Annotated in this window: 85 protein-coding genes; 35 read left to right on the forward strand and 50 right to left on the reverse strand. The window is 48.9% G+C overall.

Annotated elements, in window-relative coordinates:
• Window positions 1–337 precede the first annotated feature (337 nt).
• The gene (locus ACQ4MZ_RS29890) at window positions 338–1,981 is read right to left on the reverse strand and encodes a T9SS type A sorting domain-containing protein (RefSeq protein ID WP_430851457.1); all 1,644 of its coding nucleotides are present in this window, start codon (window positions 1,979–1,981) and stop codon (window positions 338–340) included.
• 180 nt (window positions 1,982–2,161) lie between these two features.
• Here ACQ4MZ_RS29890 and ACQ4MZ_RS29895 point away from each other — a divergent pair, with 180 nt between their 5' ends.
• Together ACQ4MZ_RS29895 and ACQ4MZ_RS29900 are read left to right on the forward strand one after the other, a co-directional pair.
• On the forward strand, window positions 2,162–3,049 hold the full coding sequence (locus ACQ4MZ_RS29895) for a dienelactone hydrolase family protein (protein WP_430851459.1): 888 nt from the start codon (window positions 2,162–2,164) through the stop codon (window positions 3,047–3,049).
• A 74-nt stretch (window positions 3,050–3,123) separates the two neighbouring features.
• Complete coding sequence (locus ACQ4MZ_RS29900) at window positions 3,124–3,546, forward strand: hypothetical protein (RefSeq protein WP_430851461.1); 423 nt, start codon at window positions 3,124–3,126, stop codon at window positions 3,544–3,546.
• A gap of 66 nt (window positions 3,547–3,612) precedes the next feature.
• On the opposite strand, the gene ACQ4MZ_RS29905 is transcribed toward ACQ4MZ_RS29900, so the two are convergent.
• From ACQ4MZ_RS29905 to ACQ4MZ_RS29915, 3 genes are all read right to left on the reverse strand, one after another.
• Entirely contained in the window at window positions 3,613–5,439 is a 1,827-nt protein-coding gene (locus ACQ4MZ_RS29905; RefSeq protein WP_430851463.1) for a YjbH domain-containing protein, read from the reverse strand.
• 74 nt (window positions 5,440–5,513) lie between these two features.
• Window positions 5,514–6,548, reverse strand: a complete 1,035-nt coding sequence (locus ACQ4MZ_RS29910; RefSeq protein WP_430851465.1) for a hypothetical protein — start codon at window positions 6,546–6,548, stop codon at window positions 5,514–5,516.
• A gap of 1,055 nt (window positions 6,549–7,603) precedes the next feature.
• Window positions 7,604–9,034 (reverse strand): T9SS type A sorting domain-containing protein, encoded by a 1,431-nt coding sequence (locus ACQ4MZ_RS29915; RefSeq protein WP_430851467.1) that lies wholly within the window; start codon window positions 9,032–9,034, stop codon window positions 7,604–7,606.
• Between the two features lie 596 nt (window positions 9,035–9,630).
• Here ACQ4MZ_RS29915 and ACQ4MZ_RS29920 point away from each other — a divergent pair.
• Window positions 9,631–11,223, forward strand: a complete 1,593-nt coding sequence (locus ACQ4MZ_RS29920; RefSeq protein WP_430851469.1) for a tail fiber domain-containing protein — start codon at window positions 9,631–9,633, stop codon at window positions 11,221–11,223.
• A gap of 57 nt (window positions 11,224–11,280) precedes the next feature.
• Here the strand turns inward: ACQ4MZ_RS29920 and ACQ4MZ_RS29925 are convergent, their stop codons facing one another.
• From ACQ4MZ_RS29925 to ACQ4MZ_RS29965, 9 genes are all read right to left on the reverse strand, one after another.
• Window positions 11,281–12,183 (reverse strand): carbon-nitrogen hydrolase family protein, encoded by a 903-nt coding sequence (locus ACQ4MZ_RS29925; protein WP_430851471.1) that lies wholly within the window; start codon window positions 12,181–12,183, stop codon window positions 11,281–11,283.
• Between the two features lie 5 nt (window positions 12,184–12,188).
• On the reverse strand, window positions 12,189–12,791 hold the full coding sequence (locus ACQ4MZ_RS29930; RefSeq protein WP_430851473.1) for a GNAT family N-acetyltransferase: 603 nt from the start codon (window positions 12,789–12,791) through the stop codon (window positions 12,189–12,191).
• Entirely contained in the window at window positions 12,788–13,192 is a 405-nt protein-coding gene (locus ACQ4MZ_RS29935) for a ketosteroid isomerase-related protein (RefSeq protein WP_430851475.1), read from the reverse strand. The genes ACQ4MZ_RS29930 and ACQ4MZ_RS29935 overlap by 4 nt, the downstream gene beginning before the upstream one ends.
• A 26-nt stretch (window positions 13,193–13,218) precedes the next feature.
• Window positions 13,219–13,620: a hypothetical protein gene (locus ACQ4MZ_RS29940; RefSeq protein ID WP_430851477.1), complete on the reverse strand. Its 402-nt coding sequence runs from the start codon at window positions 13,618–13,620 to the stop codon at window positions 13,219–13,221.
• Between the two features lie 15 nt (window positions 13,621–13,635).
• A complete protein-coding gene (locus ACQ4MZ_RS29945; protein WP_430851479.1) occupies window positions 13,636–15,618 on the reverse strand; it encodes an ArnT family glycosyltransferase in 1,983 nt (660 codons plus the stop codon).
• A 65-nt stretch (window positions 15,619–15,683) separates the two neighbouring features.
• A complete protein-coding gene (locus ACQ4MZ_RS29950; RefSeq protein ID WP_430851481.1) occupies window positions 15,684–16,733 on the reverse strand; it encodes an ABC transporter ATP-binding protein in 1,050 nt (349 codons plus the stop codon).
• Window positions 16,730–17,752, reverse strand: coding sequence for a FecCD family ABC transporter permease (locus ACQ4MZ_RS29955; RefSeq protein ID WP_430851483.1), 1,023 nt, complete (start codon window positions 17,750–17,752; stop codon window positions 16,730–16,732). Before ACQ4MZ_RS29955 ends, ACQ4MZ_RS29950 begins: the two co-directional genes overlap by 4 nt.
• Before the next feature lie 26 nt (window positions 17,753–17,778).
• Complete coding sequence (locus tag ACQ4MZ_RS29960) at window positions 17,779–18,951, reverse strand: ABC transporter substrate-binding protein (protein ID WP_430851485.1); 1,173 nt, start codon at window positions 18,949–18,951, stop codon at window positions 17,779–17,781.
• 81 nt (window positions 18,952–19,032) lie between these two features.
• Complete coding sequence (locus tag ACQ4MZ_RS29965) at window positions 19,033–19,425, reverse strand: DUF5618 family protein (RefSeq protein ID WP_430851487.1); 393 nt, start codon at window positions 19,423–19,425, stop codon at window positions 19,033–19,035.
• Between the two features lie 172 nt (window positions 19,426–19,597).
• Here ACQ4MZ_RS29965 and ACQ4MZ_RS29970 point away from each other — a divergent pair, with 172 nt between their 5' ends.
• The 8 genes from ACQ4MZ_RS29970 (at window position 19,598) to ACQ4MZ_RS30005 (ending at window position 28,636) form a co-directional block, all read left to right on the forward strand.
• Entirely contained in the window at window positions 19,598–20,707 is a 1,110-nt protein-coding gene (locus tag ACQ4MZ_RS29970; protein ID WP_430851489.1) for a ligase-associated DNA damage response exonuclease, read from the forward strand.
• Complete coding sequence (locus ACQ4MZ_RS29975; RefSeq protein WP_430851490.1) at window positions 20,704–22,302, forward strand: ATP-dependent DNA ligase; 1,599 nt, start codon at window positions 20,704–20,706, stop codon at window positions 22,300–22,302. The genes ACQ4MZ_RS29970 and ACQ4MZ_RS29975 overlap by 4 nt, the downstream gene beginning before the upstream one ends.
• A 68-nt stretch (window positions 22,303–22,370) precedes the next feature.
• Window positions 22,371–23,549, forward strand: a complete 1,179-nt coding sequence (locus tag ACQ4MZ_RS29980) for an ATP-binding protein (protein ID WP_430851492.1) — start codon at window positions 22,371–22,373, stop codon at window positions 23,547–23,549.
• 100 nt (window positions 23,550–23,649) lie between these two features.
• Complete coding sequence (locus tag ACQ4MZ_RS29985) at window positions 23,650–23,883, forward strand: DUF433 domain-containing protein (protein ID WP_223408154.1); 234 nt, start codon at window positions 23,650–23,652, stop codon at window positions 23,881–23,883.
• Window positions 23,883–24,233, forward strand: coding sequence for a DUF5615 family PIN-like protein (locus ACQ4MZ_RS29990; RefSeq protein ID WP_430851494.1), 351 nt, complete (start codon window positions 23,883–23,885; stop codon window positions 24,231–24,233). Before ACQ4MZ_RS29985 ends, ACQ4MZ_RS29990 begins: the two co-directional genes overlap by 1 nt.
• A 63-nt stretch (window positions 24,234–24,296) precedes the next feature.
• On the forward strand, window positions 24,297–26,759 hold the full coding sequence (locus ACQ4MZ_RS29995) for a ligase-associated DNA damage response DEXH box helicase (RefSeq protein WP_430851496.1): 2,463 nt from the start codon (window positions 24,297–24,299) through the stop codon (window positions 26,757–26,759).
• Window positions 26,749–27,390 carry a ligase-associated DNA damage response endonuclease PdeM gene (pdeM, locus tag ACQ4MZ_RS30000; RefSeq protein ID WP_430851498.1) on the forward strand — a complete coding sequence of 214 codons (642 nt, stop codon included), beginning with the start codon at window positions 26,749–26,751 and terminating at the stop codon, window positions 27,388–27,390. The genes ACQ4MZ_RS29995 and pdeM overlap by 11 nt, the downstream gene beginning before the upstream one ends.
• Before the next feature lie 85 nt (window positions 27,391–27,475).
• On the forward strand, window positions 27,476–28,636 hold the full coding sequence (locus ACQ4MZ_RS30005) for an ATP-binding protein (protein ID WP_430851500.1): 1,161 nt from the start codon (window positions 27,476–27,478) through the stop codon (window positions 28,634–28,636).
• 121 nt (window positions 28,637–28,757) lie between these two features.
• On the opposite strand, the gene ACQ4MZ_RS30010 is transcribed toward ACQ4MZ_RS30005, so the two are convergent.
• The 7 genes from ACQ4MZ_RS30010 to ACQ4MZ_RS30040 all read right to left on the reverse strand — a co-directional run bounded on the left by ACQ4MZ_RS30010 (window position 28,758) and on the right by ACQ4MZ_RS30040 (window position 35,761).
• Window positions 28,758–28,910, reverse strand: coding sequence for a hypothetical protein (locus tag ACQ4MZ_RS30010; protein ID WP_430851502.1), 153 nt, complete (start codon window positions 28,908–28,910; stop codon window positions 28,758–28,760).
• A 71-nt stretch (window positions 28,911–28,981) separates the two neighbouring features.
• Window positions 28,982–29,188, reverse strand: coding sequence for a hypothetical protein (locus ACQ4MZ_RS30015; RefSeq protein ID WP_309993166.1), 207 nt, complete (start codon window positions 29,186–29,188; stop codon window positions 28,982–28,984).
• A gap of 159 nt (window positions 29,189–29,347) precedes the next feature.
• Window positions 29,348–31,351, reverse strand: coding sequence for a response regulator (locus ACQ4MZ_RS30020; protein WP_430851505.1), 2,004 nt, complete (start codon window positions 31,349–31,351; stop codon window positions 29,348–29,350).
• Between the two features lie 27 nt (window positions 31,352–31,378).
• Window positions 31,379–31,786 (reverse strand): response regulator, encoded by a 408-nt coding sequence (locus tag ACQ4MZ_RS30025; RefSeq protein WP_430851507.1) that lies wholly within the window; start codon window positions 31,784–31,786, stop codon window positions 31,379–31,381.
• A 62-nt stretch (window positions 31,787–31,848) separates the two neighbouring features.
• Window positions 31,849–33,180 carry a sensor histidine kinase gene (locus ACQ4MZ_RS30030; protein ID WP_430851509.1) on the reverse strand — a complete coding sequence of 444 codons (1,332 nt, stop codon included), beginning with the start codon at window positions 33,178–33,180 and terminating at the stop codon, window positions 31,849–31,851.
• 3 nt (window positions 33,181–33,183) lie between these two features.
• A complete protein-coding gene (locus ACQ4MZ_RS30035; protein WP_430851511.1) occupies window positions 33,184–34,305 on the reverse strand; it encodes an FIST signal transduction protein in 1,122 nt (373 codons plus the stop codon).
• Between the two features lie 109 nt (window positions 34,306–34,414).
• Window positions 34,415–35,761: a deoxyguanosinetriphosphate triphosphohydrolase gene (locus ACQ4MZ_RS30040; protein WP_430851513.1), complete on the reverse strand. Its 1,347-nt coding sequence runs from the start codon at window positions 35,759–35,761 to the stop codon at window positions 34,415–34,417.
• 145 nt (window positions 35,762–35,906) lie between these two features.
• On the opposite strand from ACQ4MZ_RS30040, the gene ACQ4MZ_RS30045 reads away from it, so the two are divergent.
• The 6 genes from ACQ4MZ_RS30045 to ACQ4MZ_RS30070 are packed head-to-tail and all read left to right on the forward strand — an operon-like array spanning window position 35,907 to window position 39,602.
• Window positions 35,907–36,950, forward strand: coding sequence for a DUF3500 domain-containing protein (locus ACQ4MZ_RS30045; protein WP_430851515.1), 1,044 nt, complete (start codon window positions 35,907–35,909; stop codon window positions 36,948–36,950).
• A 51-nt stretch (window positions 36,951–37,001) separates the two neighbouring features.
• Window positions 37,002–37,238, forward strand: a complete 237-nt coding sequence (locus ACQ4MZ_RS30050; RefSeq protein WP_430851517.1) for a hypothetical protein — start codon at window positions 37,002–37,004, stop codon at window positions 37,236–37,238.
• Window positions 37,223–37,522: a type II toxin-antitoxin system RelE/ParE family toxin gene (locus ACQ4MZ_RS30055; RefSeq protein WP_430851519.1), complete on the forward strand. Its 300-nt coding sequence runs from the start codon at window positions 37,223–37,225 to the stop codon at window positions 37,520–37,522. Before ACQ4MZ_RS30050 ends, ACQ4MZ_RS30055 begins: the two co-directional genes overlap by 16 nt.
• Window positions 37,523–37,528: 6 nt before the next feature.
• Window positions 37,529–38,194: a pseudouridine synthase gene (locus tag ACQ4MZ_RS30060; RefSeq protein ID WP_430851521.1), complete on the forward strand. Its 666-nt coding sequence runs from the start codon at window positions 37,529–37,531 to the stop codon at window positions 38,192–38,194.
• A 50-nt stretch (window positions 38,195–38,244) separates the two neighbouring features.
• Window positions 38,245–38,616 (forward strand): YccF domain-containing protein, encoded by a 372-nt coding sequence (locus ACQ4MZ_RS30065; protein WP_430851523.1) that lies wholly within the window; start codon window positions 38,245–38,247, stop codon window positions 38,614–38,616.
• Window positions 38,613–39,602, forward strand: coding sequence for an NAD(P)H-quinone oxidoreductase (locus tag ACQ4MZ_RS30070; protein WP_430851525.1), 990 nt, complete (start codon window positions 38,613–38,615; stop codon window positions 39,600–39,602). The genes ACQ4MZ_RS30065 and ACQ4MZ_RS30070 overlap by 4 nt, the downstream gene beginning before the upstream one ends.
• Here ACQ4MZ_RS30070 and ACQ4MZ_RS30075 read toward each other — a convergent pair.
• Together ACQ4MZ_RS30075 and ACQ4MZ_RS30080 are read right to left on the reverse strand one after the other, a co-directional pair.
• A complete protein-coding gene (locus ACQ4MZ_RS30075; RefSeq protein ID WP_430851527.1) occupies window positions 39,577–40,350 on the reverse strand; it encodes an alpha/beta hydrolase in 774 nt (257 codons plus the stop codon). The two genes, ACQ4MZ_RS30070 and ACQ4MZ_RS30075, sit on opposite strands and share 26 nt — an antisense overlap.
• A gap of 49 nt (window positions 40,351–40,399) precedes the next feature.
• Window positions 40,400–42,367, reverse strand: coding sequence for a TonB-dependent receptor plug domain-containing protein (locus ACQ4MZ_RS30080; RefSeq protein WP_430851529.1), 1,968 nt, complete (start codon window positions 42,365–42,367; stop codon window positions 40,400–40,402).
• 68 nt (window positions 42,368–42,435) lie between these two features.
• Between ACQ4MZ_RS30080 and ACQ4MZ_RS30085 the strand changes: the two genes are divergently transcribed.
• The 4 genes from ACQ4MZ_RS30085 (at window position 42,436) to ACQ4MZ_RS30100 (ending at window position 47,544) form a co-directional block, all read left to right on the forward strand.
• On the forward strand, window positions 42,436–43,923 hold the full coding sequence (locus ACQ4MZ_RS30085) for a PLP-dependent aminotransferase family protein (RefSeq protein ID WP_430851531.1): 1,488 nt from the start codon (window positions 42,436–42,438) through the stop codon (window positions 43,921–43,923).
• 77 nt (window positions 43,924–44,000) lie between these two features.
• Entirely contained in the window at window positions 44,001–45,353 is a 1,353-nt protein-coding gene (locus ACQ4MZ_RS30090; protein WP_430851533.1) for a D-arabinono-1,4-lactone oxidase, read from the forward strand.
• Between the two features lie 212 nt (window positions 45,354–45,565).
• A complete protein-coding gene (locus tag ACQ4MZ_RS30095; protein ID WP_430851535.1) occupies window positions 45,566–46,240 on the forward strand; it encodes a TetR family transcriptional regulator C-terminal domain-containing protein in 675 nt (224 codons plus the stop codon).
• A 2-nt stretch (window positions 46,241–46,242) separates the two neighbouring features.
• Window positions 46,243–47,544 (forward strand): ABC1 kinase family protein, encoded by a 1,302-nt coding sequence (locus ACQ4MZ_RS30100; RefSeq protein WP_430851537.1) that lies wholly within the window; start codon window positions 46,243–46,245, stop codon window positions 47,542–47,544.
• A 27-nt stretch (window positions 47,545–47,571) separates the two neighbouring features.
• Here the strand turns inward: ACQ4MZ_RS30100 and ACQ4MZ_RS30105 are convergent, their stop codons facing one another.
• The 4 genes from ACQ4MZ_RS30105 to ACQ4MZ_RS30120 are packed head-to-tail and all read right to left on the reverse strand — an operon-like array spanning window position 47,572 to window position 52,203.
• Window positions 47,572–48,738: an AI-2E family transporter gene (locus tag ACQ4MZ_RS30105; protein WP_430851539.1), complete on the reverse strand. Its 1,167-nt coding sequence runs from the start codon at window positions 48,736–48,738 to the stop codon at window positions 47,572–47,574.
• Window positions 48,739–48,763: 25 nt separating this feature from the next.
• A complete protein-coding gene (locus ACQ4MZ_RS30110; protein ID WP_430851541.1) occupies window positions 48,764–49,216 on the reverse strand; it encodes a GNAT family N-acetyltransferase in 453 nt (150 codons plus the stop codon).
• 57 nt (window positions 49,217–49,273) lie between these two features.
• The gene (locus tag ACQ4MZ_RS30115; RefSeq protein ID WP_430851543.1) at window positions 49,274–50,284 is read right to left on the reverse strand and encodes a T9SS type A sorting domain-containing protein; all 1,011 of its coding nucleotides are present in this window, start codon (window positions 50,282–50,284) and stop codon (window positions 49,274–49,276) included.
• Between the two features lie 50 nt (window positions 50,285–50,334).
• A complete protein-coding gene (locus tag ACQ4MZ_RS30120) occupies window positions 50,335–52,203 on the reverse strand; it encodes a hypothetical protein (RefSeq protein ID WP_430851545.1) in 1,869 nt (622 codons plus the stop codon).
• A gap of 224 nt (window positions 52,204–52,427) precedes the next feature.
• Between ACQ4MZ_RS30120 and ACQ4MZ_RS30125 the strand changes: the two genes are divergently transcribed.
• On the forward strand, window positions 52,428–53,375 hold the full coding sequence (locus ACQ4MZ_RS30125; RefSeq protein WP_430851547.1) for an MBL fold metallo-hydrolase: 948 nt from the start codon (window positions 52,428–52,430) through the stop codon (window positions 53,373–53,375).
• Between the two features lie 42 nt (window positions 53,376–53,417).
• Here the strand turns inward: ACQ4MZ_RS30125 and ACQ4MZ_RS30130 are convergent, their stop codons facing one another.
• From ACQ4MZ_RS30130 to ACQ4MZ_RS30145, 4 genes are all read right to left on the reverse strand, one after another.
• Window positions 53,418–54,317, reverse strand: coding sequence for a DUF72 domain-containing protein (locus tag ACQ4MZ_RS30130; RefSeq protein ID WP_430851549.1), 900 nt, complete (start codon window positions 54,315–54,317; stop codon window positions 53,418–53,420).
• A gap of 72 nt (window positions 54,318–54,389) precedes the next feature.
• Window positions 54,390–54,905, reverse strand: coding sequence for a phosphoheptose isomerase (locus ACQ4MZ_RS30135; protein WP_430851551.1), 516 nt, complete (start codon window positions 54,903–54,905; stop codon window positions 54,390–54,392).
• Between the two features lie 356 nt (window positions 54,906–55,261).
• Window positions 55,262–56,329, reverse strand: coding sequence for a branched-chain amino acid aminotransferase (locus ACQ4MZ_RS30140; protein WP_430851553.1), 1,068 nt, complete (start codon window positions 56,327–56,329; stop codon window positions 55,262–55,264).
• A 141-nt stretch (window positions 56,330–56,470) separates the two neighbouring features.
• Window positions 56,471–57,031, reverse strand: a complete 561-nt coding sequence (locus ACQ4MZ_RS30145; RefSeq protein ID WP_430851555.1) for a cob(I)yrinic acid a,c-diamide adenosyltransferase — start codon at window positions 57,029–57,031, stop codon at window positions 56,471–56,473.
• A gap of 107 nt (window positions 57,032–57,138) precedes the next feature.
• Here ACQ4MZ_RS30145 and ACQ4MZ_RS30150 point away from each other — a divergent pair, with 107 nt between their 5' ends.
• The 3 genes from ACQ4MZ_RS30150 to ACQ4MZ_RS30160 all read left to right on the forward strand — a co-directional run bounded on the left by ACQ4MZ_RS30150 (window position 57,139) and on the right by ACQ4MZ_RS30160 (window position 59,566).
• On the forward strand, window positions 57,139–57,651 hold the full coding sequence (locus tag ACQ4MZ_RS30150) for a hypothetical protein (protein ID WP_430851557.1): 513 nt from the start codon (window positions 57,139–57,141) through the stop codon (window positions 57,649–57,651).
• 11 nt (window positions 57,652–57,662) lie between these two features.
• Window positions 57,663–58,934: an S-adenosylmethionine:tRNA ribosyltransferase-isomerase gene (locus ACQ4MZ_RS30155; protein ID WP_430851559.1), complete on the forward strand. Its 1,272-nt coding sequence runs from the start codon at window positions 57,663–57,665 to the stop codon at window positions 58,932–58,934.
• An 80-nt stretch (window positions 58,935–59,014) separates the two neighbouring features.
• Window positions 59,015–59,566, forward strand: coding sequence for a Uma2 family endonuclease (locus tag ACQ4MZ_RS30160; protein WP_430851561.1), 552 nt, complete (start codon window positions 59,015–59,017; stop codon window positions 59,564–59,566).
• An 8-nt stretch (window positions 59,567–59,574) separates the two neighbouring features.
• Here the strand turns inward: ACQ4MZ_RS30160 and ACQ4MZ_RS30165 are convergent, their stop codons facing one another.
• Complete coding sequence (locus ACQ4MZ_RS30165; RefSeq protein WP_430851563.1) at window positions 59,575–61,356, reverse strand: family 43 glycosylhydrolase; 1,782 nt, start codon at window positions 61,354–61,356, stop codon at window positions 59,575–59,577.
• A gap of 148 nt (window positions 61,357–61,504) precedes the next feature.
• Between ACQ4MZ_RS30165 and tyrS the strand changes: the two genes are divergently transcribed.
• On the forward strand, window positions 61,505–62,800 hold the full coding sequence (gene tyrS, locus ACQ4MZ_RS30170; protein ID WP_430851616.1) for a tyrosine--tRNA ligase: 1,296 nt from the start codon (window positions 61,505–61,507) through the stop codon (window positions 62,798–62,800).
• A gap of 24 nt (window positions 62,801–62,824) precedes the next feature.
• Here tyrS and ACQ4MZ_RS30175 read toward each other — a convergent pair whose 3' ends face one another.
• The gene (locus ACQ4MZ_RS30175) at window positions 62,825–64,045 is read right to left on the reverse strand and encodes an NAD(P)/FAD-dependent oxidoreductase (protein WP_430851565.1); all 1,221 of its coding nucleotides are present in this window, start codon (window positions 64,043–64,045) and stop codon (window positions 62,825–62,827) included.
• 91 nt (window positions 64,046–64,136) lie between these two features.
• Window positions 64,137–64,952 carry a metallophosphoesterase family protein gene (locus tag ACQ4MZ_RS30180; protein ID WP_430851567.1) on the reverse strand — a complete coding sequence of 272 codons (816 nt, stop codon included), beginning with the start codon at window positions 64,950–64,952 and terminating at the stop codon, window positions 64,137–64,139.
• Window positions 64,953–65,073: 121 nt separating this feature from the next.
• Here ACQ4MZ_RS30180 and ACQ4MZ_RS30185 point away from each other — a divergent pair, with 121 nt between their 5' ends.
• Window positions 65,074–65,526: a regulatory protein RecX gene (locus tag ACQ4MZ_RS30185; protein ID WP_430851569.1), complete on the forward strand. Its 453-nt coding sequence runs from the start codon at window positions 65,074–65,076 to the stop codon at window positions 65,524–65,526.
• 79 nt (window positions 65,527–65,605) lie between these two features.
• Here ACQ4MZ_RS30185 and ACQ4MZ_RS30190 read toward each other — a convergent pair whose 3' ends face one another.
• Window positions 65,606–66,601, reverse strand: a complete 996-nt coding sequence (locus ACQ4MZ_RS30190; RefSeq protein WP_430851571.1) for a ribonucleoside-diphosphate reductase small subunit — start codon at window positions 66,599–66,601, stop codon at window positions 65,606–65,608.
• Window positions 66,602–67,042: 441 nt separating this feature from the next.
• On the opposite strand from ACQ4MZ_RS30190, the gene ACQ4MZ_RS30195 reads away from it, so the two are divergent.
• Window positions 67,043–67,660 carry an FkbM family methyltransferase gene (locus tag ACQ4MZ_RS30195; protein WP_430851573.1) on the forward strand — a complete coding sequence of 206 codons (618 nt, stop codon included), beginning with the start codon at window positions 67,043–67,045 and terminating at the stop codon, window positions 67,658–67,660.
• Window positions 67,657–68,739 (forward strand): glycosyltransferase family 4 protein, encoded by a 1,083-nt coding sequence (locus tag ACQ4MZ_RS30200; protein WP_430851575.1) that lies wholly within the window; start codon window positions 67,657–67,659, stop codon window positions 68,737–68,739. The genes ACQ4MZ_RS30195 and ACQ4MZ_RS30200 overlap by 4 nt, the downstream gene beginning before the upstream one ends.
• Here ACQ4MZ_RS30200 and ACQ4MZ_RS30205 read toward each other — a convergent pair.
• Entirely contained in the window at window positions 68,726–69,712 is a 987-nt protein-coding gene (locus ACQ4MZ_RS30205) for a glycosyltransferase family 2 protein (RefSeq protein ID WP_430851577.1), read from the reverse strand. The two genes, ACQ4MZ_RS30200 and ACQ4MZ_RS30205, sit on opposite strands and share 14 nt — an antisense overlap.
• A 384-nt stretch (window positions 69,713–70,096) precedes the next feature.
• Window positions 70,097–71,041 (reverse strand): magnesium/cobalt transporter CorA, encoded by a 945-nt coding sequence (gene corA / locus ACQ4MZ_RS30210; RefSeq protein WP_430851579.1) that lies wholly within the window; start codon window positions 71,039–71,041, stop codon window positions 70,097–70,099.
• A 247-nt stretch (window positions 71,042–71,288) separates the two neighbouring features.
• Between corA and ACQ4MZ_RS30215 the strand changes: the two genes are divergently transcribed.
• Both ACQ4MZ_RS30215 and ACQ4MZ_RS30220 read left to right on the forward strand, forming a co-directional pair.
• Window positions 71,289–72,476, forward strand: a complete 1,188-nt coding sequence (locus tag ACQ4MZ_RS30215) for an MFS transporter (RefSeq protein WP_430851581.1) — start codon at window positions 71,289–71,291, stop codon at window positions 72,474–72,476.
• Window positions 72,466–73,074: an IMPACT family protein gene (locus tag ACQ4MZ_RS30220; protein ID WP_430851583.1), complete on the forward strand. Its 609-nt coding sequence runs from the start codon at window positions 72,466–72,468 to the stop codon at window positions 73,072–73,074. The genes ACQ4MZ_RS30215 and ACQ4MZ_RS30220 overlap by 11 nt, the downstream gene beginning before the upstream one ends.
• On the opposite strand, the gene ACQ4MZ_RS30225 is transcribed toward ACQ4MZ_RS30220, so the two are convergent.
• The 3 genes from ACQ4MZ_RS30225 to ACQ4MZ_RS30235 form a co-directional block, all read right to left on the reverse strand.
• Window positions 73,071–73,235 carry a hypothetical protein gene (locus tag ACQ4MZ_RS30225; RefSeq protein WP_170118904.1) on the reverse strand — a complete coding sequence of 55 codons (165 nt, stop codon included), beginning with the start codon at window positions 73,233–73,235 and terminating at the stop codon, window positions 73,071–73,073. The two genes, ACQ4MZ_RS30220 and ACQ4MZ_RS30225, sit on opposite strands and share 4 nt — an antisense overlap.
• A gap of 112 nt (window positions 73,236–73,347) precedes the next feature.
• Entirely contained in the window at window positions 73,348–75,111 is a 1,764-nt protein-coding gene (locus ACQ4MZ_RS30230; RefSeq protein ID WP_430851585.1) for a RagB/SusD family nutrient uptake outer membrane protein, read from the reverse strand.
• 35 nt (window positions 75,112–75,146) lie between these two features.
• On the reverse strand, window positions 75,147–78,404 hold the full coding sequence (locus ACQ4MZ_RS30235; RefSeq protein ID WP_430851587.1) for a SusC/RagA family TonB-linked outer membrane protein: 3,258 nt from the start codon (window positions 78,402–78,404) through the stop codon (window positions 75,147–75,149).
• 313 nt (window positions 78,405–78,717) lie between these two features.
• Between ACQ4MZ_RS30235 and uvrA the strand changes: the two genes are divergently transcribed.
• Entirely contained in the window at window positions 78,718–81,570 is a 2,853-nt protein-coding gene (gene uvrA / locus ACQ4MZ_RS30240; protein ID WP_430851589.1) for an excinuclease ABC subunit UvrA, read from the forward strand.
• Between the two features lie 67 nt (window positions 81,571–81,637).
• Here uvrA and ACQ4MZ_RS30245 read toward each other — a convergent pair whose 3' ends face one another.
• Complete coding sequence (locus ACQ4MZ_RS30245) at window positions 81,638–82,369, reverse strand: LytR/AlgR family response regulator transcription factor (protein ID WP_430851618.1); 732 nt, start codon at window positions 82,367–82,369, stop codon at window positions 81,638–81,640.
• 2 nt (window positions 82,370–82,371) lie between these two features.
• Window positions 82,372–83,442: a sensor histidine kinase gene (locus ACQ4MZ_RS30250; protein WP_430851591.1), complete on the reverse strand. Its 1,071-nt coding sequence runs from the start codon at window positions 83,440–83,442 to the stop codon at window positions 82,372–82,374.
• A gap of 359 nt (window positions 83,443–83,801) precedes the next feature.
• Between ACQ4MZ_RS30250 and ACQ4MZ_RS30255 the strand changes: the two genes are divergently transcribed.
• Entirely contained in the window at window positions 83,802–86,699 is a 2,898-nt protein-coding gene (locus ACQ4MZ_RS30255; RefSeq protein ID WP_430851593.1) for a TonB-dependent receptor domain-containing protein, read from the forward strand.
• Window positions 86,700–86,763: 64 nt separating this feature from the next.
• Here ACQ4MZ_RS30255 and hemC read toward each other — a convergent pair whose 3' ends face one another.
• Genes hemC through ACQ4MZ_RS30270 form a run of 3 tightly spaced genes read right to left on the reverse strand, consistent with a single transcriptional unit; the run spans window position 86,764 to window position 88,384 of the window.
• On the reverse strand, window positions 86,764–87,696 hold the full coding sequence (gene hemC, locus ACQ4MZ_RS30260) for a hydroxymethylbilane synthase (protein WP_430851595.1): 933 nt from the start codon (window positions 87,694–87,696) through the stop codon (window positions 86,764–86,766).
• Window positions 87,697–87,729: 33 nt separating this feature from the next.
• A complete protein-coding gene (locus ACQ4MZ_RS30265; protein WP_430851597.1) occupies window positions 87,730–88,089 on the reverse strand; it encodes a helix-turn-helix domain-containing protein in 360 nt (119 codons plus the stop codon).
• Window positions 88,067–88,384, reverse strand: coding sequence for a type II toxin-antitoxin system HigB family toxin (locus ACQ4MZ_RS30270; RefSeq protein ID WP_430851599.1), 318 nt, complete (start codon window positions 88,382–88,384; stop codon window positions 88,067–88,069). The genes ACQ4MZ_RS30265 and ACQ4MZ_RS30270 overlap by 23 nt, the downstream gene beginning before the upstream one ends.
• Before the next feature lie 167 nt (window positions 88,385–88,551).
• Between ACQ4MZ_RS30270 and ACQ4MZ_RS30275 the strand changes: the two genes are divergently transcribed.
• Complete coding sequence (locus ACQ4MZ_RS30275; protein WP_430851601.1) at window positions 88,552–89,640, forward strand: DUF2652 domain-containing protein; 1,089 nt, start codon at window positions 88,552–88,554, stop codon at window positions 89,638–89,640.
• A gap of 62 nt (window positions 89,641–89,702) precedes the next feature.
• On the opposite strand, the gene rimK is transcribed toward ACQ4MZ_RS30275, so the two are convergent.
• The 6 genes from rimK to ACQ4MZ_RS30305 all read right to left on the reverse strand — a co-directional run bounded on the left by rimK (window position 89,703) and on the right by ACQ4MZ_RS30305 (window position 94,906).
• Window positions 89,703–90,605, reverse strand: a complete 903-nt coding sequence (gene rimK, locus ACQ4MZ_RS30280) for a 30S ribosomal protein S6--L-glutamate ligase (RefSeq protein ID WP_430851603.1) — start codon at window positions 90,603–90,605, stop codon at window positions 89,703–89,705.
• Between the two features lie 59 nt (window positions 90,606–90,664).
• Window positions 90,665–91,135, reverse strand: a complete 471-nt coding sequence (locus ACQ4MZ_RS30285; RefSeq protein ID WP_430851605.1) for an ATP-dependent zinc protease family protein — start codon at window positions 91,133–91,135, stop codon at window positions 90,665–90,667.
• Window positions 91,132–92,250 carry an ATP-binding protein gene (locus ACQ4MZ_RS30290; RefSeq protein ID WP_430851607.1) on the reverse strand — a complete coding sequence of 373 codons (1,119 nt, stop codon included), beginning with the start codon at window positions 92,248–92,250 and terminating at the stop codon, window positions 91,132–91,134. Before ACQ4MZ_RS30290 ends, ACQ4MZ_RS30285 begins: the two co-directional genes overlap by 4 nt.
• Before the next feature lie 32 nt (window positions 92,251–92,282).
• Window positions 92,283–93,467 (reverse strand): putative sugar nucleotidyl transferase, encoded by a 1,185-nt coding sequence (locus ACQ4MZ_RS30295; protein WP_430851609.1) that lies wholly within the window; start codon window positions 93,465–93,467, stop codon window positions 92,283–92,285.
• Window positions 93,468–93,621: 154 nt separating this feature from the next.
• Window positions 93,622–93,864 (reverse strand): type B 50S ribosomal protein L31, encoded by a 243-nt coding sequence (locus ACQ4MZ_RS30300; protein WP_019945104.1) that lies wholly within the window; start codon window positions 93,862–93,864, stop codon window positions 93,622–93,624.
• Between the two features lie 130 nt (window positions 93,865–93,994).
• Entirely contained in the window at window positions 93,995–94,906 is a 912-nt protein-coding gene (locus tag ACQ4MZ_RS30305; RefSeq protein ID WP_430851612.1) for a TIM barrel protein, read from the reverse strand.
• 439 nt (window positions 94,907–95,345) lie between these two features.
• On the opposite strand from ACQ4MZ_RS30305, the gene ACQ4MZ_RS30310 reads away from it, so the two are divergent.
• Window positions 95,346–97,790: a ribonucleoside-diphosphate reductase subunit alpha gene (locus ACQ4MZ_RS30310; protein WP_430851614.1), complete on the forward strand. Its 2,445-nt coding sequence runs from the start codon at window positions 95,346–95,348 to the stop codon at window positions 97,788–97,790.
• The last annotated feature ends 174 nt before the right edge of the window (window positions 97,791–97,964 follow it).

The following is a 97,964-nucleotide window of genomic DNA, read 5'->3' on the forward strand; positions in this document are numbered from 1 at the left end:
CAATAAAAAGCATCCTCATAAGGGATGCTTTTTTGCGTTTGGGGGTCTGGTGTTCATCTCCTCCCAGTGGTACGCCACCCGGCCGAGCGCGATCCCGGCCCCAACAGAGAAGTTAAGCGGGGCTGCCTAAGCGGGGCTGCCTAAGCGGCGCTGCCGATGATACTTGAACTACACGTCCCGGACTACACGTCCCGGACTACGCGTCCCGGTTCAAACCCGGTAAAGCAGGCGGGGTGCGCAGCCTAGCCGCCACAATTACTAACAACAACAAAAGCATCCCCACAAAGGATGCTTTTTTGCGTTTGGGGGGTCTGGTGTTCACCTCTTCTTCTATTTCCTATTTTATGATAACGATCTTCTGCGCCACACCAGATGCGCTGATCGTGTATAAGCCTGGCGCAATACCAGCTGTTGTCAATGGCTTGCCCGGCTCACCGATTTGCGTGCTCATGATTTTCCCTTGTAAATTCCGTATCACAATTTCCTCTTTTTCTTTCAGGTTTTTGAGGTAGAAATGGTCTGTAGCCGGATTCGGATATGCGATGACGTACGTGTTCTGATTTTGAATTGAAATAACTCTTGAATAGGCAAATGTGCCGTCAAAATCCAATTGTTTGAGACGATAATAGCTGGTAAAAAGCGGGCTTTTGTCGACAAAATTATAATCTCTATCAGCGTTACCGTCGCCTCTACTTGGCAAAAAGCCAATTTTCGCAAAATCAGTCCCGTTCCAGCTTCGCTCAATGTCAAACCCCCGACTATTGCTTTCAAAAGTGGTTTTCCAGGCCAAGATGTTTTGCTCTCCTTCGTTGCTGCCGGAAAATGAGACGAGTATTACGGGAAGCATAGCTACCACTAGGTTTTCGGTAGTAAGTGTGAGGCCCGGTACAGTGCTATTTGAGACCTCCGCATGGTAAGTTCCATCTTCGACGACATTATAGGTTTTGTTGCCGGTTACTGTGGCGATCAGTGTATTATATCGATACCATTTGTAGGTGTTATTGGCGATATTCCCGCCCGCCTCGGCAGTAAGTAGTTTCGCCTGGGCGTCGTAACTAATGTTAATTTTTGCTTGATTGGCGTAAAAATCGATCCGGCTAATATTCGAATCTAGCCCCTCGAAATTAAAGGAGTTGTTACTGATATCGACGTTCGCAGCGACAGGGATACCCGTTAGCGTGGGAACGGGGCCGGTGAGCGTTCCGTAGCCCTCGCCACAGCAGTTAGAGTAGCGTAGACCTAGTGATTGCAGGTTAGTAAGGTTGTTAAACGAAGCGGGGATTGTGCCGCTAAATTGATTGGCGCCGCTTAGATTTAAATACTCGAGTTGGATGAGGTTACCTAGCTCTGACGGGATAGCACCTGAAAATTGCTGATTTCCCAAATTCAGATATTTTAGATTGACCAGGTTGCCGAACGTGTTTGGAATAGGGCCATCGAGCGAGCCATGGTACATCATATCCCGTAGCATGCAACTCAGATTAAGGTAAGTGAGTTTTGTAAGATTTCCGATGCTTGCGGGTAGAGGGCCGGGCAACGGCAAGCCGCCATAAATGTCGTAGTTGATACCGTTATCCCCGCTCAGATCGAGGTGTTCCAGGTTGGTAAGGTTGCCGATTTCGGTAGGAATGGGCAAATAGGGTGGATTATACGCGGTGCGCGCGTCGGTCAGAGCTGTCCAGCCAAGTATCAGTGTCTTTAGTTGGTCTAGGTTGCCGATGGCAGGAGGAATGCTACCGTCAAGGCCACTTTGTAGTAAGTTTAACCCGGTTACGCGCCCACCCTCGCATGTGACTCCATACCAACCACAGGGGCTATCACCGGGGATACCAACTGGGTTCCAGCCGGCTTTTTGAAACCAGGCCGGACCATTGGTGGAGTTATAAAGCGAGATTAATGCCAAGCGATCCGATTCCAGCGATCCTTGCCCGAAACTTGACACAAACGATAAAAGTAGAAATGGTAAAAGCAGTTTTTTCATAGCATATTTAGATATGTTGGAGGAATATGTGAAAGTATATATTGGTAGTGACAAAATTGCTAATACCAGATACAATTGTAAAATAAACATTTCATTATGTTGGAGTTAGGTAGAAACGTATGTGAGACTGATTTTACTCCTAACTTTATAAATATCCATTTCACACAAACCCCTTTTCCCATGGCCCGGCTTAGAAAAGAAGATATCAAGCAGGAGGTATTCGACCTTTACGACGACTATGCGCATGACCGTATTGATCGTCGCAACTTTGTTCATAGTCTGTCGGCCTACGCAGTGGGTGGCGTGACGGTGGCCTCGCTAATGGGCTTTTTAATGCCGGATTACAAAGACCAGATTCAAGTTCAGGCGGGAGACCCTCGCTTGCAATCGGATTATGTGAATTATGACTCACCCAAGGGCGGGAAGACGATCAAGGCTCTGCTCTCTAAGCCTGCCAATGCCATGGGGAAACTAGGAGGCATTGTGGTGGTACATGAAAACCGGGGGTTGAACCCGCATATCGAAGACGTTGCGCGCAGGGCGGCATTGGCTGGGTTCATTTCTGTTGCGCCGGATGCGCTTTCTCCCTTGGGTGGGTACCCCGGTAATGACGACGCCGGACGCGAATTGCAAAGCAAGCGTGATCGGAATGAAATGCAGGAAGATTTTATTGCGGCTTACGAGTATCTGAAAAACCACAAGGATTGCAATGGAAAGATCGGCGTAGTAGGGTTCTGTTTTGGCGGTGGTATTGCCAATATGATGGCCGTACGCATTCCTGATCTGGCGGCATCAGTGCCTTTTTATGGTGGACAGCCGGCTACTGAGGACGTTCCGAGTATCAAAGCACCGTTATTGTTGCATTACGCCGGGCTTGATACGCGCGTGAATGAAGGTTGGCCAGCGTATGAGAAGGCATTGAAGGAAAACCATAAGGAGTACACTGCATTTATTTATCCCGAGGTCAACCACGGTTTTCATAACGACACGACTCCCCGTTTCGACAAGACAGCTGCCGAACTGGCCTGGAAACGTACAATCGACTTTTTTAAGGAGAAATTAGCGTAGCGTAGGCAGCGGTTCGGTGAGCATTCTGGTCTGTGATAATGGAGGAAATCATTTATCATTAGTCAAAAAATCTCATGAAAGGCCATTTACGAACATTTATAGCGCTTTTTTTTCTGGTCGGTCTCAATGCATGTTCTTTACAGGACCATGTTGTTCCAAAGAAAATAAAGCTGAGTACGCCCGCATTCGAGTATACCGATGATTTCAAAATGCGGTTTAAAGTGCAGGCTGATTCGCTGGGCGATCTGCCGGTGACGGAATACGGAATTTTGCACCTGAGTTTTTTCCGGGCGGAAAATGATACAGATTACACGCCGCGGATTGAGCATGGTGCGAGAATGCAGTTTGACCAGCCGATAGTCATGGGTGTTAATAATTTCGTCTACACGGGTAATGCTTTCCAGGGCAAATACTTCTTTTTCTACCGTGCGTATGCACTGCTTTCGGACGGATCGGTTGCATACGGGGACATTAAGAGTTTTACGTTCGAACGATAGCATCTTTTAAAACCTGAAGTAAATTGCCCTGCGGAACGCTCTTTTGGTTCGCAGGGCAATTGTGCATTACGGTCTTTGTCTGTTGAGATAATCGGTGTGGTATTGACGCAATTTTTGATCCAACTGGTAACCGGTGCGATAGCGTTCGCCTATCCGAAATCCACGAGTATAACTATATTCCCAGCGGAATTCATCGGCCGTCCGGAATCTGATTTTCTTGCCCTGGGCGATCTTTCCGGGTGGAATAGGGACCGCAAAATTGAAGCCTGCGGTTGTTCCGTTCTGGGTTTTCATTACATACAAACCAATTTCCGCATTGGTAAACTGACGTATGAGGTCAAACCGGGCCCCCTCGTCGCCGGCAAGGTACCTCCCACCTGACAATTTCAATGTCAGGTCCGGTTTTGAAAGTCGGTAAGCGGCATCTGCGATGAGCAGCAGGTTATTCATTTTTTCGTAATAAATCCCGCTTCTGGTGTAATAATAGAGCCCCGTAAGTCCGCCTTCGAGACCGAAGGACCATGGGCCGGATAGGTCGTGATGGCGGTATTGGATATTCGCGCCGTATTGATCATTGTAAAAATAGCCCGCCGAAGCACTTACAAAATGTTTTCCGAATGCCAGAAACTGGTTCAGGAAAACAGGGGCCGGACGGATGATTTTAGGACGGTTGTCCATGTCGTTGGTAATCGGGAACAGCACGCCGGCATTCAGGGCTAGTCCTTTCCAGAGGTAAAACTGGGTTTGGAGTAAAAGGCTTGTGTTGCTTTGCAGCGTTTTTTCCCGGTAGCCGAAATTGGCTGCAAACACTGGTTGAAGCCAGAAATCAAGCTTGTATTTACTAAGCAAAAAACCTGGGCGGGGCATTTCGTCTTTAGCAAGTTGGCGGTAGCTGAGTCGCTTGCCCATTTTGTAAGCCCCGATGGGCACACCCTGGAACATTGGGATAAACTCCCTGCTGCCCGAATCAGGCAGAGCACGTTCCATTTCGAGCATGCCGACGTACGGATTGCGGTAAAGTCGCTGCTCGTAAACTACCTTTTCTGACGTAGAGTCAATGGTTAGATTTTCAAAATTATTGAGTAATCTTTCTTTTTCAGAAGCCGGTGCAGGTTTGGGCGGCTTGGCACGGGCCGCCTCCTGATAGGTGCGCAATCTCTTCGGAAGCGGCAGCATATTCACCGCATAGGAAGTGCCGAAGGTAATCTGATCGAAATTCAGTACACCTGCCTGAATGGTCCAGCGTTTGAAAAGGGTAGCATAGAGGCCCGCATTGAAATGCTGGCTGTCCCATTCGGCCATGAAGCCTGCTTTGTTGTCGAACCGCAAGTTGAAACCGCCGAACGGCCCCGACAGATAGCGATAGGCAAGGTCTTTTTTCTTAATGATCTCGAGACTTTCGAAAATGTTGTAGTTGCTTTTTTCCGATTCGTCGCGCTGGACGTAAATAGGGCTGCCGAATCCGGCCGTAACGTCTGCATAAATCCGGTTACCCAGGGAGAACGTTTTACTCGCCACGAGCGCGTTGGTAGATAAGGAGTTATCGATCCCGAACGGAGCGGAAAGAATAATCGCGACTGCGGGGCGTTTAGCAGTTTCTTTTAAAAAGACATATTTGATATCCAACTGGCGGTCTCCAATGCCTTTCTGTCCGCGTTTTACCTCGTGATTGATCCGAAGCAGGTTCACGTTGATTTCCAGCCTGGGCAGCAATGTCACATTGGCAAAATAAATTCCCTCCGAATTCCTGCGGTTGTACCTGAATCCATAGCGGATCGGATTGAAATGGTAGCCAAACTGGAGCGCAGCGTCGTTTGTCTGTTGGGCCGAGGGAATGTAGATCAGGCCTGGCTTGCCCGAAATGTTCGTTTGTGCGTGTATATGGGAGCTCAAACATAGAGCAAGCAGAAAGGGAAACAATACATTCCCCCTTCTGCCTCTAACAAATTGAATCATCCGCCGTATCGTTATTTACCGCCGCCTTGGTTGTGGCAGTTTTCGATCATTTTATCCCTCAACTCGATCGCCTTTGCAAGAGCATCATTGTAATTAGCTTCCACGCGGGCAGTGTTTGAGTTTTTGGTCTCTTCTGCACGTGCCTTCGCTTTTTCCGCGATTTCAGTGCAGGTAGCAGTTTTCGCTGCTTCCAACTGATTCACTTTGTCCAGATAGTCGAGCAGTTGGACATTGATCAGTGCTTTGAGGTATTCGTACTGGCCAGGGCGCAGGAATGGTTTTACTTTTTCCAATGCGGCCAATGCATCGTTTGCAACCTTAATGCCAGCCTGACGAAGCGCTTCGAAATACGCAGCGTTGTTTTCGCCTGTACACTTTTCAAGGTTTCTCTGAATGCGTTCCAGATCCTTGTTGTAGTTGTCATTGATCTTTCCCAGCTCTCTTGCTTTGCTGTCGTCCAGACGCTCCTTGGTTTTTTCAAACTTCTCGTTCGCACGGGCGATACAGTCGTCAGTATTACCTGCTTCGATCGCGGGGCTGGTGACAGATCCATCTGTTACTGCACCGGTTCTTTTGCCGTCAGAGAGGCCTTCTACCTTGGCCGCAGTAAGCAATGAAAGATAGCTTTGAAGTTTCGCGTCGGCAGATGCCTTGTTCAGGATAGCACGCACCTGCTCAGAGTTGAGCACTGATTTGCTAGCTTGTGCAGGTGAAACTTCGTTCAGAGCCTTGATGTCAGCCTGTGAAAGCGAAGCCGATACCTCTTCGGCGGCTTTTGAAACGCTTGCAGGAATGTTGCTGGCAGTAACTGTGCTGAGCGATTTGTTGAGTTCCTGCGTTTTAGCCGAAGCTTCCACTTTTCCGGGTACGAGTTTGACGTCCGGTGTCTCTTCAAGTGTGGTAGGAGCCATTTCCAACTTGTCCAATTGATTGGAAAGCTCGGTATTGGCTGGTTCGAGTGAATCCGCTTCTTTGTCCTTACATTCATAAAGGAAGAATGTGAGGAACATCAGAAGGGTGAGTAATCTCAGAGTACGTGTTTTCATACGAGTTAGATTTAGTGAAAAAGGATATTCGGCGGATTATTAAATTGGTTCAATAAGTTCAATATTTTCCCGGGTCAGCGGGCCTGTGGAGGCCTGACCAACATTGGCTGATTACCGGTCGTAAACAGTCTGGTATCCCATCGCATAATAATGCCAGGCATTGCCTCTGTAAGGCAAGCTGCATGAAGCGAACGGATACTGCTATATGTTCCCTGTCAGACCATCTGATAACCCATTTGGTTATGAAGCATGGTCATGACCGCACGTGCTTTTCCTGCATTCCAAAAGGAATTTTCGCAATTATCAGTAAGAGGAAGTAGGTTGGACCTTTCCGACACGGAAGTCCACGAAATTGGATACTTAAAACGTAGGGTAGGATTATCAAATTGCCCTGGATGGGCCCACCCTGAACTGGGTGATACATTGCCGTGTGGCAAGAGCCGTTGGTAAGGATTTTCCATCATGTCTTTTAACGTTGAGTGAGTTACTGTCCAGACAGAGCTTCCATTCAAATTGGAATTCCACTAGCAATATGTAGACGTTATTTTACTTATGAGCTACCATGTGTAAAATAAAATCTACAACAAGTTTAAAGGATAAGATTTCAATTTCAAAATAAAAATATCTCTACAACTTCGTAATGTACTCATAATGAGGAAAATAAATTTTGTCAAAAGTGAATATTCAAAAATGTTCTTTTAAAAGTAACATGCCTCAGAGAGTGCAGAGTGTCGTTTTTTCTGGAACAGGCCGCCGAGATGGGGCCAGTCTCCGGTGTTGCGGCAGCGGTTGTGAATAATCGTTGGTAATAGTTTCCCAAAGGCAGGAAGGGTCTATTCAAGTGGGAGGAAGACCTTATGATGATTTGATGCCTGAACACGATTTTCTGGGGGTGGAAGAAACGGCGTAGGTACTTATCTATATCCGGAAGAATTTCGGAAATGACGCCGATGCATTTCGGTAAACCACGTGCAGCGGGTATTGGTTAACTGATAAAAGCAAGACGCCCGCCGAAACATTCCGGCGGGCGTTCTGTAAGGGAGGGATTCAGTGGACTACGGCAGCAGTACTTTTTTGGTGATCGCACTGGCATTGCTGCGTTGCAACGAAAGGATGTAAAGCCCTGAGGAAATGCCACCCTTAGGTTTCAGGGTAAACTCGTTGCCGGTTTGACTTAGCGAGAACCGTATGGCCTTGCCTGACAAATCAAAAAGGCCCACATTCGCGGCGTTTTCGTTTTTAAGCAAGAATTTGATTTCCTTCCCCGATGCCGGATTTCCCAGAAGTTCGAATGCGACGCTATTGGCGCCGTTGTCAATGGAAATCATCCGCGAGAATTCAAACTTGCCATCGGCATCAACCATTTTGAGGCGGTAGTAGTTAATTCCCGTCAAAGGTTTGATATCCATGAATTTGTATTGCTGGGTTACCGACGAGTTGCCCTTAGCTTCTACGCGGCCCAGTTGAATAAATTCTTTCGCATCAGCACTTCTCTCGATATTGAAATGGCTGCTACCGCTTTCCTCTGTAGTGGTCCAGGAAAGACTGACCGCATTATTCAGCAGCGTTCCATTAAAGCGTGACAAGGTGACGGGCAATGTGATTGTACAGCCATTCTGCAACTCAGCTACGATTGCATTGGGTAGGCTTGGGCCGGTCAGTACTACCCATATAGTACGTTTGTCTTCCAGGAAATCATATGGATAATTCTCGTCCTTGCTTTGAATAGGCTGTGATGTGGAAAGGTTGGTCGGACCGCTTGTATAGAAAGCTTCGTCACCGGCACCGAAAGTCGTTACTCCGTTTGTCAATACGCCGTCGTCCAGGTATAATGTATACGAAACCTCAAATGCGGTTGGGTTAGTCGAAATGATACTCAGGTCATATGTACGAGGCCCTTCGGGTTCATTGCAGTTAATCTTACCTGTAATGACCGGGTCATTGATTTGCAAGTTGAAGCCTTCGGAATAGCAGTGAACCGGAGGGTTTGCACTGGATGCCTGGCTCGACCATACGTCTCCCTTCAGAATAGGGAGATCTTCACACGCACCTGGCACCGGGAACTGGATATTATTGATGGTTATACGAGTCAATCCTCCTCCCAGGTCTTCTTCCATAATAGTTAGTCCTGTATATAAAGGTATGACGGTCCCATCGGCGCTGTAAGTCGATAACAGAGACACAGCTCCGTCTGTATCGATGGCCAGTGTTGCAAGTACGCTGCCTAGGTCAGCTGCTTTCGGCGCTTTTTTGTAATCAATGTCGGGATACTCGGTAGGTTTCCATAAATGCACGTAGGTGAACTTGTTGCCATTGTTTTTATTGATTGTGAATGAAAGGTTGACATTCACATTGCAATTGCCGCCGCTGGAAGAAACACTGTTTAATTCAATTGCGGGTTCCACCAACGCGCACTGCGCGAAGGACTTGGAGGGGATGTGAATCGCCACGAGGGCAAGGCATACCCATAGGTAAAGAGTTTTCATGATTGAGGACGTTTAGTAACTAAATAATGCTAGACCAATATACCTCCAATATCTTGAAATAGTTACAATATTGTGAATTTGGTAAAGTATTTCTTACTAAACGTTTTGGCGGTATACGTGTTTGTAAAAATAATACTTATTGGAGTCAATTTAGTTGTTTGTCAGAATAGAATATATGTATCCAAATGTGTACATATATTTTTAGTTAATTGATTTACAAATGATTACATATTATTAAAATTGTTTTACAATAATAATTAATTATAATAAGACTATTTATGAATAAATCTGGAAGCCATTTGGCATGATCTTGGCAGGAAGAATACTGTATTGTAAAAGTACAATTTTTTATGCCGAAGCTATCTTGGCGGAGTCCTACTCCGCATGCATATATCCGTAACCAGACCATTATACGTTAACTTGTTCTCTCTGCGCCCTAAGGCCATATTCAGGCCTTTGCATTGAGTACGTTATTATTTTACCGATGCTATGTCTATTTCTGCCATTTGCTCATTCTTTTTGCGATCCCAGCTTTTATCGTCTCTTCTTTGGCGGTGGGTCGGATATCCGTTTCTCGCCGTTATTTAAAACAGCACATGATGAAAGCACTTTTAATTTGCACCTTTCTTACAATTCGGGTCTCACTCGCCATTGCGCAGGTTCCTCAGCAGTTTAGTTTTCAAGGGTTGGCAAGAAAGGCGGACGGGAAGGTTGCTGCCAATGCCTTGATAGGTCTCCGTCTTACGATTCATTCCGAAACAACGGGCGGAACCGTCGTTTATCAGGAGACACACACCGCGCAGACAAACGCCATCGGCATTTTCAATATTCAAATTGGAGGCGGTACTGTTGTAAGTGGCACATTTGCCGCTATACCGTGGAAAACGTTCCCGCATTTTCTCCAACTCGAAATGGACCCGCTTGGCAGCTCGGCGTATACCGATTTAGGTACGACGGAGATGCTTAGCGTGCCTTATGCCATGCAAGCAAAGGAGTCGACTAAATGGAACGATGGCTATCCGGTGGTGCAGAAGTTTGAATTCGGACCTGATGTTGATCCGAATGACCCGAATTCTATAAACGATCCTGATCTTCAAAAGTATTTGCTGCCGACAATTGGCGATGGGAACAGGTTGATTTGGTACCCATTGCAAGGGGCATTCCGCGCAGGCGAGTCACTGAATGGGAAATGGGAAAGCTCTCAAATTGGGGCTAAATCGGTTGCCTTCGGCGGGAACAATCAAGCGAAAGGTGATTTTAGCTTTGCGGTTGGCCTTGAAACCTCTGCAACTGGGCTTGCATCTAACGCAATCGGTTTTAGTGCGACGGCGACTGGTGATAATGCTGTTGCAATCGGAAAGGAGGTTATCGCTTCTGGACCGTCTGCTACTGCTCTCGGGTTGGGTATACTAAGCAGGTTTAAAGGGGAGTTTGCTGCGGGAATGTTTAATGCCACTCCGGATGTAGCAGATCCCGTCAATATCAAACCAACTGACGTCTTGTTCCAAATGGGAAACGGAACTTCAAGTATCGACAGGAAAAGTGCATTGACTTTGTTGCGAAGTGGAAATTTTGGGATAGGGAATAATACAATCGCACCCGAGTTCTTACTTGACGTAGGCGGTAGAATAAGAATCAAACACAATGGCTCCACATCCGGCATCCATTTCAATAACTCTCAAAATGTTGTAGATGGCTTCATGGGCATGAAAACAGATACGCAAATTGGCTTTTACATCAACAATGGATGGCGCTTCTGGATCGACGCGATAGGAGATGGCTACTTGCACGGGAATGTAATTCAATCCTCCGACCGCCGCCTCAAACGCGACTTCTCCCCACTTGCATCCAGCCTCGAAAGGTTCTCGCATTTGAAAGGCTATCATTACTACTGGAAAGACAAAGATCGCGATCAATCACTCCAGACAGGCCTGATCGCCCAGGATGTGGAGGCGCTGTTTCCGGAACTGGTAAAAACGGACGAGAAGGGCTTCAAATCACTGAATTATACGGGTTTGATTCCGCATTTGATTGAGTCCGTAAAGGAACTGGCGAAGCAAAATGCGAAGCTGGAAGCGGAAAATGCCGCTTTCCGGACAGATAACCAAGCAATTAATCAAAAGCTAACAACCATAGCGGCCCGCCTTGACCAGCTATCTTCAATACGCGCTGAAACAACGGCGAAATAGAGGTTTACGAGAGAGAGGTTAAATAGCTGCATTCAATTTGAGTGCAGCTATTTTGTTTCATAAGGATCTGAAAACGATAGATACCGCTTCTTCCGCCAGTCCGATGGACATTCGTGCCTGGTCCCTGAAATTAAAGACTTGCCCGTCCTTGCGTACTTCGTCGGTAAGCGAAAAATCGATGGCTTGGATCAGCCAACCTTCTTCCTGCGGGTTTTTGGTGGCGATAATGCCTTCTTCGGGCATATCCTTATCGGGCGTAGTGTAGAATGCCGCGTAGCCGTAATTGAGGTCTACAGCGGGCGACCATAATGCTTCGCCGACGGTCTGGGACACTACCGTAAATGCCTGGTTCTCGAGTGCGCGGGCGCGGGCACCGACGTGTACACGTGTGGCGCCGCGGATGGTTTCTGTGCAGCTTGGCGCGAGAATCAGATTGGCGCCGGCTTCGCAGAGTTTTTGTGCGCCAATCGGGAATTCGACATCGTAACAGATCTGAATGCCGAATTTGCCCCACGAGGCTTCAAAGATTGTAAGCTGTTTCGGAGCGCTGTCGATACCCCAATGCTCGTTTTCGAAACGGGTCATGAAAAATTTGTCCTGATAACCAGCCAACCCGTTGGCCGAGAATACGAAGGCCCGGTTGAGTTTCTTGCCACCTTCGATCACCGGAATGCTCGGTGCGACTATAATGACGCGGTATTTCCGGGCTAATGCCTCAAAAGTCGCGCAGAAATCGGCCCTCAGATCATTCAAGTCGTGAATCTGGCGCCGGATATCGTTGCGCACCTCATTCCCGAAAATACTCACCAGCTCCATTGCCCCGTATTCCGGGAAAAGCACTAGCTCGGCACCCCGAATGGCGGCGTCCGACACCCATTTTTCGGTATGCCGCTGCCATGAGGCGAAATCCGCATGTTCGGTAATAGGATATTGCGCCGAAGCGATGGTTACTTGCTGCATGAGAGCTAGCGGTTAAGGGGTTTGGTCCAGAAAATCATGGTTTTGGGCGTCGAGGTAGTTTCTCCCAGATCGGGCCACTCCATGGTACTTTGTAATGCGGGTTCCTTACGGTAACCACGTTTAAGCCAGAATGCGTCGTTTGGGCGATAGTCGGACGGTTTAAGCGGATGGTTGTCGCCCCGGTCGACGGAGCAGAAACAGCAAGTTTCGAAATCGCCCAGGTTACGTGTATGCGCTTCGCGCTCGTCGAAAAATCGGTGACCCAGTCCATGTCCGCGGTAGGCGGGTAAAAGAATGCTCTCGCCAAAATAGCAAATAGCGCCTATGTCAAAGCCGGCGTCCTCGAAAGGTTTGCGGACGTCGGCTGTCTCGTCCTGCAGTGGAATACAGGTGGTGGCACCCACCATTTTCTTGCCGTCATAAACGGCAAAGAGAAGGGAGCGCTCCGATTGCAGGTAGGTTTGTAAATAACCCAATTCATATTCCACACTACCTTCGTACAAATAGGGATAATCCCTGAAAACGGCAATGCGGAGCCTGGCGAGGTCATTGAAAACTTCGGCAATGCCCGCTCCGGTTTTCCGAACGAATGCCAGTTCGGTGGTCATGATTTGGAAACAAGTTCGATCCAGAGCGGCAGGTTGTAGTAGGTGGTTACGCGGCTGATCTTGCCATCGGTCACTTCGAGGAACGCGCCGGCCGGTAGCACGTATGATTGTCCATGCGCTTCGGGAAGGCCTTCCTCCGCCTGCTTGTAAATACCGTTTACGACGAATTCCACGGCCACGCGCTTGTTTTGCGGCTCGCTGAAAAACACCATGTCGGTCAGTGTTTCTTCGTAGGCCTCGTCCATTTTTTGGAGAAATGCAGTGAATTTTTCCAATCCGATGCGCACGTCGCCCTGATTGGCTTCATGTCTTACTTCAGGGTGGAGCAATGCGAGCATACCTTTCCAGTTTTTCGCATTGAAGGCTTCATAATATTGTTGTACGATTTCGAGTGAAGTCATTTGTATCATATTTGTTCAAAAAATATTTAAGGTAAAGGACCCAAAGAAACCTGCCCATTGGCGTCTTTGCGGTACACGGCAATGCAGCCGGCGGCGAATTTTGATTCGAAATGGGGCTCCGTAGCGACCAGGTTGCCCGGGATCGGTTTTGCGGCATTGAAAAAATAGACTGTTGTGGTGCCATATTTAGTGTAGGGCATCAGATCGCCGTATTGGCGCATATCCTTCGAAAGCGTATCTTCCACGCTCACAGCATATACGCGTACGATCGGCCCGGTGTTGTTCTCGTTGCGGTACATGGCCACTTCCCGAAAGCCGCCTTGCAGATCGGCCACAGTGGGCTGCGAAGCCGAGTCGTAAACAATGTAGCCGATAATGATGGCCAGCGCGAGTAACAAGAGGTTCTTTTTATTCTTAAAAAACTTCATAACAATTAAACAGGGTCATTGGGACGGAATATAAAGCCACTTGCCATCGCTTTCCAGCGCGAGCCGGTAGTTTTTTCCATGATATCTAAATCCGGATCCTTCATTCTTTTCGGCGATGACCACGTCAGGTTGAAATGCCGGATCTTCCAACACCTGGGAGGGATTGCCCACGCGTATATGTGCAAATGTGCGGCCGGGTTTTCTCAACAGGAACTGGTAGGCATAGTCGAAACTGGCTTCCGTAAAAACAAAACCGATTTTTTGCGGATTGAGTGCATTCACCTGCTTCAAAAGTGTTTCGGTTCCGGGCCAGTGGTCGCCCCAGAACAGCCGTCCCGGACTGGCGTACAAGACGCTCTCCTGTTTGAGGTTCAGGTTAGCAGCGTCAATGCGGATGTTCAGATGCAATGCTGAATTGATAGGCGGAAAAATTTTCTCGAAAAACCATTTTGTGGAGAGAAAAGGGTGCGCCGAGCTGAGCAATGCGAAAGGCAGCGCTGCCAACCAGAGCAGGAAAGGAAGCAGCCGGGCCGGCCATGCGGGTAGCACCGAGCCGTAGGTGAGGCCCACAACGGGGGCTGCCAGAAGGAAGAATGGAATATGCAGCCGCGAACCGTAGGTCTGGTAGCTGATAAAAAAGCAGAAGACCAGCATGCTGAGAAAAGTCAGCCAGCCATACCATCTGGCAGTATTGGATAAGCGCGTAAAAATAAGAAGCGGAATGCTGAAAAGGATCAGCCAGATACCAAAGAAATTATGGGCAAAATCCTCATTGAAATTCAGCTTGTTCATCTTGAATGGCATTCCGAGACGCGGTACATCGAGGGGAATACCCATTGCCGTATGGAGGTTTCGCAGCTGGTTGAGGAGAAAATCGTTGTAGTAGTTACCGGGCGATACGAAGCCCAGGTGAAGAAAAGTATGCTTGCTGACCGACGAAATGTAGTCGGCCGGGCCGGTAAAAGTGTTCCGATTCCCCGAACTGATCGTGCCTACGGGCGAGGCGAAGATTTCGTAGGTACGGTACCAGTAGGGGATATTGATTGAGAAGGTCAGAATGAGGGAAGAGACGAGAAACGCGATAATATGTTTTCGAAAAGCCTGCTTTCGAAGCATCGAAATTAACAGATAAGTGCCGAACGGAAGTACATAAAATAGGAATGTCCCCTTCGTCATCATACCGACTGCACAGCATACCGGAATCAGATACAGGCTTGTAAGATGGTTATTTTGGATATAATCAAAAATAAAAAATGCAGTCGCAAGGATAAAAAATGCTACAACCAGGTCATTCTGGGTCGTCATTGATTCCAGGACGACGATAGGTAGCGTGGCGGCAAAGCACATGCCGATACGAAGCGCCGCACGGGAATTTGAAAAAAGTCGGATAATCATGGAAACCAGCGCCAGTACGCCCGCGAGGCAGCACCATTGCAAAAGCTGGAAATAGCGCTCGGAGCCGGAAAGCAGGAAGGTATGCAGATGCACATATTCCGAAAAAGGGCTGAACGAGATCGAGCGCTCGATATGCGAGGCATAATGCGCCACGTTGCCCTGCTGTATCCAGTAACCCAGCCGGCTCAGATGGTAGCTGAGGGAATCCTGGTTATTGGGAATAGCTGCCAGGGCAACCACCAGAGTAATCGACGCAAGGATCGCCAGCATGGCAGTTGTGAAGGTGCCGAGTTCCAGGCAAAAGTTTCGGGTATCATTCAGCCAGTGCTTCACAATGGTCCGGAAAGTCATGCTGTGAGTACTTTTCAGCCGGAACCACGTTGCCGCCAGGACGATATTGAAGACGGTCCAGCTGCTGGCAATAGCAACCCGGTTGATCAGGTTGAACAATCCCAATGCCTCCGTGCTGATGGCAATGAAAAGGAATATAAAAATAGCGGCGGAAATCAGCGAACTGCGGAAGGGGTGCTCCGCGTTTCTGTAAAATGCCACATAGCAATTCGCTGTGGCCAGCACCATCGCCGTCGGGATCAAAAAGATCATAGTTAAGGAAGTCCTGTTCGGCAAATATGAGCCGCAAACTAACTATTTCGTTGCAAAGAATCGCATTAACTCGTCATACGCGGATGCGCGGGGGATGGAAAAAGTAAGTGCATTTGCCCGATAAGTGCCTGAACTGACGATACTTTGACCAGTTCCTTCTGGAAGATTATTTCGGCCTCAAATCCGTTTTCGGCTTCAAATACCCTGATAATGCAGGGTGCATCGCGGTAGCTGCCGACACCCAGTCCTTCCCTTTGCAACGCCCGCCTTACCCAGAAGAGCGGTTTTTCAGCACCTTCGAGGTAAATCTGCGCATTGTCCACGGGTTGGTGGATGATAAATGTGCCGGTAGTGCGGTCAAATGAAAAGCCGTTTCGGGCAAATGTGGCTTCGAATGCGCCGTTTAGGACAAGATCTTCGGGAAGTCCTGCCAGAATTTTGCCATCGGGGTGCATTAGCCAGAGTTCGTCGGCGGTTTGCAGCGCGAGGTCCAGCTCGTGCGTGCTGAGCAGGATCGCTTTATGCATGTTACGCGCGAGCGTGTGCAGGAGGCGCATCATTTCCACGCGATTAGGGAGGTCGAGGTGGGCCGTAGGTTCATCGAGCAGGATCAGCGGCGTGTCCTGCGCGAGTGCGCGGGCGAGCATTACTTTCTGTCTTTCGCCATCGCTGAGCTGGTGCATATGGCGGTCGAGCAGCGGGGCGATGCCGGTTTGTTCGATGCTTTGGGCTATTTGGAAATGGTCATCTTTTGTCAATGTACCCAGCCAGCCGGTGTAGGGCGTGCGTCCCAATGCAACCAGCTCGCGGGCTGTGAGATTGCCAGCATCGACTCGGTCGGTTAATACAAGACTGAGTTTTTGGGCGAGCTCGGCCGGTTTCAGCGCGTGGAGCGGGCGGTTATCGATCGTAATTTCGCCCGTCAGAGCCGGTTGGAGACCACTTAATGTTCGCATCAATGTAGATTTGCCTGCCCCATTTGAACCGAGCAAACATACCAGGCTTCCGGGCCGTAACTGTAAGTCGAGATCGGTTGCTACCGTTCGTTCCGTACCGGACGACCGGTAACCGATCGCCAGTGCGTGGGTTTCGACAATGGCTTTCTGATTTTTCATGAAAAAGACGAACGTAGGTTATTGCGTCGGACAATGATCCAGATCACGACCGGAGCGCCAAGCAACGAGGTCACGACGTTAATCGGGATGATGGTTTGCGAGCCAGGAAGCTGGGCAATGATATCGCAAAACAGTAACAGTACGGTTCCGGTGAGGCAGGTTGCAGGGATAAGCACGCGGTGGTTGGATGTCCCGAGCAGCGAACGGGTAATGTGCGGAATAGCGATGCCCACAAAACCGATAGGCCCACAAAATGCTGTAACGCTGCCGGTAAGAAGGCTCGTGCTGAGCATGATCATCAAGCGCGTCCGGCCGACCGTAAGTCCCATGCTTCTCGCGTAATTTTCACCCAATAATAATGCATTGAGTGATTTCGAGGATGCAAATGCGAGCAATAAGCCTCCTGTAACTACACCCGAAAGTACATATAAATGATAGCCTGTAACACCGCCCAGTGATCCGAACGTCCACATAATGTATTCCTGCAATTGCTCGGGCTGGCTGAAATATTGCCAGATACTGATGACGGAAAGCGTAATGGTGCCGATCATGACACCCACTATGAGTAGGATTACGTTGTCGCGGATGCGCCCGGCGATCAGGAGAATCAATGCCAGAACACCGGCTGAGCCCAGCGAAGCCATCCCGATAATGAGCCAGCTTCCGGAAATTCCTAACTGGCTGATCGCGTACATGCTCGCGCTGCCCCCGCCTGCAAGCATTACGGCCGCCACACCCAGGCCGGCGCCTGCGGTAATGCCCAGTTCCGATGGTCCGGCCAGTGGGTTACGGAAGAGCGTCTGCATTTGCAGCCCACTGACCGACAGGCCACAGCCAGCAAGCATAGCGGTGATGGCTTTGGGTAAACGTATTTTTTCAATGATAAAAAGCCAGGCCCTGTTCTCGGATTCGCCGGTGGTCACGATCCGGATTACTTCCTTGAATGGTATCGCCACCGAGCCGAGCATGATATCAAGGCAGAACAGGGCGATGGCAAAAATCCCTAAAAAGAGTAACATCCAGCTTCTGTTTGGCATGTGCTGCGTCATTCGGGAAGCTGTTTGTAGTAAATAAGCTGATGATCCGGGAGGAGTTCGGGATGGAAAATCCGGACCATATCAGCCAAAACACTATTTGGGTTTACACTGCCCGATTCAAAAAAATCGTTCGAACCCTGGTCGTTGACCAGGCGGTTGTAGCTGTACAGCCTGCCTGTATGTACCGCTTTGAAATCGGCATAGCGGGTATCCTGGGCTATGATACTTTTCCGGGTGTCGCGACTGTCGAAGCCGACATTCAACCAGTAATCTGCTTTGAGAGCAAATGGATACACAGCTTCGAAACTAAGGGGAAGGCTTCCGGTCGCGGGATCGTTCTTCCACGGGTAATCGGCACCGGCATCCTTAAAGAAACGGGCCATGTAGCTATTCCCTCCGGGCAGAAACCAGGCATCTTTGGTATTCAATCCGGAAAGTACCATAGGCTTCTTCGTCGCTTTTTGGGCAAGGGCAGATAGCCGCTCATATTCTGTTTCTATTTGTGTAAATTTTTGATTAACCAACTCTTCTTTATCCAGCAATGCGGCCATGAGTTTCACCCATTCTGCACGGGCCAGTGGCGTTTGTTCAACCCACTCGGAGTTGATCAGCACCGGTATTCCGGCTTCCTTTAATATGTGGTAATGCTCCATTTTTCCGCCTGGATTGCCAATCGTCATTATCAGGTCAGGTCGCATTTCGATAACCTTCTCGTCATTCAAACCCTGATCGCGGCCTACTTCTGCTATTTTGCCGGCTTTGATCATGTCGATAACTTTCGGAGAATACACGTATTGCAAATTGCCAAGACCGGTCAGCACGTGTTCCGCATTCAGGAAACCCAGTAATCCGATATGCATGGAAGACATGGCGACGAGGCTTTTTACCGGTATTTCAATGCGCTGAGCGCGTGGGTAACCCGCGGGCATTGCAGCATCTTTTTTTTGAAGAATATATTGTAAAGTATCGTCCTTTCCGCCGAATGGATTGATAATGCTGACCAGTTTGAAGTCTTTGAAATAGGCAATCTTAAATCCTCGTGCGTGATGGATTTCAGTTTTAACAAACCGGGTGATTGAATCGGCGGAAGCCTTCTGTCCCTTTTGCTCATCGCCTGATGGGCCGCAGCCCTGGATAAGCAAGCCTGTGAAAATGAGCAGGTAAAAGATTTTGAACATCATTTGTAATTTTGAACGAGTCATCGACTCGTTCAAAATTACTCATTTATTAAGCGTTTGCAGTGGTTAATGAATTTGTTCTCGTCAAATGTAACTCAGCATTTGTCTGACATTATTTAACCCATTTTGCATAGTGTCCACAGAACGAGTTCCATGATAGTAGCCAGCCAAATGCAGCTCATCATACACATTAGCGAGAATTCTCAAAAGCTTCTTGTCGTACTTTCTCAGCCGTATCATATAATCCTCGATACTCTTTGGTTTCGTAAAATGAATGCATTCCTTCTGCCGGAGATATTCATCCAGAATAAGCAATGCAGCCGAATAAGCCGTACCCGCAGCCATTTTAACATACTTGACATCGGCATAGAGGCCGTCTTTCTTGCCGGCTTTCTCGGTTAGGATCTGGCGTGCGTTTTCAAGGTAGCGTTCGGCTTCCTGCGCGGGAGTGAGGGGGAGATGGTGTTGTTCCGGCATAGTGGTGTGTTGGTTTATCTTACTCTTTATACGAACACATTCAGGAAAGGTAACATTCAAGTTCTGAATAAATTTCATCAGCTTTTACTGTCGGGTGGCAAAAGTTAGCACTCAATCGCATTTATAGCCGGGCTGGTGGCGCATTTGGCATACTTTTAATAAATTCCGGGATATGCCAAAACAGCCTCTCTTACAGTTTACCGGCAAAAGTATTTATTGCGCCATTGCCGATGTTCATATCGATCCGTGGATGCCCGTAGGCCGCGCGATCATCACGCATGCGCATAGCGATCACGCGCGATGGGGAAGCCGGCATTACCTCGCACACAAGGATAGCGAGCCGATCCTGCGGCTGCGGCTCGGGCAGGATATTAATCTCCAGACGGTGCAATATGGTGAGAAATTCATGATCAACGGGGTGAAGTTTTCTTTGCATCCGGCCGGCCATATCATTGGGTCGGCGCAGGTGAGGGTGGAGTATCAGGGCGAAGTGTGGGTGGCCAGCGGCGACTACAAGCTGGAAGACGATCATTTCGCAACGCCGTTCGAACCCGTGAAATGCAATGTGTTTATCACCGAATCTACATTTGGATTACCTATTTATAAGTGGCAGCCGCAGCAAGAGGTGATGACAGAAATCGACGACTGGTGGGCGCAGAACCGCGCCGAAGACAAGGCCAGTGTGTTAATGGGTTATTCGCTGGGGAAAATGCAGCGGATTTTGAGGAATATCCGGTTGCAGGATTCTTCCATTTACGCGCACGGGGCCATTTACACTGTGAATGAGCGCCTGCGAGAGGCTGGTTTCGATCTGCCGGAGCTGACATTGGTTACCAAAGAGATAGACAGAAAGCTGTTCAAAGGGGCGCTGGTGCTGGCTCCACCTTCGGCTGATGGCACCACGTGGATCAGGAAGTTTGCACCTTATTCGGTCGGGTATTGCTCTGGCTGGATGGCTCTGCGTGGCGCTAAAAACCGCCGCGCGGTGGATCAGGGGTTCGTATTAAGCGACCATGTCGACTGGCCTGATCTGAACCGGGCTGTGAAAGAAACCGGCGCCGAAAAAGTGTACGTCACGCATGGTTATACGAGCATTTATGCACGTTGGCTCAATGAAAACGGCATTGAAGCGGCCGAAGTGAACACGATGTACGGCAACGAGGATGAAAGTGAAGAAGAAGAGGCCGCGCAGGATGTTGCGGCAGGCCAGAACGCCTATGAGGAGCACAAACGAGAGCTTGACGGGCTAGTGGACACAGACAAAGACGGTACCGGGCTATGAAACAGTTTGCAGAACTCTTCATGAACCTCGACCGCACGAACAAGACGAATGCAAAGGTCGATTTGTTGAAAAGCTACTTTCTGACGGCTTCGGACGAGGATAAGCTGTGGGCGTTGACATTGTTTACAGGGCGCAGGCCCTCATTCAAAGTCAATCGCACGCAGGTGAAAGAATGGGCTGCAGAGGAGGCCGGAATCCCGATGTGGCTTTTTCAGGAGAGTTACCATAGCGTGGGGGATTTGGGTGAGACGATTTCGCTGCTTTTGCCGCGGACAAGCCCCGGAGGTTCTGAGAAATCGCTCTCGGAGTGGTTCCGCTACCTGGGAATGCTGCCCGGCATGACCGACGAGCAAAAGCGAGATCACATTACCCGCGCCTGGATGCAGCTTTCGCAGCATGAGACATTTTTATTCAATAAACTGCTCATGGGCAGCTTCCGCATCGGGGTTTCGCAGACTTTGGTGGTCCGTGCATTGGCAGAAGCGACCGAAACCGATTCCAATGTGATTGCCCACCGGGTAATGGGGCAATGGGACCCGTTGGAAACTACTTTTGAGCAGCTGATTCTTGATAAAGGTGAAAATGACAATGCGTCGCGTCCTTACCCGTTTTTTCTCGCTTACCCGATAGAGGGTGACGTTGCGGATCTCGGCGAGCCCAGCGACTGGTTTGCCGAGTGGAAATGGGACGGCATCCGCTCTCAAATCATTTACCGGAACAACGAGTTGTTCATCTGGACAAGAGGCGAGGAATTGTCCACCGAAAAGTTTCCTGAGCTGCATTTCCTGAGTGAGGTTCTTCCCGGTGGTACCGTGCTCGACGGCGAAATTGTAACTTATGCGGATGGCCGGCCTATGCCGTTCAATGTGTTGCAAACCCGCATTGGTCGTAAAAATTTGTCCAAGAAGGTGCTCGAAGAAGCGCCGGTTGCATTTTTGGCTTATGATATGCTCGAAGCGAATGGCGTGGATATCCGCGGGCTTACGCAGGGGCAGCGTCGCGCGCAGCTGGAAGCGGTATATGCGAATATACCCCCACAAAGCTATTTCAACCTTTCGCCGTTGATCGATTTCGGAGATTGGCAGGTTCTGCGCGACCTTCACCCGCAGTCGCGCGAGAATATCGCGGAAGGCTTCATGATCAAGCGTAAAGCGAGCACTTACCAGGTCGGTCGTAAGAAGGGCGATTGGTGGAAATGGAAGATCGATCCGCTTAGTATCGACGCGGTGCTTATTTATGCCCAGAAAGGTTCCGGTCGTCGCGCCGAACTTTTCACCGACTATACCTTCGCTGTCTGGGGCGACGACGGAAAGCTTGTACCGTTTGCCAAGGCCTATTCCGGCCTCACAGATGCTGAAATCGGACAGGTGGATTACTTTATCAAGCGCAATGTCCTGGAAAAATTTGGTCCTGTCCGCACCGTCAAGCCGGAGCTGGTTTTTGAAATCGGATTTGAAGGAATCAATGAGTCAACGCGCCATAAATCGGGAATAGCCGTGCGGTTTCCCCGGATTTTGCGATGGCGGAAGGATAAAAAGGCAGAGGAGGCTGATAGTTTGAGTAGCTTGCGAGAGATCCTATATAATTATAAATAAACAATAAAAAATAGGGTTATTTAGATTTTATCTATGCAAATCTAATATTTTATGTTAGATTTGCATAGATGATTAGACGTAGGCTCGAAAATAGAATCAGGGAAGCTCTGAGAAAGAGTGCTTCGATCGCTCTGATGGGCCCCCGTCAGATAGGGAAAACTACAATCGCGCTCGATGTAGTGGATTCCACGCCTGCATTGTATTTAGACCTGGAAAGTCGCCTGGATCTGGAAAAAGTCAGAGACATCCGCGCATTCTATGAAGCGAACAAAGATCGGCTAATTGTGCTCGATGAAGTGCAACGGATACCGGAGCTTTTTACCGAATTGCGGGGTATTATCGATCAGGAGAGGCGAAGAGGCAACAGATCGGGCCTGTTTTTATTTCTTGGGTCGGCTTCTATTGATTTACTTCAACAATCAAGCGAGTCGCTCGCGGGGCGCATATCCTACCTGGAACTTTACCCCGTAGACGTTATTGAATATGCGTCCGAGGATTTTCAACAGGTTAACACATTGTGGCTTCGCGGTGGCTTCCCCGAAAGTTTATTGGCGGCTTCGGATCGCGACAGCCTGGAATGGCGACAGGATTTTATCCGGACGTATCTCGAACGTGACATTCCTCAACTTGGTCCGCGCATTCCGGCAACAACTTTGGAGCGGTTCTGGACAATGCTCGCGCATAATCAGGGCGGAGTATTAAATGCATCGCACCTGGCGAGAAATCTCGACGTTTCGGGCGTGACCATTAGTCGTTACCTGGATTTGATGGTCGACCTGCTCCTCGTAAGACGGTTGCAGCCCTGGGCTTCGAATGCAGGCAAAAGATTGGTGCGAAGTCCCAAAATTTATGTGAGAGATAGCGGTATTACCCATGCTTTAATGGGGATAGAAACTTTCAATAACCTGCTAGCCCATCCGGTAGTAGGCGGTAGTTGGGAAGGATTTGTAATAGAAAACATTATGAGCGTTGCCCCGGCCCGGATGCAGCCCTATTTCTACCGCAGCGCCGGTGGCGCGGAGGTTGACCTGATCCTGGAATTTGCGGACGGTAAAAAATGGGCAATCGAAATCAAAAGAAACTCGGCTCCGCATTTATCCAAAGGATTTCACATTGCCTGCGAGGACATTCAGCCGGACAGAAAATTCGTGATCTATTCGGGAAAGGATACGTTTCCTATGGGTGATGGCGTTGTGGCTACTTCGCTTATCAATATCATGAGGGAAATTTTGGATAATTATAAATGACCGCCTGATCATAAAGTGTTTATCGAGCGGTTGTAAGCCAGTAGTAGCAATTTGTTTCAGTATTTTGTTGTTATTTTTGTATAAAAGCTGACTTGCAGACATGAATAATAAGTTGGAACGAATTACAATAGATGAAGCCGTGTGCAATGGTAAACCGGTTATCCGGGGTTTTCGGATGACGGTTAAAACCGTATTAGAGTATCTGGCGGCAGGGGAAAGCATTGAAAATATACTGGCTGCTTACCCGTTTTTGGAGGAAGACGATATTAAGGCATGCATCGAGTTCGCTGCCAAAACGGTTGACGGTGAACATTTTTCCTTAACGGCTGCCTGATGTCGGTTTACCGCTATTTGATCGACGTTAACCTTCCCAAATATTTCAGCTTTTTTCATTCTCCTGAATTTGAATTTGTCATCGACATCAATGCGAAATGGCCTGATCGGGACATTTGGGGTTATGCACAGGAGCATGGACTCATCATTGTCACGAAAGATTCTGATTTCTACCATCGCTGCCTGCTCGATAAACAGCCTGCTAAGGTGATTCATTTGAAGTTAGGAAATCTGCTCCTGAAAGATCTTCATACTTTTTTTCATAACAACTGGGATCAGATTACATCCCATCTCCCCGAAGCCCGGCTGATCATTACGACGGTAGACGGCCTCGAAGTTTTCCCCTACTGACTTCTTTTGTAGATTGGTACAGAAATTGTGAAATCAGTCCTGTATTTAATCAAACTATCACCCTTGACCAAATCCCGCGGACATGCCATTGTTGAGCAATGGTTTAAAGATAAAAAGTGGAAATGGGCAGCTTTTCAGAAGGAGGCCGCGGTGGCTTATCTGGCGGGGAAAAGTGGCTTGGTGAATGCGCCCACGGGCAGCGGGAAGACCTACTCGCTTTGGCTACCGATCCTGATCAGGCATATTAACTCGCTTCCGAAAAAGCCTCTCAAAACTAAAAAAGGGCTGCAAGTACTTTGGATTACGCCGCTTCGGGCGCTTTCGAAGGACCTTTTCCGGAACATGGAAATGGCGGCGCTTGAAATGAACCTCACGTGGCGGGTGGGCATACGTACAGGCGACACGGGTACGCGGGAGCGCAATGAGCAGAAGCGGCAGATGCCTGACGCCCTCATTATCACGCCGGAGAGCCTGCATATGCTCTTTACGCAAAAAGACGCCTCCGAGTTTTTCAAAAACCTTCATACGGTAGTCGTTGACGAGTGGCACGAGCTCATGGGCAGCAAGCGCGGTACACAGACAGAACTTGCACTGGCGCGCCTACGGACCATTAACCCGGATCTGCAAACCTGGGGCATCTCCGCGACGATTGGGAACCTGGAAGAAGCGAAGCAGGTACTGCTGGGAATGCGGTTCCCGGAAGAAAACTCGGTGATTATCCGGGCGAATACTGAAAAGAAGATCCTGGTGGAAAGTATCATTCCCGACAGGGTGGAAACGTTGCCGTGGTCGGGGTATATGGGGATCAGGCTGGTGGATAAGGTGGTGGAAGTGGTGAACAGGAGCCGTACGACGCTGCTTTTTACCAATACGCGGTCGGGAACGGAAATCTGGTACCGTACGATCATCGAAAAATACCCTGAGTTTGCCGGCATTATGGCCCTGCACCACGCCTCACTCGACCGTGAGATCCGCGATTGGGTGGAGGAGGCATTGCACGATGAGCGGTTGAAACTGGTCATATGCACTGCCAGCCTTGATCTGGGGGTCGATTTCCGGCCCGTGGACACAGTTATACAGGTAGGGAGCCCCAAAAGCATTGCGCGGTTCGTGCAACGCGCGGGCAGGAGCGGGCACCAGCCGGGCGTTGACAGTAAAATCTATTTTTGTCCTACCAATGCATTGGAACTGATCGAAGCCGTATCGTTGCGGGAGGGCGTGATCAAAAATATGATCGAGGACCGGCCACCGGTTGCTCATGCATTCGATGTGCTGGCTCAGTGGATGATCACACTGGCGGTAGGCGAGGGGTTCGATGAAGCAGAGCTTTTCGAAGAGGTGCGAAATACATATGGCTATCAATATCTTAACCGGGAGGAATGGGAGTGGCTTCTGGGATACATCACCACGGGCAGTTCGTCGCTCACGGTTTATGACGAATACAAGAAAGTAGAACGAGTGAATGGCCGCTATGTGGTGACGAGCCGGCGTATAGCCCATCGGCATTTGCTGAGCATGGGCACGATCGTTTCCGAAGTTTCGCTGAAAGTGAAGCTGCAAAGTGGTAAATACCTGGGAGCCGTGGAGGAGTCATTTGTGACGTGGATGAAAGCCGGCGACGTATTTTTCTTTGCTGGTATGAGTGTGGAATTTGTACGAATCCATGAAATGACCGTGACCGTCAAAAAGGCTGAGGGTAAAAAAGGTTACCTCGTGCGCTGGGCAGGAGGGCGGATGCCTCTGTCGTCCCAGCTCTCCGCATTCATCCGCGAACGCCTCGCCGACGCGATCGAAAACCCGCATAAGGAAGTGGAGCTGGCCAAAATGCAGCCGTTACTCGAATTGCAGGAAAAGCGCTCGGTCATTCCTAAGACCAACGAACTGCTGATCGAGCAATGCGAAACCCGCGAGGGATATCATATCTTCATATTCCCTTTCGAGGGGCGACTGGTGCACGAAGGCATGTCGATTTTGCTCGCTTACCGCATTAGCCAGCTGCGGCCGATTACGTTTTCGGTGGCGATGAACGATTACGGTTTTGAGTTGTTAAGTGATCAGTATGTCGATCTGGCTGAAATCCTGGGTGAAACCGATCTTTTCTCGACCCAACATCTCGTCGACGATATTTACCAGAGCGTGAACGCGACGGAAATGGCGAAACGGAAGTTCCGCGAGATTGCCGCCATTGCGGGGCTGATGTTTCAAGGATATCCGGGTAAATATGTCAAAACGAGGCAATTGCAGGCGTCGAGTTCATTGCTTTTCAATGTGATGAGTAAGTATGAAGACAATAACCTGCTGATCAAGCAAGCATATCAGGAGGTTCTGACTTACCAGCTTGAAGAGGTACGCATGCGCGAGGCGCTTGCGCGGATCGAACATCAGAAAATAGTCATACAAAACACCGACAGACCGACGCCATTCTCGTTTCCGATCATGGTCGACAGGCTTCGGGAGCAATTAACTTCGGAAAAGCTGGACGACAGGATCCAGCGAATGATCAAACAGTACGGTAATGCAGATTGAGATCAGAGGCAACCACTTTTTATTATTGACGCAGAGGGCGATTTTCTGGGAAGAAACACAAACATTACTGATCGGAGACCTGCATTTAGGGAAAGTAACGCATTTCAGAAAGGAAGGAATAGCGATCCCGCACAATGCCGCCGCCAACAACTTCGAGCGGCTCGATGAACTGGTCCGGCAAACCGGCGCCACCCGCATTATATTCCTCGGCGATCTTTTTCACAGCGAATACAATTCAGAATGGGAAACGTTCCGCGAATGGCGCGCCGGGCACCACTACATCGAAATGATCATCGTCATAGGTAACCACGACATCCTGCCTGTAAGCCTTTTACTTGAATGTGATTTACAAGTGTATGCAGATGATTACGAGGAAGATGTATTCATTTTTACCCATCATCCGAAAGTGGAGTTCGATACTTCCAAATTCGTTTTCGCCGGCCATGTGCACCCGGTTTTCACTTCCTACGGCAGAGGCCGCCAGAGCGTGCGGCTCCCTTGTTTTGTGATTGACAAATACCAGGCCATTCTTCCCAGCTTCGGAGTGTTCACCGGCGGCTATCAAATGGGGCTCACCGATGATCGCAAGATATATATTACGACAGAAACGCGGGTGTTTTCTGTTCGTTAATTATTGATAATAAAGTGATTATGTTGAAACTGGAAAAATATGGAATCTGATTCCATATTTTTCCAGTTTTGCTTATTTTTGATGTATGATAGAAAGAATTGCTGCATCAAAAATTGAGCAATTGGCAGCCACATTCAAATCTGTGGCTGTTACCGGACCGCGGCAGTCCGGCAAAACGACATTAGCAAAGTCATTGTTTCCTGAAAAAGCGTACTTATCTCTCGAAAACCCGGACGTTCGGCGATTTGCATTAGAAGACCCGCGTGGGTTTCTGTCGAGGTATCAATCCGGGGCCATTTTTGATGAAGTACAACGCGCGCCCGAGCTGTTTTCCTATTTACAGGAAATCCTGGATGACTCGCCAGAGCCCGGGCGTTTTATCCTTACTGGCTCCAATAACTTTCTATTGCAGCAAAATATCTCGCAAACCTTGGCTGGCCGCGTTGCTATTTTGAATCTGTTGCCATTCAGTACCGCGGAGCTTTTTGAAGGAGTCAATGATGTGCCTGATGAGGACCAATTGATATTCAAAGGGCTATACCCACCGATTTACGAGCCTGGAATCCCGCCGGAAGATTGGTTTCCCAACTATTTGCGGACTTACATTGATCGCGATGTGCGGCAAATCAAAAACATTACCGATCTCATCGTATTCGAAAGGTTCATACGACTTCTTGCCGGACGGAATGGTCAGGAATTGAACCTCACTTCTCTTGCAGTCGACACAGGTGTGGATACGAAAACCATCCAGTCGTGGATAGGTATTCTGGAAAGTAGTTTTATCATTTATCTTCTGCGCCCGCATTATAAAAATTTTAATAAAACCCTCATTAAGCGGCCCAAGGTCTATTTTTATGATACAGGACTGGTTTGTTCGCTGCTCGGAATTTCCAGTATGGAACAATTGCCGCTTCATCCGTTGCGCGGCGCACTCTTTGAATCGCTGGTGGTTACGGAACTCGTGAAACAGCGGACGAATGCAGGAAGGCCTGTCAATCTTTACTATTGGCGCGACAAGACCGGGCACGAGGTTGATATTGTCATTGATAATGGCCTTTCACTACTTCCTGTCGAGATTAAAGCCGGAAAGACGGTTAACAACGAGTTTTTCGGCAATATCACCTATTGGAACAAGTTGAGCGGCGCAACGAAGGGCTACATCGCCTACGCCGGGAACCAGATCGAAGAGCGTTCGAACGGGATCACCGTTCTGAATTGGTTTGAGTTATTGAAACGGGGTGTTTAGCGTCTTTTGCACAAAGGAGGCTCCATCTGGAGCCAGGACGTCCTTTCACACAATGCCATGCTATAAACAGGAGATTCGTATGGAATCAATCTTGTAGATGTAGTTCTGAGGAGCGTCCCGTTTATAGCGACCGGAGCGATACGTGGTAAAAGGAGGCTCCATCCGGAGCCAAAAGGCTTTCAACCATGAAGTTGAGAGAGTTAATTATTTCGCTTGCGCTGTCGGTTTGGAAAAATGCTTTAATGATTTCGTGTTCGTTTTGCAGTGTGCTCATGTTATAAAAATAGTTTAGGTAAAAAATATATTTGTAGAATACTCTACAAAATCTGTGCAAATAAAAAGCCTTTACGGCTCATGGGTGATAATAGTCTCGATTTTGAACCTGCCAAATTCAATTAAAATCTCTTTCATTCGCTTCTCTGAAACACCACCCCCGTGGGTATAGTCACGCCATGCAGATACGGGTTTTCCCTTTTTCAGGTCCGCTGGTAGATTTGGGTACTCGTTTTTTAACCACCAATCAAATGCTTCAGGGATTGAAGAAAACTTCATCGTTGCAAATATAGAATTTGTAGACTACTCTACAAAGAAATAAAGGCTTTGTAGAAACTGATATTACGAATTTTACAAATATATCAGTTTGTGATTTATCTGCCGGGCAGCACTGTGTGCGAAATAGCGATGCGTCTGGAAAAGCGGCTCATTAAGCCCTCAGCTCAGTGCCGCCCGCGTAGGCTGGGTTTTCACTTTCAAATGCTTGCTGATCACCCGGATCAATTCTTCCGCCTTGAAGGGCTTTGTTACAAATCCGCTGAAATTGCAGGCAGCTATTTCGGGGGTCTTTTCGGCGAAGGTGTCCGCTGTGAGGGCGATTACCGGAACGTGCCGGTGCCTGGGGTAGGAGCTTTGGATTTTTTTCATGGCCGTCACACCATCCATAACCGGCATTTGAATATCCATTAAAATCAGGTCGAAATCGGCGGTTTCGAGGGCGTGGAGCACTTCTTTCCCATTGTTGCAGATTACAAAGTCCGCCTCCCATTTGTTGAGCAGATGTTTGAGCAGGATCTGGTTCGCCAGGATGTCCTCGGCGGCCAGAATGCGGTAGCCCTTCAACGATAAAGTGGCAGGTGCGCCGGTCTTTTCTTCTTCATACGAGGTACTTCCCTTGCCAAAATTCAACACCACGGTAAATGTGCTGCCTTCCCCAAGCCTGCTGCTTGCGGAAATAGATCCGTTCATGAGTTCGGTGATCTTTCGGGTAATGCTTAAACCAAGCCCGGTACCCCCGAAATTACGCGCGGCATTGTTATTGTGGGCTTGTGAGAAGCTGTCGAAAATGACACTCAGTTTGTCTTCCGAAATGCCTATTCCAGAGTCAGACACTGCTATTTGCAGGTCGATATTGTCGCCGTGGTCTTGGGAGAGCCGCACGTCAACCTTAACAAAACCGCCTTCTTCCGTGAATTTGATGGCATTGCCGATCAGATTGACCATGATCTGATTGAGCCGGTAGGGGTCGCCCATGACGATTTGGGGGACCTCGCTGCTGCAATGGAATGTAAAATCGATCGACTTTTCCCTGGCCCGGATTTCAAAGGTTTTCATCAGGTAGTCGAGCTTCTCGCGTAAATCGAACTCAAAGTTTTCCAATCCGAACTTTCCGGCTTCAATTTTTGAGAAGTCGAGAATGTCATTCAGGATCACCAGCAGGTTATCGGCAGAGTACTTGATTGTGTTCAAATGCTGCTGTTGCTCTCCTGTAAAACCACTCAACAGGAGCAAATCCGTAAACCCTATGATCGCATTCATCGGTGTGCGGATCTCGTGGCTCATGGTCGAAAGGAAGTCGGATTTGATGCGCGTCGCTTCTTCGGCATCTTTTTTGGCTTTAATCAGCTCTTGTTCTGCCAATTTGCGTGCAGTAATGTCGATCGCCGTGCCGAGCACTTCCTGCACACGTCCCCGAGCATTCCTTTTGAAAGGTACTTCACGGGTGATGATCCAGATTTCCGAGCCGTCCTTGTGTTTCAGCCTGAACTCTTTTTCCACCACTTCACCGTCCTTCACCCGGTACCGCATATGGTTGTAGTGTTCGCGGAAAGTGTGCTGGTCCTGCTCGTTGATGATCTGGGCGAGGCCTTTGCGCGTATCGGTTTCGACTTCGCATTCCGAATAGCCCAATATTTTCCAAATCTGTTTGTTGTGGAAAATATTGGTCCATTTCTCGATGTCGATCACATAAATGATATTAGGAGAGAGGAGTGCTACTTTGTTAATAAACTCTTCTTTTTCGGCTAATTCGTGCTCTGCGACCTCCCTGCCCTTTTCCATTTCGAGCATTTGTCGCATGGTATGAAAGGCCTTCGTCAATTTTTCCGGGGTAACTTCCGATTTGGGAAAATAATCCAGCGCACCAGCTTTCATCATTTCAACGGCGAGACGTTCGTCGCCATGCGCCGTAAGCACGATTACGGGCAGGTGCGGAGCACGTTTCTTAACGGCTTTCAACAGCTCCAACCCGTTGGTTTTGGGTAGTTGGTAGTCGAGGAAAATGCACCCGGGCATCCATACATCGAGCATCTGGAGTGCCTCCTCCGCATATTTGCATATTCTGACCTCCCCTATTTCCACTTGCGCCCTGCTGATAGCACGGTTCAGTTTCATAGCGTCGATATCGTCGTCTTCAACAAGCAGGATGGATAACGGGGGCATAACGAGGGCTTATAGTGACGGATGTTACTACTGAGGATATTCGCAAAGTGTCCAATAGCTATTCAGCGTGGAAACCGCCGCAATAAACCGGTCCATCGATAACGGTTTGAGAATGTAGCCGGCTACGTTCAGGTTGAAAGCCTCGATCTTATCGCTGTCTTCATTGGAGGTGGTCATCACAAAAACGGATAGCGAAGCGAGCGACGGGTCTTGCCTGATTTCTTTCAAAAATTCGATGCCGCCCATTTTGGGCATGTTCAAGTCGAGCAATACAATTTTCGGCCTGGGATATTCCAAAGTTTCGGAGCGGAGCAACGCCAATGCTTCAATGCCGTTGGATGCGACGACGAGTTGGTTGGAAATATTGTTCTTCTTGAATGCCCGCTTGACATTCATCACATCAACTTCGTCGTCTTCTACGAGTAGTATGGTCATCGGGAGAGGGTTGGTAAAGGACATTTTTTTATTGAATAGTAGTTAAAATGGGTTATCCGACATTATTGGATGTCTTTTGCTTCGTTTTTCGGCCAGGTAAAAAGGAATGTCGTCTCCTCGCCCATAACCGTTTCGATCCTTATTTTGCTGTGTTTTTCGTCCAGGATTTTCTTCACAATGGCGAGGCCTACGCCGGTACTTTCCACCTCGTCGCGCGCTTGGAGGGTCTGGAAAATCACGAATATCCGCTCGTGGAATTCAGGGCTGATGCCAGGGCCGTTATCACTTACATAAAACTCAAACTGGTTACCGAGATCTTTCCAGCCGATGGTAATCCGGATCTCCGCCTTGTCATTGTATTTGATGCCATTGGAAATCAGGTTTTGCAGGATTTGTGTCAATGCAATTTTTTCTGCCTCGATCTCTGTACCCGGATCTCCTTCGATACGGAATGAAAGCGGTTTTTTGGTACTGAACGATTCACAGAGCTCGTCGACCAGGCTTCTGATCAGGAATTTCTCTTTCACGGTTTTGATCCGTCCTGCGCGGGAATAGGACAAAATCCCGTTGATCAGGTTTTCCATCCGGTGCACACGCCCGCGCAGGAGCTTGAACTGATCCCTGGTTTCGCCTTCGAGCATATCGGCAATATCCTCCTCGATCCATTCTGAAAGGTTGTTGATCGCCCGCAGCGGCGCCTTCAGGTCGTGGCTCACGACATAGGCAAACTGGTCGAGTTCGGCATTGATGCGTTCCAGGTCGTGGGTATAGGATTTCAGCTTCGTTTCTGCCGTCACGCGCGCGGTTACATCCGAGAGTGTGCCGGTGAAGCCGATGTGTTCACCATCGACATAATATGGGCTCAGTGACACGCCGAGCCATTTTTCCTGCCCGTCCGCTGTGAATATGCGCAAGGTATTTTCCTTTCCGTGGGTTTGGGCGTGGAGTATTTCAACCAGCTTCTCCCTGGATTCGAGCAGGGGGAGAAAGCCTGCAAAACGTTGGCCAAGACTGGCGGCCACGGGGTAGCCGGTAATGCTTTCCCAAGCCTGGTTGAGATAGGTAAAATTGCCTTCGCGATCCAGCTGCACCAATACCTCCGAAATGCTGCCCACTACCTCTTCCAACCGTTTGCTGGTGAGAGCGGCCTCTTCCGTTTTTTCCTGTGCAATGCGGCTTAGTTCGCGGTTGGCTTTGAAAAGTTCGCCGGAGCTTTGTTCCAATATCAGCTCCATCCGCGTCAGATCGTCCTGGTATTCGGTATAGGCTTGATTTACAGCCATCAGGAAATCCTGCATGTCGGGATGTTCGGCAAGATCGGATGGTAGTGACTTCCTGATTTGTCGTTTTAGGAGCCGGTGGTAATTGGTTTCGGTCAGTTCGAGCGTTTGCATCGCTTATTCTCGGAAAGTGGTAATGGTCATGGTTTGGTTATGCAGCTCACAAAACGAATCGCGGTTGAACGGCGCCAGCTCGCCATAGGAATAGAAACCCGTCATAACCGGCCCTTTCAACACTCCGGAGACGGATTCTACCTCTTCTTCCACCATTTGTTTCAACACCAGTTTCCGCCCGACGCAGCTTACCAGAATAGCAAATTCAGCCTGGCTATCCAGTCCCCGCACGGCTTCCTCGGCCGCTTCTTCGGCGCCGTTGATCAGCCGGTCGTTGTTGGCTTTCATCAATCTCACAAACGAGCCTTCGGGAATATCTCCGGCGAATGTCAGGCTCTTTTCATTTTCATTGATCCCCAGGATCGTGCGTACCACCGGTGCGCGGTCCTCACTGTCACGCATGCTCAGCGGGAAAAGCAGGCCCGATGCAGGTAATTCTTTCGCTTTATCACCCAGAAATGATTTATAAAGGTCGAGTGCCGGCTCACCGTCGATTTCGTAAAGGATATTCTCTTTGGAACGCGTTACCCGTCTGTCAAGCCCGAAGCTGTCCCAGCCGCCGCGCGAACCGTAACCGATCGAAAGCTTTTCACCATAAAAGCCAATAGCCGCCACACTTTCGGTAGCGACTTTTCCATCGGGCTCAATAATTATCGTACGGGCAAAATGCGAGCCGTCGCCGGCCAGTCCCCCCGTAATAGTAGCACCGTCGGTCAACCCTTCAGTCATGCCCTTGACCAGGTCGGTACCATTGACTTTGAGGCCATCGGAAACGACGAAGACGTGTTTCAGGCCTTGGGACGGAAGTTGGGAAACGAGCCGTCTTCCGGCTTCCAGGCTGTCAAAATCAATATCTTCAAGGCTGATTTTAGAGCTTTTGATCGAAACTTCTTCGAACGCGATACCCGTAACAATAATACTATGGTCCATTACCGACTCATTAGCGATTTCCCCGGCGGTTGAGCATCCGGAAAATACGGCATCGGGATATTGTGCCGCGAGCTGGTGTGAAATCCCGGTAGTTTCAAGCAATTCCCGATCACCGAAAATGAACAACAATTGTGGGGAAAACGAGAACAGGATTTCACTGGGATTATCCGAATAGATAAACTGTTCAATCAGCATAGGGACAGGAGGTTGCAGCGTGATAAATCGATCTACAATTTACATAAAACTTTTGAGAACGAATTATTTTTACGCTTCCTCCTGAGCTGTCGTGATAAATTGGTTTTTGCTACGAAATAGATGGGAATGAAATCCCCTTGATTTTACGGAATAGTTCTACTGCATAGAGGTCTGTCATGCCTGATACAAAATCGAGGACAGTCTGTATCCGGGAGTAGGGGTCCGTTTTCGTGGTGATGAATTGCTTGGGGATCAGGTCGACCAGCTTTCGCGTGTAATGGGAGTTATTGTTGAGATAAGCCGGTACAAATTCTTCAAGCAACCCGCCCATTACCTTATAACCTGCTACTTCGATCTGCACAACCGACGAGTAATTGTAGATTTTCTGAATGGATATCCGCTCGATCTCTTTCATCGCCGAGCGGTACGGTTCGGGAATGCGGTCGATCAGACTTGCATTGAAATCGCCGTTTAGGATTGTATTTTGTTCATTGATAAACAGTTCCGAGCAGGCCCCGATGAGCGTACTGATCGATTTGGCACGCAGCAGGCCTATTTTGGCATCGTCATCGTCGATGTAGGCCAGACGTTCCGACATCCGGGCATCATTGCATAACGCGAGGAGCAGCGCTTCCACTTCCTGATAGGAGAGAATTTTGAGCCGGTGCGCATCTTCAAGGTCTATGATGTTGTAACAGATATCGTCCGCCGCCTCTACCAGGTACACCAGCGGGTGTCTTTTATAAACCACCGGCGATTCCGAAACCTGCGACAAGCCCAGTTCGGCGGCGATTTTCTGAAACCCGGCCTGCTCAGATTGAAAGAAACCGTATTTTTTGGTGTAAATATGGGCTTTCCTGTGCCCGGCGAGGGCTTCGCAGGGATATTTGGCGATGGCGGCCAAAGTGGAGTAGGTCAATGCGAAACTGCCATAACCTTTACCTGCATACGGGTGCGTGAGAATGCGGATTGCATTGGCATTGCCTTCGAAATGCGTCAGGTCGGCCCACTGTGCTTCGCTGACTTTGTTTTGGTATTTCAAACCATCGCCATCCGTGAAGTAATGCGAAATAGCGGCCTCACCCGAATGCCCGAATGCAGGGTTGCCCAGGTCGTGCGCGAGGCACGCGGCTGAAACGATATTGCCGATCTCGCTGATCAGCGGCAGGTCGTCGTCGACCTGATGGTTTTCAGTTTTCAGGTGATTATAAAACATCCGCCCGAGCGACTTGCCTACACTGGCTACTTCGAGGCTGTGTGTGAGCCGGTTGTGAACGAAAATGCTCCCGGGAAGAGGAAATACCTGTGTTTTGTTCTGCAACCGGCGGAAAGGTGAGGAAAAGATCAGCCGGTCGTAATCGCGCTGGAACTCCGAGCGGGCCTCGGTCGGATCGGAATTGTATTTATCTTCGCTGCCCCAGCGCTTTGCCGACAGCAATTGTTCCCACTTCATCATATTGATCTCGAAATAAACGGCAAAACTAATGGCTTTCGGTGAAAATGTGCAGGGAAAGACCAGTAATGCGGATTTCAGGTAGAAACCGGCGCTTCGCGGGCTTTTAACAAAGTCATTAATAGGGATTTATTTCAAACCGGACATTATGAAAAAGCTATTGCTTTTGGGGACTATCTTGAACCTCTTGAGTGGAACACAAGCGTCGGCCCAGAAGAATGAAGAGCTGGCCCACGAAATGCGTGACGCCGTAACCACATTCCTGAAAGTCCTCACGCCCGGGCAACGGCAGGAAACCGAACTTCCCTACGCCGATCTGGCCCGTTTCGACTGGAATTTTACCCCGCGCGCCCGCAAAGGCATTACTTTCAAGAGCCTGACGCCTGCCCAGCGTAAAGTAGCGATGGCCATGGTGCGCGTGGTGCTTAGCCAGGAAGGTTACAGTAAAGCCGAGCAAATTATCGACCTGGAAAATGTATTGCGGGTTGTGGAATCCCGCCCCGCCAACGACACCTACCGTGATCCCGAAAATTATGCATTCCTCGTGTTCGGCACGCCGGGTAACGATCCATGGGGCTGGCGGATGGAGGGGCACCATTTGTCGCTGCATTTTTCGTCGATCGATAACCAGGTTACCTACACGCCGAGCTTTTTCGGAAGCAATCCGGGCCAGGTAATGGCCGACGTGCCTCAGAAAGGCAAGCGGATCCTGAAAGCTGAGCAAGACTTAGCATTTGACCTGCTGCATACCCTCGACGCTTCTCAACTCGAAAAAGCAAACCTCGGCGCCAAAGCGCCCAATGAGATATTTACTTCCAATGCCAGAAAGGCCTCGCTTTCCAAAATGGAAGGCATTGCCATGGGGGAGCTGAACGCGGCACAAAAAGCGGCATTTAGAAAACTGATTATGGCCTACCTGCAACGCTACCACGTCACGCTGAAAAACCAGCAATGGGCCGAACTCGAAAAGAACGGTATAGACAAAATCCACTTCGCCTGGCTCGGCGACCAACAGCCTGAGATAGGCACAGGCCACGGCCATTACTACCGCATCCATGGTCCGACGTTTCTCATTGAGTTTGATAATACACAGAATGGCGGGAATCATATTCATTCGGTGGTAAGGGATTTGACGAGTGATTTTGGGGAGGATTTGTTGCAGGCGCATTATGAAACGGGGCATAAGAAGTGAGGGAGGACAAGGGAAAAACTCGTATATTCGGATAAACAAATGCGAAATAAGATGTCTGCAACAGGGTTGAAAGAGCGATTGATTGACAGGATCAAAGAGATCGATGACGAGGATATTCTGGCCGAGGCTTACCGGTTACTGGGAACGGATCCCGATTTGGAGGAGCCTTACCCATTGAATGCTGAGCAAAAGGCTGCTATTGAGGGAGCGAGAGCTCAAATCAAAAGCGGGAACTACCTCACCGATAATCAGGCCGACAAAGAAATAGACGAATGGCTAAACAAATAATCTGGTCTGCCAGAGCACACACTGATCGAAAACACATATTGGAGTACTGGATAAACAGAAATAAATCCAAAACGTACAGCCGGAAGCTTAATCGGCTTTTTAAGGAGGCTGTGCAGTTGGTTGCGATACATCCCAAAATAGGGAAGAGAACCGATGTGGAAAATGTCCGTATCAAGATCGTCCGGGACTATTTTATCATTTACGAAGAAACCGAATCGGAAATACATATTCTGACAATTTGGAATAGTCATCAGGATCCGGAAAATTTGGAGTGGGAATTTTAAACATACATGACTCCGACACCGCACCGCTACTTCATTATCAACAAGCCTCCCAACATGGTTTCGCAATTCGTCAGCTCGCATGATGTGCGGTTGCTGGGCGCGTTGGATTTTGAATTTCCCGAGGGGACGCATGCGGTGGGGCGGCTCGATAGCCTTTCAGAAGGCCTGTTAATCCTTACTACTAATAAAAGAGTAACCAACCTGCTTTTTCTGGGAGAGGTGCCGCACAAGCGCAAATATTGGGTGAATGTGGGCCACATTGTGCCACCCGAGACGGTGGAGCTTTTGCGCACAGGCATTCCTATCCGTGTGAAGGGGGGTGGTTATTACGTTACAGCGCCTTGTGAGGTGGAAATCATCGACCGGCCTGCGATTTTGAGCAAACATAAAAATGAAACCCAGCCCGACGTCCCGAATACCTGGCTGAGCATTACGCTCACAGAAGGTAAGTACCACCAGGTGCGGAAGATGGTGCGGGAAGCCAATCACCGCTGCCGGCGCCTTATCCGTGCCAGTATCGAGGATTTGGAGCTGGGCGATCTGCCGCCGGGCGGCGTGAAGGAGATTGAAGAGGAGGAGTTTTTCAGATTGCTGAAAATAGAAAACTGGAAGTCAGCGATTTCGTCCGACAATTTTTTGTTGGAGCCGTCCATCGAAAATCCTGCATATTAGCGGCAGACAGCATTAGTTTTAATCCACATTCATATTAAACTGATCGCGTCATGAACCTCATTGGAAACATTATCTGGCTTATTTTCGGTGGATTTGTCGTTTTTCTCGAATATATGGCCGCCGGGTTGGCGCTCTGCCTGACCATCATCGGCATCCCTTTCGGTATCCAATGTTTCAAAATAGGTATTATGACGCTCTTTCCTTTCGGGCAGCATGTGCGGGAGGTGCCGGGTGACTCAGGATGTTTATCGACCATCTTCAACATCGTCTGGATTTTTCTCGGCGGAATTTGGATCGCGCTTACGCATTTGGTTTTCGGGATTCTGCTCGCGATTACCATTATTGGTTTGCCGTTTGCAAAACAGCATTTCAAACTGATGAGCCTCTCTTTTGCTCCTTTTGGGAAAGAAATTTATTCATGAAAGCTATCGTCATCGCAGAACCCGGCGCTCCGGAAGTGCTGCAAATCCGGGAACGTGCAACGCCGCGACCGGGTGTATCCGAAGTGCTGATTAAAGTATACGCCGCGGGCGTGAACCGGCCCGACGTTTTCCAGCGAAAAGGAAATTATCCACCCCCACCCGGTGCCCCGCAGGATATTCCCGGATTGGAAGTAGCCGGTGTGATCGAAGAAGTGGGTGCCGACGTTACCGAATGGAAGCCCGGCGATCGTGTGTGCGCATTGCTCGCAGGCGGAGGTTATGCGGAATACACGCTAGCGCAGGCGGCGCATTGCCTGCCCTCACCTCCGAACCTGGATTACACGGAGGCTGCTTCATTGCCCGAAACGGTGTTCACCGTTTGGCATAATGTGTTTCAAAGAGGGCAATTGCAGGCCGGAGAGCACTTTCTGGTACACGGCGGTAGCAGTGGCATAGGCATTACGGCAATTCAGCTGGCGAAGGCATTCGGCGCGAAAGTGTTTACTACGGCCGGCTCGGATGAAAAATGCGCGGCCTGTAATGCATTAGGCGCAGATATTAGTATCAATTATAAAACCTCCGATTTCGAAGAAGTGCTGAAAAAGCTGGGTGTGGATGTGATTCTCGACATGGTGGGGGGTGATTATATTCCTAAAAACCTGCGACTGCTTCGCGAAGAAGGCCGGCTGGTTTTTATCAACACCATGAAAGGCAGCAAAGTGAAGGGCACCGATGAGGTGGATTTTGGTCTGATTATGCGAAAACGCCTGACCGTCACCGGCAGTACGCTGCGAAACCGCGATCATGCTTTCAAAGCTGCTTTAACTTCTGATATTCAAAAACACGTGTGGCCGGTTTTGGAAAAAGGAGTTTTCAAACCGGTGATTGCGCAGACATTTCCACTGGCAGAAGCGGCAAAAGCACATGCATTAATGGAAACCAGCGATCACGTCGGCAAGATTATTCTGGTGAATGAATGGTCGTGAGCCGGTCGTTGAGGATTTTTGAAATCTGGTCGGCCTGCGCATAAACCATCAAATGGCCGCCGCCTTCGATGATAATATCCGGTTTCACGATGATGATCGGGATAAGTTTGTCGGCCGTTCCGTGGATGTGAAATAGGTTTTCGACCCGCTCTTTTCGATCCCAGCCGCTCATGCGTGTCAGCGCCCATTTCAGGAACTTGCTGTCGGTGTCGTGCAGGATCTGTTTGAGCAGCTTTTTCAATTCAGGGGTATCCGCTCCGAAATAGTTGTAAGTGATCCGATTGGCCGATTTGAGCAACGGCGCCGATAATGGCGACATTAACAGGAATTTGATCATGGCCTGGTAAAACTTCGAAAGCGGAACGCCGGTTGACATACTCGAAATGAGTGTAACCTGCTGCGGACAGGCGATATCCGCAATTTCAGAAGCTACAACGCCCCCGAACGAAAGCCCCACCAGTTGGAAAGGTTGGGAGGTGTCAATTTGTTTGACCAAACGGGCCGCATAGTGCTGCAACGACTCTTTTTTCAAAGGCCTTACCCATTTGATATACTTCACATTCAGCCTCGGGTCGAGCTTGAGTTTGGTAAATACGCGCTCGTCGGCACCGAGGCCGCTGATAAAATACACGTTCATTTTCTTCACAGAAACGTCCGTTACTGCGCTATCAGGCGCGCTTATCGCTCTTGTGCCGGAAAATGAAAGGAATGCCAATAGAAGACAGGAGTTACGTATGTTCGAAAACATGATGGAGTGCTTTCACTTGAATATACGAACTCCTGCAAAAATAATGCCGCTATTTTGCAAAATTGAACCGCACGCCGCCCATCACCCATCGCCCGGGCATTACAGAACCGAGAATATCGCTGTATTGCTTGTCAAAGGCATTGTCGGCCTGGATAAATATGCCCAGCTGGCGTTTCAGGAATGCATATTCGGCTTTGACGTTGAGTATAAAATAGTTTTTTGAAATAGCCGCTTCGATTGCCGAGGCTTCCCGTTCCGCCCGTTTTTTGTACAGCCCGTTTGTACTAAGTGAAAAACCGCCGATCTGGTAAATGGCAGAGAAATTGGCGAGGAATTTCGCATGCGACGATAGGTAAAATGACTGGATCTGACTTTTGTTGTCACTATCGAGCCAGGTGAGACCGGCGTTGAGCAGCAATTTCTGGTTGTCGCCAATGGTGTTCGCCGATTGGATATCCAGTTCGAAACCGGTAGTATTCACCTCGGCAATATTCAATGCGAGGCCGAATGTCCCCGTGGGCGAAAGATTATCCTTACGCGGCATTTGGGCGTATGGAGTCGTCACATAGTCGATTAGGTCTTTTTGGCGGCGCTGGAAAAATGTGCCGGAAACTTTAAGCTGTGCAGCCGGGCTGCTGGTCAGGAACCAATCAGCGCCTGCTTCGTAGCTGAACGAGCGCTCTGCTTTCAGATCGGGGTTGCCAACGCTGCCACCCGTGACGAGTTTCTTCGCGTAGTTGTTGAAACGTTCCGTAAAATCGGCGTCGCGGATCGTCTTGCCGGCGCTTGCGCGTAACTGCCAGCCGGCTTTTTTGAAAGAAAAATTGATTTGAGGCGAAACCTCTGTCCCGATACGCTCGCGCCAGTCCATGCGCACGGAAGGCGTTACTGTAAAATCCTCTCCAATATTCTGCACGACCGACACAAACGGCGCAAGCTGGTTGAGCGTATGGTTTCCGCGGTCGTTGGATTTGATATTACGCTGCTGGAAATTGACACCAGCGATCAGATTAGTGTTGGAAGTAATGCCTTGCTGTAAAGTCGCAAGCCCTTGCCATAACTTCGATTTGCTGCTGTTGGCAACGGAATGGGGGTTAAACAGGTAAGTGTCCTGCACCGATTTAAAGCCGCCGTCGACCGAGAACGCCGTTTTGTTTTTCTGATAACCGAGTCTTACCTGGTTCCACGACATTTTGACTTTCTCGCTGGCGGTGTCGGATTTTAAAACGGTGTAGAAATTCTGGGCCGCAAAATCGCGGTGGTCGTAAGAACTGCGAATAGCGAGGTTCCAGTTTGGCGAAATGGCATAGCTCAGTGACAATGAAGCGGTATTGTTGTGAAAATAACCTTTGATACCGCGCTGCTGTACACCGGAAGCATTGTTGGAAAGAAACCCTCCCGAAATGGCCAGCTTGTTCCGCTGCACAAATGCGCCCGCATTGGCGTTGAACAACCCATATTCACCGGCGCTGATGCCTCCGTTTACTTGCGTTTTTTGTACCGAATTACTCTTTTCTGAATTATTCGCCCGGGCTGCGATCAGCCGCGCTGCGAAAGTTTTGGAAATGACGTGAATCACGCCACCCACGGCGTCGGAACCGTACAATGCCGACGAAGCGCCTATCAAAACCTCGATCCGCTCGATCTCTGCGGGTGAAATTGGAATGTAGCTGTTAAAATGTCCGGTATTAGGATCGTTGAGGCGGATGCCGTCGAGTATCACAAGTACTTGCTGGAATGTACCGCCGCGTAAAACAATGTCGCTCTGTGAACCTTGCGGGCCGCGGGCCTGTATTTCGACGCCCGGCACGTAGCGGAGCAGGTCATCGATGCTGTGCACCGGCAGTTGCTGGAAATATTCGCCTTTGATGACCGCAATGTTGCGGCCCGTTTGTGATGCGCGCTTTTCGACGAGAGATGAAGTGACCGTAACCGGGTCAAGTGATATTTCCTGCGCCGGGGCCAGGTTTGCAATGAATGATAATAACAGAGTGGTGCCTAAGAAATGTAGTTTCATAGAGTGGGATGATTTCAATACAAAACTACTATCTTGCCGGCCCGTTTATATGCTCCGGTTTGAATCTAATGAGTAGTCCGGTTGAAATACCATTCAAAAATGTGATCCTGCTGGACCGCGCGTCCGGCACACCCGTTTATCTGCAAATTGCGCACCAGATGATCAACGCCATTCAGCGTGGCGTGCTCGTTACGGGCGTGCAACTGCCCGGTACACGTGCACTTGCGGAGATGCTCGAAGTGCACCGCAAAACTGTCGTGGCCGCTTACAACGAACTCGACGCGCAAGGCTGGATCGAGATGCTGCCGAACCGTGGTACGTTCGTGACCCGGAAGAGTCCGGTAGTGAAGGGCAGCGCACTGCCGGCGAATGTGAGCGACTTGAAGCAATACCCGCAGCAAACCGGCTTCGCATTTGAGGAAAGTATGCTGCTCGACCGCCCGCTGTCGCTTTCGCGTGTGGACCTGGAATTTACGGACGGCCTCCCGGATGTGCGCCTGGCGCCTATGGACAAACTCGCGAAGGCCTATTCCAGCGTTTTAAGAAGAAACAACAACCGGAAATACCTTACCTACTCGCATGTGGAGGGAAATATCTGGTTCCGCGAGCGGCTGGCGACCTATCTGAACAATACCCGTGGCCTGCATATCGGTGCGGAAAATATTATCACTACCCGCGGGATTCAGATGGGTATTTACCTCGCATCGACATTGCTGCTGAAAAAGGGTGACAATGTGGTGGTGGGTGATTTGAGCTATTACGTCGCCAATATGATTTTCCAGCAAGCTGGTGCGAATATCCTTTCGGTGCCTGTGGATGATCAGGGGATTTCTGTGGAAGCGGTGCGGCAACTGTGCGAGCGCACGCCGATCCGGATGCTGTACATTACGCCCCATCACCATTACCCGACGACGGTCACACTCAGCGCCGAGCGGCGTGTGGAGCTGCTCAACCTGTCGGTGCAATACGGATTTATTATCCTGGAAGATGACCACGACTATGATTTCCATTATAACAGCAGTCCGGTGTTGCCGCTGGCAAGCGCGGATGGGACGGGGATGGTCGTTTATGTGGGCTCATTTTGTAAGGCGCTGGCTCCGGGGTTGCGTTCGGGCTATGTAGTGGCGCCGCAGAACCTGATCCGGGAACTGGGTAAAATGCGGCGGATTATCGACCGGCAGGGCGATCTGATGATGGAACAGGCATTAGCGGAACTGCTTGATGAGGGCGAAATCCAGCGGCATATCAAGAAAGCCCAGAAAGTTTACCATCAGCGTCGTGATTTGTTTACCGAACTATTGGAAAATGATTTCAAACCTTACCTGACGTTTAAAGCCCCGCCGGGCGGCCTGGCGATCTGGACGGAATGGCGGCGCGATATTAACCTCATGCGCGTGAGTAAAGAGTGCCTGCGCGAAAACCTGCATTTGCCGCAAACATTGCTGTTCCAGACCGGGCGCCTCAGCGCGATACGTCTGGGGTTCGGCAGTCTGGATGAGAGGGAGTTGCGGGAGGCTACTTCCATTCTAAAAGCAGCGTTGGAAAAGACCAGCTAATGCAGCAGTTGAAATGCTGATTTATTCAATTAATTTGGGATAAATTCCTATTTCGTGCATTTCAACCTGACTTCCGCATGAACAAACGTACTTTCATTAAACTTTCATCCGCATTAATGACGGCTCCTTTACTTTCTCCACTGAGCGGCTGGGCCAATGGCGACAAGCTCCGCAACTGGGCGGGCAACCTGGAATACAGCACCGAAAAGCTCGATTTGGGGAAAAATTTGCAGCAGGTACAAACAATTGTTAAGAAATATCCCAAATTGAAAGTGCTCGGCACGCGGCATTGTTTCAACGACATTGCGGATACTAAAGACCAGTTCATTACGGTCGTTGGTGCGGAAGAAGTCATTGATCTGGATACCAAAAACAAAACCGTGACCGTCAATGGCGGGTTGAAATACGGCCAACTGGCACCCTACCTGCACGACAAGGGCTTTGCGTTGCATAACCTGGCCTCGCTGCCGCACATTTCCGTTGCGGGCGCGTGTGCAACGGCTACACACGGGTCAGGCGAGAAGAATGGAAACCTCGCTACTGCGGTTTCGGCTATGGAGATTGTGACGGCGGATGGGGAGGTGGTGAAGTTGAGCAGGGAGAAAGACGGGGAGAAATTCAATGCGGCGGTGGTGCATTTGGGGGCATTGGGTGTAGTGACGAAAGTGACACTGGATGTGCAGCCTACGTTTTTTATGGCTCAGGTTGTATACGAAAATTTACCGCTGAGCCAGTTAAAAGAGCATTTTGACGAAATAGAATCGAGAGGAGATAGCGTAAGCCTTTTTACAAACTGGGCGACGGAGGATATAACGGAGGTGTGGATAAAGTACAAAACGAACAGTGACAAGCCTTTGAAAGCACGCCCGGACAAGGAGCTTTTGGGAGGGAAATTGGCTACGAAAAACCTGCACCCGATCCCCGAACTTTCAGCCGAAAACTGCACCGAACAAATGGGTGTGCCGGGGCCGTGGTATGAGCGCATGCCGCATTTCAAAATGGGTTTTACACCCAGTAGTGGTAAGGAGCTTCAAACGGAATACTTCGTGCCACGCAAGAATGCGGTGGATGCGATCCTGGCGATTTCCAAAATGGGCAGCCAAATCAGCCCGCATTTGTTTACATCCGAGGTGAGGACCATTGCGGCGGATAACCTTTGGCTGAGCCCGTGCTACAAGCAGGATTCGGTGGCTATACACTTTACCTGGAAACAGGACTGGCCGGCGGTGAGCAAGCTGCTGCCGGTGATCGAGAGGGAACTGGCGCCGTTCAGTCCACGGCCGCATTGGGGTAAATTGTTTACGATTCCGCCCGGTTTGCTGGAAAAGCGGTATGAGAAACTACCGGAGTTCAGGGAGCTTGCTGCGCAGATGGATCCGAAAGGAAAGTTTCGCAATGCGTTTCTGAATTTGAATGTGTTTAAAGTGTGAAAATGGCGCGAAGCTCCTGCTTCGCGCTGCCTATTCGCAGGCCGCCGGCCGGTCAAGTATGCGACTAAATGCAAATCGCTCCCCTGACCGGCCGGAAGCCTGCGAATAATGGGTATGAAGCAGGAGCTTCATACCAACATCAGGAATTAAATAGCTAGTCCGAGCGTTTACTTTAACGTGACTCATCTTCCATAAGTAAACAAATACTTCTGATGGCTACCAAAACGAAGGCACTACCACCGATAAGTGTGGATCTCACCGCCGACAAGATTACCGAGTTATACATGCATTACTGCCTGGAAAATCACAAGAAGCCGGAATCGGTTTACCTGTTTTCCAAGGAGCACGGTTTCGCTGAAAAGGATTTTTACAAGTTCTTTACTTCCATCGATTCGCTTGAAAGACGCGTTTTTGTGAGTTTTCATAACCTGGCTGTAAACCTGATCAACCAGAGCGGAGAGATCGAAGGGGTCGGTTTCAGGGATAAGTTGCTGGCTTATTACTTTACGCTGGTTGAAATCCTGACTGCAAACCGCAGCTACGTGGTTTTTGCATTAAAGGAGGAAAAGAACAGACTCAACGGCATTCTGAAGCTGAAAGAATTCCGTAGCAGTTTCAAGGATTATATCCACGAAATCAGCGACGGTTACCTGAAAGCCAAAAGCGAACGCATTCGCAAGGCTCAGCAGGACGCCTTGGAAGAAGGTGCGTGGATTCAGTTGCTGCTCACATTGAAATTCTGGATCGACGACGAATCCGTAGGTTTTGAAAAAACAGACCTTTTCATCGAAAAATCGATCCGTGCCACATTCGACCTGATAGATACGACGCCTCTCGAGAGCGTGATCGATTTCGGGAAGTTTTTGATTAAAGAAAAATTGAAGTAGGAATGGAAACAATTGACAGTATCCCTACTTCCAAAATAAGGCGTGCGACCCGGCTTATTTCGACGGGGGTCAAGATTGGGGGGAATTATCTGAAGTATTACGGCGAAAAAATTACCAGTCCTGAGACGGCGCGTGACAATCTCAACAATAACAATGCAGAGGATATTTACGATAGCCTCAAAAGCTTGAAAGGCAGTGCATTGAAGCTTGCCCAGATGCTGAGTATGGAGAAGAATTTCCTGCCGCAGGCTTATGTGGAGAAGTTTTCGCTCTCGCAATTTTCGGTGCCGCCGCTTTCGGCGCCTTTGGTGGTGAAGACTTTCCGGAAATACTTCGGAAAATCGCCTCTGGAATTGTTTGATACATTCAATCCGAATGCGATCAATGCGGCAAGCATCGGTCAGGTGCATAAAGCGACACATGGAGGAAAAGAACTGGCGGTGAAAATCCAGTATCCCGGCGTGGCGGAAAGCATTTCTTCGGACCTCGCGCTCGTGAAGCCAATTGCCATGAAAATGTTCAACATTCAGGCGAAAGATTCGGATAAGTATTTCAAAGAAGTCGAAACGAAGCTGACGGAAGAGACGAATTACATTCTTGAAATAGCCAATAGCACCGAAATCGCCGAGGCTTGCGAGCACATTCCGAATCTGCGTTTTCCGAAATACTATCCTGAATTTTCCAGCGAGCGTGTGATCACGATGGATTGGATGGATGGCGTGCATTGGTCGGAATTTTGCAAAACGAATCCGGACCAGGCAACAGCTAATAAAATAGGTCAGGCATTGTGGGATTTTTACATGTTCCAGGTGCATCAGCTCCGCAAAGTACACGCCGATCCGCACCCGGGCAATTTCCTGATCGATGAAAACGACAACCTCATCGCTATCGATTTCGGCTGCATCAAAGAAATTCCCGAGGATTTCTACGTCCCGTATTTCGAGCTCGCCGAGCCTGAAAATCTGAACAATCCCGCAGTTTTTCATGCCAAACTGGTTGAGCTGGAAATCCTGACAGAAAAAGATACCCGGGCGGAAACCATCTATTTTTCGAATCTTTTCAGGGAAATACTCGCGTTACTGACGCAGCCGTTTCAGGCCGAGACATTCGATTTTTCGGATGAAGAATTCTTCCTGAAACTCGCCGCATTGGGCGAGAAATATGCCAACGACAAAGAGCTGCGCAAAATGAACATGAATCGTGGCTCGAAACATTTTATTTACATCAACCGCACATTTTTCGGGCTGTTCAGCCTGCTGCATGACCTCAAAGCGGTGGTGGATACCAAGCAATTTGTAAGCTGACACCAATCATAACCGGTCGTGGAATTTTCACGACTGGTTTTCTTTTTCCTCTTCAGGGGCGCCTGCCGCCGGATCGCCTGCCGCCGGATCGCCGGTCGCCGCTTTTTTTAGATTCACGAAACGGAACAGGTTGTTATTGGCCTGCTCGGGCGTTTGGTCACCGAGCAGGATACCCCAGGGTTCGAGTCCCGGCACCCGGTCGAAAATCACTTTCATCATGGCAATCACCGGAATGGAAAGGAACATCCCCGATAATCCCGCGAGCGCGCCGCCTACGAGTACGCCCACGATCGATACCAGTGCGTTGATCCGTACTTTGGAGCCGACAATGAACGGCACCAGGAAATTGTTGTCGATCACCTGCACGGCAATAAATACCCCCACAACCCCCAGCAGCACGTCGATTTCGGGATGGCTGATGAACGTCACCATGACTGCAAGCGCGGTCGCAACAAGGCCGCCGATATAGGGTACCAAATTGAGGATTGCGGCCATTACGCCCAGCAAAATTGCATATTGTACATTCAAGATCAGTAATCCAGCGGAGTTGAGGACTGCCACAGCCGTCGTTTCCAGCAAGAGTCCTACCATGTAGCTCTGGATAATGGATTTGATCTCTCCCAGTATCTCCAGCACGCGCTGTTTTTGCTCTTCCGCGAAGAGCACTACTGTGAAATGGATCAGCATCGCACGGTAGTAGAGCAGCAGGAACGTATAAATAGGGATAAGGATCAACGTGCCGAGCGGCCCCGTTACTACCCCAAGTGTTTCCGGCCCCTGGAAAGTTTCGAGCGTTTTGCTTTGAGCATTCTTCAAATATTCGGCTTGCTGACGGTAGCTTACACTGTACTCGCGGCGTATCCAGCGCCGCGCATCGCGGTAGAAAAGGTCGATGTTCCTTTTGAGTTTTGGCCATTCGTCGGAGAAATCAGCCAGTTGCATGGAAATAAGTACTGTTACCGCCGAAACGATCAGGACCGCGATCAGCAATGCCAGTGTAATAGAGAGCAATTTCGGTATTCCGATTCGAATAAACAGGCGCTCGAGAGGCCGGAGCAGCACAGCCAGCAACCCGGCCAAGGCCAGCGGCACGATAATGTCCTGCCCAAGATAGATCGCGAGCATTATAATCCCGATCGCGAGTAGGGTTAGGGCGAATTTTTGATAGAAGGGATGGGGGGCGGTGGTGTTCACGTTGCGCTTGGTGCTGTTGACGCGCTTAAATTAAATCTTTCCCCAAACAAACACTCCGGGACTCCTCAGGAAATTCTCCGAAATGCGGAATATTGGTATAGCCCAGCCTCCGGTATAATGCAATGGCATCCGGTTGGCCTTTGCCGGTCTCGAGGATTATTGATCCGTAACCCAGTTCTTTTCCCCATCTTTCAAGCTCATGGACCATCATTGAGGCGATGCCTTTGCCGCGGAATCCGGGTTTTACAAACATTCGTTTTAGCTCGATGCGGTGCGTGTCGAATTGCTTGATGCAGCCACAGGCAATGGCTGCCTCATTTTCATAAGCCAGTATAACTGTCGGCAGACCGGTGATGCGGTTGTATTCTTCGTAATCTTCCTTGTTGGTGTTGTAAATGCGGCACAGCTCGTCGTCGAGCTCGCTGGTGAGGTTCTGGAAATCGGGATTGTCGCTGGTGGTGCGGATGATGTGAAACATGCCTTGGTTGATGATTTTCGCGAAGGTACACTTTGCCCCTGAGAAATGGACCAGGGATCACCTTGCAACTACGATCCTCCACATTTTGGTTTCGTTATTGCTTTTAACTATTTCGACTATGTAAATGCCTGGAATAAATCCGGCTAAGTCAATTCGGTCAATTCGTTTCCTGGCTGAATGATAGACTTGTCTTCCTTTGTTGTCTCTGATTATTATGTGCTGTATTTTACTCCAATCTTCGGCTTTGACGTTCAAAAAGTCGTTTGCGGGATTGGGAAAGACCAGCTGCGGCTGAAATTCGAACCTCAGATTGCATATGGCACTGTAAGTCGCTGACCCATCAATGTCGATCATGTGGAGGCGGTAAAGATTTTGGCCATTCAACGGGTCGGTGTCTGTAAATGAATAGTCTGTCCGGGTCTTAGAGTCACCTTTTGCGGGAACGCTGATGAGCGTCTGCCAATTTTTACCGTTTCCGCTGCGCTGCACATCGAAATGGCTTGCATTCATTTCTTCCGTTGTCGTCCAATTCAGAATTGCCGTCTCTTCTTCCTTTCTGGCCCTGAATTCTTTCAGTGTCACCGGAAAATTTATCTGAACAGGAATTGCAGCCATAGCGTTGTCATTTGCGGTATAGTTGCCGTCTGTCTGAGGCCCCTGTGATCCCAGGGTCGCCGTTATTATCCCTACACCAACCCCATTACCTTGAACCTGAATTAGAAAAGAAATGCACGAGGTATTAGGCAAGGCTGTGTTTGCCAGAAGGCGAACCGTATGATTCCCGGGATCATTCGTTGAACTTTGGATGGTAAAGCCGGTGAGGGCTGATCCATCTATGTTTGTTATCTCTTTCAGTACAAGGTTATCCGGAAAACTGATTTGCGGCCTTGGCTTGTCACTTGGAGCGGTGGTGCTTGCGGTATGGCAATTGCATATTTTGACTTCCACCTCACCTTTTGTCTTGTCCAGAATGAAAGCTTGCTGCGGATTGAGGTTGATGTCGAGGTCTTGTGTGAAGCCGTAATGCACGCATAGCGTCATTAGCATAGCCTGTATAATTACTTTCATTTTGACAATATGGTAAGGTTTTATAGAGCGCAAACTTGTGGATGGGGGCATTAGTTTGTTGAGACAGCCGTTACAACCGCGTTGTTGTAGCCATTTTTCTCTCCACCAGAGTTAGTTACGATAACAGCCGTCAAATTTTGTGTAATGCCTGCCGGCTTGTCTGCCTTTCTTTTGATTTTAAAACCTATTACCGATACGCTGCTTGCCGGAAGGGCCACGTTTGAGCTGGCCGTAATGAAATTGTCGTCTTCAGAAAAACTCCAGTTGCCATTCGTGTTGTTAATGCCTCCGAATACGCCGGAAACTCCACTGCTTGTTGGGTAGGTAATGTCAAATGCACCAATCTTGTTAATTCGGAAGGAGACATTTCCGTTAGTGCCGAACCCCGCAGTTTCATGAAGATTGATGACAAAGTCCCTTTCCGCACCTTCATTAAAGTTTAGTCCGTCAATGTCAAGAGAAACGCTTAATTCTGGCGCAGCGCAAGGAGTGGTAACATTGATGTAAGACGTTGAGACATTGGTGTTGTAGCAACCATAAGTGAGATCGTGTGCAAAAACATAGTAGGTGCCAGTGGTAACCGCGGCGGGGTTGTCTACTTTACCGGTAGTATGGTCCGGGCTGGTAAACCATTCAATAACGGTATTCGGTGGCAAGCTTAGCGGCTGGGGAAGGAAACTTGTCAGATCAGCTGTTTGCATCGGGCAGGCAATATTGGCATTGGATCCGGAAAGAGCGATCTGGCTTGAAGGATTGTTGGGATTGTTGCAGCAAATTGTAGCTGCGGTAACCGAAAATGCGGAGCTTAACAGAGCCTTGTTGGTGGAATAACAGTTACCATTGGGATTAAAATAGAACGCGTAGTAACTACCTATCGGAGCTTGAGTAGGGTCGGCAATCATTGGGCCGACATGGCTGTCGTTGTTAAACCACCGGACCTCGTAGGGCGATTGCGCTTCCTGGCTTTTCAGATTGAATGAGCTTTGATCGACACAGTTGATGGCAGCGGAATTACTTTTGAGCGTAGCTTGAGTTTCGGTGACGTTGAAGGAAAATGCAGCCGAAGACATTTCTGTATTATAGCATTCGTAAGAAATGTTTTCTCCCTTATAAAATGCATAATAGTATTGGCCAACAGGTAATGGACTTGCCTGAGAGGCTTGTTGAGTTGTTAACGTCCCCCAAGCCACATCGGGGTTCTTTTTCCATATCACCTGTGCGCCAGGCGGGATGGGTAATTGTACATTTTCGTAGAGATTTTCTGTCGCACAGGAAAACGGTGTTACATCCGAATCTCTTATGAATTTAACCTGCCCGCCGGGAATCTTGCATGTAAACGGCCTTGAGTAAATATCAAAGTTTACATACCCGGTGCCTGCATTACAAGCTCCGTAAAGTGTAAATTCGAGTTGCGCGTTCGTAGCTGTAAAGGTTAGCTCCTGTAATAACCATTGATGGATGTTGCTCGCGTCGAAAGTGGTTACCTTAGTAGCAATAATCGCCGGAAATTGATCAGTGGTGGCAACGCGCAGGGTGGCACTGGTACCATAATGTGTAGACTGCTCCTTTGAAGAAAGTACATAGTACTTTAGAGTGTATTGGAACCCCGGGACGAAGCCTCCTGAAACGACTGAGACTTTGGCGCTTTGATTGCCAATACTCTTTAATGAGACAAATACGCCATTAGCGTTGGGGAAAAGTACTTCATTTTTGGAGGGAGGCTCTGGAACTCCGAAAGCCCACGAGACACCAGGATAGCCAACGATATTCGAAATGGCCGGCTCTCCGGAAACGATGCTATATCCGGAGGGCGCACAGTTGCTGCACACCGAACTTGTAAAAGTTTCCGGAAAAACCTGGCCATAGGTAGAATGGATACCTATTATGCAGATGGCCAATACGCGAAGAACTTTTTTCATAGAGCAGGTTTTTTTAATAGGTGTTGCGCTTTTACAATCAGTATTACTAATTACAGCACTTATTGAAAGCTTGTTAAAGATGAATGAATATCCGGCTGGCGCTAGTTAATATTTGGTTCCAACGGTGCATTTGAATACAATGCAAGCCGAGAGTACTCGCATACGTATGAATTTTACGCTAACGTCCCTTAGCTTTGTCGGGACGTTTACCCCCCTACCTATATATGTTACGTAATTTCTGTTTGCTGATATTCCTCCTAGTATGCTTCACCGTTTCTGCGCAAACAGGTTTTCAGATAATTCCATTAGGCGTCAATGGCGGCGCAACTGATGGAAATCTCTCCGCATACATGCTCGCCCCTGCGGGCTCAGACGCATACGTATGCCTGGATGCGGGCACGGTGAGTAATGGGATCGAAAAAGGAATTGAGAAGAAGGCGTTTAAAGTAAATGCGGAAACAGTTCTGAAAAAATACATTAAGGGCTACCTCATTTCGCATCCACATCTCGATCATATATCAGGAATGATTATCAATTCGGTGGACGACACGGTGAAGCAGGTTTACGCGATGGAGCATTGCATTAGTGTGATGAAAGCGCATTACTTCAACTGGCAAAGCTGGCCTAACCTGGCAAATGATGGCAATGCCCCCGCGTTGAACAAATACCGCTACCAACAGTTGACGGAAGGTGTCGAAATACCGGTTAAGGGAACGGAAATGTCGGTGCAGGCATTCCCGCTGAGCCATTCGAAGCCCTATTCGAGTACTGCGTTTCTGGTGAGGCATGGTGACGAGTATGCCCTCTATTTTGGTGATACCGGCCCGGACGAAGTGGAGCAGACTGACCATATGAAACGGGTTTGGGCCGCGGTCGCGCCGCTTGTGAAATCGGGAAAATTGAAAGGCGTTTTTCTGGAAGTTTCCTATCCGAATGCGCAGCCTGACCGCCATTTATACGGTCACCTGACGCCGAAATGGTTTATAAAAGAGTTTGAGGTACTGGGGCGACTTGCCGGAAAGGAGCACTTGCGGAACCTGAATGTGGTCGTTACGCACATTAAACCCGTAGGAAATAATGAAGAAACGATCCGAAAGGAATTGGAAACAGCCAATCATTTAGACCTACGATTGATCTTCCCCGAGCAAGGTGTAAAATTTGACCTGAAATAGAAGTTAAAAAGGCGGACACCGATGCATCGATCCCGCCTTTTGCTATTTGAATAAACTAACCTGCCCGCTTGCGACCCTCGGGTCATAAGGAACTTGCAGTTCCATTCCCAGTTCTTTGTTCAGCTTTTGGATCAAATATGAAGATAGCAGCGGAGAGGCTTCTTCGTGGTTCTGATGCACGAAGAAGTAGATATTCTGAATACCCTCGTCGATCCAGAGTTTCAATCTTTCAAACCAGTCGTCCAGGCGCGTGTAGTCAGAATCCACGTTGGCACCGTTATAGCGGATGAATGCGGTCGGAGTGGTGAGCCGCATATGCAGCAGGTCACGACGGCCAGCCGAGTCGGTGACGATATGCGTGATGTTTTTCTTTTCGAGCAGGCTGTATAACTCTTCGCTATCGAAAGAGTCGTTGTACCAGCCTGTGTGCCGCAGTTCCAGCGCGAGTGGAAAGCCGGAGGGCCATTCTTCCAGGTATGCTTTCAGTATTTCCCAGTTTTTAGGACCAAAATTGTCGGGCATTTGGAGGAAAAGCATGCCGAGTTTATCCTGCAAGTGGGCAATACCATCGAGGTAAATGTCGGTCGGCTCCTTGGCATCTTTCAGCCTTTTCCAATGGCTGATGCCCTGGTGCAATTTGGGGAAGAACTTGAAGCCCGCAGGTGTTTTGGCATACCACGATTCGATGGTTTCGACAGGAAAATTATTGTAAAAGGTCGCATTCAGTTCGATGCTGTTGAACTGTGTGGCATAATAGGCCAATTCGTCTTTGGTGCCTTTGGGGTAGAAACCTTTGAGATCGGTTTTATTCCATTTGGCGCACCCGATGTAGATTCCAGGTTTCCCGCTCTTTGCCGCATTGAGCAGTGCTTTATTGGCGGGATTGTCGGGTGGTAATGTAAAATCTATTTTGTCGGCGTCGTCAACTTTTCCAAATTTCATGACTGGTCAGGTTAGGATGAGTAAGAACCGATCCGACAGGCCACTTCGGCCTGCCGGACATGGATAATGGCATTATCTTCCGAAATCGTCCTGCACGCGAACGATATCATCTTCGTCCGAAGGATTGGAAGGGTCGGTATGTTGCCAGATTTCAGCTACAAAACCCCATTCATTTACACCCACAAGGCGGTGGCGTTCTCCTTTTTTGAGGTTGATAACCGTGCCGATAGGCAGTTGCTGCAATTCGGTCTCTTCGTCGGTATCGCTGATCACGATGCCGGCGCTTCCGCCGATTACTTTCCAGATTTCGGCACGGCGGTGGTGGTATTGCCATGAAAGGCGTTTGTTGGGAGCCACCACGAGAATCTTGGGGCTCAATTTTTCATAACCGGCAAAGTCGGCGAGCGATAGATGCGGGAAAAATGTAGAGATGAATTTGGGGGCCTGGCTTTCGTCGAGTACGAAGAAACCACCCCATGGGCGCGAATGATCTTTGGCTACGACGGTGAATCCTTGCTCATCTATAAACTGTTGTACTTTTTCAAAAACCTCATTTTTATCGGCATTAGCCGCAAAAGATTGTATCATAACCGTGAGTAATTAGTAATTCAGGTGAATTTCAAAATTAGGATAAAAAACAAAAAAATGCCCCAAATATTCAGGGCACCTTTTGAATTATATCTGCTAATTTTTCCTATTTGTGCCGCCGAACTTTGGTAGTAAAGTCGTCGGGCATAGTAGTGTCTGCCTGATAGTTCGGATTACCTGCTATTTCACTGATAGGACATTTGAGCCTTGCGGGAATCTATTCGCGGACGTTTGCGCGAATGAATTTTGAATGAGTGAATAAAAAAGAGTTCAAAGCTTTGGGATAACCCTTGGCTTTGAACTCTCCTATGAATTCGCGACGGTCTTACACATTCACAAGTTCACACATTCAGTCATTAAACTTTCAGCATCCAGCCGAAGATATCCTGTTCTTTACCAGTACGGAGGTCGGTCAGATAAGTTTTTACTTTACTTACGAACGAGTCTTCCTTGATTTCAGGCAATGCGTAATCCACGCCTTCGTACGCGATCGTTGCGAACGGAGAGATTACTACCGCAGTTCCGGCTCCGAATGCGGCTTCGAGTTTACCGGCTTTCAATGCATCGATGATTTCTTTTACACTGATACGGCGCTCTTCCACGGGAATACCCCAATGCTCCGCAATCGCCACGATGCTTTTACGGGTAATGCCATCCAGCGTGGTTTCAGAAACGTGCGGAGTAAGCAGCTTACCATCCAGCATGAACATGATGTTCATCGTTCCCGATTCTTCGATGTACGCGTGATCGCGGGCATCAGTCCAGATCAACTGGTCGTAACCTTCCTGCTGGGCCAGTTTCGCCGGGTAAAGCGAACCTGCATAGTTGCCTGCGCATTTGGTAGCACCTACGCCACCTTCCGCGGCGCGGATGAAATGCGTCTCTACTTTCACGCGCGGAGGTTTGGCATAATAGGTGCCTACCGGGCTCGTGAAAATGATGAAATAGTATGATTCCGATGGCTTGACACCGATGTAAGGGTCGGTAGCAAACATGTATGGGCGAATGTAAAGCGAGCAACCGGGTTGCGAAGGCACCCAACCTGCATCCAGGCGGAGCAGTTCGGTAAGGCCGTTCATGAAAATTTCTTCCGGGATCTGCGGCATGCAAAGGCGCTCAGCCGATTTGTTGAGACGTTTCCAGTTGTCGATCGCACGAAAAAGCAGCACTTCGCCTGCGTCGTTTTTATAGGCTTTCATTCCCTCGAAGATAGCCTGACCGTAATGTAGCGCGGCGGTAGCAGGGCTTAGTGAGAGGTCGCCGTAAGGGACGATGCGCAGATTTTGCCATTGTCCGGCTTTGTATTCGGCGATAAACATATGGTCGGAGATGTTCCGTCCAAAAACGAGGTTGTTGAAGTCAACCTCCTGCAAACGGGATTGGGTGGTTTGCTGAACTTCTATTTGTACTGTGTCGGCTGTCATGATGCCAAAAATTTAATTTTTCAAACGCTTTCCGAAGCTTATCCTTGGAGAAAGGCGGGATTGGGAGATCCCGGCGCACTCGCTCTAAGTCCCGCAATTTAAATAATTTAATCTACAAATAATTGATATTTAGTATAACAATTATTTTTGCCGCGGAACCCTCGGCTGCCATGTGATTTCTTCAATTCCGAGTTCATGCGTCATCGCCCGGCAGAGCATAAAAAGGTAGTCGGAAAGGCGGTTGAGATAGCGGATTACGATGGGTTCCACTTCCTCACCCTGCTGCAAATGGATCACCGCCCGCTCGGCCCGGCGGCAAACCGTCCGCGCGATGTGTCCGAAGGATACAGAAGCGTGACCGCCCGGCAGGATGAATGCCCGCAGTGGGGGCACCCGGGTGTCGATCAGATCCATCTCCTTTTCCAGTAGCGCAATGTCTTCGTCGAGCAAATCGGGAAGAATTTTCTTCTTTTGGTCGGATTCTGAAGCCAGATGTGAGCCGATCGTGAAAAGACGGTCCTGGATTTCTTTGAGAAGGTCTTTCCGGCCTTCGTTCACCGGCTGGTCGCGAAGCATTCCGATGTAGCTGTTCAGTTCATCGACCGTCCCGTATGCGTCTATGCGCACGTGTGCCTTACTCAGGCGCGTGCCTCCGATGAGAGACGTGGTGCCTTTGTCACCGGTTTTGGTGTAGATTTTCATTGTGGAAATTAGGTCTTTGCTTTTTTCAATTAGGTTTTAGAAACTCCCCGACCTAATTTTGCGGCTTGATTTACTATGGCGAAGACCTCTATTTAGGTTACCAATTCATGAAAGTTACAACATTTGCAATAAAGATCTGGCGCTGGGCATCTTTATTATTCGTTATCGGGGCGCTCGTTTGGACGTATTCGCTTTTCCCCGAAATGGTGGCCGTCGACTTCGCGGATAGCGGACTCGCGGAGCGTTACGTCGAAAAAGGACACATTTTCTATATCGTAATGGGCCTTTTCCTGCTCAATAACGTGGTGATCACGGGCATCGCCCGCCACATCCCGAATGTTGACCCGATGAACCTGCCTATCCTGAAACGCAAGGAGTGGGCGCAGCACCGCACAGAGCTGAATGAGCATCTCACCAACTGGCTTTTCTGCCTGGTAGCGGTGATCAATACAATCACTGGTTTCAGCTTGCTGGCTTTGGCGACGATCAATAGTACCAATTACAAAATGGACGTGTTCGATTTCTCCTGGCTGTATTATGCAAGCCTTGCGCTCGTTCTGGCTGTATTCCTGCTTCCATTGCGCTTGCTGTGGCCGCCTGTGCACGACGATAAACTCTAATATTGCCGGGTATGGAAGGGAAAAAGGAGGTTGAGGAGAGCCAGGATGCATTGTGGCGAAGAGAAGCAGAGGCGATTGATCTGGAAAGCTATACATACGACCTACCAGACGACCGCATCGCGAAGTACCCCATGGAAGTTCGTGATCAGTCGAAGCTGATGGTGTATAAAAATGGTGAAATCAGTCATTTGCGCTTTATCGATATTACTTCCCAGCTGCCTGCTGATACGCTCCTTGTTTTTAACGACACCAAGGTTATTCCCGCACGGGCACATTTCAAGAAAGAAACAGGCGCGGTTATAGAACTGCTGCTATTACATCCGGAACTGCCCACAAGGGTAATCAACGATGCCATGCTCGTGCAGCATTCGTGCGTGTGGGAATGTATGATCGGGAACAAAAAGCGTTGGAAAGCCGGCGATACGTTATCCAATATTATTCCTGTAAATGGGAGGGAAGTACATTTACAGGTCTCCTACCACGATTATGAAGGCAATCTGGTGAAGCTCGACTGGGACGCCGACGTTACATTTCTGGACGTGGTGAAAGCATTGGGGGAAATCCCGCTGCCGCCCTATCTTAACCGCGATATCGAAGAGCCGGACAAGGAAACGTACCAGACCGTGTACGCGCACCATGACGGCGCCGTGGCCGCTCCGACAGCCGGGCTGCATTTCACGCCACGGGTTTTTGATGCATTGGAGCAAAAGGGCATTCGCAAAGCGTTCCTCACTTTACATGTCGGAGCGGGTACTTTTCAACCCATTAAAGTAGAGAAGGTTACCGAGCACCGGATGCATTCCGAGCAGGTGGTTTTTACACGAGAATTAATACGGAATCTGCTTCAATCGGTGGATCATATTGTGCCGGTCGGCACTACTTCGCTGCGCTCGCTGGAAAGTTTATATTGGTATGGCGTAAAGCTTTTTAAAAAGGAAACGACAGAGTTTAACATTGAAAAGCTCTATCCATATCCGTGGAAAGAGGCAGAGCTTCCGTCGGCAACACAATCCCTGCAAGCCATTGCAGATTATATGGATGCTTCGGCGCTTCAAGAGATTGTAGGCGAAACGGAGATATTCATTTTTCCCGGTTATCGTTTCCGTTTATGCCGCGGGATAATTACTAATTACCATCAACCTGGCTCCACACTCATCCTTCTTGTTGCCGCATTTGTCGGAAAAGACTGGAAAACGATCTATTCTGAGGCATTAGCGAATGACTATCGTTTTTTAAGCTATGGGGATTCTTCGCTCCTCTGGCTAATTGACAATGCTTCCTAGTTTCATGAGTTGATTTTTTCCCGCAATTTGTTGTTAAAAAACAGTAAATTATGGGATGTGTAAAGCTAATTACCAGGAAGATGACTGTCGAGGAATATTTCGAGCTGGATGAACAAAGCGATATCCGTTATGAATATTATGATGGCGAAGTATACGCCATGTCAGGCACTACATTCAATCATAATGACATTGTTGGGAACGTATCGGGCGCTTTCAGGACGTTTTTCCGACCGCGCGGCTGCCGGGTTTTTGCCGAAACTGTAAAATTAAAAGTCTCGGATATTTGCTATCTGTATCCTGACGTGGTCGTCGCCTGTGCAGCAAAGGATCTTTCGGGGACTTATATTGTAGAGCGGCCTAGCGTCGTGATAGAAGTCATATCCAAGTCGTCTACCAAGCGGGACCGGGTTTTTAAATTAAATCAATACAAGACCATACCTTCGCTTCAATACTATCTTATCGTTTCTCAGGCGGAACGAAAGGTCGAATTGTATTCGCAAGTTGGAGGCAGCGACCTTTGGGCATGCCATTCTTTCAAAAGCCTGGACGACGTAATCCAATTGGAGGCGTTTGGTTTCGAAATACCTGTCAGGGAAGTTTATGAAACCATTGAATTCGCTCCCGAAGAGTAATCCGCCCGCTACTTCACAGCCACCACCTTACTCGCTACCGAAACACCATTCTCATTAAAAGCCTCAATAGCAAAATAATAAGGCACTCCCACATTTAATGCGCGCAGCTCGAAGGTGTTCGGCTCGTCGTTCCAGAATTGGTAGGTTTGGTACAGTTTATCGGGAGCGATGCCCCATAGCACATTGTAGCCGATGGCCCCCGGTACTTTTTCCCATTTCAAATCCGCATTGCGCGCATCCTTTTGGCGGACGGCGGTGAAGGTAGCCGGTGTTTGTGGGGCTTTGCCGAAGCCATTCCCGAAAATCCTGAATTCACTGATAGCTAATATTGGCGAGGCTACGTATACGTGCTCGTAGCGCACGTAACGCGCACGCACGGGTGCCGCGAGCTCGATATAGGCGCATGGGCGGTCGCGTTTGGGCTCTTTGGTGAGGTCGCTCGCGAGGTCCCACTTCTTACCATCCTTTGAAGTCCAGATTTTGAACTGCGTGTATACTTTTTCAGGTTTGTTGTCGAAAATATCGGATTTGTAGTCGGTGTAATTGACCTGCACCGCTTTTACTTCCTGTTCGGTTTGCAGGTCTATCGTCAGCGTTTCGCCGGGTTTGTTTTGCTTCGCTGCCCAGAATGTCCGTGGATTTTCATCAGTGATTTTTTGCGCAGCCATGGTATCAAGCGTTGAGGACGCTGTTGCAGGCTTTTTGTACGAAAGTAACATCCAGCCGGTGAAAAGCTCATCGCCTTTGCCGGTCCAGGTTTTGGCAGGCATTTTGTGCGGGAAGTCGCCGAAGCGGGTGTTGGCAAACATTTGACCATCTTTATCGAAGCCGGCTGCGTAGCGCACAATGCGGCGCTCCATAGCCCAGTTCAGGCCGATCCACGAGGTGCCGGTGTTCCAGTAGTTGCCGAAGTTGTCCTGGAATGTATTGCCGTGTCCGGCACCGGTGGCGAAACCGCCCGGTTTGTAGGAGACGGGATTGTAAGGCGCATAAGTAAATGGCCCGAGCGGCTGGTCGGATACGTAAGTGCCATTGGCATATACATTATACTCGGTACCCGGTGCGCCGTATTGCAGGTAGTATTTGCCTTTGTGCTTGGTCATCCAGGCACCTTCGGTGAATGGTTTGAATGGGTCAGAGTGGTTTGGCCCGAAGCGTTCCCAGCCGTGCTCGTATTGATTTAACCAAAACATGGATTGGTATTGCCCCTTGAATGCAAGCCGTTTGGAATAATCCAGCTCCGAGCCGAAGATGGGGTACACATTAGAAGAACCCCAATACATATACCATTTGTCGGTGTCCGGGTCGTGGAACAATGCGGGATCCCAGGGGCCGATATCCTTCGGCAGCCGCGGCGTCCAGCGGTTGTAGAATTCCCAAATGCCTTTTTCAGGTGCAACCGAGTACAGTATCGGACGGGATTCGAAAGTAGATTGGAATAAAAACAGGGTATCACGCACTGAAACCGCCGCGGGCGCGCACATATCTTCGAAAGGCCAGCGGTTGGCGGTCAGGTATTTCCAGTTGATCATGTCTTTGGAATGCCAGTAGCCGCCCGAGATAGTGACGAAAAGGAAGTATTCGCCTTTATGATTAATAATCACGGGGTCGGCGCCGGACCGGTAGCTGATGTTTTCGTTGAGCTGCTCGAAATTATATTTGTAATCAATGTCCATCGGATTACAATAAGTGCTCTGGGCGGCAACAGGCATTGCCTTGAACAGGAGAACGAAACCGATGAATATTCCGAGAGTACGTAACAACATGATTTTGTTGATGATAGGGTGCATATTATTCTTTTAATCCTACAAAAATACCTGTTTTTGCATTAATAATCTTTCGTGCAGGCAAAACCATCGCGAGATAAAGAAGTTTTGAAACCGATAACCTGTACCTTTGCGCTCGATTTTGAAATAAGCAACAGTTTTTAGAATGGCGATTGATTTTATAGAGGAACTACGCTGGCGGGGCATGCTGCACGACATGATGCCGGGAACACATGAGCAACTTCAAAAGGAGATGACATGCGGTTACATCGGTTTCGACCCGACGGCTCCTTCGCTGCACATCGGTAACCTGGCTACCATTATGCTTTTAGTGCATTTCCAACGTGCGGGTCACAAGCCTATTGCATTGGTGGGCGGCGCTACGGGAATGATCGGAGATCCTTCTTTCAAGGCTGCCGAGCGGTCGTTCCTTGATGAGGATACATTGCGGATCAACCAGGAGGGTATCCGCAAGCAGCTCGAATCGTTCCTGGACTTCAATTCGGGAGAAAATTCGGCGGAAATGGTGAACAACTACGACTGGTTCAAGGATATCGGGTTCTTACAATTTCTGCGCGATGCGGGGAAATATCTGAGTGTGAATTATATGATGTCGAAAGACTCTGTGAAAAAGCGACTGGAAACCGGTATTTCGTTTACCGAGTTCTCGTATCAGCTTTTGCAGGGCTACGATTTCTATCATTTATATAAAACCAAAAATGTCCGGCTGCAAATGGGCGGCTCGGACCAATGGGGTAACATTACGACTGGTACGGAGATCATTCGCCGCAAGGAAGGTGACGATGAAGGCTATTTCAAAGCTTATGCATTGACGACGCCGCTCGTTACCAAAGCCGACGGCTCCAAATTCGGGAAAAGCGAGGGCGGTAATATCTGGCTCGATCCGGAGCGGACTTCGCCTTATCAGTTCTACCAGTTCTGGCTCAACCAGAGTGACGACGATATGCCGCGTTACCTGCGCGTGTTCTCGCTGAAAGGCCGGGAGGAAATCGAAGCGCTGGAAACCAGCCACGCTGCCGAGCCGCATTTGCGCATTATGCAAAAGGCGCTGGCATCCGAGCTGACAATCCGCATTCACTCGCAAAAGGCTTTGGATCTCGTATTGAAGGCTTCGGAGGTTTTGTACGGTAAGGCGACATTGGAAACGCTCCAAAGCATTGAGGCGGATGAATTCGACACCATTTTCGATGGTGTACCGCAAACGGAAATTACCCGTGCAGAATGGGACGAGTGCGCGAATATTACGGACCTGGTTTCCACAGTAACCCGGGGCGAAGTGTATGCCTCCAAAGGTGAAGCTCGTCGGGCTATCCAGCAGAATGCGGTAAGTGTGAACAAATCAAAGGTGATTGCGGCTGAGCAACCGTTAAGCGATTTTGCATTGCTGCAAGATAAGTTTCTGTTAATTTCAAAAGGCAAGAAGAATCACCTGATCAAGGTAATATAATGTATTGAACGGCTTGGCGGTCAATTATGACTTGCTAAGCCGTTTAAAACTGAAAATTTCGGCGTCCTTATTTTTCTTTCCCGCGATAAGATCCGTGATAATGCCGGCGGCGATAATGCTGAACAGGATGCCGTTCCCGCCAAAACCCAATGCGAACCAGGTGTTCGGGTGCTCTTTCACGCTGCCTATAAACGGAAGTCCGTCTTCTGTCTCCGCAAAAGTGCCGCACCAGGCATAATCTGTTACGAAAGGCAAGTCCGGAAACATACTCCTGGCATTCTTTTCGAGTTCTTTGGATTTCCGGTAAAGCAGCTTGTCCCTTTTAATCGCGCTTTGGAACATTTCGTCTTTGCCGCCGATTAGCACGCGATGATCCTCCGTTGTGCGCAAATACAAATAAGGCCGGGCACTTTCCCAAAGTAATGCATGCTCATACCACAGCTCCTTCTTTTCAGGCATCGGTTTGCTAACTATCGCGTACGTAGAATGCAGGCGAACGAAGTTATGTGATATCAGCTTTTGGGATTCATAGCCCGCGGCAACGATCAGCTTTTTGGTTTTGACAACGCTGCCATTATCCAAAATCAGCCTTACACGGCCCCGTTCATGCCAGATATCGGTGATTTCGACGGTATCATATACGCGTGCGCCTTTCCGGATGCACTCCTGCAAGAGCGCATGTGCGAGCGCATATGCGTCTACCTGCGCAGCGTCACGCGAGAGGATCGCGCCGCTTTTGTGAATGCCGGGGAAATGGGAACGTAATGTGGCCCGGTCCCACCACTCGACGTCGATGCCAATTTTACGGCGCACCTCGCATTCTTTTTCCAACAATGGTAAATCGGCCTTTTTCGATGCATAATACACACTTTTGACGAGTGAAAAGCCTGTTTTGACCGGTAGCGAATCTACAATCTCCCTGGCTCTGTGAATGGCTTCCACACATAAAAGATAGCTGCGGACGGCATGCTTTTCCCCGACAAGCCCGATCAGATCGGTAAGCATGGTGTCGATTTCATATTGAAGCAACGCCGTGGAGCCGGAGGTACTTCCCATCCCGATATGTCGTTTTTCCAGGACAACAACCGGAAAACCGGCCTGCGTAAGATGCCAGGCCAGTAATGCGCCGGTAATGCCGCCGCCCATGATCACGATTTCTGCTGTTAGATTTCCTGATAGCGCAGGGTAAGAATGGAGGGCCCCACTTTTATAAAACCAATGAGGCTGGCCACTGAGTAGATCCATCGGGTGTTTTTGTTAACTGATGAATCGGGTGGTTAAAATTCTGTACCAGACTAAAACAAGAGCAAATTAGTTTTCTCCCGATTAGTTCCAGCTAGCTCTTCCCGCTAAACGTATTCAAAACCGGCGCGGCGGTCGGGTTGTATTGGTATGATTGCCAGGTGTGGTCATTGTAAATCTCGACAATGCGGTAGCCTTTGTAAGCGGTTCCCCAACTGCCTCCGAAATGGCCGTCGAAAAAATAAGGCTTTTTGCCGTACATTTTGGTACTATCCTGGTCGTGGTCGTGGCCGTTGAATATGGCTTTGACATTCGGCGTGTTTTCGAAAAGATCGATCACCTCCTTGCATTCAATGCCGTGCGTTGTCCATTTGGCCGGGGTAATGTGCAGGAAAATAAAAACCCCCTTCTTGTCCTTGTATTTCGCGATTTCGTTGCGGAGCCAGGTGACGTCGGGGCATATATACTCGCCTTTCTCGTTGGAAGTGTCGCCTACTACGAATGCATATTCGCCTTTTGCAAAGCTGTGGTTGGTAGGATAGCCCCAAGTACTTTGCCACACGTCCAGTCCCACTTTGTCATGGTTGCCGCGGCTGACATAATAGGGGACACTCAGATTCGAGATCGCGTTTTTGAAATCATATAGCAAAGTCGGATCGTCGTGAATCAGATCTCCGTTGAGGAAAAGGAAATCAACGCCTTTTTGCAGCTTCTCGCGGTTTACCCAGCTTACCAGATCAGCGTGGAAGGCCTTGAACTCGGTGTCCGGCTGTCCGTAATGCCCGTCGGACGCGACGATGAAACGAAGCGCAATATTTGCAGCCGGCTGTGCTTTGGCGGGCTCCGACAAATAGGTGATTCCGGATAATGCAGGCAGGAGTTTGAGAAAAGACCGTCTCTGGAAAGTCATGGTTTAAAGGGTTTGGATGAACAGAAATAGGGGTTTCTTGTGCTCTCAAAAATAGTTATTCGTCCGTTATATTTCCTTAATCTTGCACATTGTTAAGCATATTTAATAAAAACCTGAATACATGGACCGGCTTATTCTGCAAAAAGCGGCTTCCTACTGTGCCTACCAGGAGCGAACGCAGGACGAGGTGAAGCAGCGGCTGAAAAAATGGAATGTGTGGGGCGACGAGGCCGACGAGATCATCGCTGAGTTGATTTCCATGAATTACCTGAGCGAGGAACGTTTTGCGAAAACCTACGCCGGCGGCAAATTCCGAGTCAAAAACTGGGGCCGGATGAAAATCAGGCAGGAGTTGAACCGTCGCGGCCTGAGCACGTACAGCATTGAAAAGGGAATGAACGAAATCGGCGACGAGGATTACGTATCAGGTTTACGGGAATTGCTTTCAAAGAAACGGGATCTGCTATCCAAAACGGAGGCGGATCCTTTCAAATTGAAACAGAAGCTGGCAAGGTTCGCGCTGGGAAAAGGCTATGAGAGCGAGCTGGTGTGGAAGGAATTGGGTGAGCTATAACGGATGTCATGCTGAGCGTAGCCGAAGCACATGCATCATGCACGCGCCCTTCGACTGCGCTCAGGGTGACAATAGTAGTCTAGAAATCGGAGTCGAAGGAGATCTTGTGCGCGGATTCTTTGTCCTTCACACCGCTCATTACGCCCGCTTTCTGATATTCTCCTACACGTTTTTCGAAGAAGTTGGTCTTGCCCGGAAGCGAGATCAGTTCCATGAAATCGAATGGGTTGGCTGAACCGAATTGTTTCGGGCAGCCGAGCCTTTCGAGCCAGAAATCGGCGATGTATTCGATATATTGTTTCATCAAATCGGCATTCATACCGATCAGCGATACCGGCAACGCCTCGCTTACAAATTCTTTTTCGATTGCCACCGCGTCCAGCATAATTTCGATTACGCGTTCTTGTGGTAACTGGTTCAGGATATGTTTGGTGTATAACAAACATGCGAACTCGCAATGAAGGCCTTCATCGCGGGAGATCAGCTCGTTGGAGAATGAAAGCCCGGGCATCAGGCCGCGTTTTTTCAGCCAGAAGATCGAGCAGAACGATCCGGAGAAGAAAATCCCTTCCACCGCTGCAAATGCGATGATACGCTCCGCAAACACAGGGCTGTTGATCCATTTCAATGCCCATTCAGCTTTTTTCTGTACGCAGGGAATCGTCTCGATCGCACGTAGCAACCTGTCTTTTTCAACCGGATCTTTAATGTAGGTGTCGATCAGCAGTGAGTAGGTTTCGGAGTGGATGTTCTCCATCGCTACCTGGAATCCATAGAAGCATTTTGCTTCTGCATATTGCACTTCGCTAAGAAAATTGACAGCCAGGTTTTCGTTGACGATTCCGTCAGATGCCGCAAAGAATGCCAGTACGTGGGAAATGAAATGCCTTTCTCCGTCATTCAGGTTCTCCCAGTCCTTCATATCCTGCGACAGGTCGATTTCTTCGGCTGTCCAGAACGAAGCCTCATGACGTTTGTACATTTCCCATATATCGGAATGTTTGATAGGGAACAAAACAAACCGCAGGGGATCTTCGGTCAACAGGGGTTCCTGTCTGGTAAGTTCTTGTGACATAGTTAATTAGAGTATTTTACGGGGATCAGAATTATATAACGTTAGTACTTGCCGTTGGCTCTGACAGCCGGGCCGGAAGAAAACAAAGCTACACGCTTTGGGCTAAAAATCAAACAATGCATTGGACATGAAGCCGCAGGAAAACTCGAACCCAGGCACTTGCTCATTATTAACCTGGTGCGAATGAGACAGTGGGTATAATGTAGCAGGGCAATGCTTTGGATGTCTGCCCCGAAATACTCCATATAGTTAAGATCATAAGCTATGCCCGTTACAGGTCCAAGGAGATACATTAATTTGTTCAGGAATATTGGAAACCCGTTCGAATACATCTTTGACAAATTCCACGATCGTGGCAGGATGCTACACTTTGTCACGAAACCCAACAAGCTCGGTTTCGACGTGCCCGCCAGCCTCCACCAGGTATTTAAGGAGATATTTATGGCTGACGTATACAACATCGGGGCGCTGGTGCGCGTATTGCCTGATGATCCGTTGGTGATCGATATCGGCGCCAACGCCGGTTTTTTTGATATATTGCTTTTATCTAAAATAAAGAATGCCCAAATTTATGCGTATGAGCCTCTGAGCAGTAATATCGAACGAATGCGTTCTGTTGCATCCTCCAATCGCAGGTTTGATAAAAGCGTGACCATCAATCCCTTTGCAGTAACAGGGACGTCCTGTGAAATGTTGCGGCTATACGTACAGGACACGGAAGATAATCAGGTGGTCGCTTCTTCGTTAAAAAGTTTTAATACTGATAATACAAAGGAGTTATGGATTCCGGCCATCTCATTCTCAGAAATAATGGCCTACATCCCGAGGGCGAAAGTCGATTTGCTGAAAATGGATTGCGAAGGAAGTGAATATGATATTATCTTGAATACATCTCCCGATGTCATACGCCGGGTCGAACGAATGCTGATTGAAGTGCACGATATTGATAGTCAGTTTGATATAAATACAATCAGTCGGTATCTCGGCGAACTGGGTTATGAGGTGAACTATACGGCTATTAATGGCTTTTGTTATGCGCTGGAAGCGTGCAGAAAATGAATGATTATTTTATGTTGAAAAGAATTCTGATTGATTGCGAGAGGATGAGGCACCCTCATACCGGGCTTTATCATTATTGCCTTCAATTAGGAAATTCCCTTTTAAAAAGAGCCGGAGAAGATAGAGAAAAGATTGCCTTTTATTTGCCGACTTCGGCAGAACATGCTTTCGGAGAGAACGCTAATTACGTTTCCCAGCATTTTATTCACAAACTGTTTTTCCCGGATACTAAATCGGTTGATATCTGGCATTGTACCTATCAGGGTTCGAGATATTTTCCTTTTGGAAAGAAGGTTTCTGTGGTCTTAACGGTTCATGATTTGAATTTCCTTTATGATGGAAACAGATCAGAGAAGCGGATAAGCAAGTACTTGAATAGGTTACAAATGAAAATTGACCGGGCAGATCATATTGTAGCAATTTCCTATTATGTTCTCGAAGATTTAAAAAGACATCTTGAATTGGGTGGCAAGCCGACTTCGGTGATTTATAACGGCTGCAATATTGACGATACTGGAATTATTGACGTGCCCGAAAAGCCTGTTGAACAGCCATTTCTGTTCACGATTGGCACCATTGTCGGGAAGAAGAATTTTCATGTGCTGCCCGCATTGCTGGTAGGGAATGAGTTCAAATTAGTCATTGCGGGGATCGATAGCAGTCAGGAATATAAAAAAATGATTATTCGGGAAGCGCAGAGACTAAATGTGCTCGACAGGCTGGTTTTTACAGGTCCCGTGTCAGAGAATGATAAGAAATGGTATCTCAGTAACTGCACTGCTTTTGTCTTTCCATCAATCGCGGAAGGTTTTGGACTGCCGGTTATAGAGGCGATGTACTATGGCAAGCCTGTTATCTTGTCGCGCTGCACGTCCTTACCTGAAATCGGTGGGGACTGTGCTTATTATTTCGACAATTTTGAGCCCGAGCATATGCGTAACGTATTGACTGCGAGTCTTGAAGACTATAAAAAAACAAAACCCAGAGAAAGAATCCGGGAACGGGCCAGATTCTTTTCCTGGGACAGGGCAGCTTCGGAATACCTTGATTTGTATCGGAGCCTTGCTAATTCAGTTTAATTACCTGCTGATATTTCAGCATCATTCGGAAGTTATTAATCACGTCGATAATGCCGATATCTGAGTGATGTTTCTTCATCTCCCTGTTGAACGCTACTTTCTTCGCTTGCAGGTTATCGCGGTTTTTAAAGAAATCCCAATAGGCTTCGACTTTAAAGAATTGCAGCGTGAGGAGTCCGAGTAAAACATCGCAAAGCAGGATTTGTAAATGCCATAATTTTAGATCCATTCCTTGCAGGTGCAGGTAATGCACATAATAACGGTTTCTGAAATGGATTCTTTTGATCGCTTTTTTATGATTGTGGTTTTTGGTGCTTGCCGATACCTCATGCCGGCAAACAGCGTCATGTTCGTAATAGCATTTCCAACCCAATCGCCACGCCCTGATTGAAAGTTCCTGATCTTCGCCATAATAAGGGTTAAACATTTCGTTGAATCCGTTAATGGCTTTCAGCTTTTGCGTGTCCATCAATGCAATGGCGCCTGACAAATAAAATGTAGGTGTAAAGGCATTAATGTTCTGCAAGTGAAAGAAGTCAGAAGATTTTATTTTTCTTCCCGATATTTTAGGCTCCCTTGCAGCTTCACGAATCAAATCATCGTTCATACCGATAACTCTGCCCATTACACCGAAAGTATCTTCCAATTCGAAATATTTATAAAGCTTTTCTATGTATCCAGGTTCAAGGGTTACATCGGTATTGAGGAGAAAAATCAGATCATTGGTGGCATTCTGGATGCCAATATTGCAAGTCTCTGAAAACCCTGAATTGGTTTCTTTGCAAATGAGTGTGATTTTATCTGCGTAGTGTTCTTGTAAATATGCAACAGATTCATCCGTAGATGCATCATCAATTACAATAATCTGGACACTGGTTTCGAGTTTTTGAAGGACTTTATAATTATGCTCAAAATATTTTTCGAACAGATGTTTCCCGTTATAATTGGGAATTACTACTGATATACTTTTCATATACAATCGGTTATCAAGTTAGTTGAGCGTTTTTTCAATACCCGATTCTTTACTACTTCCTTGTAACAGGATGGCGTTCATGATCTTCTCCTTTCGTGAAATTATATAGCTCATTTCCATATCCTTACGGATATTTTTTGTACAAATATCAAGCCAGCGTTTGCCGGAGCTGCGCTGCCCTGACTTATGACTCTGCTGTTAGGGAAATGGTTGGAAGAGGGTCGGTTGCATCGGGTATAAGCCCGGGACGCCGAAATATAACTTCTATACTAACACTATGGCGAAACATTTATTGTATTCTCCCACCACAATAAAGATTACATTAAAATTATACCCGCAACGTATAATCATCAAAAAAAATACGTATTCAAGATAAGTTCCTTTCTAAATCCATTTTTTTCTTCTGAAAAACCAAAGAACAACGAGGGATGAAAAGACCATTAGCAGCAGCGAAAGCCAGAATCCCCACGGCTCACCGGTAGACGGTATGTGTTGGTAGTTCATCCCAAAAATACCGGCGATCAGCGTGGGCGGCATAAAAATGATCGTCACGACGGTGAAAATCTTGATTACCTGACTCTGTTCGAGGTTGATCAGACCCATGAAGGTGTTCTGGAGGTATTCGAGGCGTTCGAAATTGAAGGTGGTATATTCGAGAAGGGAGTTGATGTCTTTCAGGATAATACGCAGGTGTTCCTTACGGTCTTCGGGGAAATACTGGCTTCGCAGGATACCCGAAAGGACACGTTGCTTGTCGATACTCGTTTCGCGGAGCATCATGGTGATTTCCTGCAATCCGCTGATGCGGATCAGAACTTCCTGCCGCGTCTTTTGCTCATGTGTAAGATCCTTACTGATTGCCGAGATGTCCCTTGAAATGCCTTCCAGCGCGTCGGCGTCCGCTTCTATGCGCGTTTCGAGCAGCAAGAGCATAAAATCGACCCCGCCCTGTATACTTTCCGGGCTCACTTTCATTTTCTTGACCGTGTCGGCGAACGTTTTCGAGTCACCGCGACGGTAAGTAAAGAGCACATTTTGGTTCAGAATGAAGGAAACCGGATACGTTTCATAACCTTCCCGCTCTATTTTGAGAAAGTTGGAGTTAGCGTTGATCGTCTCGTTCTGCTCAAAGAAACGCGAACTGCTTTCAATCTCCACGATTTCCTGGGGTGTCTGAAAACTGATATTACACTTGTTTTCAACCCATTCTTCCTCTTCCGCACTTGGAGACTGTAAATCTACCCACACGAGATTCGGGACTTTTCCTAGCTCGCGGATATCGTTTTCGCGCTTAATGACTTTACCTTCCTTATAGAATATGCGTACCATGGATTAAAGTTGGGAAAAAAAGCCAGAAGCTCAACCGTTCGGTCATCGGTATCGCATTGGCTTGGAGCGCTCGACGGTTAAAGCTAACTTGTATTCTTTTAATACACACACTGTGAAAGAGAAATTTTACCATTGGTTGTCCGTAAAGTCGAAGAGGCAAAACGTGTTTTAGCTACTTAAAAAAAGCCATTGTCCGAATACTACAAGTAAATTCCGCTCTTTCTGGAAAGTGTCGTAAATTTGCGTGATGCAAAATACAGCTTCACGTGGGATATTGACGACGCAGTTCTGGTTGCTGGGTCTTAGCTCGTTTCTCTTCTCTTCCAGCTTCAATATGCTGATCCCCGAGCTTCCGGCCTATCTTTCAAGTATGGGCGGGGCGGAATACAAAGGGGCAATTATCGGATTGTTTACTTTAACGGCAGGTCTTTCGAGACCATTCAGTGGCCGGCTTACCGACCGGGTCGGGCGAGTTCCCGTGATGGCGTTCGGTTCGCTGGTATGTTTCGTTTGTGGGTTTCTGTACCCGATCTTCACGACGGTAATGCCGTTTCTGCTGCTCAGACTTGTGCATGGCTTCTCTACGGGTTTTAAACCGACTGGTACCGCTGCATATGTGGCGGATATTGTTCCTATCAATCGCCGGGGAGAGGCGATGGGCATCCATGGCATGTGTATGAGCGTGGGCTCGGCTTTCGGGCCGGCGATAGGGAGTATGATCAGCGAGGAATTTTCTCTGAATGCGCTCTTCTACACATCGTCGTTACTGGCATTCCTTTCCATCGCGATCCTTTTGAATATGAAGGAGACTTTGCAAGAAAAGCAAAGACTCAGTCTGAAGTCTTTTCAAATCACCCGGAGGGACATTTTCGAGCCCGATGTCTTCAGTCCGGCACTTATTACATTCCTTTGCTACTTTGGCTTCGGTGCAGTGGCTACGGTTACGCCGGATTTCAGCGGTTATCTCGGCTTACAAAATCGGGGGTTATATTTCATGATGTTTACGATCTCTTCCATCCTGGTGCGTCTCTTTGCCGGTAAAATATCCGACCGCCATGGCCGCATGCCAGTCACGATCGTGGGATGTATCATCCTGATCGTCGCGATGATTCTCACAGGCTTTGCCGAGTCCGTATTCATGTTCCTGGCTGGCGCGGCTTTTTTTGGGGTAGCGATGGGCATTCTTTCGCCGGTGCTTTCTGCCTGGACAGTCGATCTGAGTGGCGATCACAATCGCGGGCGCGCCATTGCCACGATGTTCATCTCCCTGGAAGCAGGCATTGGCCTTGGTGCATTCTTGTCCGCGGAATTATTTGAAAACCAGCGGGAGAACCTACCACTGGTGTTTTTCTGCATGGCTGCGTTTGCATTGGCTGCGCTTTCCTATACAGTAGTTATTTACCAGTTTAAAAAGCGACGTGCCCGTGTTATTTGACGATACTTACCGAAGCATTGCTGCACCGGTAGAAGGCTTTTTTAAGGATAAAGGAAGTAAATTCCTGGCTTATGCCTATCCGGTTGAAAATGATGAACAGGCGAAATCGTACCTGAATGAGCTGTACGAATTGCATCCCAAAGCGGTACACCATTGTTACGCGTATCGCCTGGGTGCCGACAGGATGAGTTATCGCATGAGCGATGATGGCGAGCCATCGGGAACCGCGGGTAGGCCAATTCTCAATACTTTATATTCGAGGAATGTTACGAACGTTCTAGTGGTGGTAGTGCGGTATTTCGGAGGAACGTTGCTCGGAGTACCGGGGCTTATCAACGCTTACAAAACCGCTACCGACGCGGCATTGGACGTAGCCGAAATAGTCACGCGGCACTATTTCAGTGTTTACAGGTTGTCGTTCCAATACCCGCAAATGAACGACGTCATGCGGATCGTGAAGGAAATGGAGTTGCCTGTACGCGTCCAAGCATTTGAAATGCAATGCACTATGGAAGTGGAAGTCCGCTCCACGCTCGTCGAAAGGTTTATGACGCGTTCGGAAAAAGTCGAGGGGCTTTCCATAGAACTGGTTATCTAGTTGTTTTCACGAAGCATTCGCACGAAATCGTCTTCATATTCCTTAATCGCTTTCAGGAGTTCTTGCAATTCTTTTTCTTCCGGTGTGCCTTTTTTGGCATCGAATATCTCGTCGGCCCGTTCGGAGGCTTTTTCGTATTCGGTTTCGTTCGTGATTTTCATGATTGCAGGTATTTGAATGTTTTTTCAAAAGTATTTCATTGTTTTTCAATGCACAAAAAAACCGGCACGAAGGCCGGCTTTTTTGCGGGTGCGTTAGTGGGTTATGCCGGTATTAATATCCCGGATTTTGTTTCAAGGTAGGCTTGCCGTCTTTCTGGCTGTTGAGGATTTCGTCCTGTGGCAGAGGATAATAGAGGTTCTTTTGGGTGAATGTTTTACCCGCCATATAACCCCGCTTGTTGAACGTACGTCCCGATGGTTCTTTACCAGGTACAGCTTCTTCGGCCGCGTATTTGTTCAATACCTTTTCAGCAATACCCCAGCGTACAAGGTCGAAGAAGCGGTGACCTTCCATCGCGAATTCCAGGCGTTGCTCCATCCGTACTGCATTTCTCGCATAATCAGCACCTTTGGCAGCGAAGGTTCCTGCCGGATAAGGTTCCACTTTGTAAGTCACGGTTGGGTCCTGTACAGAACCGGTTTTCGCGCGGACACGGATCTGGTTCACCAAATCCTGAGCCACTGCCAGGTTACCGAGTTCGACTTCGCATTCAGCCAGCCATAACAGCACGTGCGACAGTTTAATGAGGCGGTAGTTGTTGTTTACGTTCCGCTTGCTGGTGGAGTGGGTAGTGCTGTTTTCTTCCGCCAAATAATACATCCATTTTTTACCTGTAAATGGTCCCGCATAAGCTTGGTCCCGGATCCAGGTTGAGCCCGGCATAGGGCCCCAGTCGAGGAAATTCACTCCGCGACGGCCGACGGTCCAGTCGAGCCGGGGGTCAACCGGAATGGTTTTATCCAAAGTAAATGCGGCCGACGCGACGATTCCCTCATCGTTTGGTAAGTCCACTTTATTATAAGTGTCCAAAGAACCGTCTGCGGCAGCACCGATCATCGGGAGCCCATTCTCGGTTTTGAATGCATTTACGAGGTTGTGAGATGGTTGGTAGAAACCGCAGCATCCACGTCCGGGAGCGGTGGCAGAGTAAGGCCAGTTGAGGTTATCACCGGCGTTACCGTTGTTACCGTTCGTACCGTCGTTTACAGAGAACTGCACTTCCATGATCGACTCGGAATTGTTGTTACCGGCCGTGCGGTAATTGTCGTGGTAGTTGGCAACCAGTTTTTTGCCGGAATTTTTAACAATATCATCCAGCAGTTCTTTGGCTTTGTCCCATTTTTTCTGGAAAAGAAGCGCCTTGGCGAGATATGCTTTGGCGGCCCATTTCGTAGCACGGCCTTTTTGTGCCTGTGTTGCAGGAAGGTTATCAGCAGCAAATTGAAAGTCCGCTTCGATTTTACCCCAGATATCTTCCGTATTTGGGACTTTTGTCGAGTTGGGATCACCAGCGTTGTAAATCTTCTCGTCGATGTAAGGGACATTGTTCCACATTTTCTTTGCCTCGAAGTGATAATGGCCGCGGAGGAAACGTGCTTCTGCAATTACCTGTGTCTTTTCAGCCTCAGTCATGTCTTTTATGTCCGGACTTCCTGCTATCTGGATTGTCTCGTTGGCGCGGGCAACACCGTCATAGGAATGCCACCATTTTCCAAGGAAGTAGGTGTTGTCTGACAGCCAGTTGTATTGTTCGATAAACGATTGCTCTGGCTGGTCGCCGGCGTCGGTGCCTTTCACGGCGTCGTCGCTACTGATACCCCCGAAAACGTAGTTCGAAATCGTCGATTGGCGACCCGTGTTACCAGCGCCCACACCATCGAGTAGCGAGTAGGTGCCTATAAGCAGGGCATTAACGCCGTTTTTATTGCTGAGCTGTTCTTTTGAGGCTCGCCCTTGAGGTTTCAGATCAAAGAAGTCGTCAGAGCAAGAGAAGCTCAGACCGACTAACATGCACATTAATAATGTCTTTTTCATTGTATGGTTCTGTATAATGAAGATCAATAGATGGACTAGAAGTTGAAACGTAAACCGCCGAGGAAAGACTTGGCTACCGGATAGGAGCCTTCATCCACGCCCATGTGAATATCCTGGTTGTTTTCGCCCGATCTTCTCAGGTTAATATCCGGGTCAAGTCCTGTGTATTTCGTGAATGTAAACAGGTTTTGGCCTTGAACGTAAATCTGTGCCGATCCCAGTTTCGCCTTTTTTAGCCAGTTTGAGGGCAAATTGAATGTCAGCTGAATGTTTTTCAAGCGGAAGTAAGAACCATCTTCCAGGAAGTAGGAGGAAACCTGCTGGCTGGTGGCGTCACCCGAGTTCAGGCGTGGCAATTTCGCATTATCACCCGGTTTTTTCCACGAATCATAAAGCATGGTTTTCGAGCGGTTGCCCTGGAATACGTTGAAGTCTGTCCAGTATTTCACATAGTTGAAGATCTGGTTGCCTTGCACACCTTGTCCGAACAATGTCAGGTCGAACCATTTCCAGCCTACACCCACGTTGATACCATAGTTGAAGTCGGGGTGCGGATTGCCTATGATGGTGCGGTCGGCGGCAGTAATTACGCCGTCGCCATTCACGTCACGGAATTTGAAAGTACCTTCTCTTGTATAAGATCCGAATTTCGGAGCCGCGTCAGCTTCGGCCTGATCTTTGATCACACCATCTACGAAATAACCATAATAGCTCGCGATTGGCAGGCCAGCTTTGGTAGCCGACATGGCCGGAAGACGGGTTGTGAAACCGAAAATAGTCGCATTCGGGTCATTGTTCAGTTTCAGTACCTTGTTTTTGTAGTGGCCAAAGTTGATACCCACCATGTAGTTGAAATCACCTTTTTTATCACGGAAAGTGATGCCAAGGTCTACACCGCGGTTGCGCACCTCACCGATATTGGTATAAGGGATCGTACCGGAACCGGCCGTTCTCGGAATGGCGATCTGCGTCAGCATGTCGGAGGTAATACGGTTATAAACGTCGAGTACCACTTCCAGTTTGCTATTGAACAAGCTCGCGTCGAGACCAACGTTGGTGGAAGTATTGGTTTCCCATTTACCATTGGAGTTTCCAAACTGAACCAGGTCGAAACCACCTACAATCGACGTACCCGTACCGTTGATGTCGTAGGCGTTGTTCTGGGGATCGGCGGCGTACAGGGTGTAAGCATTATAAACGTTAGGGATGAGTTGGTTACCGGTTTTACCCCAGCCAAAACGCAGTTTTAAATCGTCGACGAATTTCACCGGCTTCATGAACGCCAACTCGGTCATACGTAAACCCAGTGAAAATGCAGGGAAAACACCGTAGCGGTTGACAGCTGAAAAACGTGATGATCCGTCACGACGTAAGGTTACGTCGGCAAGGAGGAGTTCTTTAAATGCGTAGTTGATTTTTCCGAACTGCGAAAAAAGCGCACTTTCTGTTGCACCAGGGCCTGCATTGCTCAAACCGGCTGCCGATCCTGCATCGAGGTAGCGGTAATCGAGGTCGTCAAATGCGAATGCGCTCCGGCTGGCGCGGAATTCAGCGGCATACGTTTTCACAGCCTCTGTACCAAGCAACACACTGAAATTATGCACGCCGAATGATTTGGCATAATTTAAAGTGTTAAACCAGGTGAACGAGCGGTCGACATTGTTGATCACGTTCAAGCTGTTGGCATTTCTGGCTTCCGCAGCTTCGATATCGCGGTGGAAGTACTCCGAGCGGTTGTACTGGTTGTATTCAATACCAAGGCTCGTGCGTGCGTACAAACCCGGAAGAATGTCGACCTGTGCAAATACGTTACCGAACGCGTGCGTACCCTTTGTAAGGTTGTCTTTCTCGCGGTACAGACGCGCAAGTGGATTGGGGGCGTTACCGAGGTTACTACCGCGGCTTCCTGCAAATCCGTTGTAATCGGATGTGTTTGTTCCACCCAATGCTTTCGGGCCGCCTGTAATGTCGAATACCGGGATGATCGGGTGTACGCGGATCGCGAACATGATCGGGTTACTTTCGTCGTTGTTGGTAATCCCCTGTCTTTCGTCGTAAGAGAATGTAAAGTTCTCACCCACAGTTACCGGGCCTTTTTTGAACTCGGTGTTTGCGCGGAGAGAGTATCTTTTGTATTTGGTGTATCTCAAAATACCATTCTGCTTGAAGTAGTTTGCCGAAAGCGCATATTTGGCAGCATCGGAACCTCCGGATGCGCCAATCTGGTAGTTGGAGATCGAAGCCGGGTCGAAGATTACATCCTGCCAGTCGGTTCCCTCTTTATTCGCTTTAGTGATGTTGAATGCGGTTTTACCAAGTGCCGGATCGGCAATGTCGTTGGTATAGGTGTAGTTGCTTGGCAAATCGCCGTACACGTTCGGATAAATGTAATCGGCAATGGTCTGATTCCCGTTCTCATCGAACTTGTATTGGGCGGAAGGAGATGTTACCGACGGGTTTTTGCCTGCGCCAAGGTCAGCTTCATAGAGGTACTGACCCAGCTCCTTCGTATTCAGCAGGTCGAGCATCTTGCCGGGGCGCTGGGTGCCGGTATAGAAGTCGAATGTAATGTTTGGAGCGCCGGTTTTGCCCTTTTTGGTCGTGATGATCACCACCCCGTTCGCTGCACGTGCACCGTAAATGGATGCCGCCGAAGCGTCTTTCAGCACCTGCATCGACTCGATGTCGTTCGGGTTGATCTGGTTCAGTGTACCCTGTGTAGGCACACCGTCGATTACGTAAAGTGGGCTGTTGTTGTTGATTGAACCAAAACCGCGAATACGTACCATCGTACCACCGCCGGGAGAATTGTCGTTTCCGACAGTCACCCCGGAAGCCCGTCCTTGCAGCATTTGCGTTACGCTCGCAGTAGGAACCGAGGTGAGTTCTTTGGGGTTAATCACCGTTACAGCGCCGGTAATATCCTTTTTACGCTGTGCGGCATAACCGGTTACAACCACTTCACTCAGGTTCTTGATATCGTCCTCCATCGTCACGTCAATGGTCGTCTGGTTGCCGACAGGTATTTCCTTCTTGACCAAACCGATGGATGAGAAAACCAGGATTGCACCGGATCCTTTCGCTTCGATCGAATAAACGCCGTCGGCATCGGTGACTGTACCGATATTCGTTCCTTTCAGTTGCACGTTCACACCGGGGATGCCGGTTCCATCAGCAGAGGAGGATACTTTACCCTTGACCTGATGATCCTGGGCGTAGGACAGATGAGCTGCTATTGCGAACAGCATAATCATGACACCCCGGAAAAGCGGGACTAGTAAATGTTTGTTCATAAATTGAGTTGGGATGATGTTAAAAATGTATTACTAAATGTCAATATACTGTTAAAGGTAGAAATTAGAGCGCTGTTTTTGGTAATATTTTTATAATTAATATTAATCTACAACTGGTTACAAGCTATTTCTTCTTTGAAAAATCTTATTATGCAATCGTTTGCATTAAAGGTGAGCGTCTTGGAAAAAACCAATCTTCAAATGGTATACGCAAGTGGTTGCGTGTGAGAAAATTTGCAACTCAAAGTGTATTTTTGTGGTTATCACATTTACAACTTCATTTACAGACTAACTCACAAACGATCATCAGATTTTGGAATATTTAAATGGCCTGGAAGTGGCGGAACAGGACCTTATTGAGGTACAGGGCGCCCGAGAACACAATCTCAAAAACATCGATGTAGCTATCCCGCGTAACAAGCTCGTGGTAGTGACGGGTATCAGCGGCAGCGGCAAGTCGTCGCTCGCATTTGATACAATTTATGCCGAGGGGCAGCGCAGGTATATGGAGAGCTTCTCGTCCTATGCACGCGGCTTCATCGGCGAAATGGAACGGCCGGATGTGGACAAGATCAGTGGCCTCTCGCCGGTCATCAGCATCGAGCAGAAAACGACATCACGCAACCCGCGGTCTACCGTGGGCACGGTAACGGAGATTTATGATTTCCTGCGCTTGCTTTACGCACGTGCGGGTGAGGCGTACTCGTATGTGACGGGCCGACGGATGATCAAGCAATCGCAGGATCAGATCGTGAACCAGCTCATGACGCAGTTTCTTGGGCAGAAAATCGTGCTGCTGGCACCGGCTGTCAAAGGCCGGAAGGGACATTACCGCGAGCTTTTCGTGCAGATTGCCCGGCTGGGTTATACCAAAGTGCGTGTCGATGGCGAGGTACAGGATATTACCCCCAAAATGCAGCTCGACCGCTATAAGGTCCACGATATCGAGATTGTGATCGACCGCGTGATTCCGAAAAAGGAAGAAGAAGACCCGCAGTCGAGATACCGGATGAGCCAGTCAGTAGCGACGGCCATTAAGCAGGGAAAAGGTGCATTGATGGTGCTGGATGCGAAAGGTAACACGCATTATTTTTCCCAAAACCTGATGGACCCTGAATCCGGCATCAGCTATGACGACCCGGCGCCCAATGCGTTCTCGTTCAACTCTCCTTATGGCTGGTGTCCTACCTGTCAGGGATTGGGCATTATCGAGGAAATTACTGAAGATTCCATTATTCCAGACAAATCGCTGAGTATCAGCCGGGGAGGCATTGCGCCGATGGGAGAGTACCGTGAGGCTTGGATATTCAAGCAGTTAGAGGTTTTATTAAAGAAATACAAAATCACGCTCACGACCCCGCTCGAAAAGTTCCCCGAGGAAGCATTGAAACTCGTGCTTTACGGCAGCGAAGAGGCGGTGCCGGTGCCTTCGAAGAAATACCCGGGTACCGAGTGGGAAACCAAATTCGACGGGATCATTAACTTTTTGAAAAGGCAGCAGGAGTCGGGTAACGAGAAAATTCAGGATTGGCTGAAAGATTTCATGGTAACCCAAACCTGCCCCGAATGCAAAGGCAAGCGCCTGCGGAAAGAGTCATTGCATTTCAAAATTGATAAAAAAGACATTGCCGAGCTGGCCGACAGCGACATTCGCGAACTGGCCGAATGGCTGGTAGGACTCGAAGACCGCCTGGAAGAAAAGCAGCGGGTGATCGGGCACGAGGTTTTGAAGGAAATCCGGAAACGCGTTGGGTTTATGCTTGATGTGGGACTGGATTACCTCACATTGAACCGTTCGTTGAGGACATTATCCGGTGGCGAAGCCCAGCGCATTCGCCTCGCGACGCAAATCGGCACGCAGCTGACGGGTGTACTGTACATTATGGATGAACCAAGCATCGGCCTGCACCAGCGGGACAATGTACGGCTCATTAATTCCCTCAAAAGCCTGCGCGACCTGGGCAATACGGTGCTTGTGGTAGAACACGATAAGGACATGATGCTCGCCTCGGACTACATCCTCGACATCGGGCCGGGAGCGGGACGCCACGGAGGAAGCGTCGTAGGAGCTGGTACTCCGGAGAAATTCCTGCAAAATGGCTCGCTGACGGCCGATTACCTGGCCGGTCGTGAAGCCATCGACGTGCCTAAAAAGCGGAGAAAAGGCAAAGGTGAATCCATTGTATTGAAAGGATGTACAGGCCATAACCTGAAAAATGTCTCGGTTTCGATCCCGCTGGGCACGATGATCTGCGTGACAGGCGTGAGCGGCAGCGGCAAGTCGTCGCTGATCCACGAAACGCTGTTCCCGTTATTGAACCAGCATTTTTACAAATCGAGAAGGGAGCCGCTTCCTTACAAATCCATCGAAGGGCTCGAACATATCGACAAGGTGATCGAGGTAGATCAGTCGCCGATCGGGCGCACGCCTCGCTCGAACCCGGCTACTTATACCAACCTCTTTACCGATATCCGTACGCTCTTCGCCGAGTTGCCAGAAGCGAAAATCCGTGGTTACAAGCCGGGACGCTTCTCATTCAATGTGAAAGGGGGCCGTTGCGAGGATTGCGAGGGTGCTGGTATGAAGAAGATCGAAATGGACTTCCTGCCTGACGTGCATGTCAACTGCGAAACGTGCAAAGGCAAGCGCTTCAACCGCGAGACATTGGAAGTGCGTTTCAAAGGCAAATCCATCGCCGATGTGCTCGATATGACTGTGGAATCGGCATTAGAGTTCTTTGAGAACCAGCCGAGATTACTGCGCAAAGTTCAGACTCTGAATGATGTAGGTTTGGGATACATTACCCTTGGTCAGCATGCTACCACATTATCTGGCGGCGAGGCACAGCGTGTGAAGTTGTCGGAAGAGCTATCGAAACGAGATACCGGGAAGACCTTGTACATTCTGGACGAACCTACCACCGGTTTGCATTTCCAGGACATCCGCCATTTGCTCAATGTTTTGAATAAACTGGTCGAAAAAGGAAACACAGTGCTCATTATCGAGCATAACCTCGACGTAATCAAGGTTGCAGACTACATTATAGACGTAGGGCCCGAAGGTGGCGCGCAGGGCGGCCGCATTATTGCGGAGGGGACGCCCGAGAAGGTAGCGAAAGTGAAGGGGAGTTTTACCGGCTATTTTTTGCAGGAAGAATTGAAATAGCAGCGATTGAACCGGCAGCTATAAAAGAAGAAAATCCCGCGTTACACATTCGTACGCGGGATTTTTGTTACATCCACTTACCCAAAAACTGGTTGAACGCCTCCTTGTACTGGTCGCTCACCGGAATGGACGTTGCGCCGATCTGAATCGTGTTCCGCGTTACAGCGCTGATTTTATCGAGGTTAACTATGAACGACCGGTGCACACGCATGAACTTGGAGGCGGGCAGTTTTTCTTCCAGCGCTTTCAGGCTCGTGAGCGAGAGGATAGGCTTCGGGTCTGATTTAAGATGGACTTTTACATAATCTTTGAGTCCCTCCGTGTACAAAATATCGTCGTAGGCGATCCGTACCAGCTGATATTCCACTTTCAGGAATAAGTACTCGTCCTTAGGCTCCGAAGAACCGGCCGACGAAGCCTTTTGAACCAGCTCCACATACGCCTGCGCTTTGGATGCGGCACGGAGGAACTCTTCGTAGTTAAAGGGTTTTAGGAGATAGTCAATGGCGTCTACGCGAAAACCATCGAGTGCGTATTGGTTAAATGCGGTCGTAAAAATGATCCTCGGTGCCTTGGTACCGGCTTTTTCAAGTACTCGCGCCAATTCGATACCCGTCAAATCCGGCATTTGAATATCCAGAAAAATAACGTCGATAGGTTTGCTGTTGATCACCTGCAATGCCTCGACGGCGCTGGAATACCTGCCTGCCAGGTTTAGGAACGGTGTCTTTTCGATAAATGCGCACACCAGCCCGAGCGCTAACGGCTCGTCGTCGACGGCGATGCATTCCAATGTGATGCTCATGCCGTTTCCAGTTCGAGGTGTACTTCAAACTCTTTTTCCTCCTTGTTTTCGGTTACTTCCAGCTGGTATTTGCCAGGGTAAAGCAAGTCGAGGCGGCGCTGGGTATTGGCCAGGCCAATGCCGTTACTTTCATCGAGAATAGCCCGTTTATCGGTAAACAGCGTGTTTTTCACTTCTACAAAAATTTTGTGGCCCTCCTGGCGGATCTGAATGTCGATCCGGCTCGGCTGAACGGCGCTTACACCGTGTTTGAATGCATTTTCGATAAAGGGCAGGAATAGCATGGGTGCGATAGAAACGTCGTGGAGCGGATTGGGCGGATCGAGGTGTACGGTAACCTTGTCGGTAAGGCGCAGTTGCATCAGCTGAATGTAATCCTGTGCAAATGCGATTTCCTGGCTCAGCAGCACGGTTCCGTGTTGCGTCTCGTACAACACGTAGCGCATCATACGCGAGAGCTTGTGCAATGCCTCGCGCGCAGCCTCCACGTCGATCACAGTGAGTGCATAAATGTTATTCAGGGTATTGAAAAAGAAATGCGGATTAATCTGCGCTTTCAGGAACGAGAGCTCGGAGTTGATCTTCTCCTTTTCCAGGTTCTGGCGGTACTGCTTGTCGAGCTGCGCGGTGCGCACAGCGGCGACGCTGGTACTGAGCCCGATGATCATCAGGGCGGTGAGCAATGCGAAGTAATCGAGGCGGTCGTGGCGTTTTTTATCGCCATTTGCTTCGCGCGCCAGTTTGAAAGCACGGTCCATTTGCTCGCCGTGGTTGATCGCGATCTTCACCTGCTCGGTGATCACTGCCAGCATCACTACCGACACGATATTGAAGAGGATGAACCGCGAGTATTTGTTCCTGGCGAGGAATTTCGGGAACCAAATGTAGTAGTTGAGATAAAATATCGTAATGAGGAGTGAAAACAATACCGCCTGTTTCACCCAGAAACTGACGGGAAACTCGATTTGCCAGCTCAAAGGCTGCCACATCAAGAACAGGGCCAGAAAACTCCATCCGAGTAAATGGAGGAATAACGGGGGGTATTTCCGGGCAGCACGCGTATCCATTTAGCAATTAGTTAGTTTCAATGTGATTTGAACGCAACACATCGCTGCAATCTTACGGTGAATTTACGAAATCACCTATTTCAATCGATCAATATACCCCGAACGCCGACCGGCGGTACGTCGCAATCTATTAATTAAGAATGTGCAGGCGGGCGGGTTAAGCCTTGCGGCGGCGGCCAAGTCCAAATCCGGCGGTGTTGTAAAACAGTCCCTGCCGGATTGCCTGTCATTTCCAGGGATATATCGTTTGAAAATGCCCGTTGATCGGTACATCTATCCTATCCATCTATTCCTTTTTTTTCTGAGGATTCTACCTTGTTATTTTGAAATTCGAAAAGTACACTTTTAAAACCCCAACCATGAAACTTGTTTTACAACTTACATTCCTGGCTGTGTTTTCAGGGCTTACATCGACGGCATTCGCCCAGTTTCCGGGCGGTGGCGGTGGTGGCGGCGGATTTCGCGGCGGTGGCGGCGGTGATTTCCGCGGAGGCGACAGGCAGCGGCAGACGGTCATTCCGGGAACGGCAGAAGACACTCCTAAAGGTAGCGGAAAGATCACGGGCGTACTCGTGGATTCGACTTCCAAAAAACCGGTAGAATTTGCAGCATTATCTTTGGTGGATACCAAAACCAACAATCCTATCGATGGTACTACCACCGATGAAAAGGGGGAATTTACACTTACGAAAGTAGCGTCGGGTAATTTCAAGATCCTGATTTCCTTCATTGGATATAAGACAAAGACAATCAATAATGTCAGGATCGATCGCAAAACCGAATTGAACCTTGGCACCGTTACACTGGTGCCGGATGTAGTGCAGCTCAACGAAGTCGAGGTAGTAGGGATGGCTCAGATGGTCGAAGAGAAAGTAGACAGGCTGGTTTACAATGCGGAAAAGGATATTACCAGCAAAGGCGGCGATGCTTCGGATGTCATGAAAAAGGTACCGATGCTGACCGTCGACCTGGATGGCAACGTGTCGCTCCGCGGTAGCTCCAACGTGCGCGTACTGATCAACAATAAGCCTTCGACCATTATCGCTACCAGCGTGGCTGACGCATTGAAGCAGATTCCGGCGGATATGATCAAGTCGGTGGAGGTGATCACTTCACCCTCGGCGCGCTATGATGCGGAGGGTTCTGCGGGTATTATCAATATCATTACCAAGAAAAGCACGATCCAGGGCGGTACGCTCAACCTCGACACAGGTATCGGTAACCGCGGCTCTAACCTTGGCTTGCGTGGAAATTACCGTATAGGTAAAATGGGTTTCAGCCTGGGCGGTTTCGGACGGTTCAACTACAATATGCCGGGCAAATCGGAGAATATCCAGATCGGGAAACTCAGCCCATTCACCGTACGCCAGACGAGTGACTCCAAAAATAAAATGGCGTTCGGTTCCTATAACTTTGGCTGGGACTGGGAGATTGATTCCAAAACCTCATTGTCGGCAGGCCTGCGCTACGGAATGCGGAATGCTAAAGTGGACCAGGAGCTTTATACTTATAATACTGTAAACGATACCACAAGAACCAGCTTCCGTGATGTAAGTAGCAAGGACCTTTCAGGTACCTGGGACGTGAATGTGGATTATATGAAAACACTGGCGAAGGCCGGTCAGGAGTTGAGCATTTCGACGCAGTACAGCCGTAACAACCGTACCAACGATTACGATGCCGATATTTACTCACTCAGCAACTCACAATTGAAAGAGCTGTTGGGTGCGCAGGGTAACAACAACAGCAGCCATAACCAGGAAAGTACCGTTCAGGTCGACTATCAGACGCCTATCAAGGATAATCAGATGCTGGAAGTAGGTGGTAAAGGCATTTTCCGCCAGGTGGTGAGTAATTACGATTATTACAGCGAAGTCGGGCAAGCGCAACCCGCCAGTAACCTGAACTATGACCAGAATGTGGTTGCCGGATATTTGTCCTATACATACACTACTAAAAGCCGGTTTACCGTGAAAGCCGGTACGCGTTACGAATACACGAGCATCGACGCACGCCAGGGCGAGGCGGGAGACCTGAGATTACCGGCATATAGTAACCTCGTGCCGAGCATTAACCTTTCGCAGACATTCGGAAGAGGACAGACCATTAAACTGGCCTATAACCGCCGTCTGCAACGTCCGGGTATTCAGTTTCTGAACCCGAACGTGAATGCGGCCAACCCGCAGAACATCACCGTCGGTAACCCGAATCTTAAACCGGAGCTGACCGACCAGATTGAATTGGGGACGAGTTTCTTCAAAAACTCGCTATATGTCAACGTTTCGACATTTGCGCGTTTCACCAACAGCTCGATCGAAAGCATTCGTACCACCAGCGCCGACGGTGTGATCACGACCACTTATGGCAACATCGGTTCGAAAAAGAATTATGGTGCGAATATTTTCGGAAATGTAACATTCTTCAAAAGATGGCAACTGGGCGGCGGTTTCGATTTCTATTATGCTGATTTGTCGAACAACAGCCCTGATCCTGCTTTGCAGAACTCGAACAGCGGTTTCGTGTTGAGCGGCCGTATGCGCACAAGCCTTACCATCAAAAATGGCTGGGGTTTACAGGCAGGCGGGTTCATGCGTGGCCGCGACGTGCAGTTGCAAGGTACACAGGCGGGTTTCCGCATGTACGACTTCGGTGTCCGCAAGGATTTCAAGAACAAACGCGGAAGCATCGGTTTCGCGATGGAGAATTTCCTGGCGCCGTCTTTCAAAATGAAGACCAGCCTGGAATCGAAGACATTTACCCAAAACAACACCAACTACCTGTATAACCGCGGTTTCCGTGTGAATTTCTCTTACCGCTTTGGTAAAATGACGTTTGTGGAGCAGAAAACACGCAGAAGAAAATCCGTCAACAACGACGACCAGAAGTCTGACGGCGGTGGTAATATGGATACCGGCGGAGGTGGCGGTGGAGCGCAAGGCGGCGCACAAACGCCGGCAGTTACACCGGCAGCAGGCGGCCGTGGCGCAGGTGCGCAAGGTGCAGGTCGTCCGCAAAGAGTCGCGAGCCCAGGAGCAGCTGTGGATAGCACAGCCCGCCCGGTGCGCCAGGGAGGATTTCAGGGCCGCCCGGGACAGCCCCGCCCGGATTCGACACAATTCAAGCCGGATTCAACCCGCGTGCGTCCCGACAGCAGCACGATTAAACCCGACAGCACAGCCCGCCCGGCAATCCCAGCGGATTCCACTGCATTGCCAGTGAAACCAGCCACACCGGCCGATTCAACCAAGAAAGATTAACAGACCTCTATAAGCAGAGAAGCCCGGCTGATCTCAACCGGGCTTCTCTTGTTTTAATAATATCTCAAAGAGAGCTGTTTTGCTGCTTAATGCTTGCCAGAATGCGGTCGGCGCCCGCTGCGAGCAATTCTTCTGCCAATGATGTGCCCAGTTCCTGTGGAAACGCATGTCTGCCGCTTTCTGCTCTGCGGATAAGTTCGGAGCCGTCGAGGCTGATAATACCGCCCGTCATCCGGATTTCCTCATCGTGCAATGTCGCCATTCCGAATACCGGAATGCTGCAACCGCCTTGCAGGCGTTTCAGGAATGCCCTTTCTGCCAGCAGGCATATTTCGGTAGGTTCGTGGTTGAGTAGTTCTCTCAATTTGGTTTTTTTCTGGGCATCCAGTGAAACCGCGCATTCAATGGCGACGCTGCCCTGGCCTACTGCCGGGGTAAATTCGTCGAGGAGTAAATGCTCGGCGATTTTGTCGTCGTATTCCATGCGGTGCACGCCTGCATATGCGAGCAGGAGCGCGTCGCATTGGCCTTCCTCCAACTTGCGGAGGCGCGTTTGCAGATTGCCGCGCATATCCACCGTCTTGATATGCGGGTAATAGTGTTTCAAAACTGCCACCCTGCGCGTGGACGACGTTCCTACCGTGAACGACTCGCCGCTTTTCAACGATAATGTGGTATCGTGGCTTACGAGCACGTCGTTTGCGTGTTCGCGCTCGGTGAATGCGATGATTTCAAATGCATCGTCCAGCTGCGATTGCAGGTCTTTCGCGCTGTGCACGGCAATATCGATGCCGCTGCTGCGGAGCTGGTCTTCCAGTTCTTCTGTAAAAACACCTTTGCTACCGATTTTCGAAAGCGACCGATCGAGGATCTTGTCGCCCTTCGTTTCAATAATAACGATCTCCGTCTCAATCCCGCCCTTCTGCAACAGCTCTTCGACGTAATATGCCTGCCAAAGCGCGAGCTTGCTCCCGCGGGTTCCTATTTTTATATGCATGGTTGTTTGTACAATATAAGGCCGAAATGTTTATTAGTAGGCCTGTATTAAAATCTCCGCCGGAATATGAAGCTTCTCATTAAGCCTGCGGATCATACTTAAATTCAATTTTCTTTTGCCGGAGAGGATTTCAGATTTTCGGGATCGGTACCCCAATATTTCAGAGAGTTCTTTTTCCGAAATACCCATTTGCTCCAATCGAAAGCGGATCGCTTCCAGCGGGTTTGGTTTGGGAATCGGGAAATGCGCGTTCTCATAGTCCTTCACCAGAATGGAAAGCAGTTCCAACTCATCCGACTCTTTCGAATCCGGTATGATTTCGGTTTGCATCAATTCATAAATGCGCGCCAGGTACTTGTCGTATTGCTCGTTATTTTTGATGGGTCCGATCATAGCTAATTGTTCTTGCATCAATTTTATCGTACTCAATATGTGGCCCGAACCAGACGATAAAGACGATTTTTAGTCTGTATTCAATATCAACAATCAGCCGGTAATGGTTCCCGTGGATGTTGAACACCACCCGTTTCTGGCTTAAGACGGATGCATTTCGATAATGTACTTTCAAAGCATTAGGCGACTCCCAGCTAGCTACTTCTACTTCCTGGTTCCAGGCAAGCAACGATTGCTCTGCTTTTGGATAAACCTTCATGTAATGGCGTAATGTCTGTACAGCGATGATGCGCATCGTTCCAACAAAGATAAGTGATTTGTTACCATTTTGGTTACGTTATTTAGATGGAACGTTGGATGAGACAGTTTCAGCGAGCTGCTTTCGAACGGCGAAGTTATGGAGATACTCTCAAATCAACCAGTGAAAGATTGCCGAATTCCCCGTAAATTAACCCAATCAAAATGAGCACCATGGAAAATAAAGGATTGATATTCATTCCCGACATCAGCGGGTTTACGCGGTTTATGCATGAAACGGAGATCGAGCATGGCCGGCATATTATACAGGAATTGCTCGAAACGCTCGTGAATGCGAACCAGATCGGGTTAGAGATTTCGGAGATAGAGGGGGACGCGATATTGTTTTTCAAATTCGGCCAGGCACCGGAGCTGGAAGCGCTGTACAGGCAGGTGGAACGGATGTTCTGCGATTTTCACAAATATCTCATTGCCTACGACAACCGCCGCTTTTGCCAATGCAAGGCCTGCGTTTCGGCGGTGAATCTTACTCTGAAAGTGGTGGCGCATTATGGAGAGTTTACCACTTACCAGGTCAAGAATTTCAGGAAACTGATTGGGAAAGACATCATCGTAGCGCACCAGCTGCTCAAAAACGAAATCGACCAGCACGAGTACTGGCTGGTAACCCAGAACCTGCTCAAGGGACAGAAGCCGGATGGTTTTACGGATTGGATGCAATGGTACCCCGGCTCCAAAACGACCGAGACCGAGCAGATTCCTTTCCAGTATACCCAGATAGGCCCGTTGAAAGCCAGCATTCCTCCCTACGAACCGCCCCTGTTGGAGCCGAAGGACAAGGTGCAAGTGCTGTCGGTTTCGAAGGAATATGATGCGGATATCAAAAAACTGTTCTTCACCACCGGCCACCTGGAACTGCGGCACCGCTGGCAGGCCGGTGTGAAATCCATTGAAGAGCTCGACCATTTCCTGCCGGGCGTTGGCTCGCGCCACCGGCGCATACGAGAAGACGGCGAAACGATCATGTATGCCAGCGGTTTTACCTATGACCCCGAATCCCGCATCATTTTCAGCGAATCGGACGAACAGCTCACCAACACGCTCTATTTCGTACTCGAAAAGCTGGCCGAAAACCGCACGCGCCTCACTTTGGAATACTATCTGAAAAAGAATCCATTAAAGCAGCTGGCGTTCCAGCTATTCAAAAAAGATAAAATGGAGGCTGAGTTCCGGAAATCACAGGAAAATCTGGAAGCACTACTCCCGCAGATTCACGTACCCGTTGATTTTTAAGCAGCAGTTTATTCAATCATCGCCCCGGCGACCCGGTCAATCATTCAATCATTCAAAATTCACTAAACCCCGACGGTATCGCCCTCATCAGTAACGATTTTGTCTTCAATGTAAGCCACGATCAGCGACGCAATGTCGATACCGCTTACTTCCTCGATACCCCGCAGGCCCGGGGAAGAATTGACTTCCATAACCAATGGCCCGCGCTCGGATTGCAGCATATCGACGCCGGCTATTTTCACACCTAAAGCCTTTGCCGCTGCAATAGCCGTATGCTCCTCTTCGGGTGAAAGCTCGATCATACAGCCGGAGCCGCCGCGGTGGAGGTTGGAGCGGAAATCGCCCTCGGCGCCCTGGCGCTTCATGGCGGCGATTACCCTGTTGCCGATCACAAATGCGCGGATATCGGCGCCTTTCGATTCTGCCACATATTCCTGGATCAGGAAGTTTGCCCGCAAGCCGTAGAATGCCTCAATGGTCGATTTGGCGGCTTTAATCGTTTCGGCGAGTACAACGCCCACGCCCTGTGTACCTTCCAGCAGTTTGATGATCACCGGCGGGCCGCCCACCATATGGATGAGCTCATTCACTTGCGCCGGATTTTTGGCAAAAACGGTCTTTGGAATATCGATACCGGCCTTCGCGAGGACCTGCATGCTGCGCAGCTTGTCGCGCGAGCGCAGGATGGCCTGCGATTTGACGGTGGTAAATACTTTCATTAATTCGAGCTGACGCACTACCGCGCAGCCGAATGCATTTACCGACGTGCCAATGCGGGGAATGACGGCGTCGATGCCCGTAACAGACTTGCCTTTGTAGACGACCGTTGGCTTACCGCCTTCGATCATGACAAAGCATTTGACGTGGTCGATCACAACTGCTTCGTGTCCCTTTTGTTTGATTGCCTCCACCAGACGCCTGGTTGAATACAGGTCCGGGTTGGTGGATAATACGGCGATTTTCATAAAAATGTTTTTAGAAAATGTGGAGGTTGGGTTTTACGCCCTGGTCTTGGTGCTCCGGTCTAGTTCTGAGGTAATTTTGGGGAACGAGTTGGTGTCTGCGAATGCCTTGCCGCTGACAGGTTCTTTTGGGAGACATCCACAATGAACCTGTTTTTGAGCAATTTTCGTCCGAGTAGTATGGGGTAACTCATTTTCTGCCGGTTAGCCAGCGAAAATTCGGTACTTATTTTCCGGCCGAAAAGCCTGATTGGTGTCTTGATCACAAACCGTTTTTCTTCCTTCCCGAAGGAGTTTCGGATCACGGTTTCTTTAAAATCGGTTACTATAAAGAAATGTGAAGGGGCGCCGCGCTTAGCGTCGAGGTACACATGAAGTTCCTTGCATTCTTCTGTCTCTACCAATTTCACCCGGGAACAATGGATGGCGGACGTCGCGGCACCTGAATCCACACGCACAGGCACATTATACCAGCCCAGTTCCGGTAAATCCACCATATCGGTCGCGCCGATAATTTCCAATGGCCGTTTCATCGGCGCTGGAAAAACTGGGCGACCGTCAGTGACAGGTCCAGAAACACCATTTTGGCCCGCACATTGCGCTCAATGTGGTAATAGGCCGTATTTACTTCCCCGATCATCCTTTCCAGCGACTCAAAATTGACGGTTTTGGAAAAATTCTGTACGAAAGTAAGCTCTTCCTGCGGAACGCGCAAAAGCTCACCTGCGCCGTGGCTCCACACGAGCATATCCCTGAACAGCCGCAATGCATATTCGAGCAGGCCTTTTTGCTTTTCCTTGCTCATGACGTCGTAGTTATCGGCGAGCTTCACCAAATGCGAAACATCGAATTTGTAAGAAGAGCGCATCCAGTCGGCAAACCATGCCGAGCGGTCATCCTGCTCTTCCTGAACGAGTTTCAACGCTTCGGCCATGTTCCCGTCGGACAGGAATGCTACCTGACTGGCCAAGGCGTCGGTCACATCGCCTTGTTTCAGGTAGGTTTTGATTTCCGCATCGGTGAATGCGGGAATAGTAATCCGCTGCGTCCGGGAAATGATGGTCGTCAGTAACTTATCGGATTGATCACTTACCAAAAGGAACAATGTTTTTTCAGGCGGTTCTTCCAGAATTTTCAAAATCGCATTGGAAGAAGCCGCATTCATGATATCGGCCTTCCAGATCAGCAGGATTTTGTACTCGCCTTCATAGGCCTTTACCGACAATTTTCTCAAAATCCCGCGCGCTTCTTCTACTGAAATGTTACCCTGTTTGTTGTCTGCACCGATATGGTCGAGCCAGTCGGGGAGGACGCGGTAGGGGTTTTCCAGCAAAAACGAGCGCCAGAGCGGCAGGAATGCTTCACTCGTTTTGCCATCCACTTTTTTGGAAGTGGCTATGGGGAATATGAAATGGAAATCGGGGTGGATGAGCTTACTCATTTTCATGCAGGATGCGCAGGCACCGCAAGCGTCTTCCTCGTTTCTGTTTTCGCAGTTAATGTAGGTAGAGAATGCCAGGGCCATTGCCAGCCCTGCTCCGCCTGCGGGATAATCAAAAAGCTGGGCGTGGGCCAGATGGCTGTTCCGGACCGAGCGGCGCAATGTCGCTTTAATATTTTCAAGTCCTGGAATATCTCTGAAAAGCACGATTTAAATCAATTAATGGGTAAGTAAAACGCCTATTGGCCGCGCGTGTTTTTAAAAATGGCACGCATGATATCTTCCTCGGTCTGCCCGAATGCGATGCCCCGGCGGCTCACCGTATCTTTTGCTACCGCCACGGCCTTATCGAAACGATACTCCATGCAGCCCTCCGCCGCGCCGCCCCAGGTGAACGATGGGACGTGCTTGTTCTGGAACCCGGCACCGAATACATTCACACTTACGCCGACAACCGTTCCGGTGTTGAACATGGTCGAAATTCCTGCTTTGGAATAATCGCCCATCATCAACCCGCAGAAGAGCAAGCCGGTGTCGGTGAGCATATTCGTTGCATAGCTATGCAGCTTGACATTCGTGTGGTCGTTTTTCAAATTCGAATTGTTGGTATTGGCGCCGAGGTTACACCATTCTCCCAGCACGGAATTGCCCAGGTAGCCGTCGTGGCCCTTGTTGCTGTACCCGAAAACCACGCAATTACTCACTTCCCCGCCGACTTTGGACGACGGACCAACGGTAGTATTGGGGCGAATCTTCGTTCCTTGCGCCAGCACCCCGTTTTCACCGATTGCAAATGGCCCCTGGATCATCGACCCTTCCTGGATCAATGCATTCTTGCCAATATATATGGGTCCGTTCTCGGCATTCAGAATGGACGCTTTGATTACCGCGCCTTCTTCTATAAATATATTCTCCGGTTTGTAGCAATGCGTGAATGGGTCAATGATACCCGCCGATTTCCTGACCGAAGCAATGCGTTCATAATCGATTTTGATCTGCGCCCCATTCTGCCCGAAAATATCCCATACATTGCGGATCATCGTAAAAGGTTCCGCATACTCCACTACTGAAAGGCCGCCGGTGCCATTTGACGCTTTCCATGTCGAATGCGTTCGTACAGCCAGAATTTCCCCGCTATTGGAAACAAGCGCATTGCCATGCGGCAGGCCTTTGACAATGCCGGTCAGGTGGTCATCCGGGCATAGTGCGCCGTTGATATACAGATTATCTCCCGAAGTGTTTTCCGGGTATTTGGTGGCGAGATAAGCTTCCGTTTGGAATGAGACCATGGAGTGGCATCTGTCGGCCCATTTTTCGGCCAGTGTATGAATGCCGCACCGGATGCCGGCGACTGGTCTGGTGTATGTAAAGGGTAATAGCTGAATTCTAATTTTGGGATCGTCGAACAGAATGGTACTGGGCATAAATTAAGTCGTATGTGCAGGCCAAAGTTCGGGCATTTTATTGGTTACGGCAAAAAAAGAAGCAGTCTCCCGGACATATTTGTCAGGAGACTGCCACTGTATTTTTTCGTTCTCCTGATGTGTTCGACCACACAGGAAAAAGCCAATGCGTTGCTTATTTTCCGTAACGCTTTCTGAACTTGTCAACGCGACCAGCTGTGTCAACCAGTACGTTTTTACCAGTGTAGAAAGGGTGTGACTGAGACGAAACCTCGACTTTGTACACAGGGTAAGTTTTGCCGTCTTCCCAGGTGATAGTCTCGTTAGTGTCTATGGTAGAGCGAGTAATGAATTTAAAGTCGCTTGATAGATCCCAGAAAACTACTTCTCTGTAATTGGGATGAATATCTTTTTTCATTGGTATATGGTATTATTTGTTTCTATACGATTTCCAAAAGGATTGCAAAAGTAAAAAATCCAGATTTGTAAATCAAGTATTGAAACGCTATCTTTTTTAATATTAATGCAATACGGCGAAAATTAACGCGCTAGACCTCACTAAGTTGCTGTTTGAGTACCTCGACGCCGCGTTTTGCCTCCTTTTCAAAATCGGTGTACACGAAACATTCGATGGAAAGTCCGCCTTTATAGCCGATTTTCTTCAATGCTGCCAGGTAGGCTCTGAAATCGTCGCCTTTCACACCCGGTGGTGTGCGCTTCTCTTTCTCGGCAATGTGGCAATGCACGATGTGCTTACCATATTTAACGATCTCCGACGCCGGTTCGTCCTCTTTTAACATATGATATATATCGCAAAGCAGCTTCACGCGCGGGCTTTTCACTGCATCCACGATCTCCACACCTTCGGCTAGGCTGTTGATGAAATTGGTCTCTCCGCGGTTCAGCGGCTCCACGGCGATGGTAACCCCATATTTCTCGGCGAGCGGCGCCATTTTTTGGGTTAATTCGATGTGCTGTGCCTTTGCTTTGGCCTTGTCGAAGCCTTCGGGTATGATTCTTGACGCACCACTTCCGAATACGACAAATTGTGAACCGCATTCCTTGGCGCGTTTCAGAACGGTCTCTGTTCGTTGAAGGATCGCCTCGTGGTTGGCTTCCGGGCCCAGCGTTTTCAGGCTCGCGGGAAGCAGGATTACATAAGACTTAATGGGGAAGTGCTCGCTTTTGAGTTGCTGGAGGTTCTTCTCGTAGCCGGCATCACCGCCTTCTGGGATCAGGAAGCCCGCTACGGATTCTTCGATGTAAGCACACCCCGATCTGCGTAAAAAGTCAGCTTTGTCGTAGGCCGCATACACGCCGAGTGGAATGCTGTAAGCGGCGTTTCCGGTGGCCTTGGCCATGGCGCCGGTTAGTGATCCGCCCATGGCAAGGCCGGCGACGATTCCGGAGGTAGTTTTAAGGAATGTCCGTCTGTCGGCCTGTTCGATAATTGTGCTCATATGTTTGAAATTTTATGGCTACTGATTGCTATTTTGTGTTGAAACGAAATGTGTTATGTTTTACAAAGTTTACAAGTTTAGAATTATTATAAATAGTATGACCGATATTAAATCGTTGATTTTCAGCAATTATTGTCATGTCAATCTTTCTTTGGTAAAAATTTTTCTTTGAAAAAGTTTGCAAAATTTGAAATGCATTTTTCTGAATTTTTTTTCTTTGAAACAATTTAGTGTAAGCTTTCCGTAAACAACTAGCTATTAGTTTCTTAACAATTTAGTAATTTGGACAATGCTTATAAGGCATGGTTTTGTAGAGAAATCCTGATTGCGAATCTGATTTCTTTAGTGTTATTTCAAGAGATTTTTAAAGTCATCTCCGACTGATCTTCCAAGAATATACATCACTAACGTTCTATCAAACACCACATTACTTATGTCTATGTATGTCATAAAGCGTGATGGTCGCCGCGAATCCGTAAAATTCGACAAGGTGACTGCCCGCATAGAGAAACTGAGCTACGGCCTGGACGCCGCTTATGTTCAGCCCGTGGAAGTAGCCAAGAAGGTTGTTTCCGGTATTTACGATGGCGTTACAACCGCCGAACTGGATAACCTCGCTGCCGAAACCGCAGCTTCCATGACCACCAAGCACCCTGATTACGCAATCCTGGCTGCCCGCGTCGCTATCTCAAATCTCCATAAGAACACATTGAAGTCGTTTTCGGCTACAATGAAGCGTCTTTATACATATATAGATTCCAAAACCGGTGAAAATGCATCGTTGATCTCCAAGGAGGTCTACGAGGTGATTCGCCAGAATGCATCGCTGCTCGACTCTACTATTATATATGACCGCGACTATTCCTACGATTATTTCGGCTATAAAACCCTCGAAAAGTCGTATTTACTGAAAGTTGAAGGGAAAATTGTCGAGCGCCCTCAGCATATGCTCATGCGCGTAGCGATCGGTATCCACCAGGAAGACGTGCAAGCGGCGATTGAAACCTATCATTTGCTATCAGAAAAATGGTTTACCCATGCTACGCCTACCTTGTTCAACGCAGGTACGCCGAAGCCGCAAATGTCGTCGTGCTTCTTGCTCACGATGAAGGAGGATAGCATCAATGGTATTTATGATACCCTCAAAAACTGCGCATTGATCTCGCAGTCGGCGGGTGGTATCGGCTTGAGCATTCACGACGTCCGTGCGACGGGTACTTATATTAAAGGGACAAACGGGCAATCGAATGGTATCGTACCGATGCTTCGCGTGTTCAATGACACAGCGCGTTATGTGGATCAGGGCGGCGGCAAGCGCAAAGGTTCTTTTGCTATCTATATTGAACCATGGCATTCGGATATCTTCGATTTCCTCGATCTGAAAAAGAACCATGGTAAAGAAGAGCAGCGCGCGCGCGACCTTTTCTATGCATTGTGGATTCCGGATTTGTTCATGAAGCGAGTGGAAGCGAATGACACCTGGTCCCTCTTCTGCCCGCATGAATGTCCGGGACTGGCGGATACGCACAGCGCGGAGTTCGAAAAATTGTATGAGCAATACGAGCGCGAAGGAAGAGCGCGCAAGACTATCAAGGCGCAGGACCTATGGTTCGCGATCATGGAATCGCAGATCGAGACAGGTACACCATATATGTTGTATAAAGACCACGCCAATAGCAAGTCCAACCAGCAGAACCTGGGTACCATTAAGTCTTCTAACCTTTGCACGGAGATCATCGAGTACACAGCTCCTGATGAAGTAGCGGTTTGTAACCTAGCTTCTATCGCATTGCCGAAATTTGTAGAGCAAGGCGCGGATGGTTTCATGCGTTTCGATCACCAAAAGTTGTACGAGATTACCAAAGTAGTAACGCGCAACCTGAACAAGATCATCGACCTGAACTTCTATCCGGTTCCCGAGGCCGAGAAGAGCAACAAACGCCACCGTCCGATCGGTATCGGGGTGCAAGGTCTGGCCGATGCATTCTGCATGATGCGTATGCCATTCGACTCCGACGAGGCACGTCAATTGAACAAAGATATTTTCGAAACGATCTATTTCGGATCAATGGAGGCGTCGATGGAGTTGGCCATGCAGCACGGCCCGTACGAATCCTGGGCAGGCAGCCCGATCTCGAAAGGCGTGTTCCAATTCGATATGTGGGGTGTGACGCCGGAAAGTAAGCGCTGGAACTGGGAGAAGCTGCGAAAAGAAGTGGTACAAAACGGTGTGCGCAACTCGTTGCTCCTTGCACCGATGCCGACGGCATCTACGAGCCAGATCCTCGGTAATAATGAATGCTTCGAGCCATTCACTTCCAATATATATGTAAGAAGGGTATTGTCGGGTGAATTCGTGGTTGTGAATAAATACCTGCTCAAAGACCTCGTGCGCCTGGGCCTGTGGAGCGAGGAAATGAAAAACAACCTCGTTCGCGCCAGCGGGTCGGTACAAGCCATCCCGAATATCCCGCAAAATATCAAGGAACTCTATAAAACGGCATGGGAGATCAAACAGCGCAGCCTGCTCGATATGTCAGCGGACCGCGGTGCTTACATTTGCCAGTCGCAGTCGCTGAACATCTTCATGGAAGAAGCGAACTTCGGCAAACTGACTTCGATGCACTTCTATGCATGGAAGAAGGGACTCAAAACCGGTATGTACTATCTGCGTACCCGCGCGGCATCTGACCCGGTACAATTCACCGTGAGCAAGCAAGCAGAGCCGCAACTGGAACCTGCTACTGCTGTGGTGGCCGAAAAAGAGCTCAACTACGTGCAGTACGCGGAGGAACACGCTAAGCCGGTCGCGCCGCGTGATAATCGCTCCGACATGCAATGCTCTCTCGATGATCCGGAAGGGTGCGAAGCTTGTGGATCGTAATTAAGGTTAAAATCGCAATAGCGAAGAGGTGTCTGATCGTAGATCGGGCACCTTTTTCGTTTTCGGGCATGGGGTGCTGAAAAAAGTTTGAAATTTTTATTGAGTATACAGTTTTGTTTATCAATCGGTTAAAAGATTTTGGTGAAAATTCTGTAAAATTTTTTCCTACCACCG

The organism is Dyadobacter sp. BHUBP1 (assembly GCF_050587785.1).
Taxonomy (GTDB): Bacteria; Bacteroidota; Bacteroidia; order Cytophagales; family Spirosomataceae; genus Dyadobacter.

Excerpts from the sequence above, each read along its gene's own strand:
- ACQ4MZ_RS29890 (WP_430851457.1), bottom strand. The coding sequence starts at position 1,981 with ATGAAAAAACTGCTTTTACCATTTCTACTTTTATCGTTTGTGTCAAGT.
- ACQ4MZ_RS29895 (WP_430851459.1), top strand. The coding sequence starts at position 2,162 with ATGGCCCGGCTTAGAAAAGAAGATATCAAGCAGGAGGTATTCGACCTT.
- ACQ4MZ_RS29900 (WP_430851461.1), top strand. The coding sequence starts at position 3,124 with ATGAAAGGCCATTTACGAACATTTATAGCGCTTTTTTTTCTGGTCGGT.
- ACQ4MZ_RS29910 (WP_430851465.1), bottom strand. The coding sequence starts at position 6,548 with ATGAAAACACGTACTCTGAGATTACTCACCCTTCTGATGTTCCTCACA.
- ACQ4MZ_RS29915 (WP_430851467.1), bottom strand. The coding sequence starts at position 9,034 with ATGAAAACTCTTTACCTATGGGTATGCCTTGCCCTCGTGGCGATTCAC.
- ACQ4MZ_RS29920 (WP_430851469.1), top strand. The coding sequence starts at position 9,631 with ATGATGAAAGCACTTTTAATTTGCACCTTTCTTACAATTCGGGTCTCA.
- ACQ4MZ_RS29925 (WP_430851471.1), bottom strand. The coding sequence starts at position 12,183 with ATGCAGCAAGTAACCATCGCTTCGGCGCAATATCCTATTACCGAACAT.
- ACQ4MZ_RS29930 (WP_430851473.1), bottom strand. The coding sequence starts at position 12,791 with ATGACCACCGAACTGGCATTCGTTCGGAAAACCGGAGCGGGCATTGCC.
- ACQ4MZ_RS29935 (WP_430851475.1), bottom strand. The coding sequence starts at position 13,192 with ATGACTTCACTCGAAATCGTACAACAATATTATGAAGCCTTCAATGCG.
- ACQ4MZ_RS29940 (WP_430851477.1), bottom strand. The coding sequence starts at position 13,620 with ATGAAGTTTTTTAAGAATAAAAAGAACCTCTTGTTACTCGCGCTGGCC.
- ACQ4MZ_RS29945 (WP_430851479.1), bottom strand. The coding sequence starts at position 15,618 with ATGATCTTTTTGATCCCGACGGCGATGGTGCTGGCCACAGCGAATTGC.
- ACQ4MZ_RS29950 (WP_430851481.1), bottom strand. The coding sequence starts at position 16,733 with ATGAAAAATCAGAAAGCCATTGTCGAAACCCACGCACTGGCGATCGGT.
- ACQ4MZ_RS29955 (WP_430851483.1), bottom strand. The coding sequence starts at position 17,752 with ATGTTACTCTTTTTAGGGATTTTTGCCATCGCCCTGTTCTGCCTTGAT.
- ACQ4MZ_RS29960 (WP_430851485.1), bottom strand. The coding sequence starts at position 18,951 with ATGATGTTCAAAATCTTTTACCTGCTCATTTTCACAGGCTTGCTTATC.
- ACQ4MZ_RS29965 (WP_430851487.1), bottom strand. The coding sequence starts at position 19,425 with ATGCCGGAACAACACCATCTCCCCCTCACTCCCGCGCAGGAAGCCGAA.
- ACQ4MZ_RS29970 (WP_430851489.1), top strand. The coding sequence starts at position 19,598 with ATGCCAAAACAGCCTCTCTTACAGTTTACCGGCAAAAGTATTTATTGC.
- ACQ4MZ_RS29975 (WP_430851490.1), top strand. The coding sequence starts at position 20,704 with ATGAAACAGTTTGCAGAACTCTTCATGAACCTCGACCGCACGAACAAG.
- ACQ4MZ_RS29980 (WP_430851492.1), top strand. The coding sequence starts at position 22,371 with ATGATTAGACGTAGGCTCGAAAATAGAATCAGGGAAGCTCTGAGAAAG.
- ACQ4MZ_RS29985 (WP_223408154.1), top strand. The coding sequence starts at position 23,650 with ATGAATAATAAGTTGGAACGAATTACAATAGATGAAGCCGTGTGCAAT.
- ACQ4MZ_RS29990 (WP_430851494.1), top strand. The coding sequence starts at position 23,883 with ATGTCGGTTTACCGCTATTTGATCGACGTTAACCTTCCCAAATATTTC.
- pdeM (WP_430851498.1), top strand. The coding sequence starts at position 26,749 with ATGCAGATTGAGATCAGAGGCAACCACTTTTTATTATTGACGCAGAGG.
- ACQ4MZ_RS30005 (WP_430851500.1), top strand. The coding sequence starts at position 27,476 with ATGATAGAAAGAATTGCTGCATCAAAAATTGAGCAATTGGCAGCCACA.
- ACQ4MZ_RS30010 (WP_430851502.1), bottom strand. The coding sequence starts at position 28,910 with ATGAGCACACTGCAAAACGAACACGAAATCATTAAAGCATTTTTCCAA.
- ACQ4MZ_RS30015 (WP_309993166.1), bottom strand. The coding sequence starts at position 29,188 with ATGAAGTTTTCTTCAATCCCTGAAGCATTTGATTGGTGGTTAAAAAAC.
- ACQ4MZ_RS30020 (WP_430851505.1), bottom strand. The coding sequence starts at position 31,351 with ATGCCCCCGTTATCCATCCTGCTTGTTGAAGACGACGATATCGACGCT.
- ACQ4MZ_RS30025 (WP_430851507.1), bottom strand. The coding sequence starts at position 31,786 with ATGACCATACTACTCGTAGAAGACGACGAAGTTGATGTGATGAATGTC.
- ACQ4MZ_RS30030 (WP_430851509.1), bottom strand. The coding sequence starts at position 33,180 with ATGCAAACGCTCGAACTGACCGAAACCAATTACCACCGGCTCCTAAAA.
- ACQ4MZ_RS30035 (WP_430851511.1), bottom strand. The coding sequence starts at position 34,305 with ATGCTGATTGAACAGTTTATCTATTCGGATAATCCCAGTGAAATCCTG.
- ACQ4MZ_RS30040 (WP_430851513.1), bottom strand. The coding sequence starts at position 35,761 with ATGATGAAGTGGGAACAATTGCTGTCGGCAAAGCGCTGGGGCAGCGAA.
- ACQ4MZ_RS30045 (WP_430851515.1), top strand. The coding sequence starts at position 35,907 with ATGAAAAAGCTATTGCTTTTGGGGACTATCTTGAACCTCTTGAGTGGA.
- ACQ4MZ_RS30050 (WP_430851517.1), top strand. The coding sequence starts at position 37,002 with ATGTCTGCAACAGGGTTGAAAGAGCGATTGATTGACAGGATCAAAGAG.
- ACQ4MZ_RS30055 (WP_430851519.1), top strand. The coding sequence starts at position 37,223 with ATGGCTAAACAAATAATCTGGTCTGCCAGAGCACACACTGATCGAAAA.
- ACQ4MZ_RS30060 (WP_430851521.1), top strand. The coding sequence starts at position 37,529 with ATGACTCCGACACCGCACCGCTACTTCATTATCAACAAGCCTCCCAAC.
- ACQ4MZ_RS30065 (WP_430851523.1), top strand. The coding sequence starts at position 38,245 with ATGAACCTCATTGGAAACATTATCTGGCTTATTTTCGGTGGATTTGTC.
- ACQ4MZ_RS30070 (WP_430851525.1), top strand. The coding sequence starts at position 38,613 with ATGAAAGCTATCGTCATCGCAGAACCCGGCGCTCCGGAAGTGCTGCAA.
- ACQ4MZ_RS30075 (WP_430851527.1), bottom strand. The coding sequence starts at position 40,350 with ATGTTTTCGAACATACGTAACTCCTGTCTTCTATTGGCATTCCTTTCA.
- ACQ4MZ_RS30080 (WP_430851529.1), bottom strand. The coding sequence starts at position 42,367 with ATGAAACTACATTTCTTAGGCACCACTCTGTTATTATCATTCATTGCA.
- ACQ4MZ_RS30085 (WP_430851531.1), top strand. The coding sequence starts at position 42,436 with ATGAGTAGTCCGGTTGAAATACCATTCAAAAATGTGATCCTGCTGGAC.
- ACQ4MZ_RS30090 (WP_430851533.1), top strand. The coding sequence starts at position 44,001 with ATGAACAAACGTACTTTCATTAAACTTTCATCCGCATTAATGACGGCT.
- ACQ4MZ_RS30095 (WP_430851535.1), top strand. The coding sequence starts at position 45,566 with ATGGCTACCAAAACGAAGGCACTACCACCGATAAGTGTGGATCTCACC.
- ACQ4MZ_RS30100 (WP_430851537.1), top strand. The coding sequence starts at position 46,243 with ATGGAAACAATTGACAGTATCCCTACTTCCAAAATAAGGCGTGCGACC.
- ACQ4MZ_RS30110 (WP_430851541.1), bottom strand. The coding sequence starts at position 49,216 with ATGTTTCACATCATCCGCACCACCAGCGACAATCCCGATTTCCAGAAC.
- ACQ4MZ_RS30115 (WP_430851543.1), bottom strand. The coding sequence starts at position 50,284 with ATGAAAGTAATTATACAGGCTATGCTAATGACGCTATGCGTGCATTAC.
- ACQ4MZ_RS30120 (WP_430851545.1), bottom strand. The coding sequence starts at position 52,203 with ATGAAAAAAGTTCTTCGCGTATTGGCCATCTGCATAATAGGTATCCAT.
- ACQ4MZ_RS30125 (WP_430851547.1), top strand. The coding sequence starts at position 52,428 with ATGTTACGTAATTTCTGTTTGCTGATATTCCTCCTAGTATGCTTCACC.
- ACQ4MZ_RS30130 (WP_430851549.1), bottom strand. The coding sequence starts at position 54,317 with ATGAAATTTGGAAAAGTTGACGACGCCGACAAAATAGATTTTACATTA.
- ACQ4MZ_RS30135 (WP_430851551.1), bottom strand. The coding sequence starts at position 54,905 with ATGATACAATCTTTTGCGGCTAATGCCGATAAAAATGAGGTTTTTGAA.
- ACQ4MZ_RS30140 (WP_430851553.1), bottom strand. The coding sequence starts at position 56,329 with ATGACAGCCGACACAGTACAAATAGAAGTTCAGCAAACCACCCAATCC.
- ACQ4MZ_RS30145 (WP_430851555.1), bottom strand. The coding sequence starts at position 57,031 with ATGAAAATCTACACCAAAACCGGTGACAAAGGCACCACGTCTCTCATC.
- ACQ4MZ_RS30150 (WP_430851557.1), top strand. The coding sequence starts at position 57,139 with ATGAAAGTTACAACATTTGCAATAAAGATCTGGCGCTGGGCATCTTTA.
- ACQ4MZ_RS30155 (WP_430851559.1), top strand. The coding sequence starts at position 57,663 with ATGGAAGGGAAAAAGGAGGTTGAGGAGAGCCAGGATGCATTGTGGCGA.
- ACQ4MZ_RS30160 (WP_430851561.1), top strand. The coding sequence starts at position 59,015 with ATGACTGTCGAGGAATATTTCGAGCTGGATGAACAAAGCGATATCCGT.
- ACQ4MZ_RS30165 (WP_430851563.1), bottom strand. The coding sequence starts at position 61,356 with ATGCACCCTATCATCAACAAAATCATGTTGTTACGTACTCTCGGAATA.
- ACQ4MZ_RS30175 (WP_430851565.1), bottom strand. The coding sequence starts at position 64,045 with ATGGATCTACTCAGTGGCCAGCCTCATTGGTTTTATAAAAGTGGGGCC.
- ACQ4MZ_RS30180 (WP_430851567.1), bottom strand. The coding sequence starts at position 64,952 with ATGACTTTCCAGAGACGGTCTTTTCTCAAACTCCTGCCTGCATTATCC.
- ACQ4MZ_RS30185 (WP_430851569.1), top strand. The coding sequence starts at position 65,074 with ATGGACCGGCTTATTCTGCAAAAAGCGGCTTCCTACTGTGCCTACCAG.
- ACQ4MZ_RS30190 (WP_430851571.1), bottom strand. The coding sequence starts at position 66,601 with ATGTCACAAGAACTTACCAGACAGGAACCCCTGTTGACCGAAGATCCC.
- ACQ4MZ_RS30195 (WP_430851573.1), top strand. The coding sequence starts at position 67,043 with ATGGCTGACGTATACAACATCGGGGCGCTGGTGCGCGTATTGCCTGAT.
- ACQ4MZ_RS30200 (WP_430851575.1), top strand. The coding sequence starts at position 67,657 with ATGAATGATTATTTTATGTTGAAAAGAATTCTGATTGATTGCGAGAGG.
- ACQ4MZ_RS30205 (WP_430851577.1), bottom strand. The coding sequence starts at position 69,712 with ATGAAAAGTATATCAGTAGTAATTCCCAATTATAACGGGAAACATCTG.
- corA (WP_430851579.1), bottom strand. The coding sequence starts at position 71,041 with ATGGTACGCATATTCTATAAGGAAGGTAAAGTCATTAAGCGCGAAAAC.
- ACQ4MZ_RS30215 (WP_430851581.1), top strand. The coding sequence starts at position 71,289 with ATGCAAAATACAGCTTCACGTGGGATATTGACGACGCAGTTCTGGTTG.
- ACQ4MZ_RS30225 (WP_170118904.1), bottom strand. The coding sequence starts at position 73,235 with ATGAAAATCACGAACGAAACCGAATACGAAAAAGCCTCCGAACGGGCC.
- ACQ4MZ_RS30230 (WP_430851585.1), bottom strand. The coding sequence starts at position 75,111 with ATGAAAAAGACATTATTAATGTGCATGTTAGTCGGTCTGAGCTTCTCT.
- ACQ4MZ_RS30235 (WP_430851587.1), bottom strand. The coding sequence starts at position 78,404 with ATGAACAAACATTTACTAGTCCCGCTTTTCCGGGGTGTCATGATTATG.
- ACQ4MZ_RS30250 (WP_430851591.1), bottom strand. The coding sequence starts at position 83,442 with ATGGATACGCGTGCTGCCCGGAAATACCCCCCGTTATTCCTCCATTTA.
- ACQ4MZ_RS30255 (WP_430851593.1), top strand. The coding sequence starts at position 83,802 with ATGAAACTTGTTTTACAACTTACATTCCTGGCTGTGTTTTCAGGGCTT.
- hemC (WP_430851595.1), bottom strand. The coding sequence starts at position 87,696 with ATGCATATAAAAATAGGAACCCGCGGGAGCAAGCTCGCGCTTTGGCAG.
- ACQ4MZ_RS30265 (WP_430851597.1), bottom strand. The coding sequence starts at position 88,089 with ATGATCGGACCCATCAAAAATAACGAGCAATACGACAAGTACCTGGCG.
- ACQ4MZ_RS30270 (WP_430851599.1), bottom strand. The coding sequence starts at position 88,384 with ATGCGCATCATCGCTGTACAGACATTACGCCATTACATGAAGGTTTAT.
- ACQ4MZ_RS30275 (WP_430851601.1), top strand. The coding sequence starts at position 88,552 with ATGAGCACCATGGAAAATAAAGGATTGATATTCATTCCCGACATCAGC.
- rimK (WP_430851603.1), bottom strand. The coding sequence starts at position 90,605 with ATGAAAATCGCCGTATTATCCACCAACCCGGACCTGTATTCAACCAGG.
- ACQ4MZ_RS30285 (WP_430851605.1), bottom strand. The coding sequence starts at position 91,135 with ATGAAACGGCCATTGGAAATTATCGGCGCGACCGATATGGTGGATTTA.
- ACQ4MZ_RS30295 (WP_430851609.1), bottom strand. The coding sequence starts at position 93,467 with ATGCCCAGTACCATTCTGTTCGACGATCCCAAAATTAGAATTCAGCTA.
- ACQ4MZ_RS30300 (WP_019945104.1), bottom strand. The coding sequence starts at position 93,864 with ATGAAAAAAGATATTCATCCCAATTACAGAGAAGTAGTTTTCTGGGAT.
- ACQ4MZ_RS30305 (WP_430851612.1), bottom strand. The coding sequence starts at position 94,906 with ATGAGCACAATTATCGAACAGGCCGACAGACGGACATTCCTTAAAACT.
- ACQ4MZ_RS30310 (WP_430851614.1), top strand. The coding sequence starts at position 95,346 with ATGTATGTCATAAAGCGTGATGGTCGCCGCGAATCCGTAAAATTCGAC.